The organism is Mycobacterium sp. NGS34 (assembly GCF_059812845.1).
Window position 1 is genome coordinate 334055 of the sequence record NZ_JCALDM010000002.1, and the last position, 112470, is coordinate 446524.

The 112470-nt window shown below is 70.0% G+C and carries 104 protein-coding genes and 2 pseudogenes (2 of these 106 only partly in view); 64 read left to right on the top strand and 42 right to left on the bottom strand.

Annotated elements, in window-relative coordinates; translation table 11 throughout:
* A protein-coding gene (eccD, locus tag AC5Y7V_RS06560; RefSeq protein ID WP_499879222.1) for a type VII secretion integral membrane protein EccD crosses the window boundary here: on the bottom strand, nucleotides 1-81 show its 5' portion. 1248 nt of this gene lie to the left of the window's left edge; 81 of the gene's 1329 nt are visible here — the first part of the coding sequence; it begins with the start codon at nucleotides 79-81; the stop codon falls past the left edge of the window.
* 159 nt (nucleotides 82-240) lie between these two features.
* Between eccD and eccCb the strand changes: the two genes are divergently transcribed.
* From eccCb to AC5Y7V_RS06580, 4 genes are read left to right on the top strand one after another with little or no spacing between them, the layout of a single operon-like run.
* Nucleotides 241-3795, top strand: coding sequence for a type VII secretion protein EccCb (gene eccCb / locus AC5Y7V_RS06565; protein WP_499879223.1), 3555 nt, complete (start codon nucleotides 241-243; stop codon nucleotides 3793-3795).
* On the top strand, nucleotides 3792-5036 hold the full coding sequence (locus AC5Y7V_RS06570) for a type VII secretion-associated protein (protein ID WP_499879224.1): 1245 nt from the start codon (nucleotides 3792-3794) through the stop codon (nucleotides 5034-5036). The genes eccCb and AC5Y7V_RS06570 overlap by 4 nt, the downstream gene beginning before the upstream one ends.
* Before the next feature lie 38 nt (nucleotides 5037-5074).
* On the top strand, nucleotides 5075-5386 hold the full coding sequence (locus tag AC5Y7V_RS06575; protein WP_499879225.1) for a WXG100 family type VII secretion target: 312 nt from the start codon (nucleotides 5075-5077) through the stop codon (nucleotides 5384-5386).
* Nucleotides 5387-5394: 8 nt separating this feature from the next.
* The gene (locus AC5Y7V_RS06580) at nucleotides 5395-5697 is read left to right on the top strand and encodes a WXG100 family type VII secretion target (RefSeq protein WP_499879226.1); all 303 of its coding nucleotides are present in this window, start codon (nucleotides 5395-5397) and stop codon (nucleotides 5695-5697) included.
* A gap of 84 nt (nucleotides 5698-5781) precedes the next feature.
* Here the strand turns inward: AC5Y7V_RS06580 and AC5Y7V_RS06585 are convergent, their stop codons facing one another.
* Entirely contained in the window at nucleotides 5782-6912 is a 1131-nt protein-coding gene (locus AC5Y7V_RS06585) for an oxygenase MpaB family protein (protein WP_499879227.1), read from the bottom strand.
* Between the two features lie 280 nt (nucleotides 6913-7192).
* On the opposite strand from AC5Y7V_RS06585, the gene AC5Y7V_RS06590 reads away from it, so the two are divergent.
* Nucleotides 7193-8140 (top strand): DUF7064 domain-containing protein, encoded by a 948-nt coding sequence (locus AC5Y7V_RS06590; protein ID WP_499879228.1) that lies wholly within the window; start codon nucleotides 7193-7195, stop codon nucleotides 8138-8140.
* A gap of 1 nt (nucleotide 8141) precedes the next feature.
* Here the strand turns inward: AC5Y7V_RS06590 and AC5Y7V_RS06595 are convergent, their stop codons facing one another.
* Nucleotides 8142-11312 carry an ATP-binding protein gene (locus AC5Y7V_RS06595; protein WP_499879229.1) on the bottom strand — a complete coding sequence of 1057 codons (3171 nt, stop codon included), beginning with the start codon at nucleotides 11310-11312 and terminating at the stop codon, nucleotides 8142-8144.
* Nucleotides 11313-11582: 270 nt separating this feature from the next.
* On the opposite strand from AC5Y7V_RS06595, the gene rplM reads away from it, so the two are divergent.
* From rplM to AC5Y7V_RS06620, 5 genes are all read left to right on the top strand, one after another.
* Complete coding sequence (rplM, locus tag AC5Y7V_RS06600; protein WP_066933818.1) at nucleotides 11583-12026, top strand: 50S ribosomal protein L13; 444 nt, start codon at nucleotides 11583-11585, stop codon at nucleotides 12024-12026.
* Entirely contained in the window at nucleotides 12023-12529 is a 507-nt protein-coding gene (rpsI, locus tag AC5Y7V_RS06605; protein WP_499879230.1) for a 30S ribosomal protein S9, read from the top strand. The genes rplM and rpsI overlap by 4 nt, the downstream gene beginning before the upstream one ends.
* 126 nt (nucleotides 12530-12655) lie before the next feature.
* Nucleotides 12656-13993, top strand: a complete 1338-nt coding sequence (gene glmM / locus AC5Y7V_RS06610) for a phosphoglucosamine mutase (RefSeq protein ID WP_499879231.1) — start codon at nucleotides 12656-12658, stop codon at nucleotides 13991-13993.
* Between the two features lie 47 nt (nucleotides 13994-14040).
* Complete coding sequence (locus AC5Y7V_RS06615; protein WP_499879232.1) at nucleotides 14041-14328, top strand: hypothetical protein; 288 nt, start codon at nucleotides 14041-14043, stop codon at nucleotides 14326-14328.
* Nucleotides 14329-14330: 2 nt separating this feature from the next.
* Nucleotides 14331-15578, top strand: a complete 1248-nt coding sequence (locus tag AC5Y7V_RS06620) for a hypothetical protein (protein WP_499879233.1) — start codon at nucleotides 14331-14333, stop codon at nucleotides 15576-15578.
* A gap of 4 nt (nucleotides 15579-15582) precedes the next feature.
* Here AC5Y7V_RS06620 and AC5Y7V_RS06625 read toward each other — a convergent pair whose 3' ends face one another.
* Genes AC5Y7V_RS06625 through AC5Y7V_RS06640 form a run of 4 tightly spaced genes read right to left on the bottom strand, consistent with a single transcriptional unit; the run spans nucleotide 15583 to nucleotide 18278 of the window.
* Nucleotides 15583-16626 carry an LLM class F420-dependent oxidoreductase gene (locus tag AC5Y7V_RS06625; RefSeq protein ID WP_499879234.1) on the bottom strand — a complete coding sequence of 348 codons (1044 nt, stop codon included), beginning with the start codon at nucleotides 16624-16626 and terminating at the stop codon, nucleotides 15583-15585.
* A complete protein-coding gene (locus AC5Y7V_RS06630) occupies nucleotides 16626-17201 on the bottom strand; it encodes a hypothetical protein (protein WP_499879235.1) in 576 nt (191 codons plus the stop codon). Before AC5Y7V_RS06630 ends, AC5Y7V_RS06625 begins: the two co-directional genes overlap by 1 nt.
* A gap of 8 nt (nucleotides 17202-17209) precedes the next feature.
* Nucleotides 17210-18049, bottom strand: a complete 840-nt coding sequence (locus tag AC5Y7V_RS06635; protein ID WP_499879236.1) for a dienelactone hydrolase family protein — start codon at nucleotides 18047-18049, stop codon at nucleotides 17210-17212.
* A 25-nt stretch (nucleotides 18050-18074) separates the two neighbouring features.
* The gene (locus tag AC5Y7V_RS06640; protein ID WP_499879237.1) at nucleotides 18075-18278 is read right to left on the bottom strand and encodes an Rv1535 family protein; all 204 of its coding nucleotides are present in this window, start codon (nucleotides 18276-18278) and stop codon (nucleotides 18075-18077) included.
* A gap of 541 nt (nucleotides 18279-18819) precedes the next feature.
* Between AC5Y7V_RS06640 and glmS the strand changes: the two genes are divergently transcribed.
* The 17 genes from glmS to AC5Y7V_RS06725 all read left to right on the top strand — a co-directional run bounded on the left by glmS (nucleotide 18820) and on the right by AC5Y7V_RS06725 (nucleotide 40181).
* On the top strand, nucleotides 18820-20694 hold the full coding sequence (glmS, locus tag AC5Y7V_RS06645) for a glutamine--fructose-6-phosphate transaminase (isomerizing) (RefSeq protein ID WP_499879238.1): 1875 nt from the start codon (nucleotides 18820-18822) through the stop codon (nucleotides 20692-20694).
* Between the two features lie 43 nt (nucleotides 20695-20737).
* On the top strand, nucleotides 20738-21625 hold the full coding sequence (locus AC5Y7V_RS06650) for a DUF4436 domain-containing protein (protein WP_499879239.1): 888 nt from the start codon (nucleotides 20738-20740) through the stop codon (nucleotides 21623-21625).
* 28 nt (nucleotides 21626-21653) lie between these two features.
* Nucleotides 21654-22361 (top strand): rhomboid-like protein, encoded by a 708-nt coding sequence (locus AC5Y7V_RS06655; protein WP_499879240.1) that lies wholly within the window; start codon nucleotides 21654-21656, stop codon nucleotides 22359-22361.
* A 3-nt stretch (nucleotides 22362-22364) separates the two neighbouring features.
* Complete coding sequence (locus AC5Y7V_RS06660) at nucleotides 22365-24209, top strand: alpha/beta hydrolase family protein (RefSeq protein WP_499879241.1); 1845 nt, start codon at nucleotides 22365-22367, stop codon at nucleotides 24207-24209.
* A 38-nt stretch (nucleotides 24210-24247) separates the two neighbouring features.
* Entirely contained in the window at nucleotides 24248-27631 is a 3384-nt protein-coding gene (locus tag AC5Y7V_RS06665) for a pyruvate carboxylase (RefSeq protein ID WP_499879242.1), read from the top strand.
* A 50-nt stretch (nucleotides 27632-27681) separates the two neighbouring features.
* Nucleotides 27682-29097: an NAD(P)H-hydrate dehydratase gene (locus tag AC5Y7V_RS06670; RefSeq protein WP_499879629.1), complete on the top strand. Its 1416-nt coding sequence runs from the start codon at nucleotides 27682-27684 to the stop codon at nucleotides 29095-29097.
* A 29-nt stretch (nucleotides 29098-29126) separates the two neighbouring features.
* The gene (gad, locus tag AC5Y7V_RS06675) at nucleotides 29127-30515 is read left to right on the top strand and encodes a glutamate decarboxylase (protein ID WP_499879243.1); all 1389 of its coding nucleotides are present in this window, start codon (nucleotides 29127-29129) and stop codon (nucleotides 30513-30515) included.
* Between the two features lie 201 nt (nucleotides 30516-30716).
* Nucleotides 30717-31883, top strand: a complete 1167-nt coding sequence (gene alr, locus AC5Y7V_RS06680) for an alanine racemase (RefSeq protein ID WP_499879244.1) — start codon at nucleotides 30717-30719, stop codon at nucleotides 31881-31883.
* A 52-nt stretch (nucleotides 31884-31935) separates the two neighbouring features.
* On the top strand, nucleotides 31936-32991 hold the full coding sequence (locus AC5Y7V_RS06685) for an alpha/beta fold hydrolase (RefSeq protein ID WP_499879245.1): 1056 nt from the start codon (nucleotides 31936-31938) through the stop codon (nucleotides 32989-32991).
* Complete coding sequence (gene tsaE / locus AC5Y7V_RS06690) at nucleotides 32984-33442, top strand: tRNA (adenosine(37)-N6)-threonylcarbamoyltransferase complex ATPase subunit type 1 TsaE (RefSeq protein WP_499879246.1); 459 nt, start codon at nucleotides 32984-32986, stop codon at nucleotides 33440-33442. The genes AC5Y7V_RS06685 and tsaE overlap by 8 nt, the downstream gene beginning before the upstream one ends.
* Nucleotides 33439-34062, top strand: coding sequence for a tRNA (adenosine(37)-N6)-threonylcarbamoyltransferase complex dimerization subunit type 1 TsaB (gene tsaB / locus AC5Y7V_RS06695; RefSeq protein ID WP_499879247.1), 624 nt, complete (start codon nucleotides 33439-33441; stop codon nucleotides 34060-34062). Before tsaE ends, tsaB begins: the two co-directional genes overlap by 4 nt.
* Complete coding sequence (gene rimI / locus AC5Y7V_RS06700) at nucleotides 34059-34529, top strand: ribosomal protein S18-alanine N-acetyltransferase (RefSeq protein ID WP_499879248.1); 471 nt, start codon at nucleotides 34059-34061, stop codon at nucleotides 34527-34529. Before tsaB ends, rimI begins: the two co-directional genes overlap by 4 nt.
* Complete coding sequence (tsaD, locus tag AC5Y7V_RS06705; RefSeq protein ID WP_499879249.1) at nucleotides 34526-35548, top strand: tRNA (adenosine(37)-N6)-threonylcarbamoyltransferase complex transferase subunit TsaD; 1023 nt, start codon at nucleotides 34526-34528, stop codon at nucleotides 35546-35548. The genes rimI and tsaD overlap by 4 nt, the downstream gene beginning before the upstream one ends.
* A 212-nt stretch (nucleotides 35549-35760) precedes the next feature.
* Nucleotides 35761-36063: a co-chaperone GroES gene (gene groES / locus AC5Y7V_RS06710; protein WP_007167930.1), complete on the top strand. Its 303-nt coding sequence runs from the start codon at nucleotides 35761-35763 to the stop codon at nucleotides 36061-36063.
* Nucleotides 36064-36144: 81 nt separating this feature from the next.
* Nucleotides 36145-37761 (top strand): chaperonin GroEL, encoded by a 1617-nt coding sequence (groL, locus tag AC5Y7V_RS06715; protein ID WP_499879250.1) that lies wholly within the window; start codon nucleotides 36145-36147, stop codon nucleotides 37759-37761.
* Nucleotides 37762-38348: 587 nt separating this feature from the next.
* Nucleotides 38349-39449, top strand: a complete 1101-nt coding sequence (locus AC5Y7V_RS06720; protein WP_499879251.1) for a ferritin-like domain-containing protein — start codon at nucleotides 38349-38351, stop codon at nucleotides 39447-39449.
* A 66-nt stretch (nucleotides 39450-39515) separates the two neighbouring features.
* Nucleotides 39516-40181: a nitroreductase gene (locus AC5Y7V_RS06725; protein ID WP_499879252.1), complete on the top strand. Its 666-nt coding sequence runs from the start codon at nucleotides 39516-39518 to the stop codon at nucleotides 40179-40181.
* A gap of 11 nt (nucleotides 40182-40192) precedes the next feature.
* Here AC5Y7V_RS06725 and AC5Y7V_RS06730 read toward each other — a convergent pair whose 3' ends face one another.
* Complete coding sequence (locus AC5Y7V_RS06730; RefSeq protein ID WP_499879253.1) at nucleotides 40193-40924, bottom strand: superoxide dismutase family protein; 732 nt, start codon at nucleotides 40922-40924, stop codon at nucleotides 40193-40195.
* Between the two features lie 105 nt (nucleotides 40925-41029).
* Here AC5Y7V_RS06730 and AC5Y7V_RS06735 point away from each other — a divergent pair, with 105 nt between their 5' ends.
* Nucleotides 41030-41308 (top strand): hypothetical protein, encoded by a 279-nt coding sequence (locus tag AC5Y7V_RS06735; RefSeq protein ID WP_499879254.1) that lies wholly within the window; start codon nucleotides 41030-41032, stop codon nucleotides 41306-41308.
* Nucleotides 41309-41312: 4 nt separating this feature from the next.
* On the opposite strand, the gene AC5Y7V_RS06740 is transcribed toward AC5Y7V_RS06735, so the two are convergent.
* The 3 genes from AC5Y7V_RS06740 to AC5Y7V_RS06750 form a co-directional block, all read right to left on the bottom strand.
* Nucleotides 41313-41798 carry a hemerythrin domain-containing protein gene (locus AC5Y7V_RS06740; protein WP_499879255.1) on the bottom strand — a complete coding sequence of 162 codons (486 nt, stop codon included), beginning with the start codon at nucleotides 41796-41798 and terminating at the stop codon, nucleotides 41313-41315.
* Nucleotides 41795-42586, bottom strand: coding sequence for a Rieske (2Fe-2S) protein (locus tag AC5Y7V_RS06745; RefSeq protein ID WP_499879630.1), 792 nt, complete (start codon nucleotides 42584-42586; stop codon nucleotides 41795-41797). Before AC5Y7V_RS06745 ends, AC5Y7V_RS06740 begins: the two co-directional genes overlap by 4 nt.
* 251 nt (nucleotides 42587-42837) lie before the next feature.
* Nucleotides 42838-43146, bottom strand: a complete 309-nt coding sequence (locus AC5Y7V_RS06750; protein ID WP_067009583.1) for a WhiB family transcriptional regulator — start codon at nucleotides 43144-43146, stop codon at nucleotides 42838-42840.
* Nucleotides 43147-43513: 367 nt separating this feature from the next.
* On the opposite strand from AC5Y7V_RS06750, the gene AC5Y7V_RS06755 reads away from it, so the two are divergent.
* The 3 genes from AC5Y7V_RS06755 to AC5Y7V_RS06765 all read left to right on the top strand — a co-directional run bounded on the left by AC5Y7V_RS06755 (nucleotide 43514) and on the right by AC5Y7V_RS06765 (nucleotide 45746).
* On the top strand, nucleotides 43514-44320 hold the full coding sequence (locus tag AC5Y7V_RS06755; protein ID WP_499879256.1) for a hypothetical protein: 807 nt from the start codon (nucleotides 43514-43516) through the stop codon (nucleotides 44318-44320).
* Between the two features lie 81 nt (nucleotides 44321-44401).
* Nucleotides 44402-44977, top strand: coding sequence for a sigma-70 family RNA polymerase sigma factor (locus AC5Y7V_RS06760; protein ID WP_499879257.1), 576 nt, complete (start codon nucleotides 44402-44404; stop codon nucleotides 44975-44977).
* On the top strand, nucleotides 44970-45746 hold the full coding sequence (locus AC5Y7V_RS06765) for an anti-sigma-D factor RsdA (RefSeq protein ID WP_499879258.1): 777 nt from the start codon (nucleotides 44970-44972) through the stop codon (nucleotides 45744-45746). The genes AC5Y7V_RS06760 and AC5Y7V_RS06765 overlap by 8 nt, the downstream gene beginning before the upstream one ends.
* Before the next feature lies 1 nt (nucleotide 45747).
* Here AC5Y7V_RS06765 and AC5Y7V_RS06770 read toward each other — a convergent pair whose 3' ends face one another.
* A complete protein-coding gene (locus tag AC5Y7V_RS06770; protein WP_066933952.1) occupies nucleotides 45748-46158 on the bottom strand; it encodes a DUF5319 domain-containing protein in 411 nt (136 codons plus the stop codon).
* 151 nt (nucleotides 46159-46309) lie between these two features.
* On the opposite strand from AC5Y7V_RS06770, the gene guaB reads away from it, so the two are divergent.
* The 3 genes from guaB to AC5Y7V_RS06785 all read left to right on the top strand — a co-directional run bounded on the left by guaB (nucleotide 46310) and on the right by AC5Y7V_RS06785 (nucleotide 50931).
* Entirely contained in the window at nucleotides 46310-47923 is a 1614-nt protein-coding gene (guaB, locus tag AC5Y7V_RS06775) for an IMP dehydrogenase (RefSeq protein WP_499879259.1), read from the top strand.
* Between the two features lie 14 nt (nucleotides 47924-47937).
* Nucleotides 47938-49065, top strand: a complete 1128-nt coding sequence (locus tag AC5Y7V_RS06780) for a GuaB3 family IMP dehydrogenase-related protein (protein ID WP_499879631.1) — start codon at nucleotides 47938-47940, stop codon at nucleotides 49063-49065.
* Between the two features lie 129 nt (nucleotides 49066-49194).
* Nucleotides 49195-50931 carry a GMC oxidoreductase gene (locus AC5Y7V_RS06785; protein WP_499879260.1) on the top strand — a complete coding sequence of 579 codons (1737 nt, stop codon included), beginning with the start codon at nucleotides 49195-49197 and terminating at the stop codon, nucleotides 50929-50931.
* Between the two features lie 61 nt (nucleotides 50932-50992).
* On the opposite strand, the gene AC5Y7V_RS06790 is transcribed toward AC5Y7V_RS06785, so the two are convergent.
* Nucleotides 50993-51916: a TauD/TfdA dioxygenase family protein gene (locus AC5Y7V_RS06790; protein WP_499879261.1), complete on the bottom strand. Its 924-nt coding sequence runs from the start codon at nucleotides 51914-51916 to the stop codon at nucleotides 50993-50995.
* Between the two features lie 62 nt (nucleotides 51917-51978).
* Between AC5Y7V_RS06790 and AC5Y7V_RS06795 the strand changes: the two genes are divergently transcribed.
* On the top strand, nucleotides 51979-52560 hold the full coding sequence (locus AC5Y7V_RS06795; RefSeq protein WP_499879262.1) for a TetR/AcrR family transcriptional regulator: 582 nt from the start codon (nucleotides 51979-51981) through the stop codon (nucleotides 52558-52560).
* Here AC5Y7V_RS06795 and AC5Y7V_RS06800 read toward each other — a convergent pair.
* Together AC5Y7V_RS06800 and AC5Y7V_RS06805 are read right to left on the bottom strand one after the other, a co-directional pair.
* Nucleotides 52554-54920 carry a glycoside hydrolase family 65 protein gene (locus tag AC5Y7V_RS06800; RefSeq protein ID WP_499879263.1) on the bottom strand — a complete coding sequence of 789 codons (2367 nt, stop codon included), beginning with the start codon at nucleotides 54918-54920 and terminating at the stop codon, nucleotides 52554-52556. The genes AC5Y7V_RS06795 and AC5Y7V_RS06800 overlap by 7 nt on opposite strands.
* A pseudogene (locus AC5Y7V_RS06805) lies at nucleotides 54917-55670 on the bottom strand (beta-phosphoglucomutase family hydrolase). Before AC5Y7V_RS06805 ends, AC5Y7V_RS06800 begins: the two are co-directional and overlap by 4 nt.
* 100 nt (nucleotides 55671-55770) lie before the next feature.
* Here AC5Y7V_RS06805 and AC5Y7V_RS06810 point away from each other — a divergent pair.
* A complete protein-coding gene (locus AC5Y7V_RS06810; RefSeq protein ID WP_499879264.1) occupies nucleotides 55771-56136 on the top strand; it encodes a hypothetical protein in 366 nt (121 codons plus the stop codon).
* Nucleotides 56137-56141: 5 nt separating this feature from the next.
* Here the strand turns inward: AC5Y7V_RS06810 and AC5Y7V_RS06815 are convergent, their stop codons facing one another.
* Nucleotides 56142-56756 carry a TetR/AcrR family transcriptional regulator gene (locus AC5Y7V_RS06815; RefSeq protein ID WP_499879265.1) on the bottom strand — a complete coding sequence of 205 codons (615 nt, stop codon included), beginning with the start codon at nucleotides 56754-56756 and terminating at the stop codon, nucleotides 56142-56144.
* A gap of 102 nt (nucleotides 56757-56858) precedes the next feature.
* Here AC5Y7V_RS06815 and AC5Y7V_RS06820 point away from each other — a divergent pair, with 102 nt between their 5' ends.
* A complete protein-coding gene (locus AC5Y7V_RS06820) occupies nucleotides 56859-57977 on the top strand; it encodes an NmrA family NAD(P)-binding protein (RefSeq protein WP_499879266.1) in 1119 nt (372 codons plus the stop codon).
* On the opposite strand, the gene AC5Y7V_RS06825 is transcribed toward AC5Y7V_RS06820, so the two are convergent.
* Genes AC5Y7V_RS06825 through AC5Y7V_RS06845 form a run of 5 tightly spaced genes read right to left on the bottom strand, consistent with a single transcriptional unit; the run spans nucleotide 57948 to nucleotide 62519 of the window.
* Nucleotides 57948-58457, bottom strand: coding sequence for a DinB family protein (locus tag AC5Y7V_RS06825; protein WP_499879267.1), 510 nt, complete (start codon nucleotides 58455-58457; stop codon nucleotides 57948-57950). The genes AC5Y7V_RS06820 and AC5Y7V_RS06825 overlap by 30 nt on opposite strands.
* Nucleotides 58458-58460: 3 nt before the next feature.
* Nucleotides 58461-59342 (bottom strand): alpha/beta fold hydrolase, encoded by an 882-nt coding sequence (locus AC5Y7V_RS06830; RefSeq protein ID WP_499879268.1) that lies wholly within the window; start codon nucleotides 59340-59342, stop codon nucleotides 58461-58463.
* Between the two features lie 5 nt (nucleotides 59343-59347).
* Nucleotides 59348-60151, bottom strand: coding sequence for a class I SAM-dependent methyltransferase (locus AC5Y7V_RS06835; RefSeq protein WP_499879269.1), 804 nt, complete (start codon nucleotides 60149-60151; stop codon nucleotides 59348-59350).
* On the bottom strand, nucleotides 60148-60978 hold the full coding sequence (locus tag AC5Y7V_RS06840) for a class I SAM-dependent methyltransferase (protein WP_499879270.1): 831 nt from the start codon (nucleotides 60976-60978) through the stop codon (nucleotides 60148-60150). The genes AC5Y7V_RS06835 and AC5Y7V_RS06840 overlap by 4 nt, the downstream gene beginning before the upstream one ends.
* The gene (locus AC5Y7V_RS06845) at nucleotides 60975-62519 is read right to left on the bottom strand and encodes an MFS transporter (protein WP_499879271.1); all 1545 of its coding nucleotides are present in this window, start codon (nucleotides 62517-62519) and stop codon (nucleotides 60975-60977) included. The genes AC5Y7V_RS06840 and AC5Y7V_RS06845 overlap by 4 nt, the downstream gene beginning before the upstream one ends.
* A 94-nt stretch (nucleotides 62520-62613) precedes the next feature.
* Here AC5Y7V_RS06845 and AC5Y7V_RS06850 point away from each other — a divergent pair, with 94 nt between their 5' ends.
* Together AC5Y7V_RS06850 and AC5Y7V_RS06855 are read left to right on the top strand one after the other, a co-directional pair.
* Nucleotides 62614-63243, top strand: coding sequence for a winged helix-turn-helix transcriptional regulator (locus AC5Y7V_RS06850; protein WP_499879632.1), 630 nt, complete (start codon nucleotides 62614-62616; stop codon nucleotides 63241-63243).
* A gap of 98 nt (nucleotides 63244-63341) precedes the next feature.
* A pseudogene (locus AC5Y7V_RS06855) lies at nucleotides 63342-63932 on the top strand (PPE family protein); the annotation flags it as partial.
* A 291-nt stretch (nucleotides 63933-64223) separates the two neighbouring features.
* Here the strand turns inward: AC5Y7V_RS06855 and AC5Y7V_RS06860 are convergent.
* Complete coding sequence (locus AC5Y7V_RS06860; RefSeq protein ID WP_499879272.1) at nucleotides 64224-65327, bottom strand: cytochrome P450; 1104 nt, start codon at nucleotides 65325-65327, stop codon at nucleotides 64224-64226.
* Nucleotides 65328-65398: 71 nt separating this feature from the next.
* Between AC5Y7V_RS06860 and AC5Y7V_RS06865 the strand changes: the two genes are divergently transcribed.
* Entirely contained in the window at nucleotides 65399-65971 is a 573-nt protein-coding gene (locus AC5Y7V_RS06865; RefSeq protein ID WP_499879273.1) for a TetR/AcrR family transcriptional regulator, read from the top strand.
* Here the strand turns inward: AC5Y7V_RS06865 and AC5Y7V_RS06870 are convergent.
* Nucleotides 65968-66612, bottom strand: a complete 645-nt coding sequence (locus tag AC5Y7V_RS06870; protein ID WP_499879274.1) for a TetR/AcrR family transcriptional regulator — start codon at nucleotides 66610-66612, stop codon at nucleotides 65968-65970. The two genes, AC5Y7V_RS06865 and AC5Y7V_RS06870, sit on opposite strands and share 4 nt — an antisense overlap.
* 60 nt (nucleotides 66613-66672) lie before the next feature.
* Here AC5Y7V_RS06870 and AC5Y7V_RS06875 point away from each other — a divergent pair, with 60 nt between their 5' ends.
* A complete protein-coding gene (locus AC5Y7V_RS06875) occupies nucleotides 66673-67875 on the top strand; it encodes an acyl-CoA dehydrogenase family protein (protein ID WP_499879275.1) in 1203 nt (400 codons plus the stop codon).
* 7 nt (nucleotides 67876-67882) lie between these two features.
* On the opposite strand, the gene AC5Y7V_RS06880 is transcribed toward AC5Y7V_RS06875, so the two are convergent.
* From AC5Y7V_RS06880 to AC5Y7V_RS06890, 3 genes are read right to left on the bottom strand one after another with little or no spacing between them, the layout of a single operon-like run.
* Nucleotides 67883-68476 (bottom strand): TetR/AcrR family transcriptional regulator, encoded by a 594-nt coding sequence (locus AC5Y7V_RS06880; RefSeq protein ID WP_499879276.1) that lies wholly within the window; start codon nucleotides 68474-68476, stop codon nucleotides 67883-67885.
* Between the two features lie 12 nt (nucleotides 68477-68488).
* A complete protein-coding gene (locus tag AC5Y7V_RS06885; RefSeq protein WP_499879277.1) occupies nucleotides 68489-69319 on the bottom strand; it encodes an SDR family oxidoreductase in 831 nt (276 codons plus the stop codon).
* 13 nt (nucleotides 69320-69332) lie between these two features.
* A complete protein-coding gene (locus AC5Y7V_RS06890; RefSeq protein WP_499879278.1) occupies nucleotides 69333-70130 on the bottom strand; it encodes an SDR family NAD(P)-dependent oxidoreductase in 798 nt (265 codons plus the stop codon).
* Between the two features lie 188 nt (nucleotides 70131-70318).
* On the opposite strand from AC5Y7V_RS06890, the gene AC5Y7V_RS06895 reads away from it, so the two are divergent.
* The 4 genes from AC5Y7V_RS06895 to guaA are packed head-to-tail and all read left to right on the top strand — an operon-like array spanning nucleotide 70319 to nucleotide 75531.
* The gene (locus AC5Y7V_RS06895) at nucleotides 70319-70747 is read left to right on the top strand and encodes an MmpS family transport accessory protein (protein ID WP_499879279.1); all 429 of its coding nucleotides are present in this window, start codon (nucleotides 70319-70321) and stop codon (nucleotides 70745-70747) included.
* Entirely contained in the window at nucleotides 70744-73578 is a 2835-nt protein-coding gene (locus tag AC5Y7V_RS06900; protein ID WP_499879280.1) for an MMPL/RND family transporter, read from the top strand. Before AC5Y7V_RS06895 ends, AC5Y7V_RS06900 begins: the two co-directional genes overlap by 4 nt.
* Nucleotides 73575-73952, top strand: a complete 378-nt coding sequence (locus AC5Y7V_RS06905) for an SRPBCC family protein (RefSeq protein WP_499879281.1) — start codon at nucleotides 73575-73577, stop codon at nucleotides 73950-73952. Before AC5Y7V_RS06900 ends, AC5Y7V_RS06905 begins: the two co-directional genes overlap by 4 nt.
* Nucleotides 73945-75531 (top strand): glutamine-hydrolyzing GMP synthase, encoded by a 1587-nt coding sequence (guaA, locus tag AC5Y7V_RS06910; protein WP_499879633.1) that lies wholly within the window; start codon nucleotides 73945-73947, stop codon nucleotides 75529-75531. The genes AC5Y7V_RS06905 and guaA overlap by 8 nt, the downstream gene beginning before the upstream one ends.
* 79 nt (nucleotides 75532-75610) lie before the next feature.
* Here guaA and AC5Y7V_RS06915 read toward each other — a convergent pair whose 3' ends face one another.
* Nucleotides 75611-76198, bottom strand: a complete 588-nt coding sequence (locus AC5Y7V_RS06915) for a hypothetical protein (RefSeq protein ID WP_499879282.1) — start codon at nucleotides 76196-76198, stop codon at nucleotides 75611-75613.
* A gap of 89 nt (nucleotides 76199-76287) precedes the next feature.
* Here AC5Y7V_RS06915 and imuA' point away from each other — a divergent pair, with 89 nt between their 5' ends.
* From imuA' to AC5Y7V_RS06930, 3 genes are all read left to right on the top strand, one after another.
* Complete coding sequence (gene imuA' / locus AC5Y7V_RS06920; RefSeq protein ID WP_499879283.1) at nucleotides 76288-76932, top strand: DnaE2-dependent mutagenesis accessory factor ImuA'; 645 nt, start codon at nucleotides 76288-76290, stop codon at nucleotides 76930-76932.
* Between the two features lie 35 nt (nucleotides 76933-76967).
* Entirely contained in the window at nucleotides 76968-78494 is a 1527-nt protein-coding gene (locus AC5Y7V_RS06925) for a DNA polymerase Y family protein (protein ID WP_499879634.1), read from the top strand.
* A gap of 77 nt (nucleotides 78495-78571) precedes the next feature.
* Nucleotides 78572-78865, top strand: coding sequence for a hypothetical protein (locus tag AC5Y7V_RS06930; RefSeq protein ID WP_499879284.1), 294 nt, complete (start codon nucleotides 78572-78574; stop codon nucleotides 78863-78865).
* Here the strand turns inward: AC5Y7V_RS06930 and AC5Y7V_RS06935 are convergent.
* The 4 genes from AC5Y7V_RS06935 to AC5Y7V_RS06950 are packed head-to-tail and all read right to left on the bottom strand — an operon-like array spanning nucleotide 78825 to nucleotide 83248.
* Nucleotides 78825-79775, bottom strand: a complete 951-nt coding sequence (locus tag AC5Y7V_RS06935) for a nucleoside hydrolase (RefSeq protein ID WP_499879285.1) — start codon at nucleotides 79773-79775, stop codon at nucleotides 78825-78827. The two genes, AC5Y7V_RS06930 and AC5Y7V_RS06935, sit on opposite strands and share 41 nt — an antisense overlap.
* Before the next feature lie 10 nt (nucleotides 79776-79785).
* On the bottom strand, nucleotides 79786-80523 hold the full coding sequence (locus tag AC5Y7V_RS06940) for a 2OG-Fe dioxygenase family protein (protein WP_499879286.1): 738 nt from the start codon (nucleotides 80521-80523) through the stop codon (nucleotides 79786-79788).
* A 42-nt stretch (nucleotides 80524-80565) separates the two neighbouring features.
* Complete coding sequence (locus tag AC5Y7V_RS06945) at nucleotides 80566-82527, bottom strand: SDR family oxidoreductase (RefSeq protein ID WP_499879287.1); 1962 nt, start codon at nucleotides 82525-82527, stop codon at nucleotides 80566-80568.
* A 16-nt stretch (nucleotides 82528-82543) separates the two neighbouring features.
* Nucleotides 82544-83248 carry a histidine phosphatase family protein gene (locus AC5Y7V_RS06950; protein ID WP_499879288.1) on the bottom strand — a complete coding sequence of 235 codons (705 nt, stop codon included), beginning with the start codon at nucleotides 83246-83248 and terminating at the stop codon, nucleotides 82544-82546.
* 82 nt (nucleotides 83249-83330) lie between these two features.
* Between AC5Y7V_RS06950 and AC5Y7V_RS06955 the strand changes: the two genes are divergently transcribed.
* On the top strand, nucleotides 83331-84200 hold the full coding sequence (locus AC5Y7V_RS06955; protein WP_499879289.1) for a MaoC family dehydratase: 870 nt from the start codon (nucleotides 83331-83333) through the stop codon (nucleotides 84198-84200).
* Here AC5Y7V_RS06955 and AC5Y7V_RS06960 read toward each other — a convergent pair.
* The 3 genes from AC5Y7V_RS06960 to AC5Y7V_RS06970 form a co-directional block, all read right to left on the bottom strand.
* On the bottom strand, nucleotides 84197-86635 hold the full coding sequence (locus AC5Y7V_RS06960) for a PE family protein (protein ID WP_499879290.1): 2439 nt from the start codon (nucleotides 86633-86635) through the stop codon (nucleotides 84197-84199). The two genes, AC5Y7V_RS06955 and AC5Y7V_RS06960, sit on opposite strands and share 4 nt — an antisense overlap.
* Nucleotides 86636-86753: 118 nt before the next feature.
* Nucleotides 86754-87863, bottom strand: a complete 1110-nt coding sequence (gene otsB / locus AC5Y7V_RS06965) for a trehalose-phosphatase (protein WP_499879291.1) — start codon at nucleotides 87861-87863, stop codon at nucleotides 86754-86756.
* Between the two features lie 41 nt (nucleotides 87864-87904).
* Nucleotides 87905-89230 carry a wax ester/triacylglycerol synthase domain-containing protein gene (locus tag AC5Y7V_RS06970; protein WP_499879292.1) on the bottom strand — a complete coding sequence of 442 codons (1326 nt, stop codon included), beginning with the start codon at nucleotides 89228-89230 and terminating at the stop codon, nucleotides 87905-87907.
* 168 nt (nucleotides 89231-89398) lie between these two features.
* On the opposite strand from AC5Y7V_RS06970, the gene AC5Y7V_RS06975 reads away from it, so the two are divergent.
* Together AC5Y7V_RS06975 and AC5Y7V_RS06980 are read left to right on the top strand one after the other, a co-directional pair.
* A complete protein-coding gene (locus AC5Y7V_RS06975; RefSeq protein ID WP_499879293.1) occupies nucleotides 89399-92689 on the top strand; it encodes an error-prone DNA polymerase in 3291 nt (1096 codons plus the stop codon).
* Nucleotides 92690-92857: 168 nt separating this feature from the next.
* Nucleotides 92858-93199, top strand: coding sequence for a hypothetical protein (locus AC5Y7V_RS06980; RefSeq protein ID WP_096285023.1), 342 nt, complete (start codon nucleotides 92858-92860; stop codon nucleotides 93197-93199).
* A gap of 12 nt (nucleotides 93200-93211) precedes the next feature.
* On the opposite strand, the gene AC5Y7V_RS06985 is transcribed toward AC5Y7V_RS06980, so the two are convergent.
* Entirely contained in the window at nucleotides 93212-93622 is a 411-nt protein-coding gene (locus AC5Y7V_RS06985; RefSeq protein WP_499879294.1) for a TIGR03667 family PPOX class F420-dependent oxidoreductase, read from the bottom strand.
* Between the two features lie 34 nt (nucleotides 93623-93656).
* Here AC5Y7V_RS06985 and AC5Y7V_RS06990 point away from each other — a divergent pair, with 34 nt between their 5' ends.
* Nucleotides 93657-94301, top strand: a complete 645-nt coding sequence (locus AC5Y7V_RS06990) for a nitroreductase family protein (protein ID WP_085184878.1) — start codon at nucleotides 93657-93659, stop codon at nucleotides 94299-94301.
* Between the two features lies 1 nt (nucleotide 94302).
* Here the strand turns inward: AC5Y7V_RS06990 and AC5Y7V_RS06995 are convergent, their stop codons facing one another.
* The gene (locus AC5Y7V_RS06995) at nucleotides 94303-94629 is read right to left on the bottom strand and encodes a YciI family protein (RefSeq protein WP_499879295.1); all 327 of its coding nucleotides are present in this window, start codon (nucleotides 94627-94629) and stop codon (nucleotides 94303-94305) included.
* A 30-nt stretch (nucleotides 94630-94659) separates the two neighbouring features.
* Complete coding sequence (locus AC5Y7V_RS07000; protein WP_499879296.1) at nucleotides 94660-95124, bottom strand: tRNA (cytidine(34)-2'-O)-methyltransferase; 465 nt, start codon at nucleotides 95122-95124, stop codon at nucleotides 94660-94662.
* Nucleotides 95125-95362: 238 nt separating this feature from the next.
* Between AC5Y7V_RS07000 and AC5Y7V_RS07005 the strand changes: the two genes are divergently transcribed.
* The 5 genes from AC5Y7V_RS07005 to AC5Y7V_RS07025 are packed head-to-tail and all read left to right on the top strand — an operon-like array spanning nucleotide 95363 to nucleotide 100073.
* Nucleotides 95363-98119, top strand: a complete 2757-nt coding sequence (locus AC5Y7V_RS07005; protein ID WP_499879297.1) for a sensor histidine kinase — start codon at nucleotides 95363-95365, stop codon at nucleotides 98117-98119.
* Nucleotides 98116-98577 carry a roadblock/LC7 domain-containing protein gene (locus AC5Y7V_RS07010; RefSeq protein ID WP_499879298.1) on the top strand — a complete coding sequence of 154 codons (462 nt, stop codon included), beginning with the start codon at nucleotides 98116-98118 and terminating at the stop codon, nucleotides 98575-98577. The genes AC5Y7V_RS07005 and AC5Y7V_RS07010 overlap by 4 nt, the downstream gene beginning before the upstream one ends.
* Before the next feature lie 6 nt (nucleotides 98578-98583).
* Nucleotides 98584-98958 (top strand): DUF742 domain-containing protein, encoded by a 375-nt coding sequence (locus AC5Y7V_RS07015; protein ID WP_499879299.1) that lies wholly within the window; start codon nucleotides 98584-98586, stop codon nucleotides 98956-98958.
* Nucleotides 98939-99514 (top strand): GTP-binding protein, encoded by a 576-nt coding sequence (locus AC5Y7V_RS07020; RefSeq protein ID WP_499879300.1) that lies wholly within the window; start codon nucleotides 98939-98941, stop codon nucleotides 99512-99514. Before AC5Y7V_RS07015 ends, AC5Y7V_RS07020 begins: the two co-directional genes overlap by 20 nt.
* Before the next feature lies 1 nt (nucleotide 99515).
* Nucleotides 99516-100073 carry a pentapeptide repeat-containing protein gene (locus tag AC5Y7V_RS07025; RefSeq protein WP_499879301.1) on the top strand — a complete coding sequence of 186 codons (558 nt, stop codon included), beginning with the start codon at nucleotides 99516-99518 and terminating at the stop codon, nucleotides 100071-100073.
* On the opposite strand, the gene AC5Y7V_RS07030 is transcribed toward AC5Y7V_RS07025, so the two are convergent.
* Nucleotides 100070-100453: a winged helix-turn-helix transcriptional regulator gene (locus tag AC5Y7V_RS07030; protein ID WP_499879302.1), complete on the bottom strand. Its 384-nt coding sequence runs from the start codon at nucleotides 100451-100453 to the stop codon at nucleotides 100070-100072. The two genes, AC5Y7V_RS07025 and AC5Y7V_RS07030, sit on opposite strands and share 4 nt — an antisense overlap.
* Before the next feature lie 88 nt (nucleotides 100454-100541).
* Here AC5Y7V_RS07030 and AC5Y7V_RS07035 point away from each other — a divergent pair, with 88 nt between their 5' ends.
* Genes AC5Y7V_RS07035 through AC5Y7V_RS07050 form a run of 4 tightly spaced genes read left to right on the top strand, consistent with a single transcriptional unit; the run spans nucleotide 100542 to nucleotide 103647 of the window.
* A complete protein-coding gene (locus AC5Y7V_RS07035) occupies nucleotides 100542-101447 on the top strand; it encodes a zinc-binding dehydrogenase (protein WP_499879303.1) in 906 nt (301 codons plus the stop codon).
* 31 nt (nucleotides 101448-101478) lie between these two features.
* A complete protein-coding gene (locus AC5Y7V_RS07040) occupies nucleotides 101479-101976 on the top strand; it encodes an SRPBCC family protein (protein ID WP_499879304.1) in 498 nt (165 codons plus the stop codon).
* Complete coding sequence (locus AC5Y7V_RS07045; protein WP_499879305.1) at nucleotides 101973-102791, top strand: alpha/beta fold hydrolase; 819 nt, start codon at nucleotides 101973-101975, stop codon at nucleotides 102789-102791. The genes AC5Y7V_RS07040 and AC5Y7V_RS07045 overlap by 4 nt, the downstream gene beginning before the upstream one ends.
* Nucleotides 102778-103647 (top strand): SDR family NAD(P)-dependent oxidoreductase, encoded by an 870-nt coding sequence (locus tag AC5Y7V_RS07050; RefSeq protein WP_499879306.1) that lies wholly within the window; start codon nucleotides 102778-102780, stop codon nucleotides 103645-103647. Before AC5Y7V_RS07045 ends, AC5Y7V_RS07050 begins: the two co-directional genes overlap by 14 nt.
* On the opposite strand, the gene AC5Y7V_RS07055 is transcribed toward AC5Y7V_RS07050, so the two are convergent.
* Genes AC5Y7V_RS07055 through AC5Y7V_RS07065 form a run of 3 tightly spaced genes read right to left on the bottom strand, consistent with a single transcriptional unit; the run spans nucleotide 103644 to nucleotide 110054 of the window.
* Nucleotides 103644-106112 carry an ATP-binding cassette domain-containing protein gene (locus AC5Y7V_RS07055; protein WP_499879307.1) on the bottom strand — a complete coding sequence of 823 codons (2469 nt, stop codon included), beginning with the start codon at nucleotides 106110-106112 and terminating at the stop codon, nucleotides 103644-103646. The two genes, AC5Y7V_RS07050 and AC5Y7V_RS07055, sit on opposite strands and share 4 nt — an antisense overlap.
* Complete coding sequence (locus AC5Y7V_RS07060; RefSeq protein ID WP_499879308.1) at nucleotides 106112-108796, bottom strand: FHA domain-containing protein; 2685 nt, start codon at nucleotides 108794-108796, stop codon at nucleotides 106112-106114. The genes AC5Y7V_RS07055 and AC5Y7V_RS07060 overlap by 1 nt, the downstream gene beginning before the upstream one ends.
* Nucleotides 108797-108845: 49 nt before the next feature.
* A complete protein-coding gene (locus tag AC5Y7V_RS07065; protein ID WP_499879309.1) occupies nucleotides 108846-110054 on the bottom strand; it encodes an NADH:flavin oxidoreductase in 1209 nt (402 codons plus the stop codon).
* Between the two features lie 39 nt (nucleotides 110055-110093).
* Here AC5Y7V_RS07065 and AC5Y7V_RS07070 point away from each other — a divergent pair, with 39 nt between their 5' ends.
* Together AC5Y7V_RS07070 and AC5Y7V_RS07075 are read left to right on the top strand one after the other, a co-directional pair.
* Nucleotides 110094-110936 carry a bifunctional methylenetetrahydrofolate dehydrogenase/methenyltetrahydrofolate cyclohydrolase gene (locus AC5Y7V_RS07070; protein WP_499879310.1) on the top strand — a complete coding sequence of 281 codons (843 nt, stop codon included), beginning with the start codon at nucleotides 110094-110096 and terminating at the stop codon, nucleotides 110934-110936.
* Nucleotide 110937: 1 nt separating this feature from the next.
* A complete protein-coding gene (locus AC5Y7V_RS07075) occupies nucleotides 110938-111213 on the top strand; it encodes a DUF3017 domain-containing protein (RefSeq protein ID WP_369807245.1) in 276 nt (91 codons plus the stop codon).
* Nucleotides 111214-111218: 5 nt separating this feature from the next.
* Here the strand turns inward: AC5Y7V_RS07075 and AC5Y7V_RS07080 are convergent, their stop codons facing one another.
* Nucleotides 111219-111686 (bottom strand): DUF732 domain-containing protein, encoded by a 468-nt coding sequence (locus AC5Y7V_RS07080; protein WP_067014629.1) that lies wholly within the window; start codon nucleotides 111684-111686, stop codon nucleotides 111219-111221.
* 246 nt (nucleotides 111687-111932) lie between these two features.
* On the opposite strand from AC5Y7V_RS07080, the gene AC5Y7V_RS07085 reads away from it, so the two are divergent.
* Nucleotides 111933-112470, top strand: the start of a protein-coding gene (locus AC5Y7V_RS07085; protein ID WP_499879311.1) for an FAD-dependent oxidoreductase. It continues 902 nt past the right edge of the window; the window shows 538 of its 1440 coding nt (coding positions 1-538); the start codon lies at nucleotides 111933-111935; the stop codon falls past the right edge of the window.

Here is a 112470-nt window from a genome sequence, read left to right on the forward strand (position 1 = left end):
GATCGACGGAATCAGCACGGCGACGGGCACGCCCGAGGGCAGGGACAAGTCCGTGACGGCCGTGCCAGCATGTACTGACACGCGGCGCAGTCCCGGGTCGGATCCAGGCAACGGTGACCCCTTCCGTTCGGATTACCCGCACCGTAGCCAGTCTTCGATCCGCCGATATCCGGCCATCCACAGGTGAGTTGCAGCGGATTTCGCCGCTGCCTACCGTCGCCAACCGGTAGGAGGGCGGAGATGACGCAGTCTTTCGTGCCAGCGGTTCGCCGGCCGGCGCCGGCGGTCGCGGCGGCGGACATCGCCGTTGACGCGCCGCCCGGGCTGCCTCCGGCGGGATCGCCCCGGTTGGTCCCCCTCGTGCTGTCGCTCGCGACCCTCGCGGTCATGGCCGCGGCCTTCCTCTCCGGATCGACCGCCGCGCGCAATCCCGTGTTTGTGGCGTTCCCGGTGATGACACTGGTCTCGCTGGTGACGGCGACCGCCGGGCGGGGCCCGCGGCGGGGCCGCCGCCTCGACGACGACCGGGTCAACTACCTCGCTTACCTGAGCGGGCTGCGCGCGACAGCCATCGAAATAGCTACAGCACAGCGGGTTTCGCTCCGCTGGAGCCAGCCGGACCCCGACACGCTGTGGACATTGATCGGCGGACCACGGATGTGGGAGCGGCGAGCGCACGACCCCGACTTCTGCCGTATCCGTGTCGGGGTCGGCACCCAGCCGCTTGCGGCACGCTTGGTGGCGCCGGAGCCGTCGCCCCATGGGCCGGCCGACCCGGTCACGGAGGCGGCACTGCGTCGCTTCCTGAGTGCGCATTCGTTCGTCGCGGACGCGCCGATCACCGCCGACCTGGGTGCACCCGGGAGGGTGACGATAGACGGCGACGCCGCCTCGGTGCGCGGCCTGCTGCGCGCGATGATCTGCCAGCTGGCCGTGCTGCACGGTCCCGACCAGCTGCTGGTCGCGGCCGTGGTCAGCGATCGGAACCGCGCCGACTGGGATTGGCTGAAATGGTTGCCGCACAACCAACATCCAAGTGCCGCCGATGCGGTGGGCTCGGCGCGCTTGGTGTATCAAACCATGTCGGAGGCTCGGCAAGCGCTCGGCGGCGTGGCGGGGGCGTACCTGATCGTGGTTGTCGATCCGGGGGAGCCCGATTCCGCCGGCGCACCCACCGGCACCACCATCCTCGAGGTCGGGGCCTGCACCCACGGCGCGCCGGTCACGATCAGGGGGCCGGGCGAGCCTCAACCGTCGGCATGCCACGACCGAATGGAATTGGTGGACGCCCTGACGTGCGCCCGCCGGCTCGCCGGGTACCGGGGCGCGCCGGCCGGGGCCGAACCGATCGCATTGTGGCGCGACGAGAACCAGCGCGGCCGACTGTGTGTCCGGATCGGGACCACGGTCGACGGCGCGCCGCTGCATCTGGACATCAAAGAGGCCGCGGAAGAAGGGATGGGTCCGCACGGGCTGTGCGTGGGAGCCACCGGGTCGGGCAAGTCGGAGTTGCTGCGCACCATCGCGCTCGGGCTGGCGGCGCAAAACCCTCCCGAGGTGCTCAATCTCCTGCTCGTCGACTTCAAAGGGGGCGCAACGTTTCTCGACCTGGCACGGGCGCCTCACGTTGCCGCCGTCGTCACCAACCTCGCCGACGAGGCCCCGCTGGTCGCGCGCATGCGCGATGCCCTGGCCGGCGAAATGGATCGCCGGCAGCGGCTGCTGCGACGGGCGAACTGCGCCGGCGTCACGGCCTACGAACACGCGCGCCGGGCCGGCGCGCGATTGATCCCGCTGCCGACTCTGGTGATCATCGTCGACGAGTTCTCCGAAATGCTCAGCCGGCATCCCGAGTTCGCCGACATGTTCGTCGCCATTGGGCGGCTCGGGCGGTCCCTGGGCATGCATCTGCTGCTGGCCAGTCAGCGACTCGAAGAGGGCCGGCTGCGGGGACTGGAGGCCCATTTGTCCTACCGGATCTGCCTGAAGACCCTGTCCGCCAACGAATCGCGGGCGGCACTGGGAACGCTTGACGCCTACCAATTGCCCAACACCCCCGGCGCGGGGTACCTGCGCGCGGGCAGCGGCGAGCCGATCCGCTTCCAGGCGGCATACGTCTCGGGACCGCTGCCGGCGGACCGGCCGGCCGAGGGGATGACGGTGCGGGTCTTCAGCGCGTGGCCGGCCGGCCCGGTCGCCCGGCCCGACGCGGGCGCTTCGCCGACCCGGACCGTTCTGCATGCGGTCCTCGACGGGCTCGCCGGACAGGGACCGCCGGCGCACCAGGTCTGGCTGCCCCCGCTGGACGTGGCGCCCGCGCTGGACACCTTGCTCCGCGACGCGGGCCCGGCGCCGGACGGGCTGAGCGTGCCCATCGGCATCGTCGACCGCCCGCTCGAACAATGCCGCACGCCGCTGATGGTCGATTTGTCGGGGGCCGCCGGCAATGTGGCGGTCGTCGGCGCGCCCCGATCGGGCAAATCGACGGCGCTGCGTACCCTGGTGACGGCCCTGGCGGCGGCATACGATCCGGCGCGGGTGCGGTTCTACTGCCTGGATTTCGGCGGCGGAGCGCTCGCGGCTCTGCGCGCCCTACCGCATGTGGGCGCGGTCGCCGACCGGACCGAGCCGGAGCTGGTGCGGCGATTGATCGCCGAGATGGAGTCCACGGTGCGATCCCGGGAGGAGCGGCGCGCCGGTCCGTTCGCCGACGTGTTCCTCGTCGTCGACGGCTGGGCCGGCCTGCGACACGAGTTCGAGGAAATCGAGGCATCGGTCACCGCCCTGGCGGCTCAGGGACTTTCGTTCGGTTTGCACGTGGTGTTGTCGGCGACGCGATGGGCCGAGATCAGGCCGGCGCTCAAGGACCAGATCGGCACCCGCATCGAGTTGCGGCTCGGCGACCCGGCGGACTCCGAGATCGACCGCAGGCGCGCGAACGACATTCCGCACGACAAACCGGGTCGCGGCCTTTCCCGCGACGGGCTGCACATGCTCATCGTGCTGCCCACGGGGCGGGTCCGTCACGGGACGTCAGTCGCGCCGCCGATACCGCTGTTGCCCACGCGAGTCGACCGCGATGCTCTTACGAGTCGGGCGGGGGCGCGGGTTCTGATCGGCCTCGAGGAACGCCGACTGCTGCCGGTCCCAATCGATTTCGTGCGGCACCCACACCTGCTGGTCGTCGGTGACAACGAGTGCGGCAAGACCGCCACGCTTCGGACGCTGTGCCGTGAAATCGTTCGGACGAATGCCGCCGCCGACGCTCAGCTGTTCATCGTCGACTTTCGGCGCTCGCTGCTGGGCGTCGTCGAGGCGGAACACCTTGGCGGCTACGCGGTGTCTTCGTCGGCCCTGACCGGTTGGTTGCCGGATCTGCTCGACGTGCTGGCGGCGCGGATGCCTTCGCCGGACGTGAGCCAGGCGCAGCTGCGGACCCGGTCCTGGTGGTCCGGGCCGGACGTCTATGTGCTGGTCGACGACTACGACCTGGTCGCTACCCCGGGCGGGAACCCACTCGAGGAGCTCGTCGAATACTTGCCGTACGCAAGGGATGTGGGCCTGCACCTGATCGTGGCCCGGCGCAGCGGCGGCGCCGAGCGCGCGTTGTTCGAGCCGCTGCTGGCGGGCCTGCGGGACCTCGGGTGCATGACGCTGATGATGAGTGGACGCCCGGCCGCGGGCGCACCCTGGGGTTGCGGTCGCTCGGTGCGGTTGCCGCCCGGCCGCGGCGTCCTGATCAGTCGTCCCGGTGAGGAACAGCTCGTTCAGGTGGCCTGGAGCCCGCCCCCGTGAATCGCCACCGCGCGCTCATCGAGGCCGGGCCCGGCACGATCCGCCGATTGTGCTGTGGCGCAAGCAATGCCACCGACGACGACATCTGCGAGATCATCAGGGAGGCGCTGGGCGCCATCGACGATCGGGTGGCGCTGGTCGGTGGCCGCCCCGTCACCGTCGCTTCGCTCTGGCGCGCGGCCCTGCGGTCGGTGAACTGCGACAAGTCCGACGGCCTGGTCGTCCTGCATCCGTCGTGGTGGCCGTCGGCGCGAGTCGCCGTGGTGACCGAGGCTGCCAGGACCCTGGCCGACGCCGTGCTGGCGCGACGCCGTTCGTGGCTGTTGGCGCAGGCATCCGACCGTGAGTCGGTGATCGTGGAGATCGCCGAGCGGCTGGTGGTGATCACCGGAGCCGAGGTGGTTGCGATACCCCGTGGGGCGGAACCGGATTCCGCTGCCGAGGAGGCCGCATCCGTCATCGCGGGGATGACGCACCAGGGGTCGCCGGCCGTTGTGATCGACGCGCCCGGCACGGTCGCCGGGGCGGCGGCGCTCGGGGCGTCGATCGCCCGGGCGCTGCGTCGTGGTGGCCGGGCGGCGGTGGAGACCGGTGACGCTCAGCTTGCCTTGCTGGCGCGGGCGGCGCTTCCGGCTGCGGGGGAGCCGACCGGGCCCCGCGTCACCGCGGGCGACCGGCCCCGACCCCGCGCGCGGGTGATTGGTGTGCTCGCCGGGGCCGCCGTCGCGGTGACGGCGTTTCCAGCGGCGATCGCGGCCGTGGCCCCCGCGGCCCGTCATGGCGCGCCGCCCCCGGTCGCGGTGCAGACGGCGCCGACGACATTCTTGGTGGAGGGCCGCGTGGCGCTGACGGTGCCCGCGAACTGGTCCGCGCAGCGGGTGGTCACCGGGCCCGGGTCCGCGCGGGTTCAGGTCACCTCGCCGTCGGATCCGGAAGTGGCGCTGCACGTCACGCAGTCGCCCGTGGTCGGCGAGACGCTGCGTGGCGCCGCCGAGCGGTTGAAACGCGCGATCGACGCGGAGCCGGCCGGGGTATTCGTCGACTTCGATCCCGCCGGGATAAGCGGCGGCCGGCCCGCGGTGACCTATCGCGAAGTGCGCCCCGCCCACCAGGTGCGGTGGACGGTGCTGCTGGACGGGCCGGTCCGGATCAGCGTGGGATGCCAGAGCCGCCCCGGCGCCGAGGAGGCGGTGCGCGACGCCTGCGAGGAGGCGGTGCGATCCGCCCACACGATCGGATAAGACGGAACCAAACCGAAGCCGCCGCGGTCCAATTTGACATGGCGAACACACTGAGCACCGACTTCGATCTCATGCGCTCGGTCGCGGCCGCGACGGACGCCCGCAACGAGGAGATCCGAGCGATGCTGCAGGCCTTCATCGGTCGCATGGGCAGCGTGCCGCCCTCGGTGTGGGGCGGGCCCGCGGCCGTGCGGTTCAAAGACGTGCTGGAGCGCTGGAACGCCGAGTCGGCCCGGCTCTACCGCGTCCTGAACACCATCGCCGAGACCATTCGGCACAACGAGGTCGCGCTGCGGGAAGCCGGGGAGAACCACGCCCACCACGTCGCCGCCGCCGGCGGAAACCTGTGAGCGGGGGAATGCCCATGGACCCTGTGCTGTCCTACAACTTCGGCGAAATCGAATACGCGGTGCGCCAGGAGATCCACACCACCGCGGCCCGTCTCAACGCCGCGCTCGACGAGCTGAGATCGCAGATCGCCCCGTTGCGGGAACTGTGGACGCGCGAAGCTGCGGCCGCGTATCAGGTCGAGCAGCTGAAGTGGCATCAGGCCGCCACGGCGCTCAACCAGATACTTGTCAACCTGGGAAACGCGGTGCGCGACGGCGCGCAGGACGTGGCGGACGCGGACCGCCGGGCGGCGGGAGTGTGGGCGCGGTAGCTCGAGTGGCCACCGGGCGGCGATAGCCGCACCAAGAAGCCCTGTGTGGTCCCGGCGGGGGAGAGCCGCCGGGACCACACAGGCTTACGGGCGGGAAGGCTTCGAAATCTTCCAGTCGCGAGCGAGGTGATCGGGCATGTCGAACGACGCGCGCACCCCACCCCGCTCGAAGTCGAACGCACTCTGCAACAGTTCGCGCCCGAAATCCGCAGCTATGTCCGAGACGAAGTGGTAGCGCGGCGTGGCGCGGCCGATCAGAGTCAGGACGTTCGTGGAGAACCAGTCGGCGATGCGCGCGAGCTGTTCGAGTTCGCGGCGGTGATGCAAAGGCGGTACGAGCAGCAGGTCGGCGGTCTTGTCGCCGATCAGGTGGCGGATCAGCGGCGGGATCGTCTTATCGAACGTCTGGGTGGGCGTGAGTTGGTCGAGTAGCGCGAGAAGCGCGCGGGTCATGTGCTGCCCCTCGGGCGACGCCGCGAAGCGCCGTCGCTTGATGGCGTCGAGCAGCGCGTCGGCGTCGGTGGGGTCATCCGGAAGCATGTTGTCGAGAACGCCCATCAGGTGGCCGATGACGGTCCACAGGTGGAGGTAGGCATCGATTTCCTTGCTGGACAAGGGCACACCAAGGCGACGCATCGGGTCTTTGACGACATACCAGAACGAGAGGATGGTCGCGGCCATGTCCTCCTGGTTGATCGGCACGCCCCAAGCGGGATTCCACATGCCGGGGTGCTTACCGGCGCGGTCCTTGATCAGGTAACGCACCGCGGCATGCATCAGGCGGACGTGCTGGATTGCGCGCAGGCCCTTGCCATTTGGATCGAGGCCGCCGGTGGTGCACGCGTCGATCAGGAACTGGCCGGTCTCCATGACCCGCCGGCGTGCGTCCGTGTCGAGCTGGGCGGTCAGGTACAGCACCTGGACGGCGTCGGCGTCCGCATACGCCGACGGGAGCGACGCGCAGAACAGGCACAGCGTGATGAGCAGGCCGTTCTTCTCGAACACCTGCTGCCCCAGTTGGATCTTGTCCATGTCGGCCCACTCGGGCAGGGATAGCGAAGTGGTCAGGTAGCCCCGGAGCTCTTTGGGCAGATCCTTCGGCACCGGCTGGTCGTTGCGGACGAGCGTTCGCATGATCCGATTGACCTCGTTAACGTCCCGTTTGAACACTTTCTCAACCACGTCGTCGGCCCGTGTATCACCCACCTTTCGCATGTCATCGAGGTGCCCCTTTGTCCATCTCGAGCTTCCATTTGCCGCCATTCGCACAGCATTGCAGATTTGGCGCTGTTGGCGAAGGCCCAATCTGCCGTGAGAATTGTTAGAAAAGCGATGCGATGCCCGGCCAAAGGCGGTGCGCCGCACCAAGACGTTACTGATCAGCGCCGAGAACGTAACGCGGTTATGTGCATAGTTTTCACGTAATCTTTCTAGATTCTTGTCGCCACCGATTTGCATGCGTGTTATTTGCCCCCGATTCGCGAGGATGGACACGATGGTCGACGTCAATGACGAATTCCTGCACGAGGCCGGGCCGCACCCGGATTGGCAGGAAAGCTTCTTTTTCAGTTGGTTCGACGCCGAGTCGGACGCGGTGGGATTGGCCCGCATCGGATATCGGCCCAGCAATCACACCGCCGACGCGATCCTGTACACGATGCGCGACGGGCGCGTCGAGGGCGGCTACGCCAAGCTGCACGCCCGCTATGCCGGCACCCCGGACCCCGGCCACCTGAAGGTCGGGGATCTGGAATTTCAAATGATCGAACCGATGTCGAAGTGGCGGCTATTGCTTCAGGGCCGCCACGAGGTGGACCTGACCTGGACGACGCTGCACGCGCCGTTCGACTATCACGTCGAGGCGCCGCCTGGCGCGTACCTGCCGTCGGGCATCGCCGACACCCACATGGAGCAGTCCGGGTGGGTCACGGGCCGCGTGAAAATGAACGGCACTTCCTACCCGATCGACGGCCTCGGTCAGCGCGACAAGTCGTGGGGGATCCGCCGGTGGGGCCGCATCGAGCGCTGGGACTGGAACACGGTGCTGCTAAGTCCCGACTTCACCATGAACTGCACCCACCTGTTCGAGGGTGGGCGGGCCTACCCGACGGGCTACGTCTTCCACGACGGCGCGTGCCACGCGGTCGCGCAGTTGACCGTTGACCACGAGTGGGCCGGTCATCAGGTTCCCTGCGCCTCGCGGATGGTGGTCACCGACGTCAGCGGTTTGCGGCTCGAGATTCGCGGCCGCGTCATCGCCCAATCCTGCTTGTGGAAAAGGGGTTTGGTGATCCAGGAGTCGGCGACGCGCTTCGAAACGGTCGTCGATGGCCGCGCTTTCACCGGACTCGGCATCACCGAGCACGCCTGGCACGCCGGCGTCCTGGGCTCGCTGCGGGTGCTGCCGCGGATGGGGCCCGCGGCAAGGATGGTCATGCCCTGATCTAGGGCATCGCCTCCGCCCAGGCGATGTGCCCGGCAAACTGTAGCGTTCTCGCCATCTCGCCGTAGCGATTCTTCAAGTCCGCGTACGCGGTGGCGTCGCCGCGGGCTTGCGCCACAAGGGCTTTCAGTCGCAACAGCCAGATGTCGCGCATGGCCACACCGTCGGTCGGCGTAGCCGCCAACCGCTCGATGGCCGCCTCCGCTTCGGCGACGTCGGCGTCGGTCCCGCGCTCCAGCAGCGTCTCCACCAGAACACCCGTCGCGGGAAACGCCCAAGCCCCGCACGGCTGCTGCCCCTCGCGGAACAGATCGTTGACGGCGGCGCGCACGAGCGTTACGGCGTCGTCGCGATCGCCACCCCGGGTCCTCTCCCGCGCCACGTACACGTCGACGATCGGCAATTCGCCCAGGTTGTGTCCCTGGCGCCGGAACACGTCGCCCAGTTCCGCCAGGATCTTCTCGCCGCGCTCACGGTCGGGCGCTGTCGGGCGGTGCACCAGCGCGACGCCCGGCGCCATCTGGGCGAAGGCCAGCGCGACGTCGTCACCGGATCGTTCGACGATCCGCACGGCGTCTTCGGTTTCGCTCACCGCCCGATCGTCGGCCGCCAGGACGCCCAGCGGTATCCCCGGGTTGTAGATGTAGGCGACCACCAACGCGTACGACATCGGGTCGGCCTTGCGGGCCATGGCGAGGCCCTGCTGCTGGTCGTCCTGCCATCCGGGTAGACCCAGGCAATACCGGGCGATGGCCCGCGCCGTAAGGGCGACCGGTAGCGGGGACCCGATGATGAAGTTTCCTTTGGACGGGTCGCCCTCGGCCAGGTCGATGACCGTCTCTGACCACCGCAGCACGTCGGCCCAGTTGTTGTTCTCCATCTTGGCGAAGATCAGCGAAATGGACAGCCCCACCGTCAGGGTCGGATCGCCGAGCGCCTCGGCGAGGGTCCAGGCCTCCGACGCCAGCTGCGAGGCCTCGCGCGCCCGGGCCTGATGCGCGTGCTCCATCACCAGCCCCGCCATCCCCATGGCCAGCGACACCTTGTCCCCGACGGCGGCACACAGCTCGCGCAATTCGGTGAAGCGGTCGGACACCCCCCGGGCGTGGATTCGCCAGGCGATCGCGCACAACATGGTGCGCGGGGCGATGCGCATGGTTGCCCGGTTGGGGTCCTCCGCGGGTAGCCGGTCGGCGATCGTCTGGGCGCGCTCCCAACTCAATCGGGCGGCGTTGATGTCGCGGTTGGTGGCCCACGTCGCCGAACGCATGTGCCAGCTGAATGCGCCGTGCGGATCGCCGGCGGCCTCCAGGTGCTCGGCGATCAGCGCCGCGTTCTGGTCGGCCTGGTCCCCGGATTCGATTGCGGCGGCGACACGCCGGTGCAGCTCGGCGCGATCCGACTTGAGTTGCGATTCGTAGGCCACGGTGCGGATCAGCGGATGGTGGAACACATACTCGGGCTCTCCGGTGAACTTGATCTGGTCGATGAGCTCCCCCGCCAACAGGTCGTCCAGGCTCGGTTCAATGCCCAACGTTTGCAGCAGGTCTCGGCTGAACTGAGACCCGATCACGGCCGCGGCGCTCAGCGTGCGCTTGGCCGCCCAGTCCAGCCGGTCGATGCGCGCGGCAATGGTCGCCTGCAGCGTGACGGGCACGCGGACTTCGGTGACCGCCGCCTCCGTCACGTAGGCGCCACGGTCACCGCGCAGCACGTCGCGCTCGGCCAGCTCGCGCACCATCTCCTCGATGTAAAACGGATTGCCGGCGGCGCGCTCGGCGATCATGGCGGCCAGGCCGCCGACCGAGGGGTCTCCTCCGAGCAGCTCGCCGGCCAGCGTCGCGGCTTCCGAATCACTCAGCGGCGCAAGGGCGATCGTCTGCGCGCCGGTCACCTTGCTCAACGGACCCCGATACTCGGGGCGGTAGGTGAGCAGCACCAGCGTGGGTGTCTGCGGGGCCACCGTCACGAATTCGGCCAGCATCGAGCCGCTCACCTGGTCGACCCAGTGCACGTCCTCGATGACGTAGACCGCCGGCGATTGGCGGGCCAGCGACGCGGCATTGATCAGCGCGGTCAACCGCCGCCGCCGCGCGTCCGGGTCGATGGTCGGCAGCGCAACGTCGGGATCGGCGATGCCCAACAAGTCGTCGAGGAGCAACATGTCGTCCGGCTCGGCGTCGGGCACCCGGGACCGCAGCTCCGCGCGGGCGTCCGGGGCTTCCAGATCGGCCACCCGGAAGCTCGCACGCAGCATCCGCGCCACCAGATAGAAGGGGACGTCGCTGGCATGGGATTCGCAGAAGGCGCTGAACACGTCGACGCCCCGGGCTTCGGCCATCGCGGTGACCTCTCGCACCAGGCGGCTCTTGCCGATGCCCGGTAACCCGACCACGCCGACCACGGTGCCGTGGACGCCGATGGCGCGCTCCAGCAAGCCCTCGATTGCGGACATCTCCCATCGCCGGCCGACCAGATTCGACTCGGCACGCCTCGGAGCGCGATGCCCGTCGCCCGCGCCCAGCAGCCGATGCGCGGGCACCGGCGCGTCGACACCCTTGATCTGAACCAGCTCGGATTCGCCCAGAGCCGCGGACCCCTCGACGAGTCGCGCGGTCGACACGCTGAGCATCACCGCGCCCGGCGGGGCGGCCGACTCCATGCGCTGGGCCAGGCCGACCTGCTCGCCGATCGCGGTGTAGCCGAACGGTCCCGAGCCGATTTCGCCGGCGATCACCTCACCGGAGTTGAGACCGACGCGCAACCGCAGTTCGATGCCGTCGCGATGGTCGACCTCGGCGGCCAGCCGGGCGGTTTCCTCCTGGATCCCAAGCGCCGCAAGGCAAGCCCGGATGGCGTGGTCCTCCAACGCGACCGGCGCGCCGAACACGGCCATGATGCCGTCGCCGGTGAACTTGTCCACCGTCCCGCCGTACCGCTCGACGACCGCGGCGCAACGGTCGGCGAGGTCGGCCATGATCTGCAGCAGCCGTTCCGCACCGACCGCGGCGGCGATCTCCATCGAGCCCACCACGTCGGCGAATAGCACCGTGACCTGCTTGTATTCCGCGTGGGCGTCGCCGTCTTGGACCGCCGAGCCGCAGCTGTGGCAGAACCGGGCGTCCTTGAAGGGCTCCGTGCCACACGTCCGACATGCTGCTCCGGCCGTCATCCGACCTCCGCCAATCCGGCCCGCCCGATTGCTGGGTGACCTAAGGATAAGTTGCAGAGGTCACAAGGGCACCTTTCCCACCAGTCTCGGCGATTTTGACCTGCGGGGATGACGATCGGTAAGCTGCTCCGTTGGCGTGCGGTACGCCGGGGCCTCGGGTCAATGTCGGTCGCCGAGATCAAACCCCACCGAACGCCTGACTGGCACCCGGCTCGACCCGGGATCCACAGCCTCGGAAGAGGGGCTCGCAAAGAAAGAGTGGTAAGCGCTGTGCCCACCTACGCGCCAAAGGCGGGTGACACCACGCGGTCGTGGTACGTCATCGACGCCACGGACGTGGTGCTTGGCCGCCTTGCCGTCGCGGCGGCCAACCTGCTGCGCGGCAAGCACAAGCCGACGTTCGCGCCCAATGTCGACGGCGGTGACTTCGTCATCGTCATCAACGCCGAAAAGGTCGCCCTGTCCGGCGACAAGCTGCAGAGCAAGCTGGCTTACCGCCACTCGGGGTATCCCGGCGGGCTGCACAGCCGCACGACCGGCGAGCTGCTGGAAAAGCACCCGACCCGCGTCGTGGAGAAGGCCATCGTCGGCATGCTCCCCAAGAACAAGCTCAGCCGGCAGATCCAGCGCAAGCTGCGCGTCTACGCAGGTCCCGAGCATCCCCACACCGCTCAGCAGCCGGTTCCGTACGAGATCAAGCAGGTGGCCCAGTGACCGAGACAACCGAGGCCGTAGAGAGCCCGGAAGCTCAGGCGACCCCGGAGACCCCCGAGGCACCGGAGACCCCCGCCGAGGCTCCGGCCCCCCGTCCCGCCGAGTCGTTCGTGTTCGAGCGGCCCATCCAGACCGTCGGCCGCCGCAAGGAGGCCGTGGTGCGGGTACGCATCGTGCCCGGCACCGGCAAGTTCGACCTCAACGGCCGCAGCCTCGAGGACTACTTCCCCAACAAGGTGCACCAGCAGCTCATCAAGGCCCCGCTGGTCACCGTCGACCGGGTGGAGAGCTTCGACGTCTTCGCGCTGCTGCACGGCGGCGGCCCGTCGGGTCAGGCCGGCGCGCTGCGCCTGGGCATCGCCCGGGCGCTGATCCTGGCCTCGCCCGAGGACCGGCCCGCGCTGAAGAAGGCCGGCTTCCTCACCCGTGACCCGCGCGCCACCGAGCGCAAGAAGTACGGGCTGAAGAAGGCGCGCAAGGCGCCGCAGTACAGCAAGCGCTGATCAACGTCACTTTCTGGCCGCAAAACCGCGTCTTGCGGCGTGTCTGCGCGCGTTCGCGCGTGGTTTCGGTCAGAAAAGAACGGGCACGTTAGGTGTCTGAGCGTCAACTGTGAGAGGTTTTAGCGCATGGGTCGACTATTCGGCACCGACGGTGTGCGCGGGGTCGCCAATCGCGAGTTGACCGCCGAGCTGGCGTTGGCCCTGGGCGCCGCGGCGGCCCGGCACCTGGCGAGTTCGGGCGCACCGGGCCGGCGGGTGGCCGTGATCGGCCGCGATCCCAGGGCCAGCGGCGAGATGCTGGAGGCCGCGGTGATCGCCGGGCTGACCAGCCAGGGCGTCGACGCGCTTCGGGTCGGGGTGCTTCCCACCCCGGCGGTGGCCTACCTGACCGGCGCCTACGACGCCGACTTCGGGGTGATGATCTCCGCGTCGCACAACCCGATGCCCGACAACGGCATCAAGATCTTCGGACCCGGCGGCCACAAGCTGGACGACGCCACCGAGGACCAGATCGAGGAGCTCGTCGCAGCGGGACCGGGGCTGCGCCCGGTCGGCGCCGGGATCGGCCGGGTCGTCGACGCCGAGGATGCCGCCGACCGCTACCTGCGCCACCTGTCCAAGGCGAGCACGCTGCGCCTGGACGGTCTGACCGTGGTGGTCGACTGCGCCCACGGCGCGGCGTCGTCGGTGGCCCCCCGCGCCTACCGCGCGGCCGGGGCGCGGGTGATCGCCATCAACGCCGACCCCAACGGGCTCAACATCAACGACGGCTGCGGTTCGACGCACCTGGACGCGGTGAAGGCGGCCGTCGTCGACCACCGCGCCGACCTGGGCCTGGCGCACGACGGGGACGCCGACCGGTGCCTGGCCGTCGACGCCAACGGCGAGCTCGTCGACGGCGACCACATCATGGTGGTGCTGGCGCTGGCCATGCGGGACGCGGGCGAGCTGGCCTCCGACACGCTGGTGACCACCGTGATGAGCAACCTCGGACTGCACCTGGCCATGCGCTCGGCGGGCATCGCCGTGCGCACGACCGGCGTCGGTGACCGCTATGTCCTGGAGGAGCTGCGGGCCGGCGACTACAGCCTGGGCGGCGAGCAGTCCGGCCACATCGTGATGCCCGCGGCGGGCTCCACCGGCGACGGCATCGTCACCGGGCTGCGACTGATGAACCGCATGGTGCAGACCGGCGCATCGCTGGCCGACCTCGCCTCGGCGATGCGGGCGCTGCCGCAGGTCCTGATCAACGTCAAGGTCGCCGACAAGGCCACCGCCGCCGCGGCCCCCTCGGTGCGCAGCGCGCTCGAACAGGCCGAGGCCGAGCTGGGCGACACCGGACGAATCCTGTTGCGCCCCTCCGGAACCGAGCCGATGATCCGGGTCATGGTGGAGGCGCCCGAAGAGAGCCTCGCGCAGCGGGTCGCCACCCGGGTCGCCGAGGCGGTGGGCGACGCGCGCTGATCGACTAGCGCGGGAACCCCGGCGCGGCATCCGCCGTCGGATTAGGCATGAGATTCGACAACTCGGCGGTGCTCAGGGTCGCCGATCAGATGGGCGCTGCGGCCGACCTCCTCGACAGCGCGGTGGCAGATCACTTGGCGCGGTTGACTTTCGGCGGTGCCGTCGCCGGCCGGGACCACACCGCGCGCGGTGACGCCCTGCGCCGGCAACTGGAGCGGCTGACGGCCGAGGTGACGCAGTGGTCGCGCGCGGCGGCGGCGACGGCCGCGGCGCTGCGGGCCGGCGCCGGGAACTACGCCGACGCCGAGTTGTACGCCGCGGCGCGGATCGCCTGACCGTGGCCGACCGGTTGGACGTCGCCGGGCGCCTTGCCGAGGGCCGCTCCGCCGTCGAGCGCACCGAGAGCTACGTGCGGGCCTGCCACGCGCTCGGCTACCAGCATCCCGGTCTGACGGCCCATCCGTCCCAGATCCGCGACTGGTACGACGGCGAAGAGGGCCTGGATCTTCGCGCGCTCGACCGTGATTGCGCGGAGTTGCGGGCCGCGGGCGCGGCGGTCATGGAGGCGCTCGCGATGCAGCGCGCGCAGCTCGCCCAGCTGGCCGCGGCGTGGCTGGGGCCGGCCGGGGACTCCGCGGTGCGGTTCCTGGAGCGTCATTGCGACGCCGCGAGCGCGGTGGCCACCGAGGTCCGCGCGGCGGCCCAGCGGTGCGAGTCGCTGCGCGACAACCTTTGGTATTTGGTCGATTCGAAGGTCGCGACGGCCACCGCCATCGACGAGGGCACGCGGGCCCAGCGTCCGGCGTGGTTGGCCGCTGCGGCCGCGGTCACGACCGGGACGGGGGAGCGGGCCGGCGCCGAGGAGGTGGTGCGCCGGGAGGTAATCCCATACGTGGACAACGAGATTCGCGACGATTGGTTGACGACGATGCGTTCGACGGCCGAGGGCGTGGACACGTCCTACGCCATGGTGATCGACCGGATGGCCGCCGCGCCGGCGGCGCGCTTCGAGGTGCCCGGCGACTTCGGGCCCGCCTACCAGCCCCGCGCGGCCAGCCCGCCGGCCGCGGTAGTCGCGCCCGCCGCGATTGCCGGGCCGCCGGCGGATCCCGTTGCGGCGCCGGCGATGTCGACCGCCGCGCCGCCGCTGCCCGACCTGGGCTCGGCGTCGGCCATGCCCGCGGGCGGTGATGTGGGCGGCGGCCTGGGTGGACTCGGCGCGCTGGCCGATCGGATCGTCGGCGCGATGGGCTCGCTGCTGGGCCCGGCGGGCGACCAGTCGGGCATCGACAACGGCTTCGGCGACGCAACCGACGACGAGGGGGATCCGTTCCACCCCGACGACGCCGCGGCGGACCGTCACGGTGAGCCCGATGAGGCGAAAGACGTTGCCCAGGAGCGGGATTCCGAGGTCGCCGAGCCGGCGGCCGGGGCTCAGCCGGTTGACGAGCCGGCGCCGCCGGATGCGTCACCCGCACCCGCAGCCGCACCCGCGCCGGTCGCCGCGCCGCCGGCGTCACCGTCTAACGACGGAGCGACGCCGTGCGAGATCGCCGCGGACCAACTTCCGCAGGCGGGGCAGTGATCGCTCAGGCGGGCCGCATCCGCAGCACGTCCTCGACGAAGCGCATCGCCTCGCCGGGGTCGGCCGCGAGCGGGTTGACCAACAGCGTCGTCACGCCGGACTCGGCGAAGGCGGCCAGGCGTTCGGCGACGTATCCGCGGGGGCCGACGAGCGACATCCCGCGCACCAATTCGTCGGGCACCAAGGCGGTGGCCTCGCGTTTGCGGCCCGACAGGTAGAGCTCCTGGATGCGGTCGGCGACCTCGCCGAACCCGTAGCGCGTGGCCAGGCTGTGGTAGAAGTTGCGGCCCTTGGCGCCCATCCCGCCGAGGTAGAGGGCAAGCTGCGGCTTGCTCCAGGCCAGCCGGTCTTCGACGTCATCGCCGATGGCCAGACCGGCGTGCACCATGACGTCGAGCGGCCCCAGCGCCGGGTCGCGTTTGGCGGCGCCGGCGGCCAGCGCCTCGCCCCACACCAGGTGGGCCTTGTCCGGAAGGTAGAAGACCGGCTGCCAGCCCTCGGCGATCTCGGCGGTGAGCTCGACGTTCTTCGGGCCCAGCGCCGCGATGGAGATCGGAATTCGTTCGCGCACCGGGTGATTGATCAGCTGCAGCGCCTTGCCCAGCCCGGTCCCGCGGTCGGCGGGCAACGGGATCTGGTAGTGCTTGCCGGCGTATTGCAGCCGCTCGCGGCGCCACACCTGCCGGCAGATCTCCACGATCTCGCGGGTGCGGCCCAGCGGGGCATCGAACTCGACGCCGTGGAAGCCCTCCATCACCTGCGGCCCCGAGGTGCCGATGCCGAGGCGAAATCGCCCGTCGGACACGAAATCCAGGCCGGCGGCGGTCATCGCCAGCAGCGTCGGCGTGCGGATGTAGATGGGCAGCACGCCCGACGCCAGCTCGACGGTGTCGGTCTTGGCGGCCAGATACCCGAGCTGGCTGACGGCGTCGAAGGCGTACGCCTCGGCCACCACCGCTACCTCGATGCCGGCCTTTTCGAGTTCGACGACGCGGTCGACGGCCTCGTGAAAGCCGCCCGAGTAATCCAGAGCGATCCCGATTCGCATTAATGAGAGATACCACGCGCGACGAGCCACACCACCAGCGCCACAACCGCGGCGAGGAACAACGCCAGCAACGCGAGCCCGTACACCTTCGCGAATCGTTCCCGGCGGTCGAGCCTCCCGGAGGCGTACTCGTCGACGACGAACGCGCCCAGGCCAAGGTGCCCAACAAGATTGAGCCACTCGGCCTCGGTGACCACGTGGGTGGGGCCCTGTATCGACGAACGACGCACGCTACCGCGCCAGGCGTATCGGAATTGCTTGCCGCTCCACACCGAATCGCGCATGGGGGCGGTGCCGATCCTCAATTTCTCTATACCGGGCACCTGCAGCAGTAGCAGCGGCTGTGTGTACTCCTTCTTCGGGGGACCTTCGGGGTCATCGGGCACCATGCGCGCGTATTTCGCCGGTGCCGCGTCGATCTGGGCGAGCCCCGCCGAGGCAATGATCCTGTTGGTGGCGGAATCGACGACCCCGATCGCACCCTCGACCCCGAGGTCGAGGGTCAGGGTCGGCGGTATCGGCACCTCGTCCAGGGGAGAGGGAACCGGAATCAGCTCGCAGCGCATCGTTCTCATCGGGCGGGCTACTTCAGCAGCGCGACGACCTTCTCCTCGAGGGCGACCGGCTCGGCCTCGGGGTCCAGCGGAACCGTCCGCGGCAGCTTCGCGTGCGGATCGGCGAAGTCGCGATACTTCTTGTCCCCGCCGAGCGCGTAGAGCAGGTAGCCGGTCAGCAGGGCCCGGACCGATCGCTGGGTGCGTCGGTGCGGGCCGGGCAGGCCGACCACCTTCGTCAGTCGCCGGCCCTCGACCAGCCCGCCGGGCTCGGCCTTGGCGACGATGCGCAGCGTGGCCGCGTCCCAGGCGGCGTCCAGCGCCAGCGCGTTGGAGTTCAGCGATTTCGGGTCTCCCGGCGCGGTCAGGATCAGGCCCGGGACCTTCAGCCCCGCGGCGGGCTGCTCGGCCGGGGGACTGGTGACCGAAGGGAAGAGCGCCGCGATGGCCGCGGGCTTGTCGGGCATCCCCGCCGCGGCGAACACGGCGGCCGCGGCGCCGAAGCCGTGGCCCACCACGCCGAGCTTGGCGGGATGCACGCTGATGTTGCCCGGCCCCAGGCGCACGCCCGACACGATGTCGAGGGCGGTACCCAGGTCGAACGCGAAGTTCAGCACCGAGGGCGCCAGCCCCCGCTGGGAATCCGGGGCGCCGGCCACGATGCCCCAGGACGCGAGGTGCTCCAGCAGGCCCGAATAGCGGGCCGCGCCGGCGAGCCAGTCGTGGCCGAACGCGATGCCGGGCAGGTTGAGCCCCGCCTCGGGCGTATAGACCACCCCCGGCAAACCGGCGAAGGCCAGGTCGCCGCGCAAAACCCGGTGCGGTCCACGGCGGCTGAGGGCGGCGACGAGCTTGCGTGTGCGGGCCACCCGTCGACGTTAGCGCATGGCGCCGCTAGGCCGTGACCTCGATAACACCCACCCGCCACAGCGCCGCGTACAGGTGGCGCAGCGGGATGCTCAGCAAACGCGAGGCCGCGTCTACCATCGGGTCGCCGCCGGCGACCGGCGGGCGGGGGGTCCGCTTGGGCGCGGGCGCTAAGGTCGGCCGTGGCGCGACGGGCGCGGTCACCAGTTCGTCGAACAGAACAGCGGTCATGATTCCCTCCTGAAAGCTCTTTACGGGTCGTTCACCGATTCCCGGTTTTCCGTTGTTAATCTTTGCTAGATATTCATTTGCGTAAGGTTTACGAAAAGTTGAACCGTTGGCATTAGCTGGTATTGAATAGTCACTTTTAATGTTTACCTGCCGGATTTTCGGCGGTAACCCTTCGCGTTCAACCCTTGGCCTACAGGTAGATTCGCCGGTACAGGTCGAGCGCCACCCCCGTTATTCTTTCCGCTGGCCTCGGGTTGTTGCCAGCTGTTACCCGATATTTCGCAGTGTAAAGCGAGTGGTTGCTGGGGAAAGGACGCCGACGGGAACGACACGAATACATCGGGTGAAATAAACGCCGATCGCTGATGAAGGCGGTATGAATGCATCGCTGCGGTCCTTCCGTGCCGGTGTCGATGGCTACAGCCTCCGGCCCGCGCCTGGAGGGATTCTCAACGATTTCTTGGCGCGGCCGGCGGACGATATCCGCAGGTCGGACCCGTGCGGGCGGTTCCGGCGCGGTCGCTGCACTACCCTGTTCAGGATGTGCGGAATTGTCGGCTACGTCGGGCACCGCCCGGCCTGCGAAGTCGTCATGGACGCGCTGCGCCGGATGGAGTACCGCGGCTACGACTCATCGGGGATCGCGCTGGTTGACGGCCAGGGCAAACTCACCGTCCGGCGGCGCGCCGGGCGACTGGCCAACCTGGAAGAGGCGGTCGCGGAGATGGCTCCGGCGTCCAAAGCCGGCACCACCGGGCTGGGCCACACGCGCTGGGCCACCCACGGCCGCCCCACCGACCGCAACGCCCACCCGCACCGCGACGCCGCGGGCAAGATCGCCGTCGTCCACAACGGCATCATCGAGAACTTCCCGGCGCTGCGGCACGAGCTGGAGGCCGCCGGCGTGGAGTTCGCCAGCGACACCGACACCGAGGTGGCGGTGCACCTGGTGGCCCAGGCCTACCACCACGGCGACACCGCGGGCGACTTCCCCGCGTCGGTGCTGGCGGTGCTGCGCCGGCTCGAGGGCCACTTCACCCTGGTGTTCGCCAACGCCGACGAGCCCGGCACCATCGTCGCCGCCCGCCGCTCGACCCCGCTGGTGCTCGGGATCGGCGAAGGCGAGATGTTCGTCGGCTCCGACGTGGCGGCGTTCATCGAGCACACCCGCAATGCCGTCGAACTCGGGCAGGACCAGGCCGTGGTGATCACCGCGGACGGCTACCGCGTCACCGACTTCGACGGAAACCTGGACCTGGAACCCGGGGCGTACCGCGAGTTTCACATCGACTGGGACCTGGCCGCGGCCGAAAAGGGCGGCTACCCCTACTTCATGCTCAAGGAGATCGCCGAGCAGCCCGTCGCGGTCGCCGACACCCTGCTCGGGCACTTCGTCGACGGCCGGATCGTCCTCGACGAGCAGCGCCTGTCCGATCAGGAACTGCGCGAGATCGACAAGGTCTTCGTGGTCGCCTGCGGCACCGCGTACCACTCGGGGCTGCTCGCCAAGTACGCGATCGAGCACTGGACCCGGCTGCCGGTCGAGGTCGAGCTGGCCAGCGAATTCCGCTACCGCGACCCGGTGCTGGACCGCAGCACCCTGGTCGTCGCGATCTCGCAATCCGGGGAGACCGCCGACACCCTGGAGGCGGTCCGGCACGCCAAGGACCAGAAGGCCAAGGTGCTGGCGATCTGCAACACCAACGGCTCGCAGATCCCGCGCGAGTGCGACGCGGTGCTCTACACCCGCGCCGGCCCGGAGATCGGCGTGGCCTCGACCAAGACCTTCCTGGCGCAGATCGCCGCGAACTACCTCGTCGGCCTGGCGCTCGCGCAGGCCCGCGGCACCAAATACCCCGACGAGGTCGAGCGAGAGTACCGCGAGCTGGAGGCGATGCCCGACCTGGTGGCCCGGGTGCTCGCGACGATCGAGCCGGTCGCCGCGCTGGCCCATCGGTTCGCGCAGTCGTCGACGGTGCTGTTCCTGGGGCGCCACGTCGGCTATCCCGTGGCGCTGGAGGGCGCGCTGAAGCTCAAGGAACTGGCCTACATGCACGCCGAGGGGTTCGCCGCGGGCGAGCTCAAACACGGCCCGATCGCACTGATCGAGGACGGCCTGCCGGTCATCGTCGTGATGCCCTCGCCCAAGGGGCAGGCCACGCTGCACGCCAAGCTGCTCTCCAACATCCGCGAGATCCAGACCCGCGGCGCGGTGACCATCGTGATCTCCGAGGAGGGCGACGACACCGTGCGCCCCTACGCCGATCACCTGATCGAAATCCCCTCGGTGTCAACCCTTCTGCAGCCGCTCTTGTCGACCATCCCGCTGCAGGTGTTCGCCGCGTCGGTCGCGCAGGCCCGCGGCTACGACGTCGACAAGCCGCGCAACCTGGCGAAGTCCGTCACCGTCGAATAGTCTTCTCCGGGCGGTCAATTCAACCGGATGAGCGGGAGGCGCGTTGTCGGCTGATGGTCCCTCGGCGGGGGGCAGACGCTTCGGAAGGGTGCTGATCGTCGGCCTGGTGGTCCTCTTCGTCGCGGCCTATGCCATCACGGTCGGGCTTTACACCAGGTCTGGGTGCGGCTGCCCGCGCCAGGTCACCGACGGCAAGCCGGGGCCCGACGGCACCACCGTGACAATCGATCTCCAAGAGCTTCAGTCGGTGAAGGGCGGGCTGAACGGCAACGTCACCGTCGCGCCCGGGCCCGACCTCCTGGATCCCGTGACGGGCGGCCTGCGGGACGATCTCACCGTCGCGGTCCACTCGGCGGTGACGCCCACCCGGCGCACCTGGTCGAAGGGCATGGTGCCGGGCGTGATTCAGGTCCCGCTGACGATCACGGGAGATCCGTCGGACTACCCGTTCGACCACTACCACTCGGGCCCGGTCACGGTCGACCTGCTGCACGGCGCATCCCCGGTGCCGCAACGGGCGTCGGTGACGTTCGTCGACCGCCTGCCGGGTTGGCACGTCGACGTACCGGTCGGCGGCAAGGCGGATGTGCCCGCGCCCTACCGGGTGGAGCTGGCGCGGTCGCCGAGCACGGTGGCCTTCGCCGCCGTCCTCGTCGCCATGCTGATCGCCCTCGCCGGGATAGGCCTCTTCGTGGCCGTGCAGACGGCGCGCGACCGGCGAAAATTCCAGCCGCCGATGACGACCTGGTATGCCGCGATGCTCTTCGCGCTGATGCCGCTGCGCAACGCCCTGCCCGACTCGCCGCCCATCGGGTCGTGGATCGACGTGACCGTCACCCTGTGGGTGATCGTCGCATTGGTGAACGCGATGCTGCTCTACATCTACTGCTGGTGGCGACACCTCAAACCCGAGCCGGCCACCGTCGCGTAGCAGCGCCGGGCATGCAACAGTTGAACTTGTGGCGAACGCATCGGTGGGAACCCGGCTGCGGCGAATCTGGCTCGCGGTGTGGCGTTTCGTCGTCACCGCGCCGCTGACCTACACCTGGCTGCTGGTGCTGGCGATCACCACGATCATCCAGAACGAATTGCCCGGCCGACAACTGCACTCCGTGCTGCTGCACCGCTCCACCAACATTCACGCGCTCGGCACCGATCCGCTCGACGTGCTGTTCTCCAGCCTGCTGTGGATCGACGGCAAGAACCTGGAGCCGTACCTGCTGCTGTTCAGCCTGTTCCTCGCGCCCGCCGAGCACTGGCTGGGCCAGTTGCGTTGGCTCACAATCGGGTTGACCTCTCACATCCTGGCCACCTATATCAGCGAGGGCATCCTGTACTTCGCGATCGAGGAGCACGAGGCGCCGGAACGGCTGGTGCACGCCCGCGACATCGGGGTCAGCTATTTCCTGGTCGGCGTGATGGCGGTGCTGACCTATCACATCGTGCGGCCCTGGCGCTGGGGCTATCTCGGGGTGCTGCTCGTCATCTTCGGCTTCCCGTTGCTCACCATGACCCGCCACGGGGTGAACTTCACCGCGATCGGTCATTTCGCCGCGCTTTTGATCGGGCTCTGCTTCTATCCGATGGCGCGCGAACGCAAGCGCCCGCCGTTGAATCCCGCGAGAATCCGGGCGGCTTTCCGGCGAATCGGAACGCGCGAGGGGTAGGCGATGGGGCAGCGGGTCCGTGCGCTCTACGGCGCGTCGCTGTCCCCCGACGCAACCGCGTTCGCCCATCTCGTCGACGACGGCGGCTATCCCCATGCGGTGCAGCGCTTCCTGCGCGGCCACCGGGCCAGCTCGTCGCGCAACGTCGAACTTCCGGTCGAGGGCCCGGTCTCGCGGGTAATCCACTCGGCGGACGGTCACTGGCTGGCCTGCGAGGTGGCCCCGGAGGGCTTCACCCGCCGGCAGATCTGGGTAGTCACCACCGATCCCGACGACCGGATGGCCTGGCGCATCGACGCCGAGGAGGCCGGGACCGCCGAGTTGATCGGGTGGGACGGCACCCGGGTGGCGGCGATCCTGACGGGCGAGGACGGGGTCGGGCAGTCCTGCCTGATCGATCCCGCCGACGGCGATTGCGCTGTGATAGACCGCCGCTCCGGCGCCCGCCTGGTCGACGCGTGGGCCGGTGCGGCGCTGATCCGGGTCGGGCCGCGTGGTTACCAGGAAATGGTCATGCTGCACGGGGACACCGAAATCGCGTTGTTGCCTTCGGATCCCGGCTCGGTGACGGCCAAGGGCGCCATCCTCGACGACCACCACCCGCGCCGCCTCCGCTACGGCCCGGCCGGGGAGCTGACCAGGCTGTACCGGCCGGGCGTCGGTGGCGACGGGTACTTCCGGGCGTTGCTCGTCAGCGACAACGGCTGCGAGCACGCGCGGCTGGTGGAGGTCATCGCCACGCTGGACGGGGTGAGCTACTTCGTGGTGGCCGAGCGCCCCGACTGCGATCTCGACGAGTTCGTCGTCAGCGACGACATGTCCACCGTCGCGTTGCTGTGGAACCTGCAGGGCCGCAGCGAGTTACAGATTCTCCACTACACCGACTACTCGCTGACCGAACCGATCCCGCTGCCGGGCGAGGTCGCCGGTGAGCTGACCATCAGCGCCGGCGGCTCGATTGTGGCGATGACCGTGCAGGGCCCGGCGATGCCGCGCACCGTCGAGCTGGTCGACACCCGCACGCGGGCATGGCAACTCATCGACGCCGAACCCAGCCGCGGCCCGATCGCCGCGGGTTTCTCCGCCCGGCCGTCGCTGGAGACGATCACCGCGCGCGACGGGCTGAAGCTTCCGTCCTGGCTGTACCGGGCGACCGAAAACACCTCGGGCGCCGTGGTTTATCTGCACGGCGGCCCGGAGGGCCAGGCCCGGCCCGACTACAGCGAAATCTTCCCCGACCTGCTCAACGCCGGGATCAGCGTGCTGGCGCCGAACGTGCGCGGTTCCGGCGGGCTGGGCCGCACCTTCGTGCACGCCGACAACAAGGGCAAGCGGTTCGCGGCCATCGACGACGTCGCCGACTGCGTGCGCTTCCTGGTGGACAACGAGGTGGCCGACCCGGGCCGCATCGCCTGCGCGGGCTGGTCCTACGGCGGCTACCTGACGATGGCGGCCCTGACGTTTCACCCGGACCTGTTCGCCGCGGGCGTCACCATCTGCGGCATGAGCGATCTGACCACGTTCTACCGCAACACCGAGCCATGGATCGCCGAGGCCGCCTACCCGGAGTACGGCCACCCGGTCAACGACCGGGCGCTGCTCGAGCGGCTCTCGCCGCTGCGCCGGGTCGACGCCCTGGCCGCGCCGCTGCTGGTGGTGCACGGCGCCCACGACACCAACGTACCGGTCAGCGAATCGGAACAGATCGTCGACGCGTTGCGGCGCGCGGGCCGGCAGGTGCGCTACCTGTTGTTCGCCGACGACGGCCACGAGATCGTCAAGCGCGAGAACCACGACGCGCTGGCCGAGGCGATGACCGAATGGCTGACCGAGGCGTTCGCCCGGTAAGGCTCAACGGCCCCGGCCTTCGCTCTATGGTGAAGAACGTGTTCACGAAAGTACTGGTCGCTAACCGGGGAGAGATCGCTATCCGCGCGTTCCGCGCGGCCTACGAACTGGAAATTGCCACCGTCGCGATCTATCCGTACGAAGACCGCAACTCCGTGCACCGGCTGAAAGCCGACGAGTCGTACCAGATCGGCGAGGAGGGGCATCCGGTGCGCGCCTATTTGTCGGTTGACGACATCGTCGCCACCGCCCTGGCGTGCGGTGCGGACGCGATCTACCCCGGGTATGGATTTCTTTCGGAGAATCCAGACTTGGCGACGGCGTGCGCGGCGGCGGGCATCACGTTCGTCGGCCCGAGTGCTGAGGTGCTCGAGCTCACGGGCAACAAGTCGCGGGCGATTGCGGCGGCGCGGGCGTCGGGTCTTCCTGTGCTGGCCTCCTCGGCACCTTCGACATCGGTGGACGAGCTGGTGTCGGCCGCCGAGTCCATGGCCTTCCCGCTGTTCGTCAAGGCGGTGGCCGGCGGAGGCGGCCGCGGGATGCGCCGGGTCACCGACCCGGCGGCGCTCCCCGAGGCGATCGAGGCGGCCAGCCGCGAGGCCGAGTCCGCCTTCGGCGACGCCTCGGTGTTCCTCGAGCAGGCCGTGCTCAACCCGCGGCACATCGAGGTGCAGATTCTGGCCGACACCAAGGGCAACGTGATGCACCTCTACGAGCGGGATTGCAGCGTTCAACGACGGCATCAGAAGGTCATCGAGATCGCACCGGCGCCAAACCTGGATCCCGAACTGCGGGAACGGATCTGCGCGGACGCGGTGAAGTTCGCGCAAAGTATCTGCTACACATGTGCGGGCACGGTCGAGTTTTTGATAGACGAGCGCGGCAACCACGTGTTCATCGAGATGAACCCGCGTATCCAGGTCGAGCACACCGTCACCGAAGAGATCACCGACGTCGACCTGGTGTCCGCCCAGCTGCGGGTCGCCGCGGGGGAGACCCTGGAACAGATTGGTCTGAGCCAGGATTCGCTCGTCCCGCACGGTGCGGCGCTGCAGTGCCGCATCACCACCGAGGATCCGGCCAACGGATTCCGTCCGGACACCGGCCGGATCACCGCCTATCGCACCCCGGGCGGGGCGGGGATTCGGCTGGATGGCGGAACAACGCTGGGGGCGGAGATCAGTGCGCACTTCGACTCGATGCTGATCAAACTGACCTGTCGGGGCCGGGATTTCGCCACGGCCGTGCGGCGTGCGCGGCGTGCGGTCGCGGAATTCCGCATCCGCGGCGTGTCGACGAACATTCCCTTTCTGCAATCGGTTCTGGATGACGCGGATTTCCAGGCCGGCCGTATCACGACGGCCTTCATCGAGCAGCGTCCACAGCTGCTGACGGCCCGCAGTTCGGCGGACCGCGGCACCAAGATCCTCACGTACCTGGCCGACGTGACGGTCAACAAGCCGCACGGTGAACGCCCCTCGGCTATGTATCCGAACGACAAGCTCCCTGACATCGACCTCTCGACGGATCCGCCAGCAGGATCCAAGCAGCGCCTGATCGAACTTGGGCCGGAGCGATTCGCCGGGTGGCTGCGCCAAGCGCAAGGCGTCCGGGTCACGGATACCACGTTCCGCGACGCGCACCAGTCCCTACTGGCTACTCGGGTGCGCACCAGCGGACTGGTCATGGTGGCGCCATACATCGCCCGGATGATGCCCCAGCTGCTGTCGGTCGAATGCTGGGGCGGGGCGACTTACGACGTCGCGCTTCGCTTTTTGAAGGAGGACCCATGGGAGCGGCTGGCGGCGCTGCGTGAAGCGATGCCCAACATCTGCCTGCAAATGCTGCTGCGCGGGCGCAACACCGTTGGCTACACGCCCTATCCCGAGACCGTCACGACGGCATTCGTCGAAGAGGCGACTGCGACCGGCATCGACATCTTTCGGATCTTCGACGCGCTGAACAACGTCGACTCGATGCGCCCGGCGATCGACGCGGTTCGCGAAACCGGCACCGCCGTGGCCGAAGTGGCGATGTCCTACACCGGCGATCTCAGCGATCCGGCCGAAAAGCTTTACACCCTGGACTATTACCTGAAGCTGGCCGAACAGATCGTCACGGCGGGCGCACACGTGCTGGCAATCAAGGACATGGCCGGGCTTTTGCGCGCTCCCGCAGCGACCACGCTGGTGTCCGCGCTCAGGAGTCGGTTCGACCTGCCGGTGCACGTACATACGCACGACACTCCCGGTGGGCAATTGGCGACCTATGCGGCGGCCTGGCACGCCGGAGCCGATGCCGTCGACGGCGCAGCGGCGCCGCTGGCCGGGACCACCAGCCAGCCAGCACTGTCCTCCATCGTGGCCGCCGCGGCACACACCGAATACGACACCGGTCTGTCCCTGACCTCCGTGTGCGATCTGGAGCCGTACTGGGAGGCGTTGCGCAAGGTGTATGCGCCATTCGAATCCGGGCTGCCGGCCCCGACGGGGCGGGTGTACCGCCATGAAATCCCGGGTGGGCAATTGTCCAACCTGCGTCAGCAGGCGATCGCGCTGGGTTTCGGTGACCGTTTCGAGGAGATCGAAGACGCCTACGCCGGGGCCGACGCCATCCTCGGGCATCTGGTAAAGGTGACCCCGTCGAGCAAGGTGGTCGGGGACTTGGCGCTGGCTCTCGTCGGAGCCGGCGTCAGCGCGCAGGATTTCGCCGATGACCCGGCGCGTTATGACATCCCGGAGTCCGTCATCGGCTTCCTGCGCGGGGAACTTGGTGACCCGCCGGGCGGTTGGCCCGAGCCTTTCCGCTCGAAGGCATTGCACGGGCGCGGTCCGGCGAAGCCGGAGCAACAGCTGTCGGCTCAGGATGAAAAGGCTTTGGCCGCAAGGGGCATCGAGCGCCAGGCAACGCTGAATCGGCTGCTGTTCCCGGGACCGACCAAAGAATTCGAGGACCACCGTGAGCAATACGGCGATACCTCCCGAATGAGCGCCAACCAGTTCTTCTATGGACTGCGGCAGGGCGACGAACACCGCGTCGAGCTGGAGCGCGGCGTGGAGTTGCTCATCGGTCTCGAGGCGATCTCCGATGCCGACGAACGCGGCATGCGGACAGTGATGTGCATCCTCAACGGGCAGTTGCGTCCCGTCGTGGTGCGCGACCGCAGCATCGCCGCCGACGTGCCGAACGCCGAGAAGGCCGACCGTAACAACCCGGATCACGTCGCGGCCCCATTCGCCGGGGTCGTCACCGTGACCGTGGCCACCAATGAGGAAGTCGCTGCGGGACAGACGATTGCGACGATCGAGGCAATGAAGATGGAGGCGGCCGTGACTACGCCCAAGGCTGGGAAGGTCGCACGGATAGCGGTGTCTCAGACCGCACAAGTCGAGGGTGGCGACCTGTTGGTGGTGATCAGCTAACGGGCAGGCCCGGCCCGACGGCATCCCCAGGACATGGAATGCTTGCGGTGATGCGGCACTACTACTCCGTAGACGCCATCCGCGACGCCGAGGCGCCGCTGCTGGCCAGCCTGCCCGACGGCGCACTGATGCGCCGCGCGGCCTTCGGGCTGGCCGCCGAGATCATCGCCGAGCTGACCGCCCGCGCGGGCGGGGTCGCCGGCCGGCGGGTGTGCGCGGTCGTCGGCTCCGGCGACAACGGCGGTGACGCGCTGTGGGCGGCGACCTTCGTGCGCCGGCGGGGGGCGGCCGCCGACGCGGTGCTGCTCAACCCCGAGCGCACCCACGCCAAGGGGCTTGCGGCGTTCCGCAGGGCGGGCGGTCGCGTCGTCGAAAGCGTTCAGGCCGCAACCGATCTCGTCATCGACGGCGTGGTGGGCATCTCCGGGTCGGGCCCGCTGCGGCCGGCGGCGGCCGAGGTGTTCGCCGCCGCGGAGGGAATCCCGGTGGTCGCCGTCGACATCCCCAGCGGCATCGACGTGGCGACCGGCGCCATCGCCGGGCCCGCGGTGCACGCGGCGCTGACCGTCACGTTCGGCGGGCTCAAACCCGTGCACGCGCTGGCCGACTGCGGGCGCGTCAAGCTGATCGACATCGGCCTCGACCTGCCCGAGACGGATGTGCTTGGGTTCGAGGCCGCCGACGTCGCGGCGCGCTGGCCGGTACCCGGGCCCCACGACGACAAGTACACCCAGGGCGTGACGGGCGTGATGGCCGGCTCGGCCACCTACCCGGGCGCCGCCGTCCTGTGCACCGGCGCCGCCGTCGCCGCCACCTCCGGCATGGTCCGCTACGCCGGCAGCGCGCACACCCAGGTGCTGGCGCAGTGGCCCGAGGTGATCGCGTCGCCCACCCCGGCCGCGGCCGGGCGGGTGCAGGCGTGGGTCGTCGGGCCGGGGCTGGGCACCGACGAAACCGGGGCCGCCGCGTTGTGGTTCGCGCTCGAAAGCGACCTGCCGGTGATCGTCGACGCCGACGCGCTGACCATCCTGGCGGCGCACCCCGAGCTCGTCATGAGCCGCGCCGCGCCCACGGTACTGACCCCGCACGCCGGCGAATTCGCCCGGCTGGCCGGCAGCCCGCCCGGCGACGACCGGGTGGCGGCGTGCCGCAAGCTGGCCGACGCGTTCGGCGCGACGGTGCTGCTCAAGGGCAACGTCACTGTCGTCGCCGACCCCGGCGGGCCGGTCTACCTCAATCCCGCCGGGCAGTCCTGGGCGGCCACGGCCGGCTCGGGTGACGTGCTGTCCGGGATGATCGGCGCGCTGCTGGCGTCCGGGTTGCCGGCCGCCGAGGCGGCCGCGGCCGCGGCGTTCGTGCACGCGCGCGCGGCCGCGCTCTCGGCGGCCGACCCCGGCCCGGGCGAGGCGCCGACGTCGTCCTCGCGGATCGTCCCGCACATCCGGGCCGCCCTGGCCGAGCTGTAGCTCTCAGCCCTGCAACGAAAGGATCCATCGTGACCCTCAGCCACCCGTCCGTGCCCGCGCACTCCGTCGCTCCCGCCTACACGGGCCGCATGTTCACCACCCCCGTGCCGGCGCTGCGGCTGCCCGACGAGTCGATGGATCCCGAGGCCGCCTACCGCTTCATCCACGACGAGCTGATGCTCGACGGCAGCTCGCGGCTGAACCTGGCCACGTTCGTCACCACCTGGATGGATCCCGAGGCCGGAAAGCTGATGGCGGAGACGTTCGACAAGAACATGATCGACAAGGACGAATACCCGGCGACCGCGGCCATCGAGCAGCGATGCGTCTGCATGGTGGCCGACCTCTTTCACGCCGACCACCTGCGTGATGACGATCCGTCCAGCGCGATCGGGGTGTCGACGATCGGCTCCAGCGAGGCGGTGATGCTGGGCGGGCTAGCGCTGAAGTGGCGCTGGCGCCAACGGGTCGGCAAAGGCTGGGAAAAGCGGACACCCAAATTGGTGATGGGTTCCAACGTCCAGGTGGTGTGGGAGAAGTTCTGCCGCTACTTCGACGTCGAACCGGTCTACCTGCCGATGGAGGAAGGCCGCTACGTCATCACCCCCGAGCAGGTCATCGACGCCGTCGACGAGGACACCATCGGGGTGGTGGCGATCCTCGGCACCACCTATACCGGTGAGCTCGAGCCCGTCGCCGAGATCTGCGCGGCGCTGGACAAGCTCGCGGCCGGCGGGGGCGTGGACGTCCCCGTGCACGTCGATGCCGCCAGCGGGGGATTCGTCGTGCCCTTCCTCCACCCGGAACTGAAGTGGGATTTCCGGCTGCCGCGGGTGGTGTCGATCAACGTCAGCGGCCACAAGTACGGGCTGACCTACCCCGGTATCGGCTTCGTGGTGTGGCGCAGCGCCGAGCACCTGCCCGACGAACTCGTGTTCCGGGTCAACTACCTGGGCGGGGACATGCCGACCTTCACGCTGAACTTCTCCCGCGCCGGCAACCAGGTGGTCGGCCAGTACTACAACTTCCTGCGGCTGGGCCGTGAGGGATACGCCAAGGTGATGCAGAGCCTGTCGTCGACCGCGCGCTGGCTGGGTGAGCAGCTGGCCGAAGCTGACCACTGCCAGCTGATCTCGGACGGTTCGGCGATCCCGGTGATCAGCTTCCGGCTGGCCCGCGGTCTGGGTTACACCGAGTTCGACGTCTCCCACGAGCTGCGGGGCTTCGGTTGGCAGGTGCCCGCCTACACCATGCCCGACAACGCCACCCACATCTCGGTCCTGCGCATCGTGGTGCGCGAAGGGCTGTCCGCCGACCTGGCCCGCGCGCTGCACGACGACGCCCGTACCGCGCTGGCCTCGCTGGACAAGCTCAAGCCCGGCGGGCACTACAACGACGCCCAACACTTCGCGCACTGAGCCTCTCTGCTTGTCACATCCGTCACATTGGCCCCGGCGCGGGGGGATGTCTGTTTGTGCCCGCCTCCGAGCGACAAGCCGGGATGCGGTGGCGATTTGTCGCTGTGAGGCGGGCACACCGTGTGCCGCCCGGAACGGGTGACTCGTGTGACAGCTGAGGAGGAGCGGTTCTGCCCGAGGGGTTCTGGGACAATGGCGGGCGTGCCCGTTACGCCGATATCCCTGACGCCCGGCGTCCTCGCCGAGGCCGTGGTGGACCTGGGCGCCGTCGCGCACAACGTGCGGGTGCTGCGCGAGCACGCCGGCGGCGCCGGGGTGATGGCCGTCGTCAAGGCCGACGGCTACGGGCACGGCGCGACAAGGGTCGCAACGACGGCGTTGGCCGCCGGGGCGGCCGAGCTCGGGGTCGCCACCGTCGCCGAGGCCTTGGCGCTGCGCGCCGACGGGATCACCGCGCCGGTGCTGGCGTGGCTGCACCCGCCCGGCATCGACTTCGGGCCGGCGCTGCTGGCCGACGTCGAGATCGGCGTGTCCTCGGTGCGCCAGCTCGACGAGGTGATCGACGCGGTGCGCCGCACCGGGCGCACGGCGACGGTGACCGTCAAGGTCGACACGGGGCTGAACCGCAACGGCGTGGCCCCGGCGAACTACCCGGCGATGCTGACCGCGCTGCGCGCCGCCGTCGCCGAGAACGCCATCCGGCTGCGCGGGCTGATGTCGCACATGGTGTTCGCCGACCAGCCCGAGAACCCCGTCAACGACGTTCAGGCCCAACGCTTTTCCGACCTGCTCGCGCGGGCGCGCGCCGAGGGCGTGCATTTCGAGGTTGCGCACCTGGCGAATTCGTCGGCCACGATGTCACGTCCCGACCTGGCCTACGACCTGGTGCGCCCCGGCATCGCGGTGTACGGCCTGAGCCCGGTGCCCCAGCTCGGCGACATGGGGTTGATCCCGGCGATGACCGTGAAATGTCCCGTCGCGCTGGTCAAATCGATTCGCGCCGGCGAGAGCGTGTCCTACGGGCACACCTGGACCGCGCAACGCGACACCACCCTGGCGCTGATGCCGATCGGCTACGCGGACGGCGTGTTCCGCGCGCTGGGCGGGCGGCTGGAGGTGCTGATCAACGGCAGGCGCCGGCCCGGTGCCGGCCGAATCTGCATGGACCAGTTCGTCGTCGACCTCGGGCCGGGGCCGGTCGACGTGGCCGAGGGCGACGAGGCGATCCTGTTCGGGCCCGGCACTCGGGGCGAACCCACCGCACAAGACTGGGCCGACCTGCTCGGCACCATCCACTACGAAGTGGTCACCAGCCCCCGGGGGCGGATCACCAGAACCTACCGCGAGGCCGAAACCCTTGAGCCCTGACAAGACCCGCAGGCGTCGCAGGGGCAAAGCCTGGCTTGCGGGAGGGGCCGGGGTGACCGCCGTCGCCACCATCGTCGGAGCCTCCGCTCGCCGCTCGGTGACCCAGCGCGCGGCCCTGCTCGAAGACCCTTACGCGGAAGAGGATTTCGAGACGATCGACAAGGACCGCGCCTACGTGGTGACCACCCCCGACGGGGTGCCCCTGGCGGTCCGCGAGGCGGGCCCGGTCGACGCGCCGGTGACCATGGTGTTCGTCCACGGATTCTGCCTGCGCATGGGCGCCTTCCATTTCCAGCGCACCCGCCTGCCGAATCGGTTGTCCCCGCCCGTACGGATGATGTTCTACGACCAGCGCGGCCATGGACGATCCGGCGCCGGCCCGCCCGAGAGCTACACGCTCACCCAGCTGGGCGAGGACCTGGACAGCGTGCTGAAGGCCGCCGCCCCCAAGGGGGTGGTGGTGCTCGTCGGACATTCGATGGGCGGCATGACGGTGTTGTCGCACGCGCGCCAGTTCCCCGAGCGGTACGGCCGCCGGATCGTCGGCGCCGCGATCATCTCGTCGGCGGCCGAAGGGGTCACGCGATCGCCGCTGGGCGAGATCCTGAAAAACCCTGCGCTGGACGCGTTTCGGTTCACGGCCCGTTCCGCGCCCAAGCTGATGCACCGCGGCCGCAACGTGTCCCGATCGCTGATCGGCCCGATCCTGCGGGCCGCGTCCTACAGCGACCTACAGGTCAGCCGGAGCCTGGACGCGTTCTCGCAGCGGATGATGAACGGCACGCCGATCGACACCATGGTCGGCTTCCTCGACGCGTTGGAAAAACACGACGAGACCGCCGGGCTGTGGACCCTGCTCAAGGTCCCGACCCTGATCGCGTGCGGCGACCACGACCTGCTCACCCCCGACGAATACTCGCGCAAGATGGCGGCCTCGCTGCCGCGCTCCGAGCTGGTCATCGTCGCCGGGGCCAGCCACCTGGCGCTGCTGGACAAGCCCGAGGCGATCAACGACGGGCTGGTCCGGCTCGTCCACCGGGCCGTTCCGGGCGAGCTGGTGCTGCGGTACCGGCGATTGCGAGAAAGGTTGCGGCGCCGTGGTGGCTGAGGGGGGCACGGCCACGTGCGAGCGCGTCGAGGACACCGTCGCGCTGGGTTCGCGGCTGGGCCGGCAGCTGCGGGCGGGTGACGTGGTGGTGCTGTCCGGCCCGCTTGGTGCGGGAAAAACGGTGCTGGCCAAGGGAATTGCCGCGGCGATGGACGTCGACGGTCCGGTCACGTCGCCGTCGTACGTGCTGGCGCGGGTGCATCCGCCGCGCCGGCCCGGCGCGCCGGCGATGATTCACGTCGACATGTACCGCCTGTTGGATCATGGCGGCGCCGACCTGCTGGGGGAGCTGGACTCGCTGGACCTCGACACCGATCTCGACGACGCGGTCGTGGTGGTCGAGTGGGGCGAGGGCCTGGCCGAGCGCCTCGCGGAGCGGCACCTCGACGTCCGGCTGGAGCGGGTCAGCCACTCCGATGTGCGGATCGCGACCTGGGAGTGGGGCGCATGAGTCTCGTTCTGGCGCTGGACACGTCGACCCCGGCCGTGACGGCGGGCCTGGTGCGGGTCGAGGATCTGACCGTGCTGGCCGAGCGGGTCACCCACGACGCCCGCGCACACGCCGAGCGGCTGACCCCCAACGCGCTGGCCGCCCTCGCCGACGCCGGGTGCACGATGGCTGATCTCGACGCCGTCGTGGTGGGCTGCGGACCCGGCCCGTTCACCGGCCTGCGGGCCGGGATGGCGAGCGCCGCGGCGTACGCGCACGCGCTGGGCATCCCGGTGCGCGGGGTATGCAGCCTGGACGCCATCGGGGTGCGCACCACCGGCGACGTCCTGGTGGTCACCGACGCCCGCCGCCGCGAGGTGTACTGGGCGCGCTACCGCGACGGGTTCCGCCTGGCGGGACCGGGAGTTAACGCCCCGGCAGACGTCGACCCCGGTCCCGCCACGGCGGTCGCCGGCTCACCCGAGCACGCCGCACTGTTCGGCCTGCCGGTCAGCGGGCCCGCCCACCCGACGCCGGCAGGCCTGGTCGCGGCGGTGCCCGACTGGTCCGAGCGCCCGCTCCCGCTCGTCGCGCTCTATCTGCGCCGCCCCGACGCCAAGCCCCTGGCGGCCCCCCGATGACCGCCCCCAGCGAGCCCGTGACCCTCGGCGCGTTGACGCCCGGCGACGCCGAGCGCTGCGCCGAGCTGGAGGCGATGCTGTTCCCCGGCGACGATCCCTGGCCCGCGGTGGCGTTCAACCGCGAGCTGGCCGCCAAGCACAACCACTACGCGGCCGCCCGCGTCGGCGGCACGCTCGTCGGCTACGCCGGCATCTCGCGGTTGGGCCGCACACCGCCCTTCGAGTACGAGGTGCACACCATCGGGGTGGACCCGGCCTACCAGGGGCGGGGCATCGGGCGCCGGCTGCTCGACGACCTGCTCGATTTCGCCGCCGGCGGCGTCGTCTACCTGGAGGTCCGCACTGACAACGAGGCGGCCATCGCGCTGTACCGCAGCGCGGGTTTCGCGCGGATCGGCGTGCGCAAGCGCTACTACCGGGTCAGCGGCGCCGACGCGTACACCATGCGACGGGAGCCGCTCACATGATCATCCTTGCCATCGAAACCTCTTGTGACGAAACGGGAGTCGGCATCGCGCGCCTCGACGAGGACGGCACCGTGACGCTGCTCGCCGACGAGGTGGCGTCCAGCGTCGACGAACACGTCCGCTTCGGCGGCGTCGTCCCCGAGATCGCGTCGCGCGCGCACCTGGAGGCCCTCGGCCCCGCCATGCGCCGCGCGCTGGAAACGGCGGGGCTGGACAGGCCCGATGTCGTCGCGGCCACGATCGGGCCCGGGCTGGCCGGCGCCCTGCTGGTGGGAGTGGCTGCGGCCAAGGCGTATTCGGCCGCCTGGGACGTGCCGTTCTACGCCGTGAACCACCTGGGCGGGCACCTGGCCGCCGACGTCTACGAGCACGGACCGCTACCCGAGTGCGTGGCGCTGCTGGTGTCGGGCGGGCACACGCACCTGTTGCACGTGCGCTCGCTCGGCGAGCCGATCGTCGAGCTGGGCAGCACCGTCGACGACGCCGCCGGCGAGGCCTACGACAAGGTGGCGCGGCTGCTGGGGCTGGGGTATCCGGGCGGCAAGGTGCTCGACGACCTGGCCCGCACCGGCGATCCCGAGGCCATCACGTTCCCGCGCGGCATGGCCGGTCCTCGCGACGACCCCTACGCGTTCAGCTTCTCCGGGCTCAAGACCGCCGTCGCGCGCTACGTGGAAAGCCACCCGGACGCGCCGACCCCCGACGTCGCCGCTGGCTTCCAGGAGGCCGTCGCCGACGTGCTCACCGGAAAGGCGGTGCGCGCGGCGACCGAGCTGGGCGTCTCGACGCTGCTGATCGCCGGGGGAGTGGCCGCGAACTCGCGATTGCGGGAGCTGGCCACGCAGCGCTGCGCGGCGGCCGGCCTGACGTTGCGCATCCCCTGCCCGCGGCTGTGCACCGACAATGGAGCGATGATCGCCGCCTTCGCCGCGCACCTGGTGGCGGCCGGCGCGGCCCCGTCGCCGCTGGACGTCCCCAGCGACCCCGGCCTGCCGGTGGTAAAAGGCCAGGTGGGCTGATGTTCGCTCAGCGCGGACACGCCGAGACGCCAGAAGCAGCGGGGCGGCCTTGAGTGCTAGCACTCGCATGTATAGAGTGCTAGGTGGCAATCGGCCGAGCCCCTGTGTCGGCACCCGCGACGACGGCGCGAGGGCACGGACGACTGCCGAATCCCTTGATAATTCCTGGGCAACCGCCCCGGACCCGATCTAACTATTGGAGGGCTCCAATCGTGGCGAAGGTGAACATCAAGCCACTCGAGGACAAGATTCTCGTGCAGGCCAACGAGGCCGAGACCACGACCGCGTCCGGTCTGGTCATTCCTGACACCGCCAAGGAGAAGCCGCAGGAAGGCACCGTCGTCGCAGTCGGCCCGGGCCGGTGGGACGAGGACGGCGAGAAGCGGATCCCGCTGGACGTCTCGGAGGGTGACACCGTCATCTACAGCAAGTACGGCGGCACCGAGATCAAGTACAACGGCGAGGAGTACCTGATCCTGTCCGCGCGCGACGTGCTGGCTGTCGTATCCAAGTAAGGACCGTGTTCCGCCCCGGCGATCCCCGCGCATACCGCGGGCGATTTCCGGGGCGGCATGCGTTCGGCGTGAAGGAGCCTGATGAGCAAAGTTATTGAGTACGACGAAAAGGCGCGGCGCGCCATGGAGGCCGGGGTCAACAAGCTCGCCGACGCCGTCCGGGTGACGCTCGGGCCGCGGGGCAGGCATGTGGTGCTGGCCAAGGCGTTCGGCGGGCCCGCGGTGACCAACGACGGCGTCACCGTCGCCCGCGAGATCGACCTCGAGGACCCGTTCGAGAACCTGGGCGCCCAGCTGGTGAAGTCGGTGGCCACCAAGACCAACGACGTCGCGGGCGACGGCACCACCACCGCGACCGTGTTGGCGCAGGCGCTGGTCAAGGACGGGCTGCGGATGGTCGCCGCCGGCGTCAACCCGATCGCGCTGGGCGTCGGGATCGGCAAGGCCGGCGACGCGGTGTCCGAGGCGCTGCTGGCGGAGGCCACCCCGGTGTCGGGCAAGGAGGGCATCGCGCAGGTGGCGACCGTGTCGTCGCGCGACCCGCACATCGGTGAGCTGGTGGGCGAGGCGATGACCAAGGTCGGCGCCGACGGCGTCGTCAGCGTCGAGGAATCCTCGACGCTGTCCACCGAGCTGGAGTTCACCGAGGGCGTCGGCTTCGACAAGGGCTTCCTGTCGGCCTATTTCGTCACCGACTTCGACTCGCAGGAGGCCGTGCTCGACGACCCGCTGATCCTGCTGCACCAGGAGAAAATCAGCTCGCTGCCCGACCTGCTGCCGATGCTGGAAAAGGTCGCCGAAGCGGGCAAGCCGCTGCTGATCATCGCCGAGGACATCGAGGGCGAGGCCCTGGCGACGCTCGTCGTCAACTCCATCCGCAAGACGCTGAGAGCCGTTGCCGTCAAGGCACCGTTCTTCGGTGACCGCCGCAAGGCGTTCCTCGAGGACCTGGCGGTCGTCACGGGCGGGCAGGTGATCAACCCCGACGCCGGGCTGCTGCTGCGCGAGGTCGGCGCCGAGGTGCTGGGCTCGGCCCGCCGCGTGGTGGTCAGCAAGGACGACACCATCATCGTCGAGGGCGGCGGCTCCAAGGACGCGGTCGCCAACCGCGTCAAGCAGCTGCGCGCCGAGATCGAAAGCAGCGACTCCGACTGGGACCGCGAGAAGCTGCAGGAGCGGCTGGCCAAGCTGGCCGGCGGCGTGGCCGTCATCAAGGTCGGTGCCGCCACCGAGACGGCGCTCAAGGAGCGCAAGGAAAGCGTCGAGGACGCCGTCGCAGCCGCCAAGGCCGCCGTCGAGGAGGGCATCGTCGCGGGCGGCGGCACAGCGCTCATCCACGCCCGCAAGGCGCTGACGGAGCTGCGCGGGACGCTCAGCGGCGACGAGGCGCTCGGCGTCGACGTGTTCTCCACGGCGCTAGCGGCGCCCCTGTACTGGATCGCCACCAACGCCGGGCTGGACGGCTCGGTCGCCGTCCACACGGTCAGCGAGCTGCCCGTCGGGCAGGGCCTGAACGCCGAGACGCTCGAATACGGCGACCTGCTCGGCGCCGGCGTGATCGACCCGGTCAAGGTGACCCGGTCGGCCGTCGTCAACGCGGCGTCGGTGGCGCGGATGGTGCTGACCACCGAGACTGCGGTGGTCGAGAAGCCCGCGGAAGCGGACGATGACCACGGCCACGGGCATCACCACCACTAAGAGCGCCTGGTAACGAAGCGCCCCCGGTCAATCGGCCGGGGGCGCTTCCTCTTGGTGATCGCAAGAATCTCGCAAGTAGTCTGCGGGAATCTGACCACCATGAACACCGCTCACAACCTGAAAGAGGTCGTCGCCGTCGCGCTGCTATCCGGCGCCGTCGCGGTGGCGAGTTCATGCATGGCCACAGGTGTCGCCCGGGCCCAGCCCGGTTGCGCGACTCAAACCTGTTGGTGCCCAGGCAAACCCCTACCGTCATCCAATGCACCGATAACTTGGGACATGAGTGTCTGCCATGACTGGCACTATGCCTGGCACGACAACCCGGCCGCGGGCAACCAGGTCTTAGAAGGCCCGCTGGACTGCGGTTACGGGCCCGGCTTCCTACCTCAGTGCAAGGGCTGACGGGCTTACATCCCGCACCACCGCGACGTCATTGGTCAAGAAGCCGGTCGAGGCCGACGATGACCACGACCACGGCCACGGGCATCATCACCACTGCCCGTCAGGGTTGACGCATCACCGCGTTCGGGTGCAGTGTGATACTCGTCATATGACCACTGGTCATACCGGGCGGAAGGCGAGAACTCATGACCACGAGGGACAAGTACACGGACGTCCCCGAGCCCTACTCGTGGACGGTCCCCAGTGCCGGCGATGCGCGCTTCACCTGGGAGTACGACGAGGGTCGCGCCCGGCTCCTCTCGCTGTACCAAAAGGGAAAGGACAAGCAGTGGGATGCCCAGTCGCGCATCGACTGGGCGCAAGACGTCGATCCCGACAACCCGGTCGGGCTGCCCGACGAGTTCCATCCGCTGTTCGGCAGTCCGGTGTGGGAAGCCGCAGACGAATCGCGTCGCGCCGAGATGCGCCGGCACTCCCAGGCCTGGAACTTCTCGCAGTTCCTGCACGGCGAGCAGGGGGCGATGGTGTGCGCGGCGAAGATCGTCGAGGTCGTCCCTGACTTGGACGCGAAGTTCTACGCGGCCACCCAGACCATGGACGAGGCCCGGCACGTGGAGGCGTTCTCGCGGTTCCTGCAGGAGAAGGTCGGTCTCGTCTACCCGATCAACAAGAACCTGACCCAATTGCTGGACGACACCCTGCGCGACTCGCGTTGGGACATGCCGTATCTCGGCATGCAGGTCCTCATCGAAGGGCTCGCACTCGCCGCCTTCGGGACGCTGCGCGACTTGGCGCCGCCGGACTCGCTGGCCAAGCAGTTGCTGGCCTACGTCATGCAGGACGAGGCCCGGCACGTGGCCTTCGGCCGAATCTCGTTGAAGGACTATTACTCCGCGCTGACCGAGGCCGAGCGCGACGAGCGCGAAGAGTTCGTCGTCGATGCCTGCTACCTGATGCGCGACCGGTTCCGCGGCGAGGAGGTTTTCGAAACCCTGGGCCTCGACGTCAAAGCGTGTGCCGAGTGGGTCGACACGTCGCCGCTGATGATCCAGTTCCGCTCGCACCTGTTCAGTCGGATCGTGCCGATCGTCAAGGACATCGGGTTATGGGGCGACAAGGTGCAGAAGGCCTTCACGGAGATGGGCGTCCTCGACCTGGCGGGCTCCAACATCGAGGCGCTGATGAAGGCCGACGAGGATCAGGCGGACGCGCTGGACAAGGCGCACGCCGAGATGGCCGACCGGGCGCTCGAAGTGGACCAGGTGATCGCGGCGGGCGCGAGCTGACCCAAGGCCCCCGTCCTGGGCAAGGGCCCATATGGTTGGCAACGAAACCGACCAGGGGGAGCGACCGTGGACGTATACGAGGCAGTCACATCCCGACGAGCCGTGCGCGGATTCACCGACGAGCCCGTGTCGAGGGAGGTGCTGGAGCGGGTGCTGTCCGCGGCGGCGTGGTCGCCGTCCGGATCGAACCTCCAGTCGTGGAACTCCTACGTGGTGACCGGCGCGCCGATGGCCGAGCTCAAGAAACGCGCCGGCGAACGGGTGGCCGCTCACGGCCCCTGGGACGAGCGGGAATACGAGATGTACCCGGACGACCTGAAGTCCCCCTACCGCGAACGCAGATCCGCCTTCGGCCACGAGCGCTACAGCGCGCTCGGCATTGAGCGCGAGGACTGGGAGGCCCGTCAGCGGGCCGCCTCCGCCAACTGGGAGTGCTTCGGTGCGCCCGCCGCCCTGTTCTGCTACATCGACCGCGACCTGGGCCGGCCCCAATGGGCCGACGTCGGCATGTATCTGCAGACCGTCATGCTGCTGCTACGCGCCGAGGGGCTGCACAGTTGCCCGCAGATGGCGTGGTCGGTGTATCGCAAGACCGTCGCGGAGATCGTGTCGCCCCCGGACGGGCTGATCCTGTTCTGCGGCATGTCAATCGGGTACGAGGACCCCGCGGTCGGCTACACGCGCACGGGCCGCGCGCCGCTCGACGAGACGGTCACGTTCGTCCACGGCTAGACCCGCGTCAGCTATCGGGGAGGAAGGCTGGGCGGGGTCGTCCAGGTGTAGCTCGGCGTGGTGGTGGCGGTCGGTGTGCTGGTGACCGTGACGGTGCTCGTGCTGGTGCTGGTGCTGGTCGACGGCGGGGGCACCGCGGTCGTGACCGTGGTGACGGTGGTGGTCTCCGTCGTCGACGACGTCGTCGTCGCGGTCGCCGCGGTGATCACCCCGCAGGCCACCCGCTTGCCCGAATCACCGGTGGACGAGCCGCCGAGATTGTCCGCGGCCTGATGGATGACCAGCGCGGTGCCCGAGCTGTTTCTCAGGTCCGCGGCCGTGAACGAGTTCGTGGTGGTGACGAGTTTCGACGAGCCGTCGGAGCGCGCCTGCAGCGCGGTCAGGTCGCCGCTGGCGGGATAACCGGTGTGACCCGGCGCCTGGTAGACGCTTCCGGCGGAGCTGAAGTCGCCCTCGCATTTGCCCACCGCGTGGATTTGCAGCCCGTGGAAGCCCTGGGTCAGGACCTGGTTGGGGCCGGCCTCCACCGTCACCGTCGCGTAGCCGCTCGTGAAGTCGATGGTGGCGTTGGCGACCTGCGTCCCGTCGGCGCTCTTCAACTGAGTGGTCATCCGCTCGGCGCCGGCCGGCGCGCTCGAGGACGGCGACGTGGTGGACTGGTTACCGCCCTGGTTCGCGCAAGCGCCCAATGGCGCGATGGTCGCGGTGAGTGCCGCGACCGCAAAGGCCATTTCCCGTTTCATGGGCTGGGCCTACCCCGATGAGCGAATATCAAACGCCGCACAAAGATATGAGAGGCATATGAGCCGGGCCGCAGCCGATGCTCCGCACGCCCGCGGTGTGCGAGCGTGGGTTGCGTGGTCCCCGAACCGCACTTGGCGGAAGCGCTCAGGCAGGCCTCGAGCTATCTCTGGATAGCCGACGTGGCCCGCAAGAGGAACCTGCCCATGATCCAGTCGCTGTACAGCTTTGCCGCCCGGCAGATGGTGGCCTACACCGAGGACGGCGAAGAGTGGCACCTCCGCGCCGCTGCCGCCGCCGCGCACGACGCCACCGCGATGCACAACCTGCTCACCGGCCAGGTGACGGACGCACCGGGCGCGCTGGGCGCGCCGACCAACCTCTGAGGGCCTACCCGCCCAGCGCGCTGAGCACGGCTTTACGCCCGCGGACCCGGAGCTTGTGGATGCCCGATTGGCGCAACTCCGCGATGCGCTCGACCATCCGATTTCCCAGCGCCTCGAGCATCTCCTCGCTCAAATCGATTGGGGCCGGGCATAAGTCGCGCTCCTCCTCGCTCGCATGGGCGTCCAGCACGGTGACGAAGGAGTGCCACTCGTCCGGGTATTCCGGTGCGGTCGGCGACGTGCCGAGCAGCACCGCGAGCTGATCCCAGACCTGGCGGTGCTCCGCGTGGGCGATCGCGACCAGCTCGGTTGCCGCCGACACCGCGGGGTAGAACAGGTCGTCCTCGATGCGCATGTGGATGTCGAGCTCGATCAGCAGTTCATCGAGGGCGTCTTGCCGCTCGTCGGTGTCCGGCGGTATCGCGGTGATCTTCTCGCAGAGTCCACGCAGGACCTTGTGGTGCTCGAAAAGCACGTCGTAGGCGTTCATTTCGCCACCCCGCGCACCTCGACGAGCCCGTCGCGGATGCGCGCCGGGTAGCTCGGCAGCGCCGCCGTCGCGGGTCCGCGCAGCACCTCCCCGGATTCGCACGCGAACCTCGAACCGTGCCACGGGCACACGATGCGGTCCCGGTCGATCCAGCCGTCGCCCATCGGCGCGCCCAGGTGCGGGCAGCGCTCACCGACGGCCAGCACCCGACCGTCGTTGCGGTAGAGCACCACACCGACGCCGTCCACCTCGACCCGGCGCGGCTGGCCGTCCAGCGCGGCGGCCGGCAGCACCGGCGTCCAGTGGTCGGAGGCCAGCCGGTCGCCGGAGCGATCGACGCCGGTCGCCTCCCCGAACACCAACGCCCCGCCCAGGTAGCCACTGCCCAGCGTGATGCCGTAACCCAAAGCGCTGCTTGCTATTCCGCGAAGATGACGGCCGCGGCGGCGGTCCCACCACGACGCCGCGTACAGCCCCGTCGCGAGCGCGTTCAGCGCGCCGTGCACGAGGCCGATCCGGCGGGATTGCTCGTGGGTGTGCTGCCAGTCCGTCACGCCGGTGGCCGCGGCGCCGACACTTCCGACGATCCCGACCCCCAGCGCGAACCGCGACGCGTCGCGGTATTGCGGGGGGCGACCCGGCAGCAGGCCGGCCGCGTCCATCGCGACCGTCGTGGTCAGCGCCCCGGTCGGCACCGCCGTCAGCGCCGGATGCAGCGGGTGGCCCAGCCAGGTCCCGTGCAGCGCGTTGCCGACCCGATCCCGATGCCGGCCCATGGCGGCGAACAGGAACGTCAGCGCGTGCTCGAGGCGGTAGCTCGGCCGATCCAGCCACCGCTGCTGTCCGACGGTGGTCCGGACGCGATCGAGAAAATTGTTTGACCGTTCAGCCACGGCGGTCCTCCTGTGGCGTGAGCGAACCGACGCGGCGCAGCGAGTCTCGACGCCGCCTCGATCGGACCACGGCCGGCCTGCGGCGCGCAGTCCACCACTAGGACACGTGATGCCGCCGCAAATCGTTCACCCGACGAACGCGGGGATCAGGCCGAGCGGCGGATCCCGCGGTTGCGGCCGATGTCGCCCTTCAGCAGCATGTCGCGCTCGGATTCCGACAGGCCACCCCAAACCCCGTACGGCTCACCGACTTCCAGCGCGTGGGAACGGCACTCCTGGATCACCGGGCACCGCCGGCACATCTCCTTGGCGCGCTGCTCGCGCTGCATGCGGGCGCGGCCACGCTCGCCGTCGGGGTGGAAGAACATCGAGGAGTCAACGCCGCGGCACAGGCCTTGCAGTTGCCAGTTCCAGATGTCGGCGTTGGGGCCAGGTAGCTGCTCCGGCTGTGGCATTGGATCGTTCCCTCTCTGCACGGCACGCCCAGAAGTTCGGGGTTCGCGTAGCGTTCCGACAAGCGATTGTGCAACCGATTTTCGAGTGGGGTCTCCGATGACTACCCGTCGAAGTAGAACTTAGGGGCGTTGGCGAATTTCCGTCAATAGCCACTTAGCTCGCCAAAATATGTAAGCGTTGGAGCAGAATTAACTCGCCGTTCATGTGCCACGCTTTTGCTGACCAAGGACCGTGCTACCAGGCACTTGACCGGACCGAGATTTCCCAGCTCAGCGCGCAGGACAGTGGGGGGAGCAATTAGTACGCGGCTCGTGGCGATTAACAGCTCGGTAACAAGAACAGCACGAAGTGTTTACTACTATCACCGTGATTGAAACTGGTCACACTTCGGTGATTAACAGCACACTGGCAGCCGCCGCCTTCGGGGAGCAACCCGCAACCTGGCCGCTGCCGGCCGCACGCACGTCGCAGCAACTGTGGTGGCGGGCCGTCGCGGCGGGCGGGCAGGGCCGCTACGGCAGCGCCTACCGCGACTTGGCGGTGCTGCGACGAACCGTTCCGGCGGGCCGGTGGGTGTCGCTGGCCCACAGCACGCAGGGCTCGTTCCTGCGCCAGCTCGGCTGGCACACGCTGGCGCGGGGCTGGGACGGGCGCGCGCTGGCGCTGGCCGGCGCGGATCCCGAGGCCCGCGCCGACGCGCTGATCGGGCTGGCGGCCGACGCGCTGGGCGTCGGCCGGTTCGCGGCCGCGGCAACGTTGTTGGCCCGCGTGGACGACGGACCGGTGCCGGACCGGCTCCCGGTGCGCCGGGGCTGGGTGGCCGCCGAGTTGGCGATGGCCTCCGGCGACGGCGAGTCGGCGATGCGCCATGCCGAGGAGGCCGTGCGGCTGGCCGAGGCCATGGCCGTCGCGTCGGTGCGGCACCGCGTCAAAAGCGACGTGGTGCTGGCGGCCGCCCTGTGCAGCGCGGGCCGCGTCGAGCGCGCCCGCGCGGTCGCCGAGGCGGCGCTGGACGCCACCGGCCGATCGAATCTGATCCCGCTTCGGTGGGCGCTGGCTTGCTTGCTGATCGACATCGAAAGCGTCACGTTTTCAACACAAAAGCTGCGCGAAATTCGCGATATCTGCGCAGGCCAGGTGCGGCGCGCCGGGGGCGCGTGGCGTTCCGCTTGAAACGGCCTTCCGCCCGTTATTGTCAGTGCGTTAGTTAGCCCGCGATGTGTCCCGTTCGTAACGTTGGAGCAACCGCCGTCGATGACAATTCAAGGGGAACGTCTCGACGCTGTGGTTGCGGAGGCCGTAGCGGGGGACCGGAACGCCCTACGGGAGGTGCTGGAGACCATCCGTCCGATCGTCGTCCGATATTGCCGCGCGCGAGTCGGCACGGTCGCCCGGGGTGGTCTGACAGCCGACGACGTGGCACAGGAGGTGTGCTTGGCCACCATCACGGCGCTGCCGCGCTATCGCGAGCGGGGACGTCCGTTCCTGGCCTTCCTGTACGGCATCGCGGCCCACAAGGTCGCCGACGCGCATCGGGCCGCCGGCCGTGACCTCGCCTATCCCGCCGAGACCATCCCCGAACGCTGGTCGACCGACGCGGGCCCGGAGCAACGGGCCATCGAGGCCGACTCGGTCAGCCGGATGAACGAACTGCTCGAGATCCTGCCGTCCAAGCAGCGCGAGATCCTGATCCTGCGGGTGGTCGTGGGCCTGTCCGCCGAGGAGACCGCGGCCGCCGTCGGCAGCACGACGGGAGCGGTCCGCGTGGCCCAGCACCGGGCGCTGACCCGGCTCAAGTCCGAAATCGTAGCGGCGGGTGACTATGCCTGAATCCCTGGACGAATTCGCCAGCACCGATTTGCTTCTCGACGCGCTCGCCGAGCGCCGGCCGGTCGACCTGGACGATCCCAACGACGACGCGCTGGCGGTCCTGCTGGCGGACTGGCGCGACGACCTGCGCTGGCCGCCGGCCAGCGCGCTGGTTTCGCCCGAGGAGGCCGTCGGGGCGCTGCACGCCGGGCTGGCCGAGCGGCGGCGCGCCCGCCGCGGCCTGGCCACGATCGGATCGGTTGCCGCGACGCTGTTGGTGCTGAGCGGGTTCGGCGCCATGGTGGTCGAGGCCCGTCCCGGCGACACGCTGTACGGCCTGCACGCGATGTTCTTCGACCAGCCGAGGGTCAAGGACAGCCAGATCGAGCTGTCGGCCAAGGCGGAACTGGCCAAGGTTCAGCAAATGATCGACCAGGGCCAGTGGACCCAGGCGCAGAACCAGCTGGCCGAGGTCAGCAGCACGGTGCAATCCATGAACGACGGGGCCAGCCGCAACGACCTGCTGGACGAGGTGAACCTGCTCAACACCCGGGTCGAATCGCGCAACCCGAACGCGACGCTGCCGCCGGCCGCGCCGAAGCCGAAGGCGCCGGCCGATTCGTCGACCTCGTCGGTCGCGCCCAGTCCGAGCGGCAAACCCCCGTCGGCCGCCAGCACGACCGCAACCAGCCCGTCAGCAAGCCCCACAACGAGCCCGTCGTCCGGGCGGCATCGGCATCACGGGCACTCGTCCACGCCGTCTTCAGCGGCGCCGGACGAGACTCCCTAGCTCAGCGGCGGTGAAATCCGTCCGCGTCTGACGTCGCCTCGTTGAGCGAGGCGTCGGCGTATCCCCGGCAGTAATCCCACGTGACGTAGGAGTCGGGTTCGGGGTCGTAGGCGGGTTCGTGCGGGCGGACGGTGCCGTCGATGAGCAGTTGCAACAGGTTGGCCCGCAACATGTCCCAATCGTGGTAGTGGTCCTGCTGGCATTCGTCGCAGCACACCACGAGCCCGCGAATTCCCTTGTGCGCCAGCAGGGCCTCGTACACGGCCAGGTCGGCCAGGTCCGCCTCGACCGCCATTCGCTCTTGCTGATCCAGCGGTTGCCCCGGCTCGACGGCTTCGAGCGCAGCCGACGGATCGCAGGGGTCGTCGGCGAACGGGTCGGGTGGCAAACCCGGTGGGAGGTGGTCACGCACGCCTCTAGACTACGCAGGCGGGCCGTCATAGCGCCAGCAGGGAGACGCGCGGCGCGCGGCGCGCGCGGCGCGCCCGGGCAAGCGGGTCCGGTGTCCGCGCGAGCCGATAGGATGGGCTTCTCACTCCGCGCGCGCATGGAGGGCCCCACCGATGTCCCGTGGCACGTCCCACTTAGAAGACAGCTCCGACCTGGTTGCCAGCCCGTACCTGCGCGACCCCCACCTCACCGGGCTGGCCGACGAGCCGGTGCCGACCGGGGGCGACAACCCGTACAAAATCGCGATGCTCGGATTGACCTTCGACGACGTGTTGCTGCTGCCCGCCGCCTCCGATGTGGTCCCGGCCACCGCGGACACCTCCAGCCAGCTGACCAAGAAGATCAGGCTCAAGGTGCCGCTGGTCAGCTCGGCGATGGACACCGTCACCGAGTCGCGGATGGCGATCGCGATGGCCCGGGCCGGCGGCATGGGCGTGCTGCACCGCAACCTTCCGGTCGCCGAGCAGGCCGGCCAGGTCGAGATGGTCAAGCGCTCCGAGGCCGGCATGGTCACCGATCCGGTCACCTGCCGCCCGGACAACACGCTGGCGCAGGTCGACGCGCTGTGCGCCCGGTTCCGGATCTCGGGGCTGCCCGTCGTCGACGACGACGGCGCGCTGGTCGGCATCATCACCAACCGCGACATGCGCTTCGAGGTGGACCAGACCAAGAAGGTCGCCGAGGTGATGACCAAGTCCCCGCTGATCACCGCGCAAGAGGGCGTCAGCGCCGACGCGGCGCTTGGGTTGTTGCGCCGCAACAAGATCGAAAAACTCCCCGTCGTCGACGGCCACGGCCGGCTGACCGGGCTGATCACCGTCAAGGACTTCGTCAAGACCGAACAGCACCCGCTGGCCACCAAGGACAGCGACGGCCGGCTGCTTGTCGGCGCCGCCGTCGGCGTCGGCGGTGACGCCTGGGTCCGCGCGATGATGCTGGTCGACGCCGGCGTCGACGTGCTGATCGTGGACACCGCGCACGCGCACAACCGGCTGGTGCTCGACATGGTCGGCAAACTCAAGGCCGAGGTCGGTGAGCGCGTCGAGATCATCGGCGGCAACGTGGCCACCCGGGCCGCGGCCGCCGCGCTCGTCGACGCCGGGGCGGACGCGGTCAAGGTCGGGGTCGGCCCGGGATCGATCTGCACGACGCGGGTGGTGGCCGGCGTCGGCGCGCCGCAGATCACCGCGATCCTGGAGGCCGTCGCGGCCTGCCGCCCGGCCGGCGTCCCGGTGATCGCCGACGGGGGGCTGCAGTACTCCGGCGACATCGCCAAGGCGCTGGCCGCCGGCGCGTCGACGGCCATGCTCGGCTCGCTGCTGGCCGGCACCGCCGAGGCGCCCGGCGAGCTGATCTTCGTCAACGGCAAGCAGTTCAAGAGCTACCGCGGCATGGGGTCGCTGGGCGCCATGGCGGGCAGGGGCTCCGGCGGTTCCGGCGGGGGCAAGTCCTATTCCAAGGACCGCTACTTCGCCGACGACGCCCTCTCCGAGGACAAGCTGGTGCCCGAAGGCATCGAGGGCCGGGTGCCGTTCCGCGGCCCGCTGGGCTCGGTGATCCACCAGCTGACCGGTGGCCTGCGCGCGGCGATGGGCTACACCGGCTCGCCCACCATCGAGGTGCTGCAGCAGGCGCAGTTCGTCCGGATCACGGCGGCCGGGCTGCGCGAGAGCCATCCACACGATGTCGCCATGACGGTCGAAGCGCCGAACTATTTCGCGCGGTGAACAGCGAACTGGCAATGGTCGAGATCGGCATGGGCCGCGTCGCCCGCCGCACGTATGAACTGAGCGAGATCAGCATCGTGCCGTCCCGGCGCACCCGCTCTTCGAAGGACGTGTCGACGGCGTGGCAGCTGGACGCCTACCGGTTCGAGATCCCGGTGATCGCCCATCCCACCGACGCGTTGGTGTCGCCGGAGTTCGCGATCGAGCTGGGCCGCCTCGGCGGGCTGGGCGTGCTCAACGGCGAGGGGCTGATCGGCCGGCACGCCGACGTCGAGGCGAAGATCGCCCAACTGCTGGAGGCCGCCGAGAAGGAGCCCGAGCCGTCGGCCGCGATCCGGCTGCTGCAGGAACTGCACGCGGTGCCGCTGGACCCCGAACTGCTGGGGTCGGCGGTGGCCCGCATCCGCGAGGCGGGGGTGATCACCGCGGTGCGGGTCAGCCCGCAAAACGCGCAGGCGCTGACGCCGGTGCTGGTGGCGGCCGGGATCGACCTGCTGGTCATCCAGGGCACGATCGTGTCCGCCGAACGGGTGGCCAGCGACGGTGAGCCGCTGAACCTGAAGACCTTCATCTCCGAGCTCGACGTGCCGGTGGTCGCCGGCGGGGTGCTCGACCATCGCACCGCGCTGCACCTGATGCGCACCGGCGCCGCCGGGGTCATCGTCGGCTACGGCTCCACCCGCGGGGTGACCACCAGCGATGAGGTGCTGGGCATCAGCGTGCCGATGGCCACCGCGATCGCCGACGCCGCCGCCGCGCGCCGCGAATACCTCGACGAGACCGGCGGCCGCTACGTGCACGTGCTGGCCGACGGCGACATCCACACCTCGGGCGAGCTGGCCAAGGCCATCGCCTGCGGCGCCGACGCGGTGATGCTGGGCACGCCGCTTTCCGAGGCCGCCGAGGCGCTCGGGGGCGGCTGGTTCTGGCCGGCCGCCGCTGCGCACCCGTCGCTGCCGCGCGGGGCGTTGCTGCAGATCGCCGTCGGTGAGCGCCCGCCGCTGGAGCGGGTGCTGGGCGGGCCGTCCGACGACCCGTTCGGCAGCCTGAACCTGGTCGGCGGCCTGCGTCGGTCGATGGCCAAGGCCGGTTACTGCGACCTGAAGGAATTCCAGAAGGTCGGCCTGACCGTCGGCGGCTGAGCGCGGCGAGCGGCCGAATGTGCGGCCAGCCGCACGCTCGACTCCGAATGTGCGGCCAGCCGCACGCTCGACTGAGAAGCGGCCGCACGCCCCTGGTTTGTTACCGGCCGGTAAGGCCATACTGGTGCAATGAAGCCGGATTACGACGTCCTGATCATCGGGTCGGGGTTTGGGGGCAGCGTCACCGCGTTGCGGCTGACGGAAAAGGGTTACCGGGTTGGCGTGCTGGAGGCCGGCCGCCGCTTCTCGGACCAGGAATTCGCCGAGACCTCCTGGGACCTGCGCAAGTTCCTCTGGGCGCCCAGGCTCGGGTGCTACGGCATCCAGCGGATCCACCCGCTGCGCAACGTGATGATCCTGGCCGGCGCCGGGGTCGGCGGCGGTTCGCTCAACTACGCCAACACCCTGTACGTGCCGCCGGAGCCGTTCTTCAAAGACCGGCAGTGGTCGCACATCACCGACTGGCGCGACGAGCTGATGCCGCACTACGAGCAGGCGCAACGGATGCTCGGCGTGGTGGAGAACCCGACGTTCACCGATTCCGACCGCCTCATGAAGGAGGTCGCCGACGAGATGGGCTGCGGCGACACCTTCGTGCCGACCCCGGTGGGCGTGTTCTTCGGCCCGGACGGCACCAAGGCGCCCGGCAAGACGGTGCCGGACCCGTTCTTCGGCGGCGCGGGCCCGGACCGGACCGGCTGCCTGGAATGCGGCTGCTGCATGACCGGCTGCCGCTACGGCGCCAAGAACACGCTGGTGAAGAACTACCTCGGCCTCGCGGAAGCCAATGGTGCACAAGTCATTCCGATGACCACCGTGAAGGGCTTCGAGCAGCGCCCCGACGGGCTGTGGGAGGTCCGGACGGTTCGCACCGGAAGCTGGCTGCGCCGCGACCGGCGCACCTACACCGCCTCGCACCTGATCCTGGCCGCGGGCACCTGGGGAACACAGCACCTGCTGTTCAAGATGCGCGACACGGGCAAGCTGCCGCGCCTGTCGAAGCGACTGGGCGTGCTGACCCGCACCAACTCCGAGTCGATCGTCGGCGCCGCCACGCTCGAGGTGAAGCCCGAGCTGGACCTGACGCACGGGGTGGCGATCACGTCGTCGATTCACCCGACGTCGGACACCCACGTCGAGCCCGTCCGCTACGGCAAGGGTTCCAACGCGATGGGGCTGCTGCAGACGCTGATGACCGACGGGCACGGCCCCGGCGGCACCGATACGCCGCGCTGGAAGCAGCTGTTCGACCAGGCCGGCGAGAATCCGAAGCTGATGTTGCGGCTGCTCAACCCCCGGCAGTGGAGCGAGCGCACCGTGATCGCGCTGGTGATGCAGCATCTGGACAACTCGATCACCACGTTCACCAAGCGCGGCAAGCTCGGAATCCGTTGGTATTCAAGCAAACAGGGGCACGGCGAGCCCAACCCGTCGTGGATCCCCGTCGGCAACGAGGTCACCCGCCGCATCGCCGCCAAGATCGACGGCGTGGCCGGCGGAACCTGGGGCGAGCTGTTCAATATCCCGCTGACGGCGCACTTCCTCGGCGGCGCGGTGATCGGCGACAGCCCTGAGCACGGCGTCATCGACCCGTATCACCGGGTCTACGGCTACCCGACACTGTTCGTGGTGGACGGCGCGGCGATCTCGGCGAACCTGGGCGTCAACCCGTCGCTGTCGATCACCGCGCAGGCCGAGCGGGCCGCGTCGCTGTGGCCCAACAAGGGCGAGAACGACCTGCGCCCGCTGCAGGGCGACACCTACCGCAGGCTGTCGCCGGTTCCACCCGAGCACCCGGTGGTGCCAGCGCATGCGCCGGGCGCGTTGCGCTGGCTACCGAGCGACCCCGTTAGTACGGCAGGCTGACCCCTCAAATCAGCTTGCGATCGTCTCGGGGGTGGTTCGGTCGGCGACCCGCGGCGCTCGGCTACGCCGAGCTTGCGATCGCCTCCGGGGTGGTGGCATCGAGCGGGGCGCCGCTGACGACCCGGCTGCGTTGCCCGTGCACGTTGACGGGCACGTCGCCCATCAACGTGACCCGGTGCATGAGCCGATGCTGGCCGTCGTAGTCGTCGATGGCACGGTGCTGCGTTGCCCGGTTGTCCCAAATGGCAACGTCGCCGTATCCCCAACTCCAGCGAATGGTGTTCTCGGGCATGGTGATTCGCCGTTGCAGCAGCTCGAGCAGCACGGTCGACTCGTAGGTGTCCAACCCGACGAACCCGCGCACGAAATTGCCGAGCACCAGCGTCCGCTCACCGGTCTCCGGGTGCACCCGCACCACCGGGTGCTCGGTCCGGAACTCCTTCTTTTCGAACGCCTGGCGGAAGGCCTTCTGGGTGTCGGTCATCGCCTCGATCGATTCGGGCGTGATGTAGTCGTATCGGTTGGTGTGCAACGCCCACATGTTGTCGACCAGCCATTTGAGCGGCTCGGGCAGGTCGTCGTAGGCCGCGGCGGTGGAGGCCCACAGCGTCGAGCCGCCGTAGCTGGGCAGCGTGACCGCGCGCAGGATCGAGGCCGCGGGGTAGTTCGCGGCGAAGGTGACGTCGGTGTGCCACTGCGTCGCCTTGCCGTACTCGGAGTTGATGGGCGTGATGATCGGCGCCTCCTTGGCCGCCAGGAAGGCCGCCGCGGGGTGGCCGATCGGCGTGCCCAGCAGCCGCGCGAACTCGAGCTGCCCCTCGTCGTCGAGGTGGTCCTGCCCGCGGAAAAAGATCACCTTGTGAGCCAGCAGGGCCGCGCGGATCTCGTTGACGGTGGCCCGGTCGAGGTCGCCGCCCAGTTTCACTCCGTCGATTCGGGCGCCGATCCGGCTGCCCAGCTTGGTGACGGTCACCGCATCTGTCATTTCAGGGGTCCTTTTGCCGTAACTCGGTTGTAGTCACTCGACTAACAAGCTAGTGTAGTCACATGACTAAGGGTTCCGCAAGTGTCGCGCGCACGGATGTTCCCACCGGCCGGGAAGAGGTGGTCGCGGCGATTCTGGAGGCCGCCACCGACCTGTTCGCCGAGCGCGGTCCGGCGGCCACCTCGATCCGCGACATCGCCGCACGATCAAAGGTCAACCACGGCTTGGTGTTTCGTTACTTCGGCGCCAAGGATCAACTGGTCGGCTCCGTCCTCGATCACCTGGGTACGACGACGACCGAGTTGATGCAGGCCGACCCCGCGGCCCCGGAGGCGGAGCGGGCGCTTGACCGGCACATCCGGGTGATGGCCCGCACGTTGCTCGACGGCTATCCGGCGGGGAAGTTGCAGACGCGGTTTCCGGGCGCCTCGGCGCTGTTCGACAGCGTCCGCGCGACCCGCGACGAAGGCCGTGACGGGGACCGCAGCGCCCGCCTGGCCGTGGCCAATGCCTTTGCGCTGCAATTCGGTTGGCGGCTGTTCGCGCCCTTCCTGCGCTCGGCCACCGGTCTCGACGAACTGACCGACGAAGAGGTGCGCGAGGCCGTGGGCGTCGAGGTGGCCCGGATCGTCGAGCCTCACTGACTCCGGGCCAGCGCGCGCCGGTGCAGCGGCTCGCGGCCCGGCGGCTGCTGCGGTGCCGGCAGCAGCGGCTTGCGGATGTGCACCGCGACGGTCGTGGGCGCGTCGGTGCTCAGGGTGAGCTGCTCACCGGCGTGCCGGATGTTCAGCTCGTGGTCGGGCCCGTCGTGCACCGTGTAGGTGACCTCGGTGTGGTTGACGTCGACCGTCAGCCGGAAGTCTCGCCAGCGCAGCCGGAACCGTAGCCGCGAAATGCCGTCGGGCAGTAGGGGATCCAGCGACAGGACGCCCTCGTCGTCGCGCAGGCCGCCGAACCCGACGACCAGCGTCATCCAGGCCCCCGCCAGCGACGCCATGTGCAGCCCGTCGCGGGTGTTGTGGTGCAGGTCGCGCAGGTCGATCAGCGCGGCCTCGTAGGCGTAGTCGTGCGCCAGCTCCAGATGGCCGACCTCGGCGCACATCACCGCCTGCGAGCAGGCCGACAGCGACGAGTCGCGCACCATGCGCCGCTCGTAGTAGTCGACGTTGCGCGCCTTCTGTTCGGGCGTGAACGCGTGGCTCTGCCACTGCATCGCCAGCACCAGGTCGGCCTGCTTGATCACCTGCGCGGGGTAGAGGCGCACGTAGGCCTCGTGCAACAGCAGGGGATAGGTGGTGTTCTTTTCGAAGTCCCATTCGGCGAAGGTGGTGAAGCCCTCGCACTGCTGATGCACGCCGAGTTCCGCGTCATAGGGAACGTTGACCGCGCCGGCGGCGTCGCGCCAGGCGGCCGTCTCCTCGGTGGTGACCTCCAGCGCCTCCGCCTCCTCGGGGTGGCGGTTGCAGGCGTCGGCGGCCGCGACGAGGTTGTGCGCCGCCATCAGGTTGGTGAAGACGTTGTCGCGGACCACCGCCGTGTACTCGTCGGGGCCGGTGACGCCGTCGAGGTGCCAGACGCCGTGCCGGTCGTGGTGCCCGAGCGACATCCACAGCCGGGCGGTCTCGACCAGCACCCGCAGCCCGCAGTCCCGCTCCAGGTCGTGGTCGCCGGTGACGATGCGGTACCGCTCGAATGCCATCGCGATGTCGGCGTTGATGTGCCAGGCCGCGGTGCCGGCCGGCCAGTAGGCCGAGCACTCCTGCCCGCGGATGGTTCGCCAGGGGAAGCTGGCTCCATCGAGGCCGAGCTCGGCCGCGCGTTCCTTGGCGAGGTCCAGCGTCGACGCCCGCCACCGCAGCGCGTCGGCGACGGTGTGCGGCGCGGTGTAGGTCAGCACGGGCAACACGTAACCCTCTGTGTCCCAAAAGGCGTGGCCGTCGTAGCCGGTTCCGGTGAGCCCCTTGGCGGCGATGGCGCGGCGTTCGGCGCGCGCGCTGGCCTGCAGCAGGTGGAACATCCCGAACCGGACGGCTTGCTGGGATTCGGGGTCGCCCTCCACCTCGACGTCCGCGTTCTGCCAGAAGTCGTCGAGGTAGGTCCGCTGCGCGTCCAGCAGCCCCTGCCAGCCGCTGTAGCGCGCGCTGTGGATCGCGGCGGCGGCCTGGTCGCGCAGCGCCGGGCGGGAGCGCATGCTCGACCAGCCGTACGCCAGATACTTGACGATGCGCAGCTTCTGGCCCGGGCGCAGCCCGCAGATCACCGTGGTGCGCGCCAGGTCGGGACGGGCGTCGGTGCTGAACTCGACGCGGCCGGGAACGTCGATCTCGTGGTCCATCGCGGCGGCCATCATCAGCGCGCTGGCCCGGGTCCGGTGCATGAGAAGCGCTCCGGTGTCGGTGTTTTCGTGGTCGACGGCCTCGAGCGGGTTCTCCAGGATCGCCGACACCCGCGGGTCGTCGGAGGTCTCGGGCTGGTCCTCGTTGGTGACCAGCTCGGACTGCACGGTGACGCGGACGAATTCCTCGACCGCTTCGACGACGTACTCGATGGCGGCGACCCCGCGCTGGGCCAGCGAGACCAGCCGGGTGGACACGACCCGGATCTGCTTGCCGTTGGGCGAGCGCCAGTGCGCGCTGCGGGTCAGCGTCCCGGCGCGCAGGTCGAGCACCCGCTCGTGGGAGAGCAGCTCGCCGTAGCGGACGTCGAACGGCTCATCCTCGACCAGCAGCCGGATGATCTTGCCGTTGGTGACGTCGACGAGCGTCTGGCCGGCCTCCGGGTAGCCGAAACCGGCCTCGGCGTACGGCAGCGGCCGGATCTCGTAGAAGGAGTTCAGGTAGGTGCCGGGCAGGCCGTGCGGCTCGCCCTCGTCGAGGTTGCCGCGCAACCCGATGTGGCCGTTGGACAGGGCGAACAGCGATTCGGACTGGGCCAGCAGGTTCAGGTCGAGCTTGGTCTCGCGGATCTGCCAGGGTTCGACGGGGTAGCACTCTTCGGTGATCATGACGGCAGCAGGTCGGCGAGGTCGGCGACCACCACGTCGGCGCCGTTGCGGCGCAGGTCCTCGGCCTGGCCCACCCGGTCGACGCCCACCACGTAGCCGAAGTTACCCGCGCGGCCGGCCTGCACGCCCGACAGCGCATCCTCGAAGACCGCCGCGGCGCCGGCGGGGACATCGAGGAGCTCGGCTCCGCGCAGGTAGGAGTCGGGGGCCGGCTTGCCGGCGATGTGCTCGTCGCGCAGCGTGACGCCGTCCACCCGCTGCTGGACGAACCGGTCGAGGCCGGTGATCTCGAGGACGTCGCGGGTGTTGGCGCTCGAGGACACCACGGCGATGCCGAGGCCCGCGGCCGAGACCGCCTCCAGGTAGCGGCGCGACCCCTCGAATACCTCGACGCCGTCGTCGCGCAGCACCTTCTGGAACATGTCGTTCTTGCGGTTGCCCAGGCCGTATATCGTCTCGGCGTCGCCGGGGTCGTCCGGGCTGCCGTCGGGCAGCTCGATTCCGCGGCTGGCCAGGAACGACCGCACCCCGTCCTCGCGCTTCTTGCCGTCCACGTATTTGCGGTAGTCGGCGGCCGCGTCGAACGGGACGAATTCGTCCCCGGTTCGTTTCGCCCGCTCGGACAGGTAGGCGTCGAACATCGCCTTCCAGGCCTTGGTGTGCACGCTCGCGGTGTCGGTGAGCACACCGTCGAGGTCGAACAGGCAGGCGCGCACCTTCTCCGGCAGACCCAGCACGGGTGGACCTCACTCTCGGGTATCGAGTCGGGCGACGATATCCACTCCACCATGCCTGCCCGTGGGCCGCCAGGGGCACGGGCGCTGGACTGCGGCCGTGCTTCAATCCGTGGATGACCGATGCCGCGCCGTGGTGGCTCACGTGGCCCGTTGGCGAAGTGGCCGCGGCGATCCTGCCGCTGTTCGCTAATTCCGAAGAGCAGTGGGAGCGGGAGGCGAGGGGCTGCATCGTCACCTGGTGCAAGACGGGCGTGTACAAGTACGGGATCCGGGACATGAACCGGAGCCATCCCTTCCGCGATCCCGACGCCCGCGCGGTCAACGAAGCGATGCAGGTTCTGGTGACCGCCGGCTTGCTGGTCCGCGGCGAGCACGGCGACCGCACATATATAGGCCTGACCCGGCTGGGCTGGCAGGCGCTGCAGACCGACACGGTGCGCCGGCATCTCGGGCTCGGCGACGCGACGCCGACGGCCTAGGGACGCTACGCGTCGTTCAGCAGACCGCGCTCGATGAGGTCGAAGACCTGGGCCCGCGCGAACCGGACGGCCGCGGGGCTTTTCGGTAGCGGACCGTCGAGCAGCAGGCAGGCCAGCCCGTGTACCGCGGACCAGGCGGCGATTTCGGCGCCCGGTCGGCGGCGAGCGTCCAGCAGGCCGGCGGCCAGGGCCTCGTCCAGAACCTGGCCGAGGACCCCGAATGGGTCGGCGGCGGTGTCCGCCGGCTCGGGGGACGACGTCGCGGGATGCGAGGTGAACGCGGCGCGAAACAGTCCCGGTTCGGACATCGCGAAGTCGATGTAGGCGGTGCCGACGGCGCGCAGCCGCTTGCGCGGGTCGTTGCTGCGATTGACGCGCCGGCGCATCTGCGCGGCGAGCTCGCCGCGCGCGTAGTTCGACACCTCGGCCAGCAGCGCCTCGCGGTCGGCGAAATGGCGGTAGGCCGCCGAGTGCGACACCCCGGCCGCCCGGGCGGCCTCGCGCAGGATCACCCGCTCGGGCCCGCCCCCGCGGGCCAGCGCGATGCTCGCCTCGACCAGGGCCGAGTGCAGGGCGCCGTGGTGGTAGCCCTTCTTGGCAGGGGGGCCGACGGAACTCATGCCAAACACGATCTCACGTCCGTTCAAATGTTGACAACGGTCACATAACCGTCGCATACTGGCGGAAGTAACCATTGGTCACATTGGGAAGGAACTTCGATGATGAACACACGTGTGCTGGTAACCGGCGCGACGGGAAAGGTCGGCGGTGCGGTGGCGGCCCAGTTGCTGGAAAAGGGCGTGGTGACGCGGGCATTGGTGCATCGCGACGACAAGCGGAGTGCCCGGTTGCGAGAACTGGGCGCCGAGATCGTCGTGGCGGATATGCATGACATTCAACAGGTTCGGGCCGCCGTCGACGGCGTGGACCGGTTGTTCTTCAATCCCCCGTATCACCCGCACGCGCTCGACAGCGCGGTCAGCTTTGCCGTGGCCGCGCGCGAAGCCGGGGTGGAGGCGGTGGTCGCGCTGGGCCAGTGGCTGGCCAGTCCCGAGCACCCATCCCTGATGACGCGCCAGCAGTGGCTGTCCGACAAGCTGTTCGAGCTGCTGCCCGACATCGCCCACGTCGCGGTCGATCCCGGCTTCTTCGCGGACAACTATTTCCAGGTGCTGCCGGTCGCCGCCCAACTCGGGGTGTTACCGATGCCGCAGACCGGTGGCCGGCTCAACGCGCCGCCGTCCAACGAAGACATCGCCCGGGTCGCGGTGGGCGCCCTGCTCGACCCGCACCGCCACGACGGTCGGGCCTACCGACCGACGGGGCCAAAGCTGTTGTCCGGCACTGACATCGCCGACGCGGTGGGTGAGGCGCTGGGCCGACCGGTGCGCCTCATGGAAATTCCGCCGTGGATGTTCCTGCGGGCGGTGCGGGTGAACGCCAAGCGCCTGGGGGTCGACATGTTCTTCGAGTCGGGGTTGCGCCATTACCTGCCCGAGACCGGGCTGGGCAGCTGGGAGGTGGGCGGCCCGACCACCGATGTGCGTGACGTCGCCGGGGTCGAACCCGAGGACTTTCGCACCATCGCGCGCCGCTACGTCGGGGCGGCGGACACCCGGCGCACGCCGGGCAGGATGTTGCGCGAGATCGGCAACCTCGTGCTGACCGGGCTGGTGCCGACGCCCCGGCTCGACCGCTTCGACCGGCGCCAGCAGCATCCCCGGCCAGCCCGGCCGCGGTTTTCGGGCGAGTCGGCGGTGTGGTTCGGCGAGCACACCCCGTCGGGTGAGCCGGCCCGCTACCGGTTCGGCCTAGGCGAGACCCTGGCGGTGGATGTCTAGTAGGTGGTGGCGCACCTCGTGCGCCGTGTTGACGGCCACCCAGCGCAGCGTCCGTTCGCTGCGCTGGGGCCAGTTGTAGACGATGCGGCGCTCCCAGTCGGGGGTGTCGAGCCGGCGCAGGGTGTTCGCCAGCAGCCGCGCCGCGACGGTGACCTCCTCGGCGACCTCGGCGGGATCGCTCTCGGCGTATCCGTCGTGGGCGACGCGTTCGTCGCGGCCCATCGGCACGGCGGCGGGCACGTCGACGCGCCGGGCCAACAGCACCCGCTCACGCTGGGTGATCAGCACGTCGCGGACGTGGCAGGCGTACTCGAGCGGTGACCACAGCTCCGGTGCGGTCCGCCGCGCGAGGGTGGCCGGCTCGACGGTGCTGAGCAGCCGGGCCAATTCGGCGACGCCACCCCGGATCTCGTCACCGGACCGCGTTGCGGCGGTCAGGTCGTATGTGTATCCACACTCCTGGCACCGTTCCACCGTCACAGCTTATGGACGGCGCGCGAGCCGGATGATCCGGACCATCTCCTCGGGCCGCTCGAGGGCCGAGAAGTGACCCGCGCCGGCGACGGTGACCGCCCGGACACCCAGCAGGCGGGCGACCTGTTCCCGGTCCGCCGGGCGCGACCAGTCGTCCTCGCTGTAGACCAGCGTGACCGGCGTATTCACCTGCGCGTAGCGGCCTTTCGCAGCGATGAGGCCGGGAAGGATGCGCATGATGGCCCGGTTCACCCGGGGGTAGCCGCGCCGGCGGCCGCTTCGCCGGAGCTCGGTGAGGAAGTCCTTGGGCAGCGCGCGGCGGTCGGCGAAGCCGCCGGCCAGCACGCCTTCGAGGATGAGCCGGTTTTCCAGCACGGCGAAGATCGGTCCCGATCCGGGCAGGCGCACGCCGGTGCCGATCACGCGGGCGAACCAGTTGCCGCGCTCGAGGCCGTCCGGGTAGTCGTAGGGGTTGAACGCGATCACACTGCTCACCCGGTCCGTCAGTTCGATCGAGGCCGAGAGCGCGAGCGCGCCGCCCATCGACTCGCCCGCCAGCGTGACGTCGCGCAGGCCCAGGCTCCCGATGAATTCGACGACGGCGCCGCGCAATTCGGCCTCCCCGTACCGGGCGCCCGGGACGATGTCGGACCAGCCCATGCCGGGCAGGTCCAAGGCGTACACCGTGAAGTCGTCCCAGAGCGCGGGCACCGCGCGCTGAAAGTAGTCCAGCTGCGTGCGGACGGTGTGCAGCAGGACGAGCGGTGGGCCGGATCCCGCCGTGAAGTAGCGCAACCGGGACCCGTCGGACCGAGGGAGGAAACTGACCTCGCCGCGGCCGCCGCTCCACGCCAGCGTGTAGCGCTGGTCCGGAACCTCGTAGGGCGCCATGGCCGTTACCGTTCGCAAATCGCTTGGATGGCGTGCAGGCGGCCGTCGGACAGGGCCTGGGTCAGGTTTTCGGCTTTTTGGCGGAAGTCGGTGACGAAGGCGTGCAGGCCGAGCGGGCCTTCGGGCTGGGCCAGGATGGCCTTCATGAGCGCGGCCGCCTGGTCGGTGAGGTCGTTCCACGCCTTGACGGTGAAGCCCGCCGATTCGACCGCGGCGCGTAGCTCGCCGGGGGTGGCCAGATGGCTGCGCGCGGGGTGGTCGGCCCAGGGCAGGGGATAGGCGAGTTGGCCGGCGTCGCCAATCGTGATGTCCCACAGGGCAAGCCGACCGCCGTCCTTGAGCACCCGGTGAGTCTCGGAGTACAGGCGCGCCTTGTCGGCCACGTTCATCTGGACGTGCTGGCTGATGGCGACGTCGAAAGCACCGTCGGCGAAGGGGAGTTCGGTGACGTCGGCCCGGCGCACCTCGATGAGGGCGTCGAGCCCGACCAGCCGGTTGAGCCAGCGGTTGGTTTCGCAGTACTCGTCGGTGAGGTCCACCGCGGTGACCCGGCAGCCGTAGTGGTCGGCGACGTAGCGCCCGGTGCCGCCGACGCCGCTGCCGGCGTCGAGGACCTCGCTGTCATTGGTGAGTTCAGCCAGGTCAACCAGTTGGGCGGTGGCGATGCGGCCCATGGTGTGGAAGTCCTCCAGCATCGCCAGGTCGGCCGGCGCCAGGTGGTCGAGGTCCATCCCGGCGGAGCGCAGCGCCCGCTCGATGTTGTTGCGCGAGAGTCCGGTCGAGTATTGGTCGGCGATTGCGTTGGTCATTTCTGCACCTTCGTCCACGCGGTGATGATGGAGGGCATGGTGATGAGGGCGTTGGCCGCGAGCGCCTCCTCGCGGAAACGCGGCACGAACTCGTCCATGTCGCCTAGATCGTCGAGGCCGTAGCCGCCCTGTTCTGCGATGGGCGAGACGAGCCGCCAGACCTCCGCGCCGTAGGCGAGGATGTCGGCGTCGGCGGCGGTGCCGATCGGCGCGCCGATGGTCAGCTGCGGCGCGCCCACGCCGGCTTCGGCGAACACTGTGTGCAGCGTGGTGCCGAACCGCGGGCTCATGCCCATGGCCTCGAAGGCGCGGACGATGCCCGCGATCACCTCGCTGAAGAACGGCAGGTCCGGGACGCTGCGCGCCCGGGTGATGTCGATCTCGGCGAACGCGAGCACGCCGCCGGGGCGCAGCAAGGAGCTGAGGTACCGCAGGGTGGCGGCCGGGTCGGGCAGGTGCATCAGGATCAGCCGGCCGATGACGGCGTCGACGGGTTCCTCGAGGTCGATGGCGTCGATCGCCGATTGCGTGAAACGGACTGTCGTCAGGCCTTTTTCGGCGGCCCGGGCGCTGGCCAATTCGACCATCGCGGGTGCGGCGTCCACACCGAGCACGCTTCCCGTAGGCCCGACCAGGCGGGCGGCGACGAACGACACGTCGCCGGGGCCACTGCCGATGTCGAGCACCCGCATGCCCGGGCGCAGCCCGGCGAGCCGCAGCGCGTGCTCGGTGTATCCGTCGTACAGCCGTGCCTGAAGGAGTAGTCGCTGCACCTCCACGTCGTCGTGCCCGAGGACGTAAGTGCTGGCTGGTGGGGTCGTGTTCATCGCGTTGCTGCCCTTTCTGCGGTGGGGGTGAGTTGCGTTTCTTGTTGACGTGCCGGCAGGAGCCAGGCCACGACGATCGCGGCGCCGAGCGCGATGCCCGCGCACACCAGCGAGCTCACCTGGAGGCCGTCGAGGAAGGCGCGATCGACGACGGCGCGGACGTGACCGGCCTGGGGGGCGGGCAGGCGTCCGATCACGGTGTGCGCGAAGGCCATCGAGTGCCGCATCGCCTCGGCGGGCAGTCCCGTCAGCGCGGTTGCCCCGAGATGTCCCGAATACACCGACGCGAAGATGCTGCCCGCGATGGCCACTCCGAGGGTGCCGCCGAGTTCCCGCGTCGTGTCGTTGACGGCCGAGCCGACCCCGGCCTTGTCGACCGGTAGCGATCCCATGATGGCCTCGGTCGCGGGCGAAAAGGTCAGGCCGAGGCCGCCGCCGAGCAGCAGCATCTGGACGGCGATCTGGTTGTAGGGCGTGGCGGCGTCGGCCGTGGACGCCCAGGCCAGGCCGGCGGCGAACACGGTCAGGCCGCCGGCGACGATGGCGGTGGTGCCGATCCGTTCCACCAGCCGGGGCCCCACGATGCTGGCCACCACGATGGAGGCGGCGACCGGAAGCAGGCGCACGCCGGCCTGAAACGCCGTGTAGTCCTTGATGAATTGGAAGTACTGCGTGATGACGAAGATGAACCCGAACAGCGTCAGGAAGCCGACGGTCACCGCGAGGCTGCCGCCGGAGAACCGCCGGTTTGAGAACACCGAGACGTCCAGCATCGGGTGGGTGGTGCGCCGCTCCCACACCGCGAACGCCGCGAGAACTGCCGCGGCCAGCGCGAATCCCGTTGCCGTCTTAGCGTTGGTCCATCCCCAGGTGGGCGCTTCGATCACGGTGTAGACCAGCGTCGTGATTCCCACCGCGGACAGGATCAGGCCGGGGACGTCGACGCGCGGCGCCGCGGGGTCGCGGGACGTCGGGACGAACAGGATGCCGCCGATGATGGCCAGCGCCGCGATCGGGATGTTCACCATGAAGATCGAACCCCACCAGAAGTGTTCGAGCAGCCAGCCACCGCTGATCGGCCCGACAGCCACCCCGACGCCGACCATGGCCGCCCACAGCCCGATGGCCTTGGCGCGCAACAACGGGTCGGTGAAGATGTTGGTGATCAGGCCAAGCGTGGTCGGGAAGATCACCGCGGCGCCGACGCCCATCGCGGCGCGGGCCGCGATCAGCGCGTCGGCCGAATTCGCTTGCGCGGCAACGGCGGAGGTGAGCGCGAACAGCGCCAGTCCGGAGTTGAGCCAGCCCCGCCTGCCGTAGCGGTCGGACAGGCTTCCGGCCGACAGCAGCAGCCCGGCCATGACCAGGGTGTAGGCGTCGACGATCCATTGCAGCTGGGCGGTGTCGGCGCCGAGTTCGCGCGACAGGGTGGGCAGCGCGACGTTGACGATGGTGGCGTCGACGCTGATGACGAAGACGCCGAGGCAGATGACGGCGAGCGCGGCGATCGGGCGGTTTCGGAAGATCGGTTCGGTGCTCATGGACAAGACGCTAAAGCTAATAGACAAATAAATCAAGTAGTAAGTTGAAAAAGATGTCTGGACGAGGTACGGTGGCGTGGTGGCGTCCCGCAGGATGTACAACCAGAACTGCCCGATCGCGCGTGGACTCGACGTCCTCGGCGAGCGGTGGACGCTGCTGATCCTGCGCGAGTTGGTCGGCGGAGCCCGCCGCTACGGCGACCTGCGCGACGCGCTACCCGGGATTGCGACCAATCTGCTCGCCGAGCGCCTCAAGGAGTTGCAGGAGGCCGGGCTCGTCGACCGGACCGATCTGCCCGCCCCGATCGGGCGCACCGTGTACACCCTCAGCGACACGGGCTGGCAGCGGGTGCTGCCCGTCCTGCGCAGCGTCGCGTTGTTCGGCCTGGACCGGCTCGACCCGATCGGCGATGGCCCCGCGTCACCGTTGAACGGTTTTCTGGCCGGATTTCTGCTCGGCTTCGATTCGGCCGGCGCGGCGGGCCTGGAGGCGACGATCCGCCTCGAAATCGACGGCCGCCGTTTCGAATTCGCAGTGACGCAGGGGCGGCTCGCCGGCGCTCGTGGCGAGCCTTCGTTGAAGATCACCGCCGGCGCCGCGGACCTGGTCACCGCGCGCCTCGGCGCCAGCGAGGCCAAGCGGCGGGCGGCGCTGCGGCGCATCGACTTCGATGGCGACCCCGACGCCGTCGACGCGGTGCGCCGGGCGTTCGCGCTCCTCTAGACCCACTTTTCCGAAATCGTGGATTTTCGGCCCACCCTGCAATACAGTCGTATCGCCCTTGTGCTGTTTAGGCATGTCCATACGAAGGGACGGCTGTGATGAGTTTTGCGGTGCTGCCACCAGAGGTGACGTCCGCGCAGATGTATACCGGTGCCGGCTCGGGGCCGATGCTGGCCGCCGCGGCGAGCTGGGCCGGGTTGGGCGACGAGCTGGGGTCGGCGGCGGACTCGTTTTCCTCGGTGACCTCGGGCCTGGCGGACGGGCCCTGGCAGGGTCCGGCGTCGGCGGCCATGGCCGCCGTGGCCACTCAGTACGCGCAGTGGCTCAACGCGTCGGCGGCTCAGGCCGCCGGCGCGGCGGCACAGGCCAATGCGACGGCCGAGATCTTCGAGGCGGCCAAGGCAGCGATCACGCATCCGGCGGCCGTCACCGGCAACCGCCTGCAGCTGCTGTCGCTGGTGCGCTCCAACCTGTTCGGGTTCAACGCCCCCGCGATCGCGGCCACCGAGGGTGCGTACGAGGAGATGTGGGCCCAAAACGTCGCCGCGCTGTCGGGCTATCACGGCGCCGCCTCGGCGGTGGTCGCCGAACTGGCGCCCTGGCAGCAATTGCCGTCTGCCCAGGCGACTCCGGCGGTCGCCCTCAGTGCTACCCCTTGGGGTCAGATCGCCGCGGCGCTCGCCCCCGCGCGAACCCAGGTCGAGGCGGTTGACGAGCTGGCATACGCCGCGGGCCAAGCCGCGCTCCGGGCCGACTTGCAGCAATTGAACAACAATCTTGTCCGTCCCCTCGTGAGCTTCATGCCAGGTGTGCAAGGCCTCGAACGCAGCGTGGAAGAGAGCGCCGACGCACTGGCCAGGCTGGGCAGGGGGCTTGAAGCCGAAGCCGCAGCCGACGCCGTTTCGATCATCACTACCGGAGCCTTGCCGGCTCCGCCCGTTACGTCTCCGCCGCCCAGTCCGCTCCCGCCGTAGCAGTCCTCACCAGGACACCGGAAGTTCGGCGAGCCCGCCGGCCAGCACGTCGGAGCGCATGGGCAGTGTCGCGGGATCGACTGTCAGGCGCATCGACGGGAATCGCGGAATCAGCTGTCCGAAAACGGTTTTCAGCTCGATGCGGGCCAGGGGCGCACCGATGCAGTAGCGAGCGCCGTGCCCGAACGTGAGGTGGGCGGTCTCCTTGCGGGCGACGTCGACGCGCCGCGGCTCGGCGAAGGCCGCGGGGTCGTGGTTGGCCGCTCCGACGTCCAGCAGCACCAGGTCCCCGGCGCGGATGGCGACGCCGTCGATGTCGAAGTCGGTGCGCGCGTAGCGGGGGACGCCGCCCACCGGGCCGGCGCCCGCCGTCGCGCGCAGCAGCTCCTCGACGGCGTGGGGGATCAGCGCGGGATCGTCGACGAGCGCCCGCCACTGGTCGCGATGCGTCAGCAACAGCATTGCCCCGAGCCCGATTTGGACCACCGTGGTCTCGTGCCCGGCGAACAGCAGGAACATCGACATCGTCGCGGCCTCCTCGTCGGAGACGCCGTTGGTGGCGCACAGCCGCGACATGACGTCGTCGCCCGGATGGGCGCGCTTGCGCCCGACCAAACCGCGGCCGTAATCGAACAACTCGGCCAGCCCGCGCTCGGAGCGGGCGTGATCGCGCACGTTGCCGGCGTCCTCCGCCCAGGCGCGGAACTGGTCGCGGTCGGAATAGGGCACCCCGAGTAGCTCGCAGATCACCAGGATGGGCAGCGGCAGCGCGAGGCGCGCGTGCAGGTCGGCCGGCGGGCCCTGGGTCGCCAGGTCGTCCAGCAGGCCGGCCGTGAGCGCCGCCACCCTGGGTTCCAGCGACCGCAGGTGCCGCGGTGAGAAGTGGGGCTGCAGCAGTGCGCGCATCCGCGCGTGATCGGCCTCCTCGGTGTCGAAGTCGCCCAGCGGCCCACCGAATAATGCGGATTCCCCCGTGCGCGAGGCCGTTTCGGGGTTCCGATGCGAGCGACCGAGGCGATCGTCGTCGAGCAGCCGCCGCACCTGGGCGTAGTCCGTGACCAGCCAGGCCTCGTGGCCGACCGGCGTGCGCACCGCATGAATGGATGTCATGGCGCCACCTTGTATAGAGTGCGTTATACAAGATTACTTGTACACTTTCCTCTAGACAAGAGGAGTCTGAGATGACGGTGGTCCGGTCCGAGTCGACCCGGCGGATGCCCCGCGCCAAGCGGCGGGAACAGATCCTCGAGGCCGCGACGCGCGCCTTCGCCCGCGGCGGCTTCGCGAACACGGGACTCGACGCCATCGCCGCGGAGGCCGGTGTCACCCCGGTGATCCTGTACCGGCACTTCGCCTCGAAGGCCGACCTGTATCGGGAGGTCATCGAGAGCGGTCACGCGCGGCTTCGCGAGGCCACCGGCCCGGACGACTTCGACGACGCCAGCATCCCCGCGCTGATCCGCGCTGCCGCAGCGGATCCCGACACCTTCCGGCTGCTCTACCGCCATGCCGCGCGAGAAGCCGACTTCCGCGAAGTCATCGACACCCTCATCGAGCGGTCGGCCGACATCACCCGCCGCCACCTCGAGGGCATCGCCGACGACGGTTGGCGCAACTGGGCGGCGCGGCTGCTGCCCACCATGACGATCGACGCCGTCATCGCCTGGCTCGACGCCGGTCAGCCCGACCCCGATCGAGCTGCCGCCCGAATCCGGAGCGTGGTCGACGCCGTGATCCGGGCCGCGTCGGGCTAGCCGAGCAGGGCGTCGATCCACGCCTGGGCGATGAACTTGCCGTACCGGGTGGCCGACCAGCCGCGTTCGAGGACGAGAAGCTCGTAAAGCTCGGGCGCGTGGTACGTCCATAGGATGTCGCGCGCCTGTGTGGCGCTGACCCGAAGCTGTCCGGTGCCGGCGAGGCCGGCGGCGAACATCGTCATGGCCGTGAGGGTTTCGTGCCGGATCTGCTTCCAGACCTCCGCGGCGTCGGCCGACGACGCGGCGCCATCGCGGGCCAGCAGCTGGACCGGGGCGCTGCGCGGCATGGTGGCGGTCAGGTGCTTGGCGTACAGCTCGAGCTTGCGGGCGGCGTCGGGGGTGTCGCGCACCTTCTGAATGACGTCGCGCTCGGCCATCGGAATCGGTTCGTCGTCGCCGGCGACGGACACGTCGAAGAGCGCCTTGAGCACCCCCGCCTTGGTCGCGAAGGCCTTGTACACCGTCTCGACCGACACGCCGGCGTCCCGCGCGATCTCCGCGATGGTCGTCGCGGCGTAGCCCTGCGCCAGAAAGCGTTGACGGGCGGACGTGAGCACCGCGTGCCGATTCTGTTGGGCCTGTTGGCGTCGACGGCTCGAGTCGTAGCGGCGCGGGGGCCGGCCCTTGACAGATCCCATAATTCAGTACATGCTCCTATATCTATTACAGCTTACTGTATCAGAAATAGGGGAGCCGACATGACAACCGCGACACGCGCCGCCACTTTGGCCGACGGTGACCATCCCACCGAGGTAGCGCGAGGCCTCGCACCGGAAATCACGCGGGCCGCCGACGACGCCGAGGCGCTCGGCACGCTGCCGACCGATCTGGTGGGGCGGCTGCGCGCGGCCGGCGTCTTCAGGGCCGTGCAACCACGCGCGCTCGGCGGATTCGAAGTGGCCCCGGTCGACTACATCGTGATGATCGAGGAATTGGCGCGCGCCGACGGCTCGGCGGGCTGGATCGCGGCCATCGGCGCCGGCGCGCCGGCGTTCACCGCGTGGCTCGAGCCGGCCGTCGCCGTGGACCTGTTCGGTTCGAACGCGGACTTCTTGGCGGCCACGGTGTTTTCCCCCACCGGGAGGGCTGTCCCCGACGGCGGGGGCCGGTTCGCCGTCGACGGCCGATGGCCGTTCGCCAGCGGTTGCCGCCACGCCGAGTGGTTGCTGACGGGGATGTTCGTGTTCGACGGCTTCGACAGCCAGGCGCCGCGGATGATTGCCGGGCAGGGCCCGGACTGGCGCCTCGGGTTCTTCCCGCGCGTCGACGCCGAAATCGTCGACAACTGGGACGTTTTGGGGCTGCGCGCCACCGGCAGCAACGACGTGGTGGCCCGGGGTCTGAGCGTCGCCGAGGAACACACCATCACCCCGTTCTTCCAGCCGGCCCGGCATGACGGGCCGCTGTGGCGGCTGCCGTTCTTCACTATGGTGGGGGTGGCCCTCGTCGGTGTCCCGCTCGGGATCGCGCGGCGCGCGCTCGACGAATTCACCGAACTGGCGCCCACGAAGACCCGCGCCGGCACGTTCGAGCCACTCGCCACGGACCCCGTCGCGCAGGTCGAATTCGCCGGTGCGGAGGCGGGTTTGCGGTCGGCGCGGGCGTTCGTGCTCGACGAGGCCGGCGCCCTGTGGGACACCGCCCTCGCCGGGGACGCACCGTCACTTCAGCAGCGCGCTCGTTTCCAGCTCGCCGCCCAGCAGGCGATGCGCGCGGCGCGCCAAGCGGTCGACACGACTTTCGCCCTGACCGGCGCGGGGGCGGTGCACGCGGCCCATCCGCTGCAACGATGCTTCCGGGACCTGCACACCGTCGGCCAGCACGTGTACTTCAGCCCGTCCGCGCTAAAGCGTTACGCCAATGCCCACTTCGGCATCACCCAACCAACCCACCTGCTGTGACACCGATCTAGAGGGCGTTGATCCACCTTTCGATGCGCCGGGCCTCGTGCGCCATCAGGTCGGGCTGTGCCAGCGCGTTGGTCAGCACGGCGCTGCCCTCGTAGGCGATGACGAGATCGCGCGCCAGGTCGCGCGCGTCGCGGCGACCCATCGCCTGGAATTGCTGCTCGGCCCAGTCCAGCAGGGTTTGCATGATGGGGGCGGTCAGCGCGGGTGATCGGCCCGACTGGTTCGCCAGCTCGGTGCACAGCGTGCCCAACGGGCAGCCGTGGTCGGCGATGGCCTCGCCCGATTCGGCCAGCATCCCGACGAGCGCCTTGAGCCGCGCCTTGGGGCTCCCGTACTTGCGCTGCAGGGCCGCGGTCGCGGCCCGGATTTCCTCGGTGCGCGCCTCGACGACGGCGCCCACGATGTCGTCTTTGGTCTTGAAGTAGTAGTACATGTTGCCCAGCGGGACATCGGCGGCCTCGGCGATGTGCGCGAGCGTGGTGCCCGCGATGCCCTGCCGGTAGAACAGGTCGCAGGCAGCGGCGATCAGTCGCTCTCGCTTGCCCGGGGGCCTCTCAGGGTCGGCCCGGTCGGCGTCGGTTAAGTCGGCCATATCACTCACGGACTATAGACGGCAGGCGGCCATGCTCAGGTTCCACAGCAGGTCCCTGTTTTCCGGGGTGTTGTAGGCGCTCTTGACGTTCTTCGGCGCGGCGTTGGTGAAGTACTGTCCGGAGGCCGTGTGCGGCGAGGTGGCGAGGAACAGCGATGTGGCGGCGCCTTTCTGCGGAGAGCGGGAAAACGGCAGCGCCGCAAGGGAGATCGCACGAAAGACCCCTTCGGCTCCCCGCATCATCGGCGTTCGGACGATTCCGGGGTGCGCGGCGTTGGCGGTGACGCGCGTCGGGCGGAGTCGATGCGCCAGTTCGATGGTGAAGAGCAGCACGCAAAGCTTGGACGCGGCATACGTGCGGATCGTCGAGAAACGGCGTTCGCTCTGCAGGTTGTCCGGTTCGAACTTGCCGGCGCGGTAGACGCTCGAGCTGAGGTTGACGACCCTGCCCTGCGGGCTTTTTTCCAATTCGTCGAGCAGCAATTGGGTGAGATAGAACTGCGCCAGGTAGTTGACGTGAAAGGTCGTCTCGTATCCGTCGTCGGTCAGCACGCGTTGCGGCATGACGACGCCGGCGTTGTTGATCAGCACGTCCAGGCGCGGGTAGCGCGCGGTGAACGCCTCGGCCAGCCGGCGCGTTTGCGCAAGCGACCTGAGGTCGGCGGTGAGGTAAGCGACGTCGCGGTTGCCGGTCGACGCGACGATTTCGCCTGCTACGCTTGCCGCCTTCGCCTCGTTGCGCGCGGCCAGCACGACGGAGTAGCCGGCACGGGCGAGCTCGGTGGCGGTGACCTTGCCGATGCCGTCGGTCGCTCCCGTGATGAGGCAGATGGGCCTGTCCATATGTTTCAAGCGCCTATCTGGACTCGGCCAGGGTGGGCCGCAACAACATCCGCGACATCACCGAACGGGTGATGGCCGCCGGCACCAGCGCGGCGGTCACCCGGTTGATTCGTCCCGGTATGCAGTTGGCGCGATTGCGCTCGAGGGCGCGCAGCGCCTCGCGGGCGCAAACGTCCGGCGCCATGGGCGATATCGGCATCTTGTCGGGGTCGAGGCCCAAGTCGCCCAGCGCCGGCGTGCGGGTGGGCCCCGGGTGCAGCACCGTCACGTGCACCCCCTGTTTGGCCAGCTCGCCGTGCAGGCCCGCGCCGAGGCTGGTGATGTAGGCCTTGGTCGCCGCGGTGTGCGCCATGTAGGGCACGCCGTGCACCGCCCCGAGCGCGGAGACCAGCAGGATGCCCCCGCGGCCGCGCCGCGCCAGCCGTTCACCGAAGTGATGCGTCAAGCCCAGGTGTGCTGCGGTGTTCAGCCGCAGGATCGCCCGCTGTGCCTGCAGGTCGGAGCCCACGAGGGCGCCGGGCAGGGCCGTGCCGGCGTTGGAGACCAGCAGCCCGACGTCGATGTCGTTGGTGGCCTGAGCGATTGGGGTCAGCGAGCCCGGGTCGGACAGATCGACGCCGACGGCCCGGTAGTCGACGCCGTAGCCACGGCTCAGCCCTTCGCCCAGCTCCTGGAGCGCTGCCAGGCGCCGCGCGACCAGGACCACGTTGATGCCCGAATCGGCGATCTGGTGGGCGAATTCGCGCCCGATTCCCGACGACGCGCCGGTAACGACCGCCCACGGGCCGAACCGATCTGCACTGATGCTCATGTGTGTGGACCTCCGATCAAGTTAGTTACATAACTTAGCACTGAGGCCAGAGCGCGGCAAGGCGCGGGGTGGGCGCGGCGACGCCTGGCCAGAAATCACGATTAACCACAAGACGTCTTGTGTGATGCGGGGCGGTACCGTTAGCGTACGTGTTAGTTAACTAACTTAGTATTGAGAACGGGGACGGGATGAGTTTCGTCAAACGCGCGTGGATTCCGCTGGTCGTCGTGGTCCTGGTCGGCGTCGCGGGATTCGCCGTCCACCGGCTGCATGGTGAGTTCGGCGCGCGCGGCGGCACGTCGGCCGTCGGCGGCCACCCCGATGACATCAGGCCCTTCAACCCGAAACGCGTGACCCTGCAGGTCTTCGGACCGGAGGGGACCGTGGCGGACATCAACTACCTCGACGTCGACGCCGCGCCGCAGCGGGTCGACGGCATGCGGCTGCCGTGGACCTACAGCGTGGCCACGACCGCCCCGGCGGTCAGCGTGAATGTCGTGGCCCAGGGCGACGGTGACGTCATCGGCTGCCGAATCACGGTGAACGGCGACGTCAAGGCCCAACGAACGGTAGCGGGGATCCGCCCGCAAACCTTTTGCCTGGTGAAGTCCGCGTGATCGCGCGAACGGTTCGCCGGCTGTCGCTGCCTATCCTGCTGTTCTGGCTCGGATTGGCCGCGGTCACCAATGTCGTTGTGCCGCAACTTGAAGCGGTCGGGGAAGCACACGCGGTGTCGATGAGCCCCGAAGACGCCCCGGCGATACAGGCGATGAAGCGCGTCGGCAAGGTGTTCGGGGAATTCGACTCCGACAGCGCGGTGATGGTCGTGCTGGAAGGCCAGGCGCCGCTGGGTGATGCGGCGCACCGGTTTTACGACGACCTGATGCGCAGGCTGTCGCGCGACCGCAAGCACGTCGAGCACATTCAAGACTTCTGGGGCGATCCGCTCACCGCGGCCGGGTCGCAGAGCGCCGACGGCAAGGCCGCCTACGTCCAGGTTTACCTGGCGGGCCGCCAGGGCGAGACACTGGCCAACGAATCCGTCGACGCCGTCCGGGGAATCGTGTCAAGTGCAGTGCCGCCCATGGGGATTCGGGCGTACGTCGCCGGCCCGGCGGCCGTGACCACCGATCAGCTCGAGTTCGGTAACAAGAGCGCCCGCAAGGTGATGGGCGTGACCGTCGGGGTCATCGTGCTGATGCTGCTGATCGTGTACCGCTCGGTGGTCACCGTCCTGTTGACCCTGTTGATGGTCTTCATCGAACTGCCCGCCGTGCAGGGGGTGATCGCATTCCTCGGAAGCCACGGGATCATCGGGCTTTCCACCTTCGCGGTCCAGATCCTGCCGATACTCGCCATCGCCGCGGGTACCGATTACGCAATATTCATCGTGGGCCGATATCAGGAGGCCCGACAGGCCGGCCAAGACCGGGAGGCCGCCTACTACACCATGTTTGGCGGCAGCGCCCACGTGGTGCTCGGCTCGGGCCTGACCATCGCCGGCGCGATGTTCTGCCTCAGCTTCACCAGGCTGCCATATTTCCAAACCCTGGGCGCGCCCTGCGCGATCGGAATGTTCACGATGGTGGCGGGCGCGCTGACCCTGGGTCCGGCCATTGTCACGTTGGGCAGCCGATTCGGCCTGTTCGATCCCAAGCGGAAAATCAAGACGCGCGGATGGCGGCGGGTGGGAACCGCCGTCGTCCGGTGGCCTGCTCCGATACTCGCGGCGACGTCGGCGACCGCGCTCGTCGGGCTGCTGGCCCTGCCGTCGTTCACCACCAGTTACAACGACCGCGATTACCTACCCCGGATCACCCCGTCCAACATCGGATACGCCGCGGCCGACCGGCACTTCTCGGCCGCCCGATTGAATCCCGACCTGCTGTTGCTCGAGGCCGACCACGACATGCGCAATCCCGCCGACATGCTCGTCCTGGACCGGTTGGCCAAGGGCGTGTTCGGGGCCGACGGCATCGCCCGCGTGCAGTCCATCACCAGGCCGTTGGGCGCCCCAATCACGCACACCTCCATCCCATTTCAGATCAGCATGCAGGGCACCACCCTGACCGAGAACATGAAGTACATGCACGACCGCATGGCCGACATGCGGGCCATCGCCGACCAGATGACCGGCGTCATCGACACCATGCAACGCATGCTCGCCCTGATGCGCGACCTCGCCGCCACCACACACGACGTCGCCGGCCAGACGAAGCGGATCGTCGACGACACGACCGAAGTGCGCGACCGCATCGCCGATTTCGACGACTTCTTCCGGCCCCTGCGCGGCTACTTCAACTGGGAGCAGCACTGTTTCGACATCCCCGTCTGCTGGGCGCTGCGATCGGCGTTCGACGCGCTCGACGGCGTCGACACGCTCACCGGCGACCTGGCCGGTCTGGTCAAGGACACCGACCGGCTGGACAGCCTGATGCCGCAACTGATCTCGATGCTACCGCCGATCATCGACGCCACGACGACCATGCGAACCATGACCATGACGATGTACAGCACGTTCGCGGGCCTGCTGGACCAGATGGACGCCGCGCAGCAGAACGCCGCCGCGATGGGGCAAGCCTTCGACGCGGCCAAGAACGACGATTCGTTCTACCTGCCGCCGGAGGTCTTCGACAACCCCGACTTCAAACGCGGCCTGGCGATGTTCCTCTCGCCGGACGGCAAGGCCGCGCGTCTGATCATCACCCACGACGGGGACCCCGCGACCCCCCAAGGCGTCTCGCGCGTCGACGCCATCAAGAAGGCCGCGAGTCACGCCCTCAAGGGAACCCCCTTGGAAGAGGCCAAGATCTACCTGGGCGGCACCGCCGCGACGTACAAGGACATGAGCGACGCGGCCAAATACGACCTGCTGATCGCGGGAATCGCCGCGGCGTGCCTGATCTTCATCATCATGCTGGTCATCACCGGCAGCGTCGTCGCGGCGCTGGTCATCATCGGCACCGTGGTGCTGTCGCTGGGATCGTCGTTCGGGCTGGCGGTGCTGGTGTGGCAAGACATCCTCGGTATTCCGTTGCACTGGTTGGTCATAGCGATGGCGCTGATCGTCCTGTTGGCCGTGGGGTCGGACTACAACCTGTTGCTCGTCTCACGGTTCAAAGAGGAAATCGGCGCCGGAATCAAGACCGGAATCATCCGCGCGATGGGCGGAACCGGGGCGGTGGTGACCTCGGCGGGCCTGGTGTTCGCGTTCACCATGTCATCCTTCGTGTTCAGCGACCTGCAGATGATCGGTCAGTTCGGGACCACCGTCGGCATCGGCCTGCTCTTCGACACGCTGATCGTGCGGTCGCTGATGACGCCGTCGATCGCCGCCCTGCTCGGGCGGTGGTTCTGGTGGCCCCGACGGGTGAGCCCTCGCCCGCATGTGCGGGCACCCCGTCGCACCCTGTTCACCCCGACCGCCATCGAAAGCGTGCGCCCATGATCCTCCGCCGCACCAGAAGCCAGAGGCTGTCCGAGTCGATCCGCATCGCCGCGCCGCCCGACGAGGTGTGGGAACTGATCACCACCGTCGCCGGCATCACGGACTGGTATGACGCCTGGGACGCGGTTGAGCACTCCGCAGACGAGGAACGACTCCAGGTCGGCACGTCGTTTCGGCTGATCCGCCGCCGCAACGGCCGCGACGACACCGCGCTGTGCCGCGTGACCTCGGTGCAACCGCGCCGGCGATTGTGCTGGGTGCAGTACGCCCCCGACCTGCCCGCGATGTCGGTCGAGTTCCGGTTGGCTGCCGAAACCGATGCCGGCACCGTGTTGAGCCACACCAGGAGCTGGCTCGAACCCGGTGATCGCTGATGCCACTAAGCTGGCTGCCGTGGAAACCCCCTCGCCCCGGCCCGTGCTGGTCGTCGACTTCGGCGCGCAGTACGCGCAGTTGATCGCCCGCCGGGTCCGCGAGGCGCGGGTGTTTTCCGAGGTCATCCCGCACACCGCCACGGTCGAGGAGATCAAGGACCGGGACCCGGCGGCGATCGTGCTGTCCGGGGGACCGGCCAGCGTCTACGCCGAGGGGGCCCCGCAGCTCGATCCGGCGCTGTTCGACCTCGGGCTGCCGGTGTTCGGCATCTGCTACGGGTTTCAGGCCATGGCGCAGGCCTTGGGCGGCACCGTCGCGCACACCGGCACCAGCGAGTACGGCCGCACCGAGTTGAAAGTCGTTGGCGGCGAACTGCATTCGGGCCTGCCCGACGTCCAGCCGGTCTGGATGAGCCACGGCGACGCGGTCACCTCGGCGCCGGACGGGTTCGAGGTGGTGGCCAGCAGCGCGGGCGCCGCCGTCGCCGCCTTCGAGAACCGGGCCCGGCGCCTGGCCGGGGTGCAGTACCACCCGGAGGTGATGCACACCCCGCACGGGCAGCAGGTGCTCAGCCGGTTCCTGCACGACTTCGCCGGGCTCGCCGCCGAGTGGACGCCCGCCAACATCGCCGACGCGCTCGTCGAGCAGGTGCGCGCCCAGATCGGTGACGGCCACGCCATCTGCGGGCTGTCCGGCGGGGTGGACTCGGCGGTGGCCGCGGCGCTGGTGCAGCGCGCCATCGGCGACCGACTGACCTGTGTGTTCGTCGACCACGGGTTGTTGCGCGCGGGCGAGCGCGACCAGGTGCAGCGCGACTTCGTGGCCGCCACCGGCGCCAACCTGGTCACCGTCGACGCCGCGGACACCTTCCTGCAGGCGCTGTCCGGCGTGACCAACCCCGAAGGCAAGCGCAAGATCATCGGCCGGCAGTTCATCCGGGCGTTCGAGGGCGCGGTGCGAGACATCGTGGGCGACACGGACTCTCAAGTCGATTTTCTGGTGCAGGGCACGCTGTATCCCGACGTGGTGGAGTCCGGCGGGGGCAGCGGCACCGCGAATATCAAGAGCCACCACAACGTCGGCGGCCTGCCCGACGACCTGAAGTTCAAGCTCGTCGAGCCGCTGCGGCTGCTGTTCAAGGACGAGGTGCGCGCGGTCGGGCGGGAGCTCGGCCTGCCCGAGGAAATCGTTGCGCGCCAGCCGTTTCCGGGCCCGGGGCTGGGCATCCGGATCGTCGGCGAGGTCACCGCGCAGCGGCTGGACACGCTGCGGCGCGCCGATGAGATCGCGCGCGAGGAGCTCACCGCCGCCGGGCTGGACAAGCAGATCTGGCAGTGCCCGGTGGTGCTGCTGGGCGACGTCCGCTCGGTCGGTGTGCAGGGCGACAACCGGACCTACGGCCACCCGATCGTGCTGCGGCCGGTGTCCAGCGAGGACGCCATGACCGCCGACTGGACCCGGGTGCCCTACGAGGTGCTGGAGCGCATCTCGACCCGGATCACCAACGAGGTGGCCGAGGTCAACCGCGTGGTGCTGGACATCACCAGCAAGCCGCCCGGCACCATCGAGTGGGAGTAGGCCGCTTTTTGCGGCGAACGTGCGGCCAGCCGCACACTCGGCGCCGAACGTGCGGCCAGCTGCACACTCGAGAGCGCGGCTACTGGACGAATTCGCGCCGGCCGGAGGCGATCGTGGCGGCATCCCAGTTCCCGCCGGCCTCGGCGACGAGTCGGCGGGCGACGTCTCGATCGTCGTTGCCGGCGACCAGGATCAGAGTGTGGTCGGTCGTGGTGACGGATCCGCCCCGGATGCGGTCGCGGGCGACGGAGTCGGCCGCCAGTGCGTCACCGAAGCGGGCGATGTCGACATCCGGCACGGCGACGATGATCGCGTCCTCGTCCGGCGCGCGCTCGTAGTCGAAGGTCAGCACCGCTTCCTGGTCGAACTGGCGGCGCAGCGCCTCGGCGGCGGTGTGCACCGAGCCGTCGGCGCCGCACAGGTGAAATTCCCGTGAGCGCTCCCGGGTGTTCCGTTGCAGCGCGCTCGACCAGTACACCCCGTCAAGCGGGGTCGAGCCCGTGACCGCCGCGCCGCTGAGCGCGATCGTCACGGTGGCCTGCGCTTCGAACAGGGGATCGGTGTTGTCGGTGGCGAACAGCTCCGCCGGTCGGCAGGGCGCGGCGGCGCTTGGGGCCGAAAAAGTGCAGCAAAAAAGCACCATCAGCCACACCAGCAACGACCGCATAAAGCAGCCTCTCACGTTTCTTGACGCTTGTCGGAGGGTGGGTGTTTACTCGCAAATGTATCGAACATACATTCGAACAGGAGGCAGTCATGACCGCGGCTTTGGCCTCCGATCACCGCGCTGAGCAGCTGGAATCGCTGCGCAGGCGGATGGCTGCAATGTCCGGGCGAGCCCCCGACCCGCTGCCGGATTCGGAATCCGTGGTGGCGCTCCCGCGCTGGCTTGCGGAGTCGCTGCCGGTGCCGTTGCCGCGCGGGACGGTGGCGGTGCTGTCGGGAGCCCGGTCGCTGCTGCTGGGCATGGTGGCCTCGGTGACGGCGGCCGGGGGCAACGTGGCCATCGTCGGCCAGCCGGACATCGGGCTGCTGGCCGCGGCGGAGATGGGGGCGGACCTGAGCCGGCTCGCGGTGATCCCGGATCCCGGAACCGATCCGGTCGAGGTGGCCGCGGTGCTCATCGACGGCATGGACCTGGTGGTGCTCGGCCTGGGCGGGCGTCAGGTGCCGCACACCCGGGCGCGGGCGGTGGTGGCGCGGGCCCGCAACAAGGGGTGCACCCTGCTGGTCACCGACGGCGACTGGCAAGGCGCGCCGACGCGGCTCGCGGCCCGGGTCTGCGGCTACGAGATCACGGCGAACGGTCACCCGGGCTTCGGCCGGATCAGCAAGGTGCGGCTGCAGGTCAGCGGGGTGTGCGCGGGCAGACGGGTGATCGGCCGGGTGCGGGCGGGGTGACTCCCGTGGCATTCCGGGCCCTGGCGATCTGGTGCATGGACTGGCCCGCGGTCGCGGCGGCGGCCGCGGCGGACCTGCCGGCGACGGCCCCGATCGCGGTCACGCTGGCTAACCGGGTGATCGCCTGCTCGTCGGGCGCCCGCGCGGCGGGAGTGCGCCGCGGGCTGCGGCGACGGGAGGCGGCGGCGCGGTGCCCGCAGCTGCACGTCGCGCCGGCCGACGCCGACCGCGACGCCCGCTTCTTCGAACCGGTGATCGCCGCGGTGGACGACCTGGTGCCACGCGCCGAGGTGCTGCGGCCCGGGCTGCTGGTGCTTCCGGTGCGCGGGGCGGCCCGCTACTTCGGGTCCGAAGAGCAGGCCGCCGAGCGGCTGATCGACGCCGTCGCCGCCGCCGGCGCCGAGTGCCAGGTGGGCATCGCCGACCAGTTGTCCACCGCGGTGTTCGCCGCGCGGGCGGGCCGGATCGTCGAGGCGGGGGGCGACGCGAGGTTCCTCTCGGTGCTGTCGGTCCGGCAGCTCGCCACCGAGCCGAGTCTGTCCGGTCCGGGGCGAGAAGAGCTGACGGATCTGTTGTGGCGGATGGGGATTCGCACCATCGGGCAGTTCGCCGCGCTGTCTCGGACCGACGTGGCCTCCCGGTTCGGCGCCGACGGGGTGGCCGCGCACCGGTTCGCCCGCGGTGAACCCGAGCGTGCGCCGTCCGGGCGCGAGCCGCCGCCGGAGCTCGAGGCCGTGCTGGATTGCGACCCGCCGATCGACCGGGTCGATGCCGCGGCCTTCGCCGGCCGCTTCCTGGCCGGCGCGCTGCACCAGGCGCTGATGGCCGCGGGGGTGGGCTGCACCCGGCTGGCCATCCACGCCGTCACCGCCAACGGCGAAGAGCTGCAACGGGTATGGCGGTGCGCGGAGCCGTTGACCGAGGACGCCACCGCCGACCGGGTGCGCTGGCAGCTGGACGGATGGCTGAGCAGCCGGACCGCCCGGGATCGCCCGACCGCACCGGTGACGCTGTTGCGGCTGCAGGCGGTGGAGGTGGTGTCCGCCGAGGCGCTGCAGTTGCCGCTGTGGGGTGGTCTCGGCGAGGAGGACAGGCTGCGGGCCCGCCGGGCGCTGGTGCGGGTGCAGGGCCTGCTCGGCCCGGAGGCGGTGCGGGTGCCGGTGTTGTCCGGCGGCCGGGGGCCCGCCGAACGCATCACGCTGACCCCGCTGGGCGACGAGCCGGTACCGCACGCCGACCCGGGTCCGCCGTGGCCCGGTCAACTGCCCGAGCCGTCGCCGGCCGTGCTGCTGGACGACCCGGTGGATCTGCTTGACGCCCAAAGCAACCCGATACGCGTCACCGCCCGGGGGATGTTCACGGCCGACCCCGCCCATCTGACCGTGCGCGGCCGGGACCATGGGCTGCGCTGGTGGGCCGGGCCGTGGCCGGTCGACGAGCGGTGGTGGGATCCCGAGGCTAAGGGCCGCGCCGCTCGCGCCCAGGTCCTGCTGGAGGACGAGCGGGCGTTTCTGCTGTGCTACCGCCAGCGGCGCTGGTACCTGGAGGGGGCCTACGAGTAGCGCTGCGACTCAACGTGTTCAATCTTTCGGTACCGTGGTGGTCGAAGTTATTCGGGTGTTCGGGCGGAGGAGTACGGATGGCGACTGAAATCGTCCGGCAGGTCGACGTCGTCGTCGCCCGAGGAACGGGCGCCGTCCTCGAAGCCGCGCAGGCGACGGCGCTGCACCTGGGCCGGATGGTCGGCGCGGTGTCGGAGGCCGCGTCCAGGGCCGTATCCAAAGTCGGCAGCGAGGCCGGTGACTTGGTCTGGTCTTACCGCCATGCCGCCGGCAACCGCCACCCGGCAGGCGGCGAGGACCATCCCGACAACCTGATCGACATCCGCTCGGTCAGGCGAGCCCGCGCGCAAACGGCCCGACCCGCTCGTTGAACCGCTCGAAGAACACCGCGGCGTCCACGTCAACGCCGATCAGCGCGTTGGCTTTTCGCTCGCCCGACCAATCGGGGGTCGTCACGCCCCGGGCCGGGGTGTCCGCCAGCTCGATGTCCACCGTCGCCGCCCGGGTCGTGATCAGCTGCGGGTCGAGCGCCGCGGCGGCGGCCAGCGGGTCGTGCATGTACGCAACGTAGCCATGACCGCGGCTCTCGTGTGACTCGAAGTAGAACCGCATCGCGTCCTCGATCACCGGGATCAAGGGGGAGGGGCCGGACGCGGCCGCGAGCCGGGCGAGGATCTCCGGTGTCATCGCGACGCGGCGGGTGAGGTCCAGGCCGCAGACGATCGGAAGTCGTTGCTGCCCAGCCCAGCCCGTGAAGACCTCGCTGGCCGCCTCGGGATCCACCCGGATGTTCCACTCGGCCATCGGGTTGGCGTCGCCACCGAATGAGCCGCCCATGATCACCAGCCGTCGCAGCAGCGCCGGCAGCGCGGGTTCGGCGCGCAGTGCGAGCGCCAGGTTGGTCAGCGGGCCGGTGACCAGCCCGACCAGCTCCCCGGGATGGGCGTGCGCCGCGGCCACCCACGCCTCGGTGGCGTCATGGCCGGTGAGCGTCCGGTCGGCGCGGGGGAGCTTCGCATAGCCCAAACCCTTGGGGCCGTGGAACTTCGAGTGATGCGGCCAGTGGCCGCACAGCGGGTCGTCGGCGCCCTTGGACACGGGGATGGCCGGGGCCCGGCACAATTCGAGCAAGCCCAGGTTGTTTTCGCAGACCTGCTCGACGTGGATGTTGCCGCCCGTCGAAGCGATGCCCACGACCTCGGCGTCGGCGCTGGCCAGCAGGTAGATCAACGCCATCGCGTCGTCGATTCCGGTGTCGACGTCGACGAAGATGGCGTTCACCGCCGCGAGTTTACGGCCAGGCCGACGCGAACGTGATCACCAGGACGTCGCGCTGCGCCGGACCGGAGCCGTCGATCGGCCGGATCGGCGAGACGCCGTGCAGGGTGCGACGGTCGTCGCCCAGCATCAGCGTCCCGGGTTCGGCCAGCGTCGTCGCCAACAACTGCCGACCCTCCAGGTCGCACACCGTGCTCTCGCCGCCGATGGCGTTGCGCCGCCCGATCAGCAGCGAGCTGACCAGGGTGACGCCGTCTCGGTGCATGCCCTCGGGCGTGGGGCTCCCGTTATCCTCCGCGCAGCACTGGATGCGGAACGGGTGCACCTTGACGTTCCAGTCGGCCACGTCGTCCAGGGCGCCGGCGACGCGGGCCAGCAGTCCGATCACCTTGTGTAGCAACGGATCCGCGGCGAACGCGTCGGTCAACGGCTCGAACTCGCGGTCCCGCCCGACGTAGAGCGGGTTGGAGTCCTGCGGCTGCGCGAACGCGAGCCTGGGCATCGGGCGCAGCATGCCGTCGCGAAACGAGTACTGGCCGTAGCGGCGCCAACGCCGCACCCCCAGCTCCGCCGCGTAGGGGTCGGGCGCCAGCTGCCGCCAGTGCCGGGCGAACCGGGTCCATGCGTCGCGGCCCACCCCAAGGCTGTGCGTGACGTCGAACGAGGGCAGCACGGCGACGCCGGTCGCGGCGACCTGCCGGGCCGCGGCGGCCACCGCGTCGGCGTCCGTCCACTTTTCGCAAAGGACCATCGCGCCGGGATACCGCAATCCCGTCGGGCTAAACCCCCGTGTTTACCAGTGCACTCCGGGCACCAGTCGCACCAGCCGCTTGACCGGTCGCGGCGCGCGGATCCCGCCGGCCACGGCGCGCGCCGGGCGCTTCGGCCGGCGGTTCGGCGTCGGCGCCGGGTCTTCCGTGAGCAGCCCGCGCGCCGCCGCGGAATCGGGGTAGCCCAGGTAGAGCTGATGCAGGATGCGCCGCGACGTCCGTGGCGCGAAGTAGTTGCCGGCCTCGGCCAGGGTGCCCAGCGGGGTGTCGATGCGGGCCGGTTTGTCGACCAGGCCGCGCACCACCATCGCCGCCGCGCGCTCGGGGCTGATCGCGGGCACCGGGTTGAGCCGGTGCGACGGCGCGATCATGGGCGTGCGGACCAGCGGCATATGGATGTTGGTGAACGTGATGTGGTCGGACAGCGTCTCCGACCCGACGACGTCGGCGAACGCGTCCAGCGCCGCCTTGCTCGGAAGGTACGAGCTGTATTTGGGGTTGCGGGCCTGCACGCCCGCGCTGGACACGTTGACCACGTGACCGAAGCGGCGCTCGCGCCAGTGCGGCAGCAGCGCCAGCACCATCCGCACCGCGCCGAAGTAGTTCACCGCCATCACCCGCTCGTAGTCGTGCAGCCGGTCGGTGGAATTGACCACGGAGCGGCGGATCGACCGGCCGGCGTTGTTGACCAGATAGTCGACGTGGTCGAAGCGGCCCAGGATGTCCTTGACGGTGTGCTCGACCGACGCGGAATCGGTGACGTCGCAGGCGAACGCGTGCGCCTGCCCGCCGCCCGCGCGGATCTCGGCGACCAGCTCGTCGAGCGCGTCGGCGTTGCGGGCCAGCGCGAACACCGTCGCGCCCCGTTCGGCAACGGCGAGCGCCGACGCCCGCCCGATGCCGCTGGACGCCCCGGTGATGATGACGTGCCGGCCCTGCAAGGGGCCCGTCGGGTCGTCGCGGCGCGCGCGGTCGGGGTCGAGGTGCTCGGCCCAGTACCGCCACAGCAAGGGCGCGTAGCCGGCGAATTCCGGTACTTCGATCCCGCTGTCCCGCAGCGCTTCTCGCGTCTGGTCGCTGACGAACGTGGGCTTCAGGTCGACGACGTCGAAGATCTCGGCGGGGATGCCGAGCTGGGTGGCCGCCATGTTGCGCAGCACCCTGGCCCGCCCGCGCACCTTGAGCACCGGCGCGGCCACCGACCCGGGCAGCGACCCGCGCATCGGCGGCAGGCCGGCCGCCTTGGCGACCCCGCGGTAAATGCCGCGCAGCCCAACGGTTTTCGGCGCGGTCAGGTGGAATGTCCGGCCGTCGCACCCCTCGGCGTGGGCGAGTGCGACGAGCGCGTCGACGACGTAGTCGACCGGGACGATGTTGGTGCGCCCGGTGTCGGGCAGCAGGATCGGGGTGAACGACGGCAGGACGGCCAGCTTGGCCAGCACGCCGAAGAAGTGGTAGGGCCCCTCGACCTTGTCCATTTCGCCGGTGACCGAATCGCCCACCACGACCGCCGGGCGGTAGACGCGGTAGCGCAGCCCGGGTGTCGACCGCACCAGCGCCTCGGCCTCGAACGTCGTCCGGTGATAGGGAGTCGGCAGCCGCTGGCCGACGTCGAAGTCGTCCTCGGTGTACTCGCCGCGAAAATCGCCCGCCACGGCGATCGACGACACGTGGTGCAGCGTGGCGTCCAGCCGCAGCGCGAGCTCGATGACCGCGCGCATGCCCTCGGCGTCGACCGTCGCGCAGTGCACAAGGTGATCGACGCGCCCCAGCTCGGCCAGCGTCTCGTCGGTCAGGCCGAGTTCCGGCAGCTCGCCGACCAGCGGCTTGACCCGCTCACCCCAATCGGTGGCCAGGCGCTCGAACCGCCCCAGCGACCTGCGCCGAGCCAGCACCCACACCTCGGCATCGGGGTCGGTGGCTAGCAGACGAGAGACGACGCGACGCCCGATAAACCCGGTACCGCCGGTAACGACATACCGCATTCGGTCATGGTAGCGGTCAGCCGCTGAAGTTGCGGATGCCGTCCCAATCCTCGAGCGTCCAGCCGGTCGCCGGGTTGCCGCTGATCACCACGCGGCCGGTGTTGGGCAGCGGGTGGCTGGTGCGCAGGCTGTCCTTGGCGTTCTTCACGTTCATCAGCACCCAGTACTCGATGGAGTAGAGGTGCGCGAATACCACCGGCTTGCTGTGGCCGCTGTCGTAGACCTTCTGAATCGCCGCGGTGAACCGGTTGTTGAACTCCTTGCCGGAGATCGACCCGGGGATGCTGTTCTGGGTGTCGCCGGCCAGCCAGTCCGCCGGCGCCAGCAGGTAGGTGGTGGGATCCATCGAGATCGGCTTGCCCTCGAACCAGCCGGCGTTGATCTCCTGGATGCCCTGCAGCACCTCGACCTGCTTGCCGAGTTCGGCGGCCAGCGGCGCGGCGGTCTGCTGGGCCCTCGTCATGGTCGAGGCGTACACGGCGTCGTAGTGCTCGCGGCCGAGCTGGTGCGCGACCTGCTCGGCCTGGGCCTTGCCGTCCGGGCTCAGGCCGGGACCCGGCACGCTGGTGTCGATGATCCCGCTGGCGTTGGCCTCCGACTGCGCATGCCGGATGAACGTGATCGTGATGCTACGCACCTGTGGCGATCCGCCGCAGGCGCCGACGATCATCACCGCGGCGAGCACGGCGACGAATTTCCAGGACATGCTCCCCTTGCGCATGTCGATAGCCTGCCCTGCTGACGGTGCCGGGGGGAAGGGTTTGCGATGGTTAGGTGCAGAAAATCCTCGAAAGGAGCCTCCTATGGCGATTGACCCGAGTGCGGTCGGCGCGGTGAGCGACCCAATGCTGTTCGAATGGACGGACCGGGAGACGCTGCTCTACGCGCTCGGCGTCGGTTGCGGGACCGATGACCTGTCGTTCACCACCGAGAACAGTCACGACATCCCGCAGCAGGTGCTGCCCACCTACGCGGTGATCTGCAGCCCGGCCTTCGGGGCGGCGGGCAAGATCGGCACGTTCAACTGGGCCATGCTCTTGCACGGATCGCAGGGCGTCCGGTTGCACGCGCCGCTGCCGCCCGCGGGGAAGCTGTCTGTGGTCTCCGAGGTCACCGACATTCAGGACAAGGGCGAGGGCAAGAACGCGGTCGTGATGCTGCGCGGGCGCGGCACCGATCCCGACTCGGGTCAGCTGATCGCCGAGACGCTCACCACGCTGGTCATCCGCGGCGAGGGCGGGTTCGGCGGGCAGCCCGGCCAGCGGCCCGTCGCGCCCGAGATCCCCGACCGCGAGCCCGACGCCCGGATCCCGCTGACCACCCGCGAGGATCAAGCTCTGATCTACCGCCTGTCCGGTGACCGCAACCCGTTGCACAGCGACCCGTGGTTCGCCCGCGAGCTGGCCGGCTTCCCCAAGCCGATCCTGCACGGGCTGTGCAGCTACGGGGTGGCGGGCCGCGCGCTGGTCGCCGAGCTCGGCAAGGGGGTGGCGGCCAACGTCACCTCGATCGACGCGCGGTTCAGCGCGCCGGTATTCCCCGGCGAGACGCTGACCACGCTGATCTGGCGGACCGAGCCCGGCAAGGCCGTGTTCCGCACCGAGGCGTCCGGGGCCGAAGGCAACCCCGCGCGCGTGGTGCTCGACGACGGCGCCGTGGAGTACGCCGGCTAGGTCCCGTTGGTGCCGGGGGTGCCGAACAGCGAGCCCCGCTTGCCGCCCGCGCCGCCGGTTCCAACGGTGCCGGGAGCCGACGGGCCGGTGCCGGCGGTCCCGCCGTCGCCGCCGTTGCCGCCGTTGCCGATGTTCTGGGCGTTGCCGCCCGCGCCGCCCGCGCCGCCGTTGCCGCCGTCGCGCACGGCGCCGGCGGCGGTGGCGGTGTTGTTGCCGCCATTTCCACCGATACCGCCGGACCCGCCGTTGCCGTACAGGGTGCCGCCGGTGCCGCCGGTCCCGCCGCCACCGCCGTCGCCGCCGTTGGTGGCGGTCGTGCCGCTGGTGGGGCCGTTGGTGTTGCCGCCGTTCCCGCCGGCCCCGCCTGCACCGCCGGCGCCGAAGAGACCGGCGTTGCCGCCGTTTCCGCCGGTTCCGCCGAAGTAGCCGTTGCCGACACTGTGGGCGGTCTGGCTTCCACCGTTGCCGCCGCTCCCGCCGTCGCCGCCATTGCCGGACAGCAACCCGCCGGTGCCGCCGCCGCCGCCGTTGCCGCCCAGGCCGCCGCGGCCGTTGCCACCGGATTCGTTCCCGGCGGTACCGCCCTGCCCGCCGTGACCGCCGCCGCCGATCAGGCCGGCGTTGCCGCCCTGCCCGCCGAGACCGCCGTCCCCGCCGGCCCCGTTGTCGACATTGCCGCCGCCGATCCCGCCGGCCCCGCCGGCCCCACCGTTGCCCTCGAGCCATCCGCCGCGGCCGCCGTTCCCGCCGGCGCCGCCGGTGCCCGCCGGGGCGCCGGCGTTGGAACCGTTGAACCCGCCGGCCCCGCCGCTTCCGCCCGCACCGCCCTCGCCGACCAGCAAGCCGGCCGCGCCGCCGGCCCCGCCGTGGCCCCCATTGCCGGGGGCGCCGGTCGCGACGATGTTCGGCGGCCCGTCGCCGCCGGTGCCGCCGGCGCCACCGTTGCCCCACAGGCCCGCGGCCCCGCCGGCCCCGCCCGCCCCGCCGTTGCCGCCGGTGCCTTGCTGGACGTTGACGTTGCCGCCGCTGCCGCCGGCCCCGCCGTTGCCGTAGATCCATCCGCCGCGGCCGCCGGTGCCCCCGGCCCCGCCGCCGCCGTTGTCGGCGGGCTGGCCGCCGTTTCCACCCGCCGCACCGGTGCCGAACAACCCGGCGTTGCCGCCGCCCCCGCCGTTGCCCGCCGCACCGGCGCCGCCCGCAGTGCCTCCGCTGCCGCGAAGACTCCCGGCGACGCCGCCGTTACCGCCGGCACCGCCGGCCCCGGCGTTGCCCCATAGCAGTCCGGCGCTTTGGCCGGCCCCGCCGGCCCCGCCGGCGCCGCCGTTACCGCTGGCCTGCGGGCCGGGGGCGAATCCACCCCACGCGGTCCCGCCGGTCCCGCCGGCGCCGCCGTGGCCGCCCGCGCCGCCGCTGCCGCCCAGCAGCCCGGCGGTCCCGCCGGCGCCTCCGGCGCCGCCGCTGCCGGCGTTGCCCGACACTCCGAGGGAGGCCGGGCTGGCATTGGTGCCGGCGTTCCCGCCGGTGGCGCCGATACCGCCGTTTCCGCCGAGCCCGCCATCACCCCACAGCAGGCCGGCGCGGCCGCCGGCCCCGCCACTTCCGGCGCTGCCGCCCTGACCGCCGGTGCTGTTCGCTGCGGTGGACAGTCCGCCGGCCCCGCCGTCCGCGCCGGTACCGCCGGCTCCTCCGCTGCCTCCGAAAAGCCCGGCCGCACCGCCGGCCCCGCCGCTACCGCCGTTGCCGCCCACGCCGCCCGCGCTCGCGCCGGTCGCGCCGGCCACTCCGGCCCCGCCGTTTCCGCCGGCCCCGCCGCCGCCGTAGAGGAACCCGCCGTTACCGCCCGCGCCGCCGTTCCCGCCGTTTCCGCCGGCGGCCCCGGCACCGGCGGCTGCCGCGCCGCTACCGCCGTTGCCGCCCATGCCGCCGTTGCCAATCAGCCCGGCGGATCCGCCGTTGCCGCCGGCCAGGCCGGAGCCGGCGGCTTGCGTGTAGCCGTTGCCGCCGTTGCCGTACAGGAACCCGCCGGGCTGGCCGTTCGGGCTGGCCGCGGTGCCGTCGGCGCCGTTGCCGATCAGCGGGCGGCCGAGCAGCGTCTGGGTGGGCGCGTTGATCGCGCCCAGCACGTCCTGCTCGAGGGTCTGCAGGGGGGAGGCGTTCGCGGCCTCGGCGGCGGCGTAGGACAGGCCCGCGCCGTTCATCAGCTGGACGAATTGGTCGTGGAAGGCCGCGGCGCGCGCGGTGAACGCCTGGTACGTCTGGCCGTACTCGCCGAACAGTGCCGAGATGGCCGCCGAGACCTCGTCGGCGGCCGCGGCCTGCACCTGCGTTATCGGGGCGGAGGCGGCGGCGTTGGCCGAACCGATCGCCGTTCCAATGCCCGCCAGGTCCGTCGCGGCCGACGCCACCACGTCCGGAGTCGCGAATACAAACGACATAACTGACCTCCCAATTCGGCGGGAAGCCTAGCGTTTTTCCGTACCTCGCGCTCGGAGATTCGCCGACCCTCAGACCATTCGAAGGAGTGACCAGCGGTCAGCAGACCGAAGGTAATGCTTATGTCAGGTCGCTAAGCTGCCGCGCCAGCCGGTCGGTGAACTCGGCGGCCTGTGCGGGAGTGTCCAGGGCGTAGCGCGCCGCGGTGGCGCGATCACCGTCCTCGTTGTGCCGCACCAGGATTGGGACACCGTCCGCACGGACGGCGTCGAACGCGTCCTCGTCGGTGATGTCGTCGCCGAGATACACCGGCACCAGGGAGCCGGCCTCGCTCAGGTGCTGCAGCACCCAGCGGAGGGTCTTCCCTTTGTCCCAGTCCATGTCGGGGCGCAGCTCGATCACCTCGCGGCCCGTCGTCACCCGAAGCGCGTCGCGCCGGCCGGCCGCCCGCACCGCCGCGGCGACTTCGGCGACGCGATCGCGGGCGGCGTTGCGGTAGTGCACGGCGACGCCAAACCGCTTGTGCTCCACCACGACACCGGGAATCGAGCCCAGCCGGTCGCGCAGCTCGGCGGCCGCCTGTTCGAGCACCGGCACGGCCGCCGCCGCGTCCTCGTTCTGGTGGTGCGTCCCGTCCGGCGCGGTCAGCTCGAAGCCGTGGCTGCCGGCGTACCAGATGCCGGGCACGCCGAGGCGCTGCGTCACGTCGGCGAGATCGCGCCCGGACAGCACCGCCACCGGGCACTGCTCGGCCAGCTTGCCCAGCGCCTCGACGGCGCCGGCGACGGGCCGCGCCGCGTCCGGGTCGTTGACGATGTCGGACAGCGTGCCGTCGAAGTCGTAGAACACGGCCGGGGTGCGGGCGCTCAGGGCGCCGAGCGCCTCCAGCGCGTCCGGCAGCTCCGACATCCGGCGATCCCCGGTGCGCACGGCGATCTGGTCGAGGTCGTCGACCACCGCGTCGGCGTCTCTCGCCGCGTCGACGCCGATGACCAACGCGAATCCGTCCTCGCGCGCCGCCCGGACCACCGCCGGGTCGCCGGTGACGACGACGCTCCGGCCCGGCCGCACGCCCTCACGCGCGAGATGGTCGCCCGACGAGAAGACGCCGGTGTCGACGCCGACGTCCCGCAGCCGCCCCACCAGTGCCTCGGTGGACCCCAGCGCGGCGTCGAACAGGACGGCGTCGTGACGGCGCGGGTCGATGGTGACCGGCTCCAAGGTGGGCACCGACCAACGATCTCACGCGGACCGAGGCCGCCGAGGCCGGGTCAGCGAAGCGAAGACGGGTGCGCCCGCTGCGAGCGGTTCGGAAACGCGCGGGCTTTGCTCTTGCGCCGACGGTCCTTGCTGAACAGCAACACCGAGTCCTGGCTCAGCGCCACCAGCCGCGCGACGCCGAGTTCGATGCCGGCGGCCAGCTGCTTGACGTCGGCGGCGGCGTCGTATTCGCCGGTGATGCCGAACACCACCTCGTCGCCGTAGCTGAGCACGCCGACCCCGGTGCTCAGCCGCACGGCGGTCGGGGGAATCGGGAGGAAGCGCTCCAACGTCCGGCCCATCAGCCGCAGCTGGTGGCGGGGACCGGGCGCGTTGGTCGCCAGCGTCACGATCGCGCGTTGCGGAAGCCGCGCTAGCAGTTGTATCACGTTGCTGCGCAACATCGTTGGCAGCAGGTTGATCGCCGACTCCACGAGGTCGCCGAGGCCGGGCTCGTCGGCGTGCTTGGCCTTCCACTGATGGTGCACGGCCCGCAACAGCTGGACGGGATCCTCGTGCTCGACGGGCAGATACGGCAGCATGGCCGATCGCATCGGCATCGGCACCAGGGTGCGCAGCGAGTCGGCCCGCGGTTGTTCGCCGCGGCCCAGCAGCACCGTGCGGAAGCCCTCGGTGATGGCCGCGAGCGCGACGTCGTTGACGGTCACCCCGAATTTGCGGCACACGCGGTCGACGTCGGCGCGCGGCACCCGCACGGTGCCGTACTTGCGCATGGTGGTGACGGGGCCGACCGCGGGCCGCGCGGGCGGCCACATCGCCCCGACGAGGGCGTCCGCCAGCCCCGAAGCCCGCCCGAGGGCGTCGGCCCAGCCGCGCTTGGAGTCCGGTGTTGGCGCAACCCCTTTCGGCCCGGCGTGGTGGGCGAACGTGTCCCGGTCGGCGTCGTCGCAAAGGCGGGTGAGCAGATGGGCGGCGGAATGGCCGTCGGCCAGCCAGTGATGGACCTTCATCAGGATCGCCCACCGGTTGCCCCGCAGCCCCTCGATGACCCAGCACTCCCACAGGGGACGGTCGAGGTCGAGGGGACGCTCCAGGGCATGGGCGATGGCCCGGGACAATTCGGCGTCGTCACCCGGTCGCCGAACCACCACCCGGCGTACGTGATGGGCGAAATCGAGTCCCGGGCAGTCGATCCACTCGAAGTCCTGGGTCCGCAGCAACTGCGTGCATCGCGGAATCGACGGAAGCCGTTCCGCCAGTAGCTCTTTCAGTAGTTCGTCGTCGGGGGCGGTCCCGTCGATGATGGCGACCGCCCCGATCGCCAGGCTGGCATGCTGATCGGGGAACGCCGTGTCCAGCGTCTTCACCTGCGCCATCTCAGTTCCCGCCGTCGATTTTTGCCACCCGTACCAGTATCCGGTGCGGCGCCCCGTGCGCGGTAGCACCGCAGCGTTAAGACCTTGTTTAGGAGTTGAAGATCCGTTTAACAACCGTTGTCATATGCAGGGGTTAAATCGAACATATATTCGAGTAGACTCGGCGAGGTGGGCTGGTTCAACGGGCCGCCGAGCTGGGCGGAAATGGAGCGGGTGCTCGACGGCAAGCCGCGCCACGCCGGCGCGCCGGCGGAGCCCGCCGAGGACGCCCCGCTGTCGCGTAAGCGCGGGACCTACCGGCCGCCCGACGACACCCGGCCGGCCCGCTCGTCCGTTCCGTACGCCGAGCTGCACGCGCATTCGGCGTTCAGCTTCCTCGACGGCGCCAGCACCCCCGAGGAGATGGTGGAGGAGGCCGCCCGGCTGGGCCTGCGCGCCCTGGCGATCACCGACCACGACGGCCTGTACGGGGCGGTGCGGTTCGCCGAGGCGGCCGCCGAACTCGAGCTGCGCACCGTCTTCGGAGCCGAACTCTCGCTGGGGCCGGGCGCGCGCACCGAGACGCCCGACCCGCCCGGCCCGCACCTGCTGGTGCTGGCCCGCGGCCCGGAGGGTTACCGACGGCTGTCGCGGCAGCTGGCCGCGGCACACCTGGCCGGCGGGGAGAAGGGCAAGCCGTGCTACGACATCGACGCGCTGACCGAGGCCGCCGGCGGGCACTGGCACATCCTGACCGGGTGCCGCAAAGGCCATGTGCGCCAGGCATTGTCACAAGGGCCGGAGGCCGCGGAGCGGGCGCTGGCCGACCTGGTGGACCGGTTCGGCGCGCACCGGGTCAGCGTCGAGCTGACCCACCACGGTCACCCGCTCGACGACGAACGCAACGCGGCGCTGGCCGGGATCGCGCCGCGTTTCGGCGTCGGGGTCGTCGCCACCACCGGGGCGCACTTCGCCCACCCGTCGCGCGGCCGGCTGGCCATGGCGATGGGCGCCATCCGGGCCCGGGAGTCCCTTGATTCGGCCGCCGGGTGGCTGGCCCCGCTGGGCGGTGAGCACCTGCGGTCCGGCGAGGAGATGGCAAGGCTGTTCGCGCAGTTGCCTTTTGGGGGCCCTGACGCGGTGACGGCCGCCGCCGAACTCGGCGAGCAGTGCGCGTTTGGGCTGGCGCTCATCGCGCCGCGGCTGCCGCCGTTCGACGTGCCCGCCGGGCACACCGAGGACAGCTGGCTGCGGCAGCTGACCATGGCCGGCGCGCGCTACCGCTACGGGCCGGCCGATGCCGCCCCCCGCGCCTATGCCCAGATCGAGCACGAACTGAAAGTCATTGAACACCTGAGCTTTCCGGGTTATTTCCTGGTGGTGCACGACATCGCGCGGTTCTGCCGGGAGAACGACATCCTGTGCCAGGGCAGGGGATCGGCGGCCAACTCCGCGGTCTGCTACGCCCTGGGCGTCACAGCGGTGGACCCGGTGGCCAACGAGCTGCTGTTCGAGCGCTTCCTGTCGCCGGCCCGCGACGGGCCGCCCGACATCGACATGGACATCGAATCGGATCAGCGCGAGAAGGTCATCCAATACGTCTACGACAAGTACGGCCGCGACTACGCCGCCCAGGTCGCCAACGTCATCACCTACCGGGGCCGGATCGCGGTGCGCGACATGGCCCGCGCCCTGGGGTTTTCACAGGGGCAGCAGGACGCGTGGAGCAAGCAGATCAGCCACTGGAACGGCCTGGCCGACTCGCCGGATATCGAGGACATCCCGGAACAGGTGATCGACCTGGCCAACCAGATCCGCAACCTGCCGCGGCACATGGGCATCCACTCCGGCGGCATGGTGATCTGCGACCGCCCCATCGCCGACGTGTGCCCGGTGGAGTGGGCGCGCATGGAGAACCGCAGCGTCCTGCAGTGGGACAAGGACGACTGCGCGGCAATCGGTTTGGTGAAGTTCGACCTGCTCGGGCTGGGCATGCTCTCGGCGCTGCACTACGCCATCGACCTGGTGGCCGAGCACAAGGGCATCCGGGTGGACCTGGCCCGCCTCGACCTCTCCGAGCCGGCGGTGTATGAGATGCTGTGCCGCGCCGATTCCGTCGGCGTGTTCCAGGTGGAGTCGCGGGCGCAGATGGCCACGTTGCCCAGGCTGCGGCCGCGGGTGTTCTACGACCTGGTGGTCGAGGTCGCGCTGATCCGCCCCGGGCCCATCCAGGGCGGGTCTGTGCACCCCTATATCCGGCGGCGCAACGGCATCGACCCGGTCGTCTACGACCACCCGTCGATGGAGTCCGCGCTGCGAAAGACGCTGGGGGTGCCGCTCTTTCAGGAACAACTCATGCAGCTCGCCGTCGACTGCGCCGGCTTCTCCGCCGCCGAGGCCGACCAGCTGCGCCGCGCCATGGGCTCCAAGCGCTCGACCGAGCGGATGCGACGGTTGCGTGGGCGGTTCTACGACGGCATGCGCGAACTGCACGGCGCCCCCGACGACGTGATCGACCGGACCTACGAAAAGCTGGAAGCCTTCGCCAATTTCGGCTTTCCCGAAAGCCACGCGCTGTCCTTCGCGTCGCTGGTGTTCTACTCGTCGTGGTTCAAGCTGCACCACCCGGCGGCGTTCTGCGCGGCGCTGCTGCGCGCGCAGCCGATGGGCTTCTACTCGCCGCAGTCGCTGGTGGCCGACGCGCGCCGGCACGGCGTCACGGTGCACGGGCCCGACGTCAACGCCAGCCTGGCGCACGCCACCCTCGAGAACGAGGGGACCGAGGTGCGGCTCGGCCTCGGCGCCGTCCGCCACATCGGCGACGACCTCGCCGAGCGGCTGGTCGACGAGCGAAAGGCCAACGGTCCGTTCGCATCCCTGCTGGACCTGACCACCCGGCTGCAGCTGTCCGTGCCGCAGACCGAGGCGCTGGCGACGGCCGGGGCGCTGGGCTGCTTCGGCATGTCCCGGCGTGAGGGGCTGTGGGCGGCCGGGGCCGCCGCCACCCAACGCCCCGACCGGTTGCCCGGGGTGGGCTCGTCGTCACACATCCCGGCGCTGCCAGGAATGAGCGAGCTGGAGCTGGCCGCCGCCGACGTGTGGGCCACCGGCATCTCCCCGGACAGTTACCCGACGCAGTTCCTGCGCGAGGACCTCGACGCGATGGGCGTGGTGCCGGCAGCCGCGCTGGGAGCCGTGCCCGACGGCGACCGCGTGCTGATCGCCGGCGCGGTGACCCACCGGCAGCGGCCCGGAACCGCCCAGGGGGTGACGTTTATCAACCTCGAGGACGAGACCGGGATGGTCAACGTGCTCTGCACGCCGGGGGTGTGGGCGCGACACCGCAAGCTGGCCAACGCCGCCCCCGCGCTGCTGATCCGCGGGCAGGTGCAAAACGCCAGCGGCGCCATCACCGTGGTGGCCGAGCGGCTGGGCCGCATCACCTTGGCGGTGGGCTCGAAGTCGCGCGACTTCCGCTGAGCCGTGCACTGGCGGCAAGGCCGCCCGCCGAACGTGCACTGGCGGCGCGGTTTTGGCCCAATCGCGCGGCGAAGCGGATTTTGCGCGGAAAGACGCCTAGCAAATCCGCCACGTCGTAAGCTATTCGAAAAATCGGCTGTATTGATTCACTGTGTCAAGGGAGTCGAAATGAAATTCAAGCTCGTTCGGCGCGGCGCAGCGATATTGGGTTGTGCTGCCGCGCTTGTTCTTTCCCCCGCGGTGGCCAGCGCCGATCCGCCCGACCCGCACCAGCCGGACATGACGAAAGGTTTCTGCCCGGGGGGTCGTTGGGGCTACGGCAATTTGGCCGTGTGCGACGGCGAGAAGTATCCCGACGGGTCGTTTTGGCACCAGTGGATGAAAACGTGGATTGTCGGCCCGCAATTTTATTACGACTGCGTCGGCGGCGACGAACCCCTGCCGGGACCGCCGCCGCCCGGTGGCTGCGGCGGCGCGATTCCGCCCGACGGGCCCCCGCCGCCCCCCTAGCCGACCCCGGGCTCAGCCCGTGGGCGTCGTCCACACCTTCGTCGGCGTGATCTTCAGCCGGGTGCTGTAGGCGCCCAGCGAGTCGGTCAGGCCGAAGCTCGCCGCGGCCTCGCGGTACTTCGCCCAGTACGGCGCGTCCTCGCGGCCGTCGACCCCGGTGGCGTCCACCTCCGCGATGCCACCGATGACGATGATCCCGCCGCCGTTGCCGTCGGAATCCAGGTTCAGGCTCACCTCGGGGTGCGCCTTGACGTGGGCGACCTTGGCTGCCTGCGGCATGGAGTACACGGTCAGCTTGGCGCCGTCGAAGTAGAACCAGATCAGCCGCGGCACCGGCTGCCCCGATTTCGCGACGGTGGTCAGCCAGCCGTACTGATCCGATGTCAGCCTGTCGGAAACCTCTTGTGTCAGTTCGACGCTCATGAGGCCGAATGTAGCCCGAATGTAGTCTCCACACATGACCCTCAACCTGTCCGTCGACGAAGTCCTCACCACCACCCGCTCGGTGCGCAAGCGGCTCGACTTCGATAAGCCGGTCGGCCGCGAGGTGCTGATGGAATGCCTGGACCTGGCGCTGCAGGCGCCCACCGGGTCCAACTCGCAGGGCTGGCAGTGGGTGTTCGTCGAGGACGCCGAAAAGAAGAAGGCGATCGGCGACATCTACCTGGCCAACGCCCGCGGCTACCTCGCCGCGCCGGGCGCCCAGTACGCCGAGGGCGACACCCGCGGCGAGCGGATGGGCAAGGTCCGCGATTCGGCGACCTATCTCGCCGAGCACATGGGCGAGGCGCCGGTCCTGATGATCCCGTGCATCGAGGGCCGCGAGGACAAGTCACCGCTGGGTGGCGTGTCGTTCTGGGCGTCGCTGTTTCCCGCGGTGTGGAGCTTCTGCCTGGCGCTGCGCTCGCGGGGCCTGGGCTCCTGCTGGACGACGCTGCACCTGCTGCGCGACGGTGAAAAGCAGGCCGCCGACGTGCTCGGCATCCCGTACGACAAATTCAGCCAGGGCGGGCTGTTCCCCATCGCCTACACCAAGGGCACCGACTTCCGGCCGGCAAAGCGCCTGCCCGCCGAGCAGCTCACGCACTGGAACGCCTGGTAGGTCAGGTCGTCAGCGGCCACACCTCGACGACCCCGTGCGCGACGGCGCAGGGCGCCAGGCTCACCCGCTCGATCGCCGCGTCGAGGTCCTCGGCCTCGATCACCGCGAACCCGGCGATCGGCAGCGCCGACTGCAGGTAAGGCCCGGGGTCGGTCCGCACGCCCGAGCCCCCCGGATTGCGCACCTGGACGGGGCGTCCCGCAATGCCGACGAGCGCCCCCGCCGCGCGCAGCGCGTCGTCGCGCTCGTGCGCGGCCGCTTTGCATTCGTCGCTCGCGCGGTCATACCCCGCCGCGTCCCCGTAACCGATCGTGATGAAGGTAGCCATATCAAGGCTGACCCGCGCGGGGCCCGGAACTCACCGCGCCCCGGCGTATCCGTTCTGCCGCCAGGCCTCGTAGACGGCGATCGCGGCCGCGTTGGACAGGTTCAGCGACCGCCGGCCCGCCAGCATCGGGATGCGCACCTGCCGGGTGACGTGCGGGTCGGCCAGGGTCGCCGCGTCCAGCCCGTCGGGTTCCGGGCCGAACATCAACACGTCGCCGGCCTGGTAGTCGACGTCGGCGAACGACGTGGTCGCGTGCGCGGTGAAGGCGCTCACCCGCGCCGGCGCCAGCGCGTCCCACGCCGCCCGCAGCGACGGGTGCACGGTGACCGACGCCAGGTCGTGATAGTCCAGGCCGGCGCGGCGCAGCTTCGGCTCGGACAGGTCGAATCCCAGCGGCTCGACCAGGTGCAGTTCGGCGCCGGTGGCGGCCGCCGTCCGGATCGCGTTGCCGGTGTTGGGGGCGATGCGCGGGGTGACGAACAAAAGCCGGAACATTGTTTGCCAGACTTGCACACCGGCGCGCGGCCCAACCTTGGAGGGCTCTGCCTACTCAGTAGGAATTGTGGAGACCTCGGGCGCGGGCTGTCATACTCGTCGGATTGCCAGGTGTTTATCTTCTGGCGCCGACTGCGTGGGGTAGGCGGAATAAAGCAGGAAGTCTCATGAGCCTCTCGTTTCACCGAGCGCTGACAATCAGCGCAGCGGCCCGTCGCGCGGCCGCAAGCACGTGACCATGTTCACCCGCCCGGCCCACGCGGTCGAGGCGGTCGCGCCGGAATACACGCAAGCCGACGGGCCGCGGGCCAAACGCCCGCCGGCCTGGTCGCTGGGCAACTGGCCGGTGCGCTACAAGGTGCTCGCCATCGTGCTGGTCCCGCTGCTTTTGGCGACGGCGTTCGGGGCGTTGCGCGTCAAGGACGCGATGGCCAACTCGCGCGGCCTGAACCTGGCCGCCGCCCGCGCCGACGTGCTGCCGGCGATCACCAAATACATGTCGGCGTTGGATGTGGCGCTGCTGGCCAGCTCCACCGGCCGCGACGTCGAGGGGGCCAAGAAGAACTTCGAGGCGCGCAAGTACGAGCTGCAGCAGCGCCTGGCGGACACCGACGTCACCCCCGACGTGCGGTCCGGGGTGAGCACCCTGCTGAACGGCGGCGCGGGGCTGCTGGACAAGGTGGCCGACAACGCCATCGGTTTGCGGGACCGGGTCACCACGTACGCCCCGCTCCTGCTGACGGCCGAGGACGTGATCAACGCGTCGGTGCGCGTCGGCGACGAGCGGATCCGCGCCGAGGCGCAGGCGCTCAGCCGGGCCGTCGGGGCCCGCGGGCAGATGACGATGCAGCAAATCCTGGTGACCCGGGGCGCCGACCTGCCCGAGCCGCAGCTGCGGACCTCGATGATCACCCTGGCCGGCACCGAGCCGTCGACGCTGTTCGGGATGAGTGAGGTGCTCGGCGCCGGGTCGCCCGAGGCCAAGACGCTGCAACAGCAGATGGTGACCCGGATGGCGATCATGTCGGATCCGGCCAGCGTGCTCGTCGACAACCCGGACCTGCTGCGCTCGATCGAGACCACCGACGGGATCGCCGAGCAGGTCATCAACGACGCCACCGCGTCGGTGACCAAGTCCGTGCACGCCGAGGCCACCGACCGCCGCAACTCCGCGATCGTCGACGCGGCGCTGGTGCTGGGCGTCATCGTGATCGCCTTGCTCGTGGTGTTGTTGGTGGCGCGCGCGCTGGTGCGGCCGCTGCGCGTCCTGCGTGACGGCGCGCTCCGGGTCGCCCACACCGACCTGGAGGAGGAGGTGGCGCGGGTCAAAGCCGGTGGCGCCGAACCGATCCCGCAGCCGCTGCCGGTGTACACGACCGAGGAGATCGGTCAGGTCGCCCACGCCGTCGACGAGCTGCACACGCAGGCCCTGCTGCTGGCCGGTGACGAGGCGCGCCTTCGGCTGCTGGTCAACGACATGTTCGAGACAATGTCGCGGCGCAACCGTTCCCTGGTCGACCAGCAGCTGATGCTGATCGACCGGCTGGAGCGCAACGAGGAGGATCCCGAACGCCTGGACAACCTGTTCCGGCTGGATCACCTGGCGGCCCGGCTGCGGCGCAACAGCGCCAACCTGCTGGTGCTGGCGGGCGCGCAGCTGGCCCGCGATCAACGCGACCCGGTGCCGCTGTCGACGGTGATCAACGCCGCGGTGTCCGAGGTCGAGGACTACCGCCGGGTCGAGCTGTCCGGCCTGCCCGACTGCGCGCTGGTCGGCGCGGCGTCGGGCGGGGTCATCCACCTGTTTGCCGAACTGATCGACAACGCCCTGCGCTACTCGCCGCCGACGACGACGGTCCGGATCTCCGCCGGACGCGGCGGGGACGGCGGCGTCATGCTGCGGATCTCCGACTCCGGCCTGGGCATGAACGACGCTGATCGGCGCATCGCCAACATGCGGCTGCGGTCCGGCAGCGACGTCACCCCCGACAACGCCCGGCACATGGGCCTGTTCGTGGTGGGCCGCATCGCCGCCCGGCACGGCATCCGGGTGGGCCTGCGGGGCCCGGCCGGCAACGAGGCGGGCGCGGGCACCACCGCCGAGGTGTACCTGCCCCCGACGGTGCTGGCCGGTTCGGCGGGGCCGCAGGGACGGCCGGGGTCCGTGTCGTCGCCGAGCACCCAGCTCGCCAACGCCATGGCGACGACGGACCCTGCGGGCGCGCTCGCCAGCGAGCACGACGCCCCCGAGCCCGCAAACCAGAACGGCGCCGAGGCGCCGGGCCCGTCGGTGACGCTGTTGCCGCGCCGCAACCCCGGATCCAGCGGCGTCACCGAGCTCCCCGAGGTTCCCGAGGTCCCCGCGCCGGCCGCGCCGCTGCCCCGGCGGCCACGGCGCGAGCCCGAGCCCGAACCACTGCCGCAGCCACAACAAAAGCCGGCCAGACCCGCGGCGGTGTCGGACACGTCGGCGTTCTTCGCCGCGCGCGCCCAGGCCGCGGCGGCCCCGCAGGAAACCCCGGTGCCGGTCGCGTCGATCCCGACCATCCCGAAAGCCCCGGAGGCCCCGGCCGCCCCAGCCGACGACGACGTGATCTACCGTCGGATGCTGTCGGAGATGCTGGGCGACCCGCACGACCTGGTCAACAGCCCCGACCTGGACTGGCAGTCGGTGTGGGACCGCGGCTGGTCGTTGGCCGCCGCGGCCGAGGACAAGCCGGTCGAGGCGCAAACCGAGCACGGGCTGCCGGTCCGCGAGCCCGGGGCCCGGCTGGTGCCCGGCGCCGCGAACGGCACGGACACGACGGAGGAGGACCGGCCCGACGAGGACGAGGGATCCCTGGTGGGATCCAATGGCCTGGGCCGGCATTCGCAGCACTCCGCCGCGGGGCGCGACCCCGAGGCGGTGCGGGCGTCGTTCAGCAGCCACTTCGGTGGCGTGCGGTCCGGACGGTCGCACGCCCGCGAGACGAGTGAAGGATCTGATCAGGAATGACGTCCGCCGACAATTCGCTGGACTGGCTGGTGACGAAGTTCGCCCGCGAGGTCCCCGGCGTCGCGCACGCGTTGCTGGTGTCGGTCGACGGGCTGCCCGTCGCCGCCAGCGAACACCTCCCGCGCGAACGGGCCGATCAGCTGGCCGCGGTCGCCTCCGGCCTGGCCAGCCTCGCGACCGGTGCCGCGCAGCTCTTCGAGGGCGGCCAGGTGCTGCAGTCGGTGGTCGAGATGTCCAACGGCTACCTGTTGCTGATGCGGGTCGGCGACGGCTCGCACCTGGCGACGCTGGCCGTGTCCTCCTGCGACATCGGCCAGATCGGTTACGAGATGGCCATTCTCGTCGAACGGGTGGGCGGCGTGGTTCAGTCCACCCGCCGGTCCGCAGAGCAGACCTGGTCTGATCGCTCGGCTCCTCCCCACGCCGCTACGCGGCCTGTATCGTCGCCGAGCCAGTGAGCCGCGATGGACAGACGTGAGCGCTGGCCCGCCTCACGTGAGGCGAACCTGGTCCGTCCGTACACCCTGACGTCCGGCCGGACCGGTACCAACGTCGACCTTCCGCTGGAAGCGCCGGTGCAGACGTTGGACGCGGGCCTGGCTCACCGCTGGCCACCCAACGATGCGAGAGGCAAGATCATCCAACTGTGCGTGAACAGCCCGTCCGTCGCGGAGATCTCGGCCCGGCTGGATTTACCAGTCGGCGTCGCGCGCGTCCTGGTCGGCGATCTGGTGCTGTCCGGCTACCTTCGGGTGCATAGGACGTTGACGGAGCGTTCCACCCGCGACGAGCGCCACGAACTCATAGGAAGGACCCTGCGTGGCTTACGAGCACTCTGACGCCGGAGCCCATGCTTCGACGAAGATCGTGATCGCGGGCGGCTTCGGGGTCGGCAAGACGACGTTCGTCGGGGCCGTCTCGGAGATCATGCCGCTGCGCACCGAGGCCATGCTCACCGACGCCTCGGAGGGCGTCGACATGCTCGAGGCCACCCCGGACAAGAAGACCACCACTGTCGCAATGGATTTCGGCCGCATCACCCTGGACGAGGAGCTGGTGCTCTACCTGTTCGGCACCCCCGGTCAGCGGCGGTTCTGGTTCATGTGGGACGACCTGGTGCGCGGCGCGATCGGGGCGGTCGTCCTCGTCGACTGCCGCCGGTTGCAGGACAGCTTCGCCGCGGTCGACTTCTTCGAGCACCGCAAGCTGCCGTTCCTGATCGCGGTCAACGAATTCGACGGCGCGCCACGCTATCCCGTCGAGGCGGTGCGCGAGGCGTTGACCCTGCCCCGCCACATCCCGGTGATCACCGTCGACGCCCGGGACCGCCGCTCGGCGACCGACGCGCTGATCGCCGTCAGCGAGTACGCGCTGGAAACCCTGGCCGCGAGCTGAATTGCAGCACTGGGTCGATCGCGAGCTCACCGGCACCGATTTTCGCGACGACGACCTCAGCCGGCTGCGCACCGAACGGGTGGTGTTTTCCGACTGCGACTTCAGCGGCGTCAACCTGGCCGAGTCCGACCACCGCGGGTCGGCGTTTCGCAACTGCACGTTCCAGCGAACATTGTTGTGGCACAGCACCTTTGCCCAGTGCAGCATGCTGGGCTCAGTGTTTGTGCACTGCCGGATGCGCCCGATCACGTTCGACGAGGTGGACTTCACCCTCGCGGTGCTCGGCGGCAACGACCTGCGCGGCGTCGACCTGAGCGGGTGCCGGCTTCGGGAGACCAGCCTGGTGGAGACGGACCTGCGCAAGGCCGTGCTGCGCGGCGCCGACCTGTCCGGCGCGCGGACGACGGGCGCCTGCCTCGACGACGCCGACCTGCGCGGCGCCGTCGTGGACGCCGCGTTGTGGCGGACCGCCTCGCTGGCGGGCGCGCGCGTCGACGTCCCGCAGGCCATGGCGTTCGCGCTGGCGCACGGGCTTCGCTTTGAAGGGGGCCCGGACTAGTTCCGGCCGGCGGCCTTCGCGTCGAATTTCTTTTGCGCGCGCTCGATCTCAGGCATGTGCCCGTAGGCCCAATCGCGGATCGCGTCGACGGCGTTCGTCAGGCTCTGCCCCAGGGCCGTAAGCCGGTACTCGACCGTAACCGGCACCGTCGGATATACCGTCCTGGTCACCAGCCCGTCGCGCTCGAGCGCGCGCAGCGTCTGCGTGAGCATCTTCTGGCTGACACCCTCGATTTGGCGGCGCAGTTCGGAGAAGCGGACGGCGTCTTCCCCCTCGAGTGCGGTGATCACGAGCATCGTCCACTTGTCGCCGATCTGGGCGAGCACCTTGCGCGTCGGGCAATCGGCCTTCAGCGCGTCCCACTTCGACACGGTTTCCATTAGGTACCTATACCACAATAAGGTGCTCTCTTCCCAATAGAGACCTAGTTGCATACGTTGACTTTCCGTGACGATGAAGGCGCTGGCAGTGGCACGGGACGACTCCGCCGAGGTTCACTTCGTCGACGCCGACGAGCCCTCGCCCGGACCCGGCGAGGCGTTGATCGCCGTGGACGCGTTCTCGCTCAACCGCGGCGAGACGTTCCTGCTGGAGCGCGAACCCGCGGGCTGGCGTCCCGGCAAGGACGTGGCCGGGTCGGTTCTCGCCACCTGCGCCGACGGCAGCGGCCCGGCGGTCGGGGCACGGGTGGTCGCCCACGTCGACGGCACGGGATGGGCCGAAAAGGTGGCGGTTCCCGCCGATCGCCTCGCCGAGCTGCCGGACACCGTCTCGAGCGTCGACGCGGCCGCGCTGCCGCTGGCGGGGCTCACGGCGCTTCGGCTGCTGCGCGTCGTCGGACCGCTCTACGGACGGACCGTCCTGCTCACCGGGGCGTCCGGCGGCGTCGGGCACTTCTTCGTGGAGCTCGCCGCCGCGCAGGGCGGCCGCGTGACGGCAGTGGTCGCCAGCGAAGAACGGGGCCGGCGGCTCGTGGAGCTCGGAGCGCACGACGTCATCACCGACGTCGAGCTGGCGCGCGGCCCCTTCGACGTGGGCCTGGACTCCGTCGGCGGCAGCTGCACGCAGGCCGTCCTGCGGCGACTCACCCAGACCGGAACGCTCGTCTGGTTCGGACAGGCGAGCAGGACGCCGCCGACTCTGGACTTCTTCGACTGGACGGGTGGGAGCAGCGCCACCGTTCGCAAGTTTCACTACCTCGACGGGGCCGAGGCTGTCGCCGACGACCTCGCGACGCTCGTCGCGCTCACCGCGGCCGGCCGGCTGTCGCCGGAGATCGGGTTCCTCGCCGACTGGTCTGAGACCGGGGACGCGCTCGGCGAGCTCGTCGGCAGGAGGCTACGGGGCAACGCCGTCCTCACGATCAATTCGTAACAACCGCAACAAAACCCGGAGAGGAAGTCAGATGAGCACGAAGAAGATCACGACCAGGGTGCGCTGGCCGCAGGGCCACGCCCCCGACGGGGCTTCGATCTACGTCTCGAACAGCACCCGCACCACCGCCGACCCGGAGCTCGTCTGGGCGTGGCTGACGCGCCCCGAGCAATGGAACCGCTTCTACGGCAACGCCAAGCGCATCCGCCACCAGGCCGGCGCCTGGCCGCAGCTGAAGCTCGGCAGCCGCTTCTCCTGGATCACCTTCGGCGCGCCCGTGACCACCGAGATCACCGTGCACGAACCGTTCAAGCGGCTCGCCTGGACCGGGAAGGCGCTCGGCGCGACCGCCCACCATGAGTGGCTTCTCGATGCCGACGGCCCGCAATGGGAGATCGTCACCGAGGAGACCCAGCGGGGCCTGCTGCCCAGGCTGCTACGGCCGATCATGAGGCCGCAGATGTTGCGCCAGCATCAGCGCTGGCTCGACCAGCTCGCCCGGCTCGCCGAGAGCGGAGAGACCCCGTGAATCCCACGCGACGCTTGCTCCTGCTGCATCCGGCGTACTTCTCGCGAGATGCCTGGCATCCGGCCGAGGGCTACCTCCGCCCCTCGTTCGAAGTCCTCGCCCCGACGCTGGCCGGACACACCGGCGGTCCGCCCATTCCGGCCGGCGTGCGCCCCGGGATCGGTCCGGTGGCGGATCAATTGGAGCGCGAACTCGACAGCGCGGGTTGGGATACCACGCACATCGCGGGGTGTTCCTACGGTGGGCTGATCGCGCTGGAGCTCGCGCGACGCGGTCGAGCACGATCGGTCTTCGCGATCTCGCCGGGCGGCGATTTCCGGCGCGTGGGTGCCATCGCGTACGCCCGGATAGCGGCGCTGCTCGCCGCCAACCGCGCCGCGGCGCGGGTGCTGGGCTCCCAGGCCAACCGGCTTGGCGCTTCGGCGTTCGGACGCTGGCTGGTCTTCCGGCAGGCGTCGGCGCACCCACGCCGGCTGGCGCCCGATCTCGCAACCCGGCTGTTTCGCGTCATCGCGGACTGCCCGGAATACACGGGGATCCTGCGCGCGTCGCTGCGCGAAGATCCCCTCGAGTTCGGCGAGATCGATTGCCCGGTCGCCGTCGCCTGGTCCTCGCGCGACCGCCTGCTCCCCTTCGGCGCCTACGGGCGCCCCCTGCTCCGGGATCTGCCCGCCTACACGTTGCACCCGCTTGAGGACGTCGGTCACGTCGCGATGCTGGACGATCCGCAGGGGATCGCCACGCTTATCCGGGAATTCACCGAGGAAGTCGAGTCACGGCTGGCGGTGTCGGGAGACGGCGATGTCCGCGGTTGAGCGCGCCCGGACGTCATGGCTCATCACGGGGGCGTCGAAGGGATTCGGGCGTGCCCTGACCGAGGCTGCGCTCGCCCGGGGCGATCAGGTGGTTGCCGCGGTCCGCGATCGTGACGCGGTGGCGGACCTGCAGAACACCTACGGCGACCGCGTTTTCGGCGTGGAGTTCGACGTCCGGGATACCGGCGAAGCCGCCGGCGTGGTCCGGGCCGCGGTCGATCGTTACGGCCGGCTCGACGTTCTGGTGAACAACGCCGGCCGGGCCATCGTCGGCGCTGCCGAGGAGGTCACCGACGCGCAGTTGCGCGATCTGATGGACCTGCACCTGTTCGGTCCCGCGGCGCTGGTGCGTGCGGCGTTGCCGGTGCTGCGGGCCCAGCGTGGCGGGACGATCGTCCAGATGAGCAGCCAGGGCGGTCGGCTCTCGTTCCCCGGCGTATCGGCCTACTCGGCGTCGAAGTTCGCGCTGGAGGGATGGTCGGAGGCGTTGGCCGGTGAGGTCGCCCCGTTCGGGATCCGCGTAATCCTGTTGGAGCCCAGTCGGTTTCGGACCGGATACAACGCCGCCCTGGAGTTCACCGATGTCTCTCCGGCGTACCGGGAGATGTTGGCCGACATCCGGGCGGACCTGGCCGGCGCGGACGGCATCCAGGAAGGCGACCCCGGCAAGGCCGCGCAGATCATCGCGGCGATAGTGCGCTCCGCGGAGGTGCCGCTGCGGTTGCCGCTGGGCGCCGAAGCCGTCACGCGGCTGACGGCCGCCTACCAACGCGGCCTCGACGACGTGGCCCGCTGGGCCGAGCTGGCCCGCAGCGCCGACTTTTCCGACGCCGCCGCGTCGGTGCGCCCGATCTAGCGCTTGAGCCGGATGCGCCAGCGCACGATCGCGGAGTAGACCACCGACAGCGCGACCAGCATCCCCATGTCGAACAGCCACGCGCCCCGCGTGTGCGCCCAGTGGCCGTCCTGCTGCAGCAGCGAATCGGGCACCAGCGCCCGCAGGTCGACCGTGGACGCCGACGCCGCGTATCCCCAGCGCGACGGCAACACCCAGGACAGCTGGTCCAGGAAGATGCGGCCGGTCACCGGGACCATGCCGCCGCCGAGCACCAGCTGCAGCATCAGCGACACCACCAGCAGCGGCATGATCTGCTCGTTGGAGCGCGCCAGCGACGACAGCACCAATCCCAGCACCGCCGAGGCGACGCACGTCGCGGCCACCGTGACGAACAGCTCGAAGCTGGGGTTGCCCAGCAAAACCGCCGGCCGCGTGGGCGCGCCCTTGCCCAGCAGCACGATGCCCGTCGCGATCGCCGCCTGCGCGACCGCGAACGCACAGAACACCGTGAGCTTCGCGCCCAGGTAGGCGCCCGTCGACAGGCCCACAGCCTGCTCGCGCCGGAAGATGGCGCGCTCGCCGATCAGGTCGCGGATCGTCAGCGCCGTGCCCATGAAGACGGCAGCGATCGACAGCAGGGTCAGGATCTGCGCGGACTCGTCGGGCGTGCCGCTGGTCGGTTGGGCGACGCCGAACCCGGTGTTCCCGGGGACGGTCAGCGACAGCGCGCCCAGGACGAACGGCAGCAGCGCCAGGAACGTGAAGTACGCGCGATCGGACACCACCAGCCGGACCTGGCGCCGCGCGATCGTGGAGAACTGGTGCCGCACGCTGGTGCGGGCCTGGGTGCCGAGGTCCGCCGGCGCCGACGCGACCGGCGGCGGGGGCTTGTTCTGGGCGAGGAACCGGCGGTTGGCCTCGTCGGGATCGGCGCCCACCTTCGCGAAGATCTGGGCCCAGTTGGTGGTGCCCATGGCCGCGCCGATCTGCCCGGGCGCCCCCAGGTAGGCCGTCTTGCCGCCCGGCGCCATCAGCAGCACCTGGTCGCACACGTCGAGATAGGTCAGCGAGTGGGTGACGACGAGCACCACGCGCCCGGCGTCGGCGAGCTGGCGCAGCATCGTCATCACCTGCAGGTCCAGGGCGGGGTCCAGGCCCGAGGTCGGCTCGTCGAGGATCAGCAGCGACGGCCCGGTGAGCAGTTCCAGCGCCACCGAGGCGCGCTTGCGCTGGCCGCCGGACAGCCTGTCGACGCGGGTGTCGGCGTGGTTGGTCAGCCCGAGTTCGTCGAGCACCTGGGCCACCACCTGTTGGCGGTCGGCCCTGCTGGTATCGGGCGGCAGCCGCAGTTCGGCGGCGTATCCGAGGGCCTGGTTGACCGTCAGCTGCCGGTGCACGACGTCGTCCTGGGGAACCATCCCGATCCGGGTGCGCAGCGACGCGTACTCGGTGTGGATGTCGTGGCCCTCGAACGTGACCGAGCCGGAGGTCGGGGTGGCGTAGCCGGCGATCAGCCGCGACAGCGTGGTCTTGCCGGCGCCCGACCCGCCGATGATGGCGGTCAGGGTGCCGGGCCGGGCGGTCACCGAGACGCGCTCCAGCAGGTTCTTTCCGTCGATGGCGAAGTTGACCTCGCGCACCTCCAGGCCGCCCAGGCGCGCCGCCACCTCGTTGCGGCGGACCAGCATGCCGCCGCTGAACACCAGGTCGACGTTGCCGATCGTGACCACGTCGCCCTCGGCGAGCACCGCGGACCCGACCCTGATCCCGTTGACGAAGGTGCCGTTGATGCTGTGCGCGTCGCGGATCTCGGTGCCGACCGCCGTGGCGGTCAGGAACGCGTGATGGCGCGACGCCAGCACGTCCTGGATGACGATGTCGTTGTCCAGCGAGCGCCCGATCCAGGCCGAGCCGATGACCGGTCCCTCGAGCCTCCCGGAACCGAGCGCCTTGACCCGGGTGGTCGGGAACTCGGCTATCTCGCCGCTCACGCCGACCTGGGTGGGCGGGTTCTCGTCGTGGGTAGGCACGTTCGGCCGCAGGATCGGGATGGCGGTGGTGCGCGGCGTCTCGTCGGGCGGGCGCGCGGGCGGCGGGGTCTTGCGGATGGGGCCGGTGGGCGGCGCGATCGTCGGGGCCGTTTCCGTCGGCGGTAGCAGCCCGACGGTGCCCCGGTGATGGCCGACCTCGAACGTGATCCGCGGCCCGTCGGGCTTGCCGATGTTGAGGGCCTGGCCGTCCTGGATGTCGACCGTCGGCACCCGCTGGCCGTTGAGGAAGACGCCGTTGAGCGAGCCGTTGTCGACCGCGACCCACCGGCCGCCCTCGAAGCGCAGCAGCAGGTGCGCCCGGGCGATCAGGGGGTGCGCCACCCGCAGGTCGGCGCGCACGTCGCTGCCGACGACCACGTCGCGGCCCGGCGCGAAATTGCCTTCCGATCGCTGGGACCGCACCGTCAGCACTGGCTGCGCGGGCTGACCCATCAACCCTTGCGCCGGTTCCTCGCCAGACCGCGGCGGCCCGAGGAGTGCGCCTTCAGCCGGAGCTTCCACCACACGATGGTGCTATAGGCCACGCACAACGCCAGGAGCATGCCGATGTCGAACAGCCATGCGCTCGCCTTGTGGTCGAAGTGCTGGTCCTTCGGGTCGGTCGGGCCCACGACGAGCCGGTGGGTGTCGATCGTTGACGCCGCGGAAGCGTAGCCCCACCGGGCAGGCGTGGCCCACGACAACTGGTCGAGCACGGGCCGGTTGGTCACCCAGATCAACCCGCCGCAGAACACCAGCTGCGACATGATGGCCACCACCAGGAACGGCATGATCTGGTCCTGCGACTTCGCGATCGATGACAGCGCCATTCCCAGCAGGGCGGAGGCCACGCACGTCAGGGCGACGTCGACGAACAGTTCGAGGCTGGAGTTGCCCAGCATCACGGCGCCGGAAAGCGGCTGGCCCCAGCCGATGACCGAGATTGCCGTCGCGATGCCCGCCTGGATGATCGCGAAAACGCTGAACACCGCGATCTTGGCGGCCAGGTACGACCCGGTCGCCAGCCCGACGGCCTGCTCGCGCTTGAAGATGGGCCGCTCGCCGACGAGGTCGCGGATCGTCAGCGCCGTGCCCATGAACACGGCGCCGACGGTGAGCATGACCAGAATCTGGTCGGCCTGGTTGGGCGAGTTGCTCAACGGGTCGCCCATGCCGTATCCGGTCTTGCCGCGCACCGTCAGGGTGAGGATGCCGATCAGGAACGGCAGCAGCGCCAGGAACACCGTGTAGCCGCGGTCGGAGATGACCAGCCGCACCTGGCGGCGCGCCACCGTCGAGAACTGGCGCACGACGTCGGTGTGCACCGGTTCGCCGAGGTCGCCCGGGCTGGCGTCGGACGGGGCCTGCATCTCCGCCGGCCGGTTTTCGGCGAGGAAGCGACGGTTGGCCTCGTCGGGGTCGGCGCCCACCATCGCGAAGATGTCGGCCCAGTTGGTGGTGCCCATGGCCGCGCCGATCTGGTCCGTCGGGCCCAGGAACGCCGTCTTGCCACCGGGCGCCAGCAGCAGTATCTGATCGCAGACGTCGAGGTAGGCCACCGAGTGGGTGACCACCAGCACAACACGTCCGGCGTCGGCCAGTTGCCGCAGCATCATCATCACCTGGCGGTCCAGCGCGGGATCCAGACCCGACGTCGGCTCGTCGAGGATCAGCAGCGACGGCCCGGTGAGCAGCTCCAGCGCGACGGACGCGCGCTTGCGCTGGCCGCCGGACAGCTTGTCGACGCGGGTGTCGGCGTGCTTGGTCAGCTCAAGCTCCTCGAGGACCTGCGCGACGACCTGTTCCCGGTCGGCCTTGCTGGTGTCGGGCGGCAGCCGCAGCTCGGCGGCGTAGCCCAGGGCCTGATTGACGGTCAGCTGGCGGTGCACCACGTCGTCCTGCGGGACCATCCCGATCCGGCTGCGCATGGACGCGTACTCGGCGTGGATGTTGTGGCCCTCGAACGTCACCGAGCCCGATGTCGGGGTCGTGTACCCGGCGATGAGCCGCGACAGCGTGGTCTTGCCGGCCCCGGAGCCGCCGATGATCGCCGTCAGCGTCCCGGGGCGCGCGGTCAGCGAGATGTGGTCGAGCAACTGCTTTCCGTGCTCGACCTCGAAGCCGACGGAATTCACCTCCAGGCCGCCGGTGCGCGTCGCGGCCTCGGTACGGCGGACCAGGGTGTCGCGGGTGAAGACGAGGTCGACGTTTCCGATCGTGACGACGTCGCCCTCGCTCAGGATCGCCGACCCGACGCGGACGCCGTTGACGAAGGTGCCGTTGACGCTGTGCGCATCGCGGATCTCGGTGCCCAGCGGGGTCTGGGTCAGAAACGCGTGATGGCGCGACGCCAGCACGTCCTGGATCACGATGTCGTTGTCGGTGGAACGGCCGATCGTGACCGCGTCGGACGACTTCGGCATCGCCCCGCTGCGCGACGGCAGCAGCGCCTGGAACATCTTGGTCGCCAGGTTCCCCACCTCGGGCGGCTTGGTGAGGTTGGCCGACATCTGGGTTTCCGGTGCCGCCGGCGCGGCGGACATCTGCGGGTGCGGCTGGAAATGGGGTGGCGGTGGCGCGCTGGGCGGATACGGCGGGCGTCCGCCACCGCCGGCGGGGTACATGGGCTGACCGGGCGGTGGGGGCGCGGCCACCTGCGGGCGTCGCGCCGCCTGCGAGGCCCAGTTCGGTTGCCGGCCCGGGGGTCCGGGCGGCGGGCCGGGCGGGGCGGCGACGGGCGGGCCCGGTTGGCCGGACCACGCCGCACCCGGCTGGGCCACCGGGATGCCCATCGACTCGGTGCGCGGCGGGCGCCCGGCCAGGCCTTGGTGGCGTCCCACCTCGAAGGTCAGCTGTGGCCCGTCGGGATTTCCGATGTTGAGGCTCTGGCCGTCGTGGATGTCGACCACCGGCACCCGGCGGCCGTTGACGAAAGTCCCGTTGAGCGAACCGTTGTCGATCGCCAGCCACCTGCCCTGGTCGAACCGCAGCAACAGATGCGCGCGCGAAATGAGCGGGTGCGTAATGCGCATATCGGCGCGCAGATCGCGCCCGACCACCACGTCGTGGCCCGCCGCGAAGGTGCGCTCCGACCCGTCATGGCGAACGGTCAGCGCTGGCGGGGCTGGTGCACTCATCGCCACAACTGTAGCGGGTGCACCTGTTTTCGCCCTGTGGGCTGAGCGGTCAGCGGGCCAACGCGTCCGGGGCGCCGGTGATCACGCATTGGGTCCGGGTGTAGATCGTCGGCATGCACCGATTGCAGTGCGTGCAGGCCGAATGCACGGTGTGCGCGGCGCCGTCGGCGGCGATCCGATTGATCAGGTCCGGCTCGGCCAGCAGCGCCCGGCCCATCGCGACGAAGTCGAATCCCTCCGCCATCGCGAGGTCCATCGTCTCCCGGTTGGTGATGCCGCCGAGCAGGATCAGCGGCATCGTGAGTTCGGCGCGGAACAGCTTGGCGTCGCGCAATAGATAGGCCTCGCGGTAGGGGTACTCGCGCAGGAACTTCTTGCCCGTCATCCGCATGCCCCAGCGCAGCGGTGGCTTGAAGGCGCCGGCGAATTCCTTGATCGGCGCGTCGCCGTGGAACAGGTACATCGGGTTGACCAGCGAGCTGCCCGCGGTGAGCTCGATCGCGTCCAGACCGCCGTCGTCCTGCAGCCACTTGGCGGTGATCAGCGATTCCTTGGTGCTGATGCCGCCGCGCACCCCGTCGGACATGTTGAGCTTGGCGGTGACCGCGATCGGCGTGCCCTCCTTCTCCACCGCGCGCCGCACCGCCATGACGATCCCGCGGGCGACCTTGGCCCGGTTTTCCAGCGATCCGCCGAATTCGTCGTTGCGACGGTTGATCAGTGGGGACAGGAACGCGCTCGCCAGATAGTTGTGGCCCAAATGGATTTCGACCGCGTCGAAGCCGGCTTCGATGGCGAGCCGGACCGCGTTGACGTGCCCCTCGATCACGTCGTCGATGTCGTCGCGGGTGGCCTTCTTGGCGAAGCGCATCCCGATCGGGTTGAAGAACCGCACCGGCGCCAGGGCCTTGGCCTTGTTGGACTTGGCGTTGGCCACCGGGCCCGCGTGCCCGATCTGCGCGCTCACCGCGGCGCCCTCGGCGTGGATCGCGTCGGTGAGACGGCGGAACCCGGGCACCGCCTCGGGGCGCATCCAGATCCCGTTGCCCTCGGTGCGCCCGCCGGGGGACACCGCGCAATACGCGACGGTCGTCATCCCGACCCCGCCGGCCGCCGGCAGGCGGTGGTATTCGATCAGGTCGTCGCTCACCAGGGCGTTGGGCGTGCGCGCCTCGAAGGTGGCGGATTTGATGGTGCGGTTGCGCAGCGTGATGGGCCCCAGCTTGGCCGGGCTGAGCACGTCTGGAGGGGTAGACATGCGAGGAGCCTAGTCGCACGTCGTGCCAGACTGTCAGGCGTGGGCGCAATCACGCTGGACGGCAAGGCCACCCGTGACGAGATCTTCGTCGACCTCACCAAGCGGGTGGCCGCACTGACCGCATCGGGCCGCACGCCCGGGCTGGGCACGATCCTGGTCGGCGACGACCCCGGTTCGCAGGCCTACGTGCGCGGCAAGCACGCCGACTGCGCCAAGGTCGGCATCACGTCGATCCGCCGCGACCTGCCCGCCGACACCAGCACCGCCCAGCTCAACGACACCATCGACGAACTGAACGCCAACCCGGAGTGCACCGGCTACATCGTGCAGTTGCCGCTGCCCAAGCAGCTCGACGAGAACGCCGCGCTGCAGCGCGTCGACCCTCGCAAGGATGCCGACGGGCTGCACCCGACCAACCTGGGCCGGCTGGTGCTGATGGATCCGGCGCCGCTGCCGTGCACCCCGCGCGGCATAGTGCACCTGCTGCGGCGCTACGACGTCGAGATCGCCGGCGCGCACGTGGTAGTCATCGGCCGCGGGGTGACGGTCGGGCGTCCGCTGGGCCTGCTGCTGACCCGCCGCTCGGAGAACGCCACGGTGACGTTGTGCCACACCAAGACTCGTGACCTGCCGGCGCTGACCAGGCAGGCGGACATCATCGTGGCCGCGGTGGGCGTGCCGCACATGCTGACCGCCGACATGGTGCGTCCCGGCGCCGCCGTCGTCGACGTGGGCGTCGGCCGGGTGGACGGCAAGCTCGCCGGCGACGTGCATCCCGATGTGTGGGAGGTGGCCGGCCACGTGTCGCCGAATCCCGGTGGCGTCGGCCCGCTTACCCGCGCGTTCCTGTTGACCAACGTCGTCGAACTGGCCGAGGGATAGCGTGCGCGCGACGTTACGGGCCCAGTGGCCGATCCTGTTGGTCGAGCTGATCTTCGCCGCGGCATTTGTGTTGGCGGCGGCCAACTTCTGGCGTCGCGGTGCCCTGCTGATCGGAATCGGGGTCGGCGTGGCGGCGGTGCTGCGGTTGGTGTTGTCCGACGAGCGGGCCGGCCTGCTGGTCGTGCGCAGCCGCGGGATCGACTTCCTGACCACCGCGACGGTGGCGGCGGCGATGGTCTATATCGCGTCGACGATCGACCCGCTGGGGACGCGCTAAGCGGGCTAAGCGCCCGGCATTCCGGGGATTTGGCGGATGCCGGGGATGCCTCCGGCCAGCCCGGGCAGGCCGCCGGGAATGCCGGCCGCCGGGTTGCCGCTGGCGATATTGGCCATCTCCTGCGGGCAGTAGCTCTGAATGGCGATGGTGGTGAACAGCTTCGCCATCTGCGGCGACAGACCGCGGTGGCTGACGGTGGCCGCGGCGGCGGCGAAGTTCCCGCCCGGCTGGGCGAGCATCGGGCAGATGGACTCGCCGACGGACATCGCGTTGCCGGGCTCGCCGAAGTCGATGCCGGCGTGGTTCAGCGCGTCGATGAAGGCGTCGTCGGCCCCGGCGTCGGCCTCGGCCGGCGCCGCGAATGCGGCGGCCGCGGTGAGCAGGGCGGCGGCCCCGGCCAGCAGGCGGATGCTCAGCGGCTGGTGCCGGAACAGCCAGATCCAACGTTGCGTCTCCGCTGTGAGTGCCTTCATGCCAGCCTCCCGTGCCTCGCCGGGTGCTCTGATTGCACTCCAGTCACGCTAGGAACTCTGATCTATTTCTGTCACGTTTACAACACGGTGCGATAAAGGTTTGCACAATAAGCGTTTCGTGAGGGGATCGTCCGCGCGACGTCGGTTATCGGCCCGGCGCGCGCCCGGCGGATCGAGGCCACACTGTGACCTGACACTCGGGCGGAGGCCGGATTTTCAGGAGCCGTTTGGACCAGAATCCGGCCCATGACGACGAATCAGAGGGGTATCTCGCGTCAGACGTTCCTTCGCGGTGCCGGAATGCTGGCCACCGCAGCGGTGTTCGGCAGCGCGCGCGCCGCCGCGGACCCCGTCGCAGGCTGGGGCGGCCTGGCCTCCTCAATCGGGGGCAACGTCTTGCTGCCGACCAGCGGCGCCCAATTCTCCTCCGGCAAACAGGTTTTCAATTCGCTCTACAACAATTCCAATCCGGCCGCGGTGGTCCGGGTGTCGTCGCAGTCCGACGTGCAGAAGGCGGTCGCGTTCGCGACGGCGAACGGGCTCAAGATCGCCCCACGCGGGGGCGGGCACTCCTACATCGGCGCATCGAGCTCCAGCGGTGCGATGGTGATCGACCTGCGCGGGCTTCCCGGCGGGGTGAACGTCGACGGCGCCGGCAACGCCACCGTGACTCCGGCGACCACGCTGTACGCGGTGCACCAGGGGCTGGCCGGCGCGGGGCGCGCCATCCCCACCGCCACCTACCCAACCGTCGGGATCGGGGGGCTGGCTCTGGGTGGCGGAG

Bases quoted from the DNA above. Each gene is read 5' to 3' on its own strand.
- eccCb (WP_499879223.1), top strand. From the start codon at position 241: ATGACGCAGTCTTTCGTGCCAGCGGTTCGCCGGCCGGCGCCGGCGGTC.
- AC5Y7V_RS06575 (WP_499879225.1), top strand. From the start codon at position 5,075: ATGGCGAACACACTGAGCACCGACTTCGATCTCATGCGCTCGGTCGCG.
- AC5Y7V_RS06580 (WP_499879226.1), top strand. From the start codon at position 5,395: ATGCCCATGGACCCTGTGCTGTCCTACAACTTCGGCGAAATCGAATAC.
- AC5Y7V_RS06585 (WP_499879227.1), bottom strand. From the start codon at position 6,912: ATGCGAAAGGTGGGTGATACACGGGCCGACGACGTGGTTGAGAAAGTG.
- AC5Y7V_RS06590 (WP_499879228.1), top strand. From the start codon at position 7,193: ATGGTCGACGTCAATGACGAATTCCTGCACGAGGCCGGGCCGCACCCG.
- AC5Y7V_RS06595 (WP_499879229.1), bottom strand. From the start codon at position 11,312: ATGACGGCCGGAGCAGCATGTCGGACGTGTGGCACGGAGCCCTTCAAG.
- glmM (WP_499879231.1), top strand. From the start codon at position 12,656: ATGGGTCGACTATTCGGCACCGACGGTGTGCGCGGGGTCGCCAATCGC.
- AC5Y7V_RS06615 (WP_499879232.1), top strand. From the start codon at position 14,041: ATGAGATTCGACAACTCGGCGGTGCTCAGGGTCGCCGATCAGATGGGC.
- AC5Y7V_RS06625 (WP_499879234.1), bottom strand. From the start codon at position 16,626: ATGCGAATCGGGATCGCTCTGGATTACTCGGGCGGCTTTCACGAGGCC.
- AC5Y7V_RS06630 (WP_499879235.1), bottom strand. From the start codon at position 17,201: ATGAGAACGATGCGCTGCGAGCTGATTCCGGTTCCCTCTCCCCTGGAC.
- AC5Y7V_RS06640 (WP_499879237.1), bottom strand. From the start codon at position 18,278: ATGACCGCTGTTCTGTTCGACGAACTGGTGACCGCGCCCGTCGCGCCA.
- glmS (WP_499879238.1), top strand. From the start codon at position 18,820: ATGTGCGGAATTGTCGGCTACGTCGGGCACCGCCCGGCCTGCGAAGTC.
- AC5Y7V_RS06660 (WP_499879241.1), top strand. From the start codon at position 22,365: ATGGGGCAGCGGGTCCGTGCGCTCTACGGCGCGTCGCTGTCCCCCGAC.
- AC5Y7V_RS06670 (WP_499879629.1), top strand. From the start codon at position 27,682: ATGCGGCACTACTACTCCGTAGACGCCATCCGCGACGCCGAGGCGCCG.
- tsaB (WP_499879247.1), top strand. From the start codon at position 33,439: ATGAGTCTCGTTCTGGCGCTGGACACGTCGACCCCGGCCGTGACGGCG.
- rimI (WP_499879248.1), top strand. From the start codon at position 34,059: ATGACCGCCCCCAGCGAGCCCGTGACCCTCGGCGCGTTGACGCCCGGC.
- tsaD (WP_499879249.1), top strand. From the start codon at position 34,526: ATGATCATCCTTGCCATCGAAACCTCTTGTGACGAAACGGGAGTCGGC.
- groL (WP_499879250.1), top strand. From the start codon at position 36,145: ATGAGCAAAGTTATTGAGTACGACGAAAAGGCGCGGCGCGCCATGGAG.
- AC5Y7V_RS06720 (WP_499879251.1), top strand. From the start codon at position 38,349: ATGACCACGAGGGACAAGTACACGGACGTCCCCGAGCCCTACTCGTGG.
- AC5Y7V_RS06730 (WP_499879253.1), bottom strand. From the start codon at position 40,924: ATGAAACGGGAAATGGCCTTTGCGGTCGCGGCACTCACCGCGACCATC.
- AC5Y7V_RS06740 (WP_499879255.1), bottom strand. From the start codon at position 41,798: ATGAACGCCTACGACGTGCTTTTCGAGCACCACAAGGTCCTGCGTGGA.
- AC5Y7V_RS06750 (WP_067009583.1), bottom strand. From the start codon at position 43,146: ATGCCACAGCCGGAGCAGCTACCTGGCCCCAACGCCGACATCTGGAAC.
- AC5Y7V_RS06760 (WP_499879257.1), top strand. From the start codon at position 44,402: ATGACAATTCAAGGGGAACGTCTCGACGCTGTGGTTGCGGAGGCCGTA.
- AC5Y7V_RS06765 (WP_499879258.1), top strand. From the start codon at position 44,970: ATGCCTGAATCCCTGGACGAATTCGCCAGCACCGATTTGCTTCTCGAC.
- guaB (WP_499879259.1), top strand. From the start codon at position 46,310: ATGTCCCGTGGCACGTCCCACTTAGAAGACAGCTCCGACCTGGTTGCC.
- AC5Y7V_RS06780 (WP_499879631.1), top strand. From the start codon at position 47,938: ATGGTCGAGATCGGCATGGGCCGCGTCGCCCGCCGCACGTATGAACTG.
- AC5Y7V_RS06785 (WP_499879260.1), top strand. From the start codon at position 49,195: ATGAAGCCGGATTACGACGTCCTGATCATCGGGTCGGGGTTTGGGGGC.
- AC5Y7V_RS06790 (WP_499879261.1), bottom strand. From the start codon at position 51,916: ATGACAGATGCGGTGACCGTCACCAAGCTGGGCAGCCGGATCGGCGCC.
- AC5Y7V_RS06795 (WP_499879262.1), top strand. From the start codon at position 51,979: ATGACTAAGGGTTCCGCAAGTGTCGCGCGCACGGATGTTCCCACCGGC.
- AC5Y7V_RS06800 (WP_499879263.1), bottom strand. From the start codon at position 54,920: ATGATCACCGAAGAGTGCTACCCCGTCGAACCCTGGCAGATCCGCGAG.
- AC5Y7V_RS06810 (WP_499879264.1), top strand. From the start codon at position 55,771: ATGACCGATGCCGCGCCGTGGTGGCTCACGTGGCCCGTTGGCGAAGTG.
- AC5Y7V_RS06815 (WP_499879265.1), bottom strand. From the start codon at position 56,756: ATGAGTTCCGTCGGCCCCCCTGCCAAGAAGGGCTACCACCACGGCGCC.
- AC5Y7V_RS06820 (WP_499879266.1), top strand. From the start codon at position 56,859: ATGAACACACGTGTGCTGGTAACCGGCGCGACGGGAAAGGTCGGCGGT.
- AC5Y7V_RS06830 (WP_499879268.1), bottom strand. From the start codon at position 59,342: ATGGCGCCCTACGAGGTTCCGGACCAGCGCTACACGCTGGCGTGGAGC.
- AC5Y7V_RS06835 (WP_499879269.1), bottom strand. From the start codon at position 60,151: ATGACCAACGCAATCGCCGACCAATACTCGACCGGACTCTCGCGCAAC.
- AC5Y7V_RS06840 (WP_499879270.1), bottom strand. From the start codon at position 60,978: ATGAACACGACCCCACCAGCCAGCACTTACGTCCTCGGGCACGACGAC.
- AC5Y7V_RS06845 (WP_499879271.1), bottom strand. From the start codon at position 62,519: ATGAGCACCGAACCGATCTTCCGAAACCGCCCGATCGCCGCGCTCGCC.
- AC5Y7V_RS06850 (WP_499879632.1), top strand. From the start codon at position 62,614: ATGTACAACCAGAACTGCCCGATCGCGCGTGGACTCGACGTCCTCGGC.
- AC5Y7V_RS06860 (WP_499879272.1), bottom strand. From the start codon at position 65,327: ATGACATCCATTCATGCGGTGCGCACGCCGGTCGGCCACGAGGCCTGG.
- AC5Y7V_RS06865 (WP_499879273.1), top strand. From the start codon at position 65,399: ATGACGGTGGTCCGGTCCGAGTCGACCCGGCGGATGCCCCGCGCCAAG.
- AC5Y7V_RS06870 (WP_499879274.1), bottom strand. From the start codon at position 66,612: ATGGGATCTGTCAAGGGCCGGCCCCCGCGCCGCTACGACTCGAGCCGT.
- AC5Y7V_RS06875 (WP_499879275.1), top strand. From the start codon at position 66,673: ATGACAACCGCGACACGCGCCGCCACTTTGGCCGACGGTGACCATCCC.
- AC5Y7V_RS06880 (WP_499879276.1), bottom strand. From the start codon at position 68,476: ATGGCCGACTTAACCGACGCCGACCGGGCCGACCCTGAGAGGCCCCCG.
- AC5Y7V_RS06885 (WP_499879277.1), bottom strand. From the start codon at position 69,319: ATGGACAGGCCCATCTGCCTCATCACGGGAGCGACCGACGGCATCGGC.
- AC5Y7V_RS06890 (WP_499879278.1), bottom strand. From the start codon at position 70,130: ATGAGCATCAGTGCAGATCGGTTCGGCCCGTGGGCGGTCGTTACCGGC.
- AC5Y7V_RS06895 (WP_499879279.1), top strand. From the start codon at position 70,319: ATGAGTTTCGTCAAACGCGCGTGGATTCCGCTGGTCGTCGTGGTCCTG.
- AC5Y7V_RS06905 (WP_499879281.1), top strand. From the start codon at position 73,575: ATGATCCTCCGCCGCACCAGAAGCCAGAGGCTGTCCGAGTCGATCCGC.
- AC5Y7V_RS06915 (WP_499879282.1), bottom strand. From the start codon at position 76,198: ATGCGGTCGTTGCTGGTGTGGCTGATGGTGCTTTTTTGCTGCACTTTT.
- imuA' (WP_499879283.1), top strand. From the start codon at position 76,288: ATGACCGCGGCTTTGGCCTCCGATCACCGCGCTGAGCAGCTGGAATCG.
- AC5Y7V_RS06925 (WP_499879634.1), top strand. From the start codon at position 76,968: ATGGACTGGCCCGCGGTCGCGGCGGCGGCCGCGGCGGACCTGCCGGCG.
- AC5Y7V_RS06930 (WP_499879284.1), top strand. From the start codon at position 78,572: ATGGCGACTGAAATCGTCCGGCAGGTCGACGTCGTCGTCGCCCGAGGA.
- AC5Y7V_RS06940 (WP_499879286.1), bottom strand. From the start codon at position 80,523: ATGGTCCTTTGCGAAAAGTGGACGGACGCCGACGCGGTGGCCGCCGCG.
- AC5Y7V_RS06945 (WP_499879287.1), bottom strand. From the start codon at position 82,527: ATGCGGTATGTCGTTACCGGCGGTACCGGGTTTATCGGGCGTCGCGTC.
- AC5Y7V_RS06950 (WP_499879288.1), bottom strand. From the start codon at position 83,248: ATGCGCAAGGGGAGCATGTCCTGGAAATTCGTCGCCGTGCTCGCCGCG.
- AC5Y7V_RS06955 (WP_499879289.1), top strand. From the start codon at position 83,331: ATGGCGATTGACCCGAGTGCGGTCGGCGCGGTGAGCGACCCAATGCTG.
- AC5Y7V_RS06960 (WP_499879290.1), bottom strand. From the start codon at position 86,635: ATGTCGTTTGTATTCGCGACTCCGGACGTGGTGGCGTCGGCCGCGACG.
- AC5Y7V_RS06970 (WP_499879292.1), bottom strand. From the start codon at position 89,230: ATGGCGCAGGTGAAGACGCTGGACACGGCGTTCCCCGATCAGCATGCC.
- AC5Y7V_RS06980 (WP_096285023.1), top strand. From the start codon at position 92,858: ATGAAATTCAAGCTCGTTCGGCGCGGCGCAGCGATATTGGGTTGTGCT.
- AC5Y7V_RS06985 (WP_499879294.1), bottom strand. From the start codon at position 93,622: ATGAGCGTCGAACTGACACAAGAGGTTTCCGACAGGCTGACATCGGAT.
- AC5Y7V_RS06990 (WP_085184878.1), top strand. From the start codon at position 93,657: ATGACCCTCAACCTGTCCGTCGACGAAGTCCTCACCACCACCCGCTCG.
- AC5Y7V_RS06995 (WP_499879295.1), bottom strand. From the start codon at position 94,629: ATGGCTACCTTCATCACGATCGGTTACGGGGACGCGGCGGGGTATGAC.
- AC5Y7V_RS07000 (WP_499879296.1), bottom strand. From the start codon at position 95,124: ATGTTCCGGCTTTTGTTCGTCACCCCGCGCATCGCCCCCAACACCGGC.
- AC5Y7V_RS07005 (WP_499879297.1), top strand. From the start codon at position 95,363: ATGTTCACCCGCCCGGCCCACGCGGTCGAGGCGGTCGCGCCGGAATAC.
- AC5Y7V_RS07010 (WP_499879298.1), top strand. From the start codon at position 98,116: ATGACGTCCGCCGACAATTCGCTGGACTGGCTGGTGACGAAGTTCGCC.
- AC5Y7V_RS07015 (WP_499879299.1), top strand. From the start codon at position 98,584: ATGGACAGACGTGAGCGCTGGCCCGCCTCACGTGAGGCGAACCTGGTC.
- AC5Y7V_RS07030 (WP_499879302.1), bottom strand. From the start codon at position 100,453: ATGGAAACCGTGTCGAAGTGGGACGCGCTGAAGGCCGATTGCCCGACG.
- AC5Y7V_RS07040 (WP_499879304.1), top strand. From the start codon at position 101,479: ATGAGCACGAAGAAGATCACGACCAGGGTGCGCTGGCCGCAGGGCCAC.
- AC5Y7V_RS07050 (WP_499879306.1), top strand. From the start codon at position 102,778: ATGTCCGCGGTTGAGCGCGCCCGGACGTCATGGCTCATCACGGGGGCG.
- AC5Y7V_RS07055 (WP_499879307.1), bottom strand. From the start codon at position 106,112: ATGGGTCAGCCCGCGCAGCCAGTGCTGACGGTGCGGTCCCAGCGATCG.
- AC5Y7V_RS07060 (WP_499879308.1), bottom strand. From the start codon at position 108,796: ATGAGTGCACCAGCCCCGCCAGCGCTGACCGTTCGCCATGACGGGTCG.
- AC5Y7V_RS07065 (WP_499879309.1), bottom strand. From the start codon at position 110,054: ATGTCTACCCCTCCAGACGTGCTCAGCCCGGCCAAGCTGGGGCCCATC.
- AC5Y7V_RS07080 (WP_067014629.1), bottom strand. From the start codon at position 111,686: ATGAAGGCACTCACAGCGGAGACGCAACGTTGGATCTGGCTGTTCCGG.